At 38.2% G+C, this 95,985-nt stretch carries 79 protein-coding genes, 3 tRNA genes, 1 pseudogene and 1 other annotated feature; of the genes and pseudogenes, 6 read left to right on the top strand and 77 right to left on the bottom strand.

Annotated elements, in window-relative coordinates:
- Positions 1-119: 119 nt before the first annotated feature.
- Entirely contained in the window at positions 120-374 is a 255-nt protein-coding gene (locus tag EO115_RS05850) for a hypothetical protein (protein WP_126938033.1), read from the top strand.
- 167 nt (positions 375-541) lie between these two features.
- On the opposite strand, the gene EO115_RS05845 is transcribed toward EO115_RS05850, so the two are convergent.
- The 20 genes from EO115_RS05845 to EO115_RS05750 form a co-directional block, all read right to left on the bottom strand.
- Positions 542-970 carry a hypothetical protein gene (locus EO115_RS05845; protein ID WP_126938032.1) on the bottom strand — a complete coding sequence of 143 codons (429 nt, stop codon included), beginning with the start codon at positions 968-970 and terminating at the stop codon, positions 542-544.
- Between the two features lie 170 nt (positions 971-1,140).
- On the bottom strand, positions 1,141-1,851 hold the full coding sequence (locus EO115_RS05840) for a hypothetical protein (protein ID WP_126938031.1): 711 nt from the start codon (positions 1,849-1,851) through the stop codon (positions 1,141-1,143).
- Positions 1,852-2,069: 218 nt separating this feature from the next.
- Positions 2,070-6,767 carry a TonB-dependent siderophore receptor gene (locus tag EO115_RS05835; RefSeq protein ID WP_126938030.1) on the bottom strand — a complete coding sequence of 1,566 codons (4,698 nt, stop codon included), beginning with the start codon at positions 6,765-6,767 and terminating at the stop codon, positions 2,070-2,072.
- Positions 6,768-7,013: 246 nt separating this feature from the next.
- On the bottom strand, positions 7,014-9,923 hold the full coding sequence (locus tag EO115_RS05830) for an insulinase family protein (RefSeq protein ID WP_126938029.1): 2,910 nt from the start codon (positions 9,921-9,923) through the stop codon (positions 7,014-7,016).
- A 149-nt stretch (positions 9,924-10,072) separates the two neighbouring features.
- The gene (locus EO115_RS05825) at positions 10,073-10,633 is read right to left on the bottom strand and encodes a hypothetical protein (RefSeq protein ID WP_126938028.1); all 561 of its coding nucleotides are present in this window, start codon (positions 10,631-10,633) and stop codon (positions 10,073-10,075) included.
- A 1-nt stretch (position 10,634) separates the two neighbouring features.
- Complete coding sequence (locus EO115_RS05820; protein ID WP_126938027.1) at positions 10,635-11,951, bottom strand: M18 family aminopeptidase; 1,317 nt, start codon at positions 11,949-11,951, stop codon at positions 10,635-10,637.
- A 57-nt stretch (positions 11,952-12,008) separates the two neighbouring features.
- Positions 12,009-12,833, bottom strand: coding sequence for an Mrp/NBP35 family ATP-binding protein (locus EO115_RS05815; RefSeq protein WP_126938036.1), 825 nt, complete (start codon positions 12,831-12,833; stop codon positions 12,009-12,011).
- 177 nt (positions 12,834-13,010) lie between these two features.
- Positions 13,011-14,204, bottom strand: coding sequence for a PLP-dependent aminotransferase family protein (locus tag EO115_RS05810; protein ID WP_126938026.1), 1,194 nt, complete (start codon positions 14,202-14,204; stop codon positions 13,011-13,013).
- Positions 14,205-14,449: 245 nt separating this feature from the next.
- Complete coding sequence (locus EO115_RS05805) at positions 14,450-17,899, bottom strand: pyruvate carboxylase (RefSeq protein WP_126938025.1); 3,450 nt, start codon at positions 17,897-17,899, stop codon at positions 14,450-14,452.
- Between the two features lie 338 nt (positions 17,900-18,237).
- Positions 18,238-18,951, bottom strand: a complete 714-nt coding sequence (locus EO115_RS05800) for a hypothetical protein (RefSeq protein ID WP_126938024.1) — start codon at positions 18,949-18,951, stop codon at positions 18,238-18,240.
- 58 nt (positions 18,952-19,009) lie between these two features.
- Positions 19,010-19,567 carry a hypothetical protein gene (locus EO115_RS05795; RefSeq protein ID WP_126938023.1) on the bottom strand — a complete coding sequence of 186 codons (558 nt, stop codon included), beginning with the start codon at positions 19,565-19,567 and terminating at the stop codon, positions 19,010-19,012.
- Positions 19,568-19,734: 167 nt separating this feature from the next.
- Positions 19,735-20,400: a hypothetical protein gene (locus tag EO115_RS05790; RefSeq protein WP_126938022.1), complete on the bottom strand. Its 666-nt coding sequence runs from the start codon at positions 20,398-20,400 to the stop codon at positions 19,735-19,737.
- Positions 20,401-20,608: 208 nt separating this feature from the next.
- Positions 20,609-21,775: a glycoside hydrolase family 3 N-terminal domain-containing protein gene (locus tag EO115_RS05785; RefSeq protein WP_126938021.1), complete on the bottom strand. Its 1,167-nt coding sequence runs from the start codon at positions 21,773-21,775 to the stop codon at positions 20,609-20,611.
- Between the two features lie 12 nt (positions 21,776-21,787).
- Positions 21,788-23,095: a DUF805 domain-containing protein gene (locus EO115_RS05780; protein ID WP_126938035.1), complete on the bottom strand. Its 1,308-nt coding sequence runs from the start codon at positions 23,093-23,095 to the stop codon at positions 21,788-21,790.
- Positions 23,096-23,124: 29 nt separating this feature from the next.
- A complete protein-coding gene (locus EO115_RS05775; RefSeq protein WP_126938020.1) occupies positions 23,125-23,784 on the bottom strand; it encodes a hypothetical protein in 660 nt (219 codons plus the stop codon).
- Positions 23,774-24,484, bottom strand: a complete 711-nt coding sequence (locus EO115_RS05770; protein ID WP_126938019.1) for a hypothetical protein — start codon at positions 24,482-24,484, stop codon at positions 23,774-23,776. Before EO115_RS05770 ends, EO115_RS05775 begins: the two co-directional genes overlap by 11 nt.
- A gap of 42 nt (positions 24,485-24,526) precedes the next feature.
- Complete coding sequence (locus EO115_RS05765; protein WP_126938018.1) at positions 24,527-25,363, bottom strand: zinc ribbon domain-containing protein; 837 nt, start codon at positions 25,361-25,363, stop codon at positions 24,527-24,529.
- A gap of 94 nt (positions 25,364-25,457) precedes the next feature.
- The gene (locus EO115_RS05760) at positions 25,458-26,558 is read right to left on the bottom strand and encodes a DUF805 domain-containing protein (RefSeq protein ID WP_126938017.1); all 1,101 of its coding nucleotides are present in this window, start codon (positions 26,556-26,558) and stop codon (positions 25,458-25,460) included.
- 22 nt (positions 26,559-26,580) lie between these two features.
- A complete protein-coding gene (locus EO115_RS05755; RefSeq protein WP_126938016.1) occupies positions 26,581-27,498 on the bottom strand; it encodes a zinc ribbon domain-containing protein in 918 nt (305 codons plus the stop codon).
- A 69-nt stretch (positions 27,499-27,567) separates the two neighbouring features.
- Entirely contained in the window at positions 27,568-27,912 is a 345-nt protein-coding gene (locus tag EO115_RS05750; protein WP_240628965.1) for a nitrous oxide-stimulated promoter family protein, read from the bottom strand.
- Positions 27,913-28,048: 136 nt separating this feature from the next.
- Here EO115_RS05750 and EO115_RS05745 point away from each other — a divergent pair, with 136 nt between their 5' ends.
- Positions 28,049-28,915 (top strand): RluA family pseudouridine synthase, encoded by an 867-nt coding sequence (locus EO115_RS05745; RefSeq protein WP_126938015.1) that lies wholly within the window; start codon positions 28,049-28,051, stop codon positions 28,913-28,915.
- Positions 28,916-28,998: 83 nt separating this feature from the next.
- On the opposite strand, the gene fba is transcribed toward EO115_RS05745, so the two are convergent.
- The gene (gene fba / locus EO115_RS05740) at positions 28,999-29,928 is read right to left on the bottom strand and encodes a class II fructose-1,6-bisphosphate aldolase (RefSeq protein WP_126938014.1); all 930 of its coding nucleotides are present in this window, start codon (positions 29,926-29,928) and stop codon (positions 28,999-29,001) included.
- A gap of 185 nt (positions 29,929-30,113) precedes the next feature.
- On the opposite strand from fba, the gene EO115_RS05735 reads away from it, so the two are divergent.
- Complete coding sequence (locus EO115_RS05735; protein ID WP_126938013.1) at positions 30,114-31,670, top strand: polysaccharide biosynthesis protein; 1,557 nt, start codon at positions 30,114-30,116, stop codon at positions 31,668-31,670.
- A 280-nt stretch (positions 31,671-31,950) separates the two neighbouring features.
- Here the strand turns inward: EO115_RS05735 and rplT are convergent, their stop codons facing one another.
- From rplT to putP, 12 genes are all read right to left on the bottom strand, one after another.
- Positions 31,951-32,301, bottom strand: a complete 351-nt coding sequence (gene rplT / locus EO115_RS05730; protein ID WP_126938012.1) for a 50S ribosomal protein L20 — start codon at positions 32,299-32,301, stop codon at positions 31,951-31,953.
- A 47-nt stretch (positions 32,302-32,348) separates the two neighbouring features.
- On the bottom strand, positions 32,349-32,546 hold the full coding sequence (rpmI, locus tag EO115_RS05725) for a 50S ribosomal protein L35 (RefSeq protein ID WP_009354135.1): 198 nt from the start codon (positions 32,544-32,546) through the stop codon (positions 32,349-32,351).
- 11 nt (positions 32,547-32,557) lie between these two features.
- Positions 32,558-33,112, bottom strand: a complete 555-nt coding sequence (infC, locus tag EO115_RS05720; RefSeq protein ID WP_371413192.1) for a translation initiation factor IF-3 — start codon at positions 33,110-33,112, stop codon at positions 32,558-32,560.
- Positions 33,088-33,196 (bottom strand) — a sequence feature (ribosomal protein L20 leader region). (Overlaps the previous gene by 25 nt.)
- 77 nt (positions 33,197-33,273) lie before the next feature.
- Complete coding sequence (locus EO115_RS05715) at positions 33,274-33,999, bottom strand: DUF554 domain-containing protein (RefSeq protein ID WP_126938011.1); 726 nt, start codon at positions 33,997-33,999, stop codon at positions 33,274-33,276.
- Positions 34,000-34,016: 17 nt separating this feature from the next.
- Positions 34,017-34,532 (bottom strand): bifunctional pyr operon transcriptional regulator/uracil phosphoribosyltransferase PyrR, encoded by a 516-nt coding sequence (gene pyrR / locus EO115_RS05710; protein ID WP_126938010.1) that lies wholly within the window; start codon positions 34,530-34,532, stop codon positions 34,017-34,019.
- An 11-nt stretch (positions 34,533-34,543) separates the two neighbouring features.
- Entirely contained in the window at positions 34,544-35,473 is a 930-nt protein-coding gene (locus EO115_RS05705; RefSeq protein WP_126938009.1) for an RluA family pseudouridine synthase, read from the bottom strand.
- A complete protein-coding gene (gene lspA / locus EO115_RS05700) occupies positions 35,473-35,913 on the bottom strand; it encodes a signal peptidase II (RefSeq protein WP_126938008.1) in 441 nt (146 codons plus the stop codon). The genes EO115_RS05705 and lspA overlap by 1 nt, the downstream gene beginning before the upstream one ends.
- Positions 35,910-38,303: a Tex family protein gene (locus EO115_RS05695; protein ID WP_126938007.1), complete on the bottom strand. Its 2,394-nt coding sequence runs from the start codon at positions 38,301-38,303 to the stop codon at positions 35,910-35,912. Before EO115_RS05695 ends, lspA begins: the two co-directional genes overlap by 4 nt.
- 1 nt (position 38,304) lies before the next feature.
- A complete protein-coding gene (locus tag EO115_RS05690; RefSeq protein ID WP_126938006.1) occupies positions 38,305-38,790 on the bottom strand; it encodes a dihydrofolate reductase in 486 nt (161 codons plus the stop codon).
- A gap of 22 nt (positions 38,791-38,812) precedes the next feature.
- On the bottom strand, positions 38,813-39,604 hold the full coding sequence (locus tag EO115_RS05685; RefSeq protein WP_126938005.1) for a thymidylate synthase: 792 nt from the start codon (positions 39,602-39,604) through the stop codon (positions 38,813-38,815).
- Positions 39,605-39,642: 38 nt separating this feature from the next.
- A complete protein-coding gene (recQ, locus tag EO115_RS05680; protein WP_126938004.1) occupies positions 39,643-41,469 on the bottom strand; it encodes a DNA helicase RecQ in 1,827 nt (608 codons plus the stop codon).
- A 450-nt stretch (positions 41,470-41,919) separates the two neighbouring features.
- Positions 41,920-43,350: a sodium/proline symporter PutP gene (putP, locus tag EO115_RS05675; RefSeq protein ID WP_240628969.1), complete on the bottom strand. Its 1,431-nt coding sequence runs from the start codon at positions 43,348-43,350 to the stop codon at positions 41,920-41,922.
- Positions 43,351-43,828: 478 nt separating this feature from the next.
- On the opposite strand from putP, the gene EO115_RS05670 reads away from it, so the two are divergent.
- Entirely contained in the window at positions 43,829-44,119 is a 291-nt protein-coding gene (locus tag EO115_RS05670; protein WP_126938002.1) for a type II toxin-antitoxin system RelB/DinJ family antitoxin, read from the top strand.
- Between the two features lie 2 nt (positions 44,120-44,121).
- Positions 44,122-44,472: a type II toxin-antitoxin system RelE/ParE family toxin gene (locus tag EO115_RS05665; protein WP_126938001.1), complete on the top strand. Its 351-nt coding sequence runs from the start codon at positions 44,122-44,124 to the stop codon at positions 44,470-44,472.
- A gap of 50 nt (positions 44,473-44,522) precedes the next feature.
- Here the strand turns inward: EO115_RS05665 and eno are convergent, their stop codons facing one another.
- The 35 genes and pseudogenes from eno to EO115_RS05490 all read right to left on the bottom strand — a co-directional run bounded on the left by eno (position 44,523) and on the right by EO115_RS05490 (position 87,092).
- Positions 44,523-45,809 carry a phosphopyruvate hydratase gene (gene eno / locus EO115_RS05660; protein WP_126938000.1) on the bottom strand — a complete coding sequence of 429 codons (1,287 nt, stop codon included), beginning with the start codon at positions 45,807-45,809 and terminating at the stop codon, positions 44,523-44,525.
- A 12-nt stretch (positions 45,810-45,821) separates the two neighbouring features.
- On the bottom strand, positions 45,822-47,372 hold the full coding sequence (gene gpmI / locus EO115_RS05655; RefSeq protein WP_126937999.1) for a 2,3-bisphosphoglycerate-independent phosphoglycerate mutase: 1,551 nt from the start codon (positions 47,370-47,372) through the stop codon (positions 45,822-45,824).
- A 19-nt stretch (positions 47,373-47,391) separates the two neighbouring features.
- The gene (gene tpiA, locus EO115_RS05650) at positions 47,392-48,144 is read right to left on the bottom strand and encodes a triose-phosphate isomerase (protein ID WP_371413262.1); all 753 of its coding nucleotides are present in this window, start codon (positions 48,142-48,144) and stop codon (positions 47,392-47,394) included.
- Between the two features lie 6 nt (positions 48,145-48,150).
- Positions 48,151-49,329 (bottom strand): phosphoglycerate kinase, encoded by a 1,179-nt coding sequence (gene pgk, locus EO115_RS05645; RefSeq protein WP_126937997.1) that lies wholly within the window; start codon positions 49,327-49,329, stop codon positions 48,151-48,153.
- Between the two features lie 64 nt (positions 49,330-49,393).
- The gene (gap, locus tag EO115_RS05640; RefSeq protein WP_126937996.1) at positions 49,394-50,401 is read right to left on the bottom strand and encodes a type I glyceraldehyde-3-phosphate dehydrogenase; all 1,008 of its coding nucleotides are present in this window, start codon (positions 50,399-50,401) and stop codon (positions 49,394-49,396) included.
- A gap of 47 nt (positions 50,402-50,448) precedes the next feature.
- Positions 50,449-50,988, bottom strand: a pseudogene (locus tag EO115_RS05635) (type III toxin-antitoxin system ToxN/AbiQ family toxin); the annotation flags it as partial.
- Positions 50,989-52,304: 1,316 nt separating this feature from the next.
- Positions 52,305-53,231 (bottom strand): hypothetical protein, encoded by a 927-nt coding sequence (locus EO115_RS05630; protein WP_126937995.1) that lies wholly within the window; start codon positions 53,229-53,231, stop codon positions 52,305-52,307.
- Between the two features lie 738 nt (positions 53,232-53,969).
- Positions 53,970-54,125 carry an AAA family ATPase gene (locus EO115_RS05625; protein WP_126937994.1) on the bottom strand — a complete coding sequence of 52 codons (156 nt, stop codon included), beginning with the start codon at positions 54,123-54,125 and terminating at the stop codon, positions 53,970-53,972.
- A gap of 56 nt (positions 54,126-54,181) precedes the next feature.
- Positions 54,182-55,234: a histidinol-phosphate transaminase gene (locus EO115_RS05620; RefSeq protein ID WP_126937993.1), complete on the bottom strand. Its 1,053-nt coding sequence runs from the start codon at positions 55,232-55,234 to the stop codon at positions 54,182-54,184.
- Between the two features lie 46 nt (positions 55,235-55,280).
- Positions 55,281-56,618 (bottom strand): adenylyltransferase/cytidyltransferase family protein, encoded by a 1,338-nt coding sequence (locus EO115_RS05615; RefSeq protein ID WP_126937992.1) that lies wholly within the window; start codon positions 56,616-56,618, stop codon positions 55,281-55,283.
- Complete coding sequence (locus EO115_RS05610; RefSeq protein WP_164724065.1) at positions 56,615-57,436, bottom strand: phosphorylcholine transferase LicD; 822 nt, start codon at positions 57,434-57,436, stop codon at positions 56,615-56,617. Before EO115_RS05610 ends, EO115_RS05615 begins: the two co-directional genes overlap by 4 nt.
- 95 nt (positions 57,437-57,531) lie before the next feature.
- A complete protein-coding gene (locus EO115_RS05605; RefSeq protein ID WP_126937990.1) occupies positions 57,532-57,852 on the bottom strand; it encodes a hypothetical protein in 321 nt (106 codons plus the stop codon).
- A gap of 332 nt (positions 57,853-58,184) precedes the next feature.
- Positions 58,185-58,871: a cytidylyltransferase domain-containing protein gene (locus EO115_RS05600; protein ID WP_240628963.1), complete on the bottom strand. Its 687-nt coding sequence runs from the start codon at positions 58,869-58,871 to the stop codon at positions 58,185-58,187.
- A gap of 16 nt (positions 58,872-58,887) precedes the next feature.
- Positions 58,888-60,012, bottom strand: a complete 1,125-nt coding sequence (neuC, locus tag EO115_RS05595) for a UDP-N-acetylglucosamine 2-epimerase (protein ID WP_126937988.1) — start codon at positions 60,010-60,012, stop codon at positions 58,888-58,890.
- A gap of 5 nt (positions 60,013-60,017) precedes the next feature.
- Positions 60,018-61,052, bottom strand: a complete 1,035-nt coding sequence (locus EO115_RS05590; RefSeq protein ID WP_126937987.1) for an N-acetylneuraminate synthase family protein — start codon at positions 61,050-61,052, stop codon at positions 60,018-60,020.
- A 45-nt stretch (positions 61,053-61,097) separates the two neighbouring features.
- Positions 61,098-62,102, bottom strand: coding sequence for a glycosyltransferase family 2 protein (locus EO115_RS05585; RefSeq protein ID WP_126937986.1), 1,005 nt, complete (start codon positions 62,100-62,102; stop codon positions 61,098-61,100).
- Positions 62,102-63,688, bottom strand: a complete 1,587-nt coding sequence (locus EO115_RS05580; protein ID WP_256359655.1) for a PIG-L deacetylase family protein — start codon at positions 63,686-63,688, stop codon at positions 62,102-62,104. Before EO115_RS05580 ends, EO115_RS05585 begins: the two co-directional genes overlap by 1 nt.
- 250 nt (positions 63,689-63,938) lie before the next feature.
- Complete coding sequence (locus EO115_RS05575; RefSeq protein WP_126937984.1) at positions 63,939-64,997, bottom strand: hypothetical protein; 1,059 nt, start codon at positions 64,995-64,997, stop codon at positions 63,939-63,941.
- A 252-nt stretch (positions 64,998-65,249) separates the two neighbouring features.
- Positions 65,250-66,377 (bottom strand): glycosyltransferase, encoded by a 1,128-nt coding sequence (locus tag EO115_RS05570; protein WP_126937983.1) that lies wholly within the window; start codon positions 66,375-66,377, stop codon positions 65,250-65,252.
- 56 nt (positions 66,378-66,433) lie between these two features.
- A complete protein-coding gene (locus EO115_RS05565; protein WP_126937982.1) occupies positions 66,434-67,195 on the bottom strand; it encodes a glycosyltransferase family 2 protein in 762 nt (253 codons plus the stop codon).
- Positions 67,196-67,300: 105 nt separating this feature from the next.
- A complete protein-coding gene (locus EO115_RS05560; RefSeq protein WP_126937981.1) occupies positions 67,301-69,277 on the bottom strand; it encodes an LTA synthase family protein in 1,977 nt (658 codons plus the stop codon).
- Complete coding sequence (rfbB, locus tag EO115_RS05555; RefSeq protein ID WP_126937980.1) at positions 69,268-70,212, bottom strand: dTDP-glucose 4,6-dehydratase; 945 nt, start codon at positions 70,210-70,212, stop codon at positions 69,268-69,270. The genes EO115_RS05560 and rfbB overlap by 10 nt, the downstream gene beginning before the upstream one ends.
- Positions 70,213-70,242: 30 nt before the next feature.
- On the bottom strand, positions 70,243-71,265 hold the full coding sequence (locus EO115_RS05550) for an Abi family protein (protein ID WP_126937979.1): 1,023 nt from the start codon (positions 71,263-71,265) through the stop codon (positions 70,243-70,245).
- A gap of 364 nt (positions 71,266-71,629) precedes the next feature.
- A complete protein-coding gene (locus tag EO115_RS05545; RefSeq protein ID WP_240628962.1) occupies positions 71,630-72,499 on the bottom strand; it encodes a sirohydrochlorin cobaltochelatase in 870 nt (289 codons plus the stop codon).
- A 281-nt stretch (positions 72,500-72,780) separates the two neighbouring features.
- Positions 72,781-73,095 carry a hypothetical protein gene (locus tag EO115_RS05540; protein ID WP_126937977.1) on the bottom strand — a complete coding sequence of 105 codons (315 nt, stop codon included), beginning with the start codon at positions 73,093-73,095 and terminating at the stop codon, positions 72,781-72,783.
- A 35-nt stretch (positions 73,096-73,130) separates the two neighbouring features.
- Positions 73,131-73,736 carry a phosphatase PAP2 family protein gene (locus EO115_RS05535; RefSeq protein ID WP_126937976.1) on the bottom strand — a complete coding sequence of 202 codons (606 nt, stop codon included), beginning with the start codon at positions 73,734-73,736 and terminating at the stop codon, positions 73,131-73,133.
- 349 nt (positions 73,737-74,085) lie between these two features.
- Positions 74,086-75,360, bottom strand: a complete 1,275-nt coding sequence (locus tag EO115_RS05530) for a putative porin (RefSeq protein ID WP_126937975.1) — start codon at positions 75,358-75,360, stop codon at positions 74,086-74,088.
- A gap of 436 nt (positions 75,361-75,796) precedes the next feature.
- Positions 75,797-76,978 carry an S-layer homology domain-containing protein gene (locus EO115_RS05525; RefSeq protein WP_126937974.1) on the bottom strand — a complete coding sequence of 394 codons (1,182 nt, stop codon included), beginning with the start codon at positions 76,976-76,978 and terminating at the stop codon, positions 75,797-75,799.
- 278 nt (positions 76,979-77,256) lie between these two features.
- On the bottom strand, positions 77,257-78,513 hold the full coding sequence (locus EO115_RS05520; RefSeq protein ID WP_164724068.1) for an S-layer homology domain-containing protein: 1,257 nt from the start codon (positions 78,511-78,513) through the stop codon (positions 77,257-77,259).
- Positions 78,514-78,844: 331 nt separating this feature from the next.
- Positions 78,845-80,215: an S-layer homology domain-containing protein gene (locus EO115_RS05515; RefSeq protein WP_164724067.1), complete on the bottom strand. Its 1,371-nt coding sequence runs from the start codon at positions 80,213-80,215 to the stop codon at positions 78,845-78,847.
- Positions 80,216-80,561: 346 nt separating this feature from the next.
- A complete protein-coding gene (locus tag EO115_RS05510) occupies positions 80,562-81,818 on the bottom strand; it encodes an S-layer homology domain-containing protein (RefSeq protein ID WP_126937971.1) in 1,257 nt (418 codons plus the stop codon).
- A 319-nt stretch (positions 81,819-82,137) separates the two neighbouring features.
- A complete protein-coding gene (locus EO115_RS08560; RefSeq protein ID WP_371413260.1) occupies positions 82,138-83,796 on the bottom strand; it encodes an S-layer homology domain-containing protein in 1,659 nt (552 codons plus the stop codon).
- A gap of 267 nt (positions 83,797-84,063) precedes the next feature.
- On the bottom strand, positions 84,064-86,058 hold the full coding sequence (locus tag EO115_RS05500; protein WP_126937970.1) for an ABC-F family ATP-binding cassette domain-containing protein: 1,995 nt from the start codon (positions 86,056-86,058) through the stop codon (positions 84,064-84,066).
- A 168-nt stretch (positions 86,059-86,226) separates the two neighbouring features.
- On the bottom strand, positions 86,227-86,601 hold the full coding sequence (locus EO115_RS05495; RefSeq protein WP_126937969.1) for a hypothetical protein: 375 nt from the start codon (positions 86,599-86,601) through the stop codon (positions 86,227-86,229).
- Complete coding sequence (locus EO115_RS05490; RefSeq protein ID WP_126937968.1) at positions 86,598-87,092, bottom strand: Panacea domain-containing protein; 495 nt, start codon at positions 87,090-87,092, stop codon at positions 86,598-86,600. The genes EO115_RS05495 and EO115_RS05490 overlap by 4 nt, the downstream gene beginning before the upstream one ends.
- Before the next feature lie 129 nt (positions 87,093-87,221).
- On the opposite strand from EO115_RS05490, the gene EO115_RS05485 reads away from it, so the two are divergent.
- Positions 87,222-87,581 carry a hypothetical protein gene (locus EO115_RS05485; RefSeq protein WP_126937967.1) on the top strand — a complete coding sequence of 120 codons (360 nt, stop codon included), beginning with the start codon at positions 87,222-87,224 and terminating at the stop codon, positions 87,579-87,581.
- Between the two features lie 44 nt (positions 87,582-87,625).
- Here the strand turns inward: EO115_RS05485 and EO115_RS05480 are convergent, their stop codons facing one another.
- The 9 genes from EO115_RS05480 to EO115_RS05440 form a co-directional block, all read right to left on the bottom strand.
- Positions 87,626-88,726 carry a glycosyltransferase gene (locus EO115_RS05480; RefSeq protein ID WP_126937966.1) on the bottom strand — a complete coding sequence of 367 codons (1,101 nt, stop codon included), beginning with the start codon at positions 88,724-88,726 and terminating at the stop codon, positions 87,626-87,628.
- Positions 88,727-88,989: 263 nt separating this feature from the next.
- On the bottom strand, positions 88,990-89,289 hold the full coding sequence (locus EO115_RS05475; protein WP_126937965.1) for an HU family DNA-binding protein: 300 nt from the start codon (positions 89,287-89,289) through the stop codon (positions 88,990-88,992).
- Positions 89,290-89,324: 35 nt separating this feature from the next.
- Entirely contained in the window at positions 89,325-90,128 is an 804-nt protein-coding gene (gene mazG, locus EO115_RS05470; RefSeq protein WP_126937964.1) for a nucleoside triphosphate pyrophosphohydrolase, read from the bottom strand.
- Positions 90,125-91,669 (bottom strand): polysaccharide biosynthesis protein, encoded by a 1,545-nt coding sequence (locus EO115_RS05465; RefSeq protein ID WP_126937963.1) that lies wholly within the window; start codon positions 91,667-91,669, stop codon positions 90,125-90,127. The genes mazG and EO115_RS05465 overlap by 4 nt, the downstream gene beginning before the upstream one ends.
- A gap of 1 nt (position 91,670) precedes the next feature.
- On the bottom strand, positions 91,671-94,952 hold the full coding sequence (gene mfd / locus EO115_RS05460; protein ID WP_126937962.1) for a transcription-repair coupling factor: 3,282 nt from the start codon (positions 94,950-94,952) through the stop codon (positions 91,671-91,673).
- A 313-nt stretch (positions 94,953-95,265) separates the two neighbouring features.
- A complete protein-coding gene (locus tag EO115_RS05455) occupies positions 95,266-95,448 on the bottom strand; it encodes a hypothetical protein (RefSeq protein WP_009353527.1) in 183 nt (60 codons plus the stop codon).
- A 92-nt stretch (positions 95,449-95,540) separates the two neighbouring features.
- Positions 95,541-95,624: transfer RNA gene (locus EO115_RS05450), tRNA-Leu, on the bottom strand.
- 6 nt (positions 95,625-95,630) lie between these two features.
- A tRNA-Arg gene (locus EO115_RS05445) sits at positions 95,631-95,707 on the bottom strand.
- Between the two features lie 14 nt (positions 95,708-95,721).
- A tRNA-Trp gene (locus EO115_RS05440) sits at positions 95,722-95,797 on the bottom strand.
- Positions 95,798-95,985 lie beyond the last annotated feature (188 nt).

Below are 95,985 nucleotides of genomic sequence, written 5' to 3'. Positions count from 1 at the left end.
GTGATTTACATAATTATGATATATCTTTGACAAAAGATTGGGATTAGTCTACCAACTCATTTTGTCCTATAACCCTATTTATTACTATTTATGTTAGAATAAATAATATATACAATCTTATGGATGATACCATTTCGTATGGTAAATCTAAAACTGGCCCTTGGATGTCTGTATCTGTAAAACGTGTACAAAATGGACGATTAAAAGAAGTATTAACCTGGAACTTTGTCAAGTTTAAAACAGATATGTGGCGCTATTACACTAATACAATGAGAGGAAATAGTTCCGTAGTAAGTCCTGGTAACAAAATTTTCCTATATACAATCAATAACATTGGTTGGCCATATTATATTGATGGATATTACATCTATTAATTATGTACATATTAAATATTGAAAAATAAAACTTTTTTCTTATTACAAGTATAAAAACAGAGGAATGTTGACACATGTTGATCAACATTCCTCTGTTTTATTAGACATTGTTTTATTGTAGTTTTTTAGCTTATTATCTAAGCATTCAATACGTTATACGATTTTTATTAATAAAATGGAATGCCGTAAACTACACGGAATGCTGCAAGTGCAGCGGCTTTCGCTTCTGCTGGGTACTGCCAATCTTCACCTCTTGATACATCTATAGGTCGAATTCCTCTTCTAGACCCTACTAAAGCAATTGTTTTATCATCATAATTATAGTCAAACACTAATCTAGAACCATCTTCTGTGCTCTCTGGTAGTCTCAAACTCGGATCATATTCAGTACGAGTCGTGACAGATAAACGATAGTATGGTGGATGATAGTTTTCAATAGCAATGGATCGTTTATTCAAGTAGAATGTCGATGCCCCCTGACGATAAATACGTACATATCCAGGGTCATTAGCCACACTTGCGTCTACTGGAGTCAGTGATAGTGCACCTAACCACACTACCAAAGTGACTAATACCAATTTAAATGCAGATTTCATATAAAAACCTCCTCTTTTCTACACTTAGGCTAATTACTCTAATCTATACAGTCTAGTACTTATATTATTTGTGCTGTATGCATATCTACGATATCAACAATTGCAGACCTATTGATAGATTCTGACAGTAAGGTCTTTCTAGGCACAATTAATCGTATTAATCAAATCTATTAAGTCATCGGATCTAGGGTAATTTCCATGAAACCCATGCCTTTATTATATGAAATAATCTCTCCTGTAGATAATACTTTCATGGCAGCTCCACCACTATTATGAATATCATAAACATTCATAAATTCGTATTTACCGTCACCAAAGCTTAAACCAGATGTATCAAATCTGAGTGGGCTTCCCTCAAACATCGACACTGCTGTAACAGCGCCCCCACCAAGTCTAACTCTCATTTTATAATTTGAGTATTCCCAGTTTTCATCAAAGTCACTTCCCCATGTTTTCGTTGGCCTACCAAAAGTCTGTAACACTTCATCCTTCGTAGATCCAATATGTATACCAGATACACTTTCAGAATATGGTACTGGCACTTTTCTAAATAATGCCTGGCCATTATAAACAATTCGACCAGCACTATTGTCTAAACTAGCAAAGCTCATACGCAATGGGCGATTTCCTACCGCTTCATGTATAATAAAGTTCCCAACACCAAAGCTACGATTACCTGCTAATGCTGCTACATCTAGCACTTGGGCCCCATTAATATATCCATTTTGGATATTAAACACCACTTGACCATCTAGATTCTTCCATTCTCCAGACATTCTGTTCACTAACTTTTGATCATACTCGTTGTAATCGTATGCATGTACCGCCGTGAACAGTAAGGAACTTACTGCTAGACAACTTACTAAACATTTTTTTAGCATCGCATTTCCCCCTTATGAAATACAAACAATATATTACTTATATTCTACTGTATCTCTTCATATACGGTCAATTCAATTGTAAATTGTTTGAGTATATGATACATAGAATAGGTTGGAACTATATCATTAAAGACAATTTATGGTATTATTAATCCTAAATCCACAAAAGCCATACCCATATCTATTTCCAGATTAGGTATGGCTTTTTAATATGTCCGTTAGAATTTATATTCAACAGCTATCTTAGTATAATCACCTAAGTCAAATTTTTCTCCTCCATATAAAGTATCTCTACTATGAATACCTTTTGCATTGAATGTATAAGATGCATATACATTCACATTCTGCACTGGTGTATATCTACCACCTACAGTAAAGCTTTGTACTCCATCTAAATAACGATCTGGCAATGCATTAGTTCCATTACCACCGATAAATGATCCATGCTCAAAGTATTTATAGTCTGCATATGCATTCCAGGAACCAACATAGTTCTGTTCTGGATGGCCTACATCTAACCGAATCGTCCAGAATTTAGGGTATGAACCAATACGTCTACCTTTGGAAGTAATAACACTATTATCATAGGTATATTGAGTCTCACCATTTAAATATTTACCAAAAGATGTTCTATTTTGTCCTATATCTGTTGACACAATTAACGTATCAGATGGCTTCCATAATAGGCCTACTCCGAGCACATTAGCCACCTGATTATATTGATACACATCATTTCCAGAAGCATTCGCATACTGCAATGTATTAGTTGAATCCTGTATTGATCGCATGTACCAAGCTTGTACACCCCAGTGATTATTTATTTGATGTTTGAGTTGTGTAAAGAACGCTTTATTAACAGATGGAATCGTATCTTGAACCAGTACATTACCAACAATAGGAATACGATACCCTTCTTGTTCCAATACGTGTAAAGGAAGTGAACTATTATTCTCTGGTTTCCAAAGATCACTCGCTAACAACAATAAGACACGTTTAGCCAACGGCGAAATATTACTTTTCACGAATCCAGTCGCTCTAGACCCATTAGGTAGTTTCTTAGTCAATGTCATCCATGCTGTATCTTTATTCCAAAGCGATGTAATTGCTTTTGCTTTCGCTTCCTCTTGTGTCATACGAACAAATTTGGAAGCATCAAACTTAGATGCAATGATTCCACCGTACCGTTTACCACGATTCGTCGTTCCCAAATCCTCTAGCACATCATTCCCTAAATAGGTTCCATACCCATAAAAGTCTGAATGTAGTTTATAAGATCCATCCTTTAACAATCCAGAATTAGATACATACTTGGACCAATCCTCCTTATTTTCTCCTACTTGCATTGTTACATCCCAAGCTTTTGTAGCATCTTTTTCTAACAATGCTGTATCATCAGAAGCGCTCTTAGTATATACTTGCGGCAAGTCCGTAGTCATATATTCACCTATAACTTGACCAGCCGTATTAGTAACAGTCACTTTCCTCCATATGAAACTATTCATATAGTATTGACCACTTCGATTATGTAATTTTTCATACAATTTAGGATCATCTTTTTCAATGACCTTCATATATGTGTCTATAACTGCTTTTTCCTCTTCTGGAGATTGAGCTGCTTCTAGTTTATCACGTAGTGTTTTAAAATTATTTACATGCACACTACCATCTGTATACTCTCCTGTTAAGCCCGTCTTATCAAATGAACCTTGTCCTAACCATTCATCTTTTGTTGGTGGTCTAGTAAACGATGTTTTAACGGCATGTGTATAAGCAGAATCGGTAATACCCGTACTACGATGGAAATCTCCATATCCCATCCGTACTTCTGTCATCGGGCTTGACCATATGGCTCTCACACCATCATAGGAATCATTAAACCAGTATCCAGTCGTGCCAAGGGCTTCATATAAACGACCAACCGACCATTTCCAGTTATTCTTATGATGCTTGACTTCTAGTCGTTTTACCGTTACTGATTGTATACCTGCATGCGTTCCAGCATCAATTGACTGTTCTTTTCCCTTATATGATTTAGCCTCTACCGCAACATCTATCGAGGTATCTTTAGTCACAGTTCCTTTCACTCCTACCTGTACTGAGGAACTATAACCATGATTAGCCTTTTCTAAATAGTTTTTATACGCATTTCCTATTGTGCTTGTTGCTGTCACCCTAGCTTCTGATGGTTTTTCTTTACCTGTAAAACTACTCCACGTACCACGATAGGAACCATAAAATGTAAGAGGTTCTTGGATAGATTCTTGACGGATGAACCAATTCAACGGCGTATTAGAAGTTTTCTGTGATAATTTTGTAATTCGTTGGTAGCTGCTTTCACTACTATCCGCCCCAAATTTCATGTGTAAACCTACTTTATACATTCGCTCTTGATGAGCTTGGGCATCATCACGATGATTAAAGATATTATCAACACCTATGTAGGCAAGGGAATCTTTTCCTATTTTCTTTTGGATTATAGCATTCCAAATAGCAAAGCTTTTACTTTCGTAAGTTTGTTTCCCTTTTTCTGCAAAAGCATATTGTGAATCTCCATTGCCCAAATCATTATGTACATAGTTACCATTATTAGCAATGGTATTACTATCTAACATATGAATATAGTAATCTCCCCAAAGAGATGCTTGCCAACCAGATTTTTTATTTTCATACTGCAATCCTATATCGATTTTATGTACAGGTTTATTTAATAACTGTGCCGGCATCGTTGGATCACTGATATTACGAGCGTGCAAATAGGTATAGCCGAGTCGTGTAGAAAGGTTAGTGTTGAGGGCATATTTTATTTCTCCTTCTACGCCTGTAATTTCAGCTTTCCCTATATTTTTAAAGCTATAAATCATATCTGGAGGAGTCATCCACGTATTCTTACCTGCATCTGGATTAAAGTTCATCAACTTCCCAGTAAAATAGGTTGTCATATAATTTTTAATATCATTATGGAACACCATCATACGACTGTGTAATCGTTTCGTATCATATTCAAAGCCTAGGTCTACATTGATAGATTTTTCTGGTTTTAAATTAGGATTGCCAATCCAATAATAGCCTAACTTACCAACACCAAAATCATATGGCATCCCTGCATACATTTCCCAGTTATAGTATAATTCCCCCATACCTGGTTCTGTATAGGCAGTTCCTACATTGGTTTTGATTCGATAGTTTCTATTACCATGTACATAATGAGTTAGCCCTAAATTAAATGTCACTGTATTGCCGAATAAATTACTATTGTCCCATCGAAGGATAGGTGTGAAGAATGTATTCTTATTTAACTGCCAAAAATCTGAAATAGCAATATTCATTTTTCTAATATTTGAAGTACCAATGGTCTGACGATTTCTACGACTGGTTCCCTCTTCTGTAAATGTTTTCCCATGCCATTTTAATGTTTTTGCATCATAGTATCGACGCATAATAATATCATCATCTGGCAAATCACCATCCTCATTAGGTGTTCGTAGACTTTCATTTTCAGCACGCAATTCTTCTGCAAATGTATGAATTCTATCTTCATCTTCTACATCGTTGGTATAATCCTGATAAGTATAGCTAGGAATGACTGCCTTCCCTTGCTGATTTTTATACCCATATAATTCATAAGCCTGATCATATTGTGGTATATCTGCTTCATCACGATATAATGCATAATCATAGACTTTGGAACTAGGCTCACCAACACCTTTATCACTATGAAGATTTTTATCAAAGTCCCATGGATTTATATATCTTGTATATATAGACTTCGCACTTTTCAACCGACTACCTGAGCCGTTCTCTTCACTATAGCCCACTCGGTAGAATAGAAAATGATGGTTACCTACTTGTTGATTTAAAGTGGCATTTAATTTCCATTCACGGTGCTTCACATCATCAATATAATGCAGCGTATTCTTGCCTTCATAGGGAGAAAAGATAGCGGTGGATGAAATCGTTTTATCAAATTCTTTCTGATTATAAATAGATAGATCAACTTTCCAGTCTAGATTTTTTTGATTATTTCCTGCATATGTAAGTTGATGTCTCCATCGTTCTATATTTCTTCCATAATGTACTACTGGATCAGGAGCATCATTGGAATGTTTAATATCCCTATTTGTATCTTCCTTCCAATGTGTAGACTGTACACTGAAATGATGATTTGCATTGGCATCATACTCAGCATGAAATCCTAGCTCTTTAATATCTCCATAGTATCGTAATGCATTATGCACACTCCCCGATTGATTCATAGCCCCTATAAACTCTTTTTGACTATAAATAGGCATAATATCCCGTTTACTACTATATAAAGAAACTCTACCTTTCCCTATATTTCCGGAATTAGCTCTAATAAATATATTCTTATAAGGTAACACTCCATGGTCGCCTTTTATTCTACGTCCTTCTACATTCAACTCCAGTTGACTATGTTTAGTCGGTTTTGTAGTTACCACGTTAATGACTCCACCCATGGCATTCGCTCCATATTTAGCGGAAGAAGCACCTCTGATAACCTCAATACGATCAATGGATTCTGCACCTAAACGCTGCAATTCATCCCCTTGACCTAAATAGGCTTCCATCTCACCCATCACTGGCTGACCATTAATTAGGATTAGCGTATGACGAGGCTCTGCTCCACGAATTGATAGAGCCACTCGACCCATAGCATCTACAGTTCGACTTACCCCTGTTTCAGTAAAAATAATATCTTCCACAGATTTAGCTTGCTTGTTAACAATATCTGCTTTTGAAATCACTGTTGTTGATAAACTTTCATCTTTTAAACTTTCTATAATTGGATTTGCACTTACATATACAGAATCTGCTGTTGCACCTTGCACACTGCTTAATGAAAGTAAACACCAAGATGCTATAGCCCCTGATATCCACGCTCTCTTACTTCTATACATTTACAACACATCCTTTCATAAATTAGTAATGATTATCATATTTACTATATGCCTTTCAAATAGGTACTGTCAAGAAATAAATCATCCCTCTTATAAATTATTAAGGCTATACAATCTATAATCTGTCAATTGTTTATAACAGCACAAAAGCCATACCCATATCTATTTCCAGATTAGGGTATGGCTTTTCTATATGAGTAGTTTCTATATTAGTATTTTCATAGGTAAACTACTTCTACTCTTGTATTATTGTGGTAAGTTATTGACTTGATCAAAGAGTTGACCCGCTTCTTTGATGCGTTGTTCATTGCCCATCACTACGATGTGGTTGTCTTGTAATACAGCTTCGATGACATCTGATAAGCCTTGTAATTCTTCTACCGTTGTGTCTAACACTTGTTGGCGGAAGGCTGTCATTTGTGCTTCGTCGGTTTGGCTATAATACAAGCTCATAGCCCGTGCGGCTTGTAGGAATGGAGTATTTGATAAGTCTAGGCTGCTCATTGTACCAATGATATATTTACGCATTTCACGTGGGGACAATTCTAATTCACGCAAATATGTTGGCAGTCCATCATAGACTTTCAATGTATTTTCTAAATTTGGATCACGATAGGAACAGAATACCATATTACCATTATTATGGAAGTTCGCAAAAGCACCGTATGCACCGCCTTGTACACGAATTAGATTCCATAAGTAATCATAGCGCAACATCGTTTCCAATACGCTCATAGTACCGGTATGCGTACCACCATGGTCACGGAAGTTACCACCCTTAGCCACATATTGCACTTTACCAGAAGTAGCTAAGCCTTCGTTTACATAGGAAGCAGTCATGTTCAATTGTGCTTCCCAAGTATCGTCGCTTAACACATTGGTAATGGCATCTAAATGATCTAAGAAAGCAGCTAATTCTTCGTCTGTACCTACGAAAGAAATTTCTAAGTTATCTTTACGGAACAAACGTTGTTGCACTTTCATCAACTGCTCTGCTACACCAGAAAGAGCCGTTTCATCGTTTAACACTTGCACTAATTGACGGAAGTAGCCCAATGTATCTTGGTCACGGAATTTGCCAATGTTAGATACTTGTGCCAGCAATAAATTAGTAACGATTGTATTACCACGACGGAATGCTTCGGTATCCCAGATTGCTTTCGTTTCTTTCAACAATTCTACTAAACGGTCTTGTGCCGTAAATTTCGTACGGCCAATGATTTCCCCTAAGATAGATGTTAAATGACCTATATTGGAGGCCAAGGCTTTACTGCGAACCACCGCTAATGGTACGAATGCATCTCGTTCATTATAGATAGACACAGGCAAAATATCCATCGTATAGCCACCTAGGTGGAGGTTGATTTCTTTTGCTACTTCTGTATAGGTGTATCGTTCTGTATCCAAACGCCCTAATACATCAGACAGCAATTCCGCATAGAATACTTCTTCTTCCTGTAAGGCTTCCATATTGAAATGTAAACTTACATAGTTGATACCACGAGCTGGTACATCAATGTGATGAATACGAATTCCTTTATGGTCGATTTCACGACGTGGTGTCACAGCTACCGTTGGTGAAATCTCTGAAAGTTCCAACAACGGAATCGTCGCCAGTGCTTCTTCCGTATCTGGCGTCATTTGCATGTCTTTTAATTTTGCCGTTTGATCCACAATGTGTTGGATTTCCTCTGCACTCATATTCGCTTTGATAGCAGCTAGCTTTTCTTTTTCTTGGTTTTCTTTTTCTTCTTGTAATCCTTTTTGCGGATACAAAGAAACTAATGCTTTATGGGTATTATCTAAGATGTATGTACGAAGTAAGTTTTCAAAGAAATCTGTTTGCAATCCTTCACGAATCTCTTTCAGTACAGGCTCGTAGCGCAATAATTCAATTGGATCTTCGTCATAGAGCCAATTATCCATGACACGCAATCCGTAGGCAAGACCGATAGGACGACCACCAAAATCAGCTTCACGTAACGTAAACTCAATGCGGTTTAAGGATGCTTCTAATAGTTCTTTATCCAATCCTGCATCCACTAATTGACGTAACGTACTTTCCACTACCTCTTGCAACTGTCCTTGCTTATCTAACTCAGAACCAGTTACGCTAATTTCAAGTAATGGCTGACGAATACCATCCATATAATAGCCACTCACATCACTGCCAATATTGGCTTTTACAATCGCTTCTTTCAACGGAGCAGATCCAGATGTCAACAAGGCATGTGTAAGCACTTCAAAGGCCAAACTTTGGGTAAATGTCATTTCTGGGAATACATAGGTCAAGGAATGAATTGTTTTTTCGCTTTCACTTTCCTCTTGTCCAATGCCATATGGATAGGATGCTACAACACCTTGAGTTAATGGCCTTTGCATAGAGATGGTAGAGTTCACATCGATGGCATGGAAATTAGATAAATATTCATCGTTGATAAAAGACAATGTTTCTTCAATGTTCATATCCCCGTACAGGTAGATATAACTATTGGACGGATGATAGTAAGACTCATAGAACGCTTTAAAGTTTTCATAGGTCAAATCTGTAATGTTCTCAGGATATCCACCAGAGTCATGTCCGTAGGTCGTATCTGGATATAAGACCTTCATCTTATGATGATCTAGCTGAGAATCTGGCGAGGAATAGACCCCTTTCATCTCGTTATACACAACACCTTTATAGGTCAACGGATCTTCTGGCGTATCTAACTCATAATGCCAACCTTCTTGCATCACGATCATTGGATCGTTTGCTACACGAGGATATAATACGGCATCTAAATAGACATCCATCAAATTGTGAAAGTCTGCATCATTTTTACTTGCCACCGGGTAAACCGTTTTATCGGAGTAGGTCATGGCATTTAAGAATGTATTTAAAGACCCTTTCACTAGCTCTACAAATGGCTCTCGCAAAGGAAATTTGCGGGATCCACACAATACAGAGTGCTCTAAAATGTGAGCTACCCCTGTACTATCATGAGGCGGTGTGCGGAATGCAATATGGAACACTTTATTTGTATCCTCTGTGTCGATATATAATAAGCGCGCACCAGACTGCTCATGTTTCATCAAGTAGGCTGTACCATTAATTTCTTGTACAGCTTCCACGCGTTCTACGCGAAAGCCTGCATGTACTGTATCTAATTTCATAATACCTCTTTTCTCTATAGACTAAGTACAACGGCCAACCCCACTATATTAGGGCTAACCGTTGTTACATAACGTCATTATACTCTTTCTAATATACTATGTAGCCATTATATCACGTTCTCAATGAGAATCATAATTTATATCTTTAGTTACCACCCAATCGCATAGGCATGGATAGCTGCTGCTATAATCCATAACACAGTTCCAATCTTATACGATTTCATATGCACATAAAAGTTAGCATTTCTGCTCTCTAAATACCGTGTAATTCCATACGGCACAATCACATAGATGGCCCAGCCTATTATCATATAAATCATTTCATAATTGTATTTCACATAGGCTGCTACAAAAATAGAAATAAAAATCGTATCCCATATCCAACGATCATACACCGAAGTAGGCTTTTTCCCTTCTACTGGTGGTCGTACATGAGCAAAGCTAAACAATTCTAGGCATTGCCCTAGGGCAAGTCCCAAAGCAACTCCCAAGACTACTTGTACGATAAGGCGACCAGAAACACCGGCTATTTCTACTTGTCCCGATACCCCATATATAGCGACTACAAGCATACCTAACAGTTGTAACCCCTTGCTAAGCATCTCTTTCCGCTGTTCACTAGCCGTTGTTTTGGTATCAAATATTTGTTGGAATGGTGTTGTTACACGGTTCATAATTAACGCTACAAATAATGCTAATAAAGACCACATATTATACCTCCCCTAAAAATACTGTCATCAATTTGTTTAGCTCTAACTGGTCATAGGTACCCATTAATTCACGAGCAGAATGCATCGCCAACAATGGTAACCCTACATCCATAGTACGCATGACGAGTTGTGCAGAAGAAATAGATCCTACCGTAGACCCTCCCGGCATATCTGACCGATTCACAAAAATTTGGTGTTGAATACCATGTGTATTACAAAGATCTGTGACGATGGCCTGTGCGACTGCATCTCCCGCATACGATTGAGAGCTCGCAATCTTTAACACAACCCCACCATTTAATGTAGGATAGTTTGTAATATCATTCTTTTCTCCATAATTAGGATGGTATCCATGTGCCACATCAGAGGAAATCATAAAGCCTTTGGCAATATCTGCTTCACAAGCTTCCTCGGTGAAGCCCAATGCTCGATACAAACGGCGCACAATATTCGGTAATAACATAGAGGCACCACCTTGTTTCGTACGGCTTCCCACTTCTTCATGGTCGAATAAACAAATCATCCGAATCCCAGAAGTCTCTTGTTTTTTAGCTGCTAGTATCCCTTGCAAACAGGCATAACATGAGGTCAAGTTATCTAACCGAGGAGCACTAATATATTCTGCATCAAACCCTACTGGATCCACTGTATCTGCATTATAAACGGTCAACTCATAGGACAAGATATCCTCGGGGGCACAGCCAATTTCCTCTGCTAGTAAGTATTGTAATGCTACTTCATCACTTTCATAGTCAGCCCCCACATTCCGCATAAGTACAAGTGGCAACATTTCCTTTTGTTTATTGAATACAGCTTTTTCATTCACTGTACGATTCATATGAATGGCCAAACTAGGGATAGTGGCTACTGGTCGGCTAAAATCTACATGTTGAGTTTCTATATCTAAAGAATCTTTTCCCTTTGTGACGACAAGACCAGCTAGTGAAAGAGGTCTGTCAAACCAAGTATATTGAATCATCCCCCCGTACCCTTCTACATTTAAGGTACCATATCCTTTTGCCGTTTTCATAGGGTTTGGTTTCACTCTAAATCCGGGAAAGTCTGTATGAGCAGAAGCAATTCGCAATGTATCTCTTGGCTTGTCACCTATATGAAAGGCGATGAGGGTCGTGCCATATACATCGATGACATAGTCCCCTGGTCCTAAGTTCCACTCTTCATCCATGGCCAACGGTGTAAATCCTGCGTCTTCTAACCGTCGATACGTTTCTTTTACCGTATGGTATGGCGAAGTAGAACTTTCAATATATTCAAAAAAATCACCATACATCTCTGTCACATCATACTGTTCACACATACTGTCCTCCTAAGAAAAATGCCATAGGTACACCGTACACTATGGCCTCTTCCATGCTTACTCTGGTAAGCCTACTTCTTCTAGGTTTGTGGATGGGATGGTTTCAATTTCACCAGCGTCGCACAACTCTGCTACTTTTGGATCAATTGGTAATCGACCTAGTAACAATAAATTATACTTTTTCAACACCTCATCAATGTGGCTTTCACCAAAGATTTTATAATCTTTTCCATTGTCTGGACAACGGAAGTAGGAGAAGTTTTCTACTACCCCAATGATAGGCACTTGCATCATGTCGGCCATTTTCACAGCTTTTTCAACAATCATAGACACTAAGTCTTGAGGAGAAGTAACCACGATAATACCATCCAATGGTAAGGACTGGAATACAGTCATCGCTACATCACCTGTTCCTGGAGGCATGTCCACAAATAAATAATCTACATCGCCCCACACTGTATCGGAGAAGAATTGTTTCACTACATTCCCCACCACAGGACCTCTCCATAACACAGGATCTGATTCATCATCTAATAGCAAGTTGACGGACATGACCTTAACGCCATTCTTAGACACGATAGGGTACATTAATTTACCGTCATCACTGCGCACTTTATCCTTTAAGCCAAATACCTTTGGAATCGATGGCCCTGTAATATCTCCATCGAGGATCCCAACAGATTTCCCTTTACGGGATTGGCTAACAGCCATTAAGCTTGTGACCAAAGATTTACCTACACCGCCTTTACCAGACACGATGCCGATTACCTTTTTCACATGACTTCTATCATTTGTTTTTACTGTTAAATCAACTGGTTGTTGAGTGCCGCAACCGCCGGAAGAACCGCAACCGCCGCAACCTCCATTATCTCCACATGCCATGATAAACCTTCTTTCTATATGACTGAAAGCTTCAAACACTTTCACTTCTACTCGATAACTACATTTCACACTTGTGAACGTATGTTATTTCCTACACAAATATAGGTATATCCCTATTATATCATAGGATATGAAAAATTCCGAGAACAAAAACTAATTTTTTCAATATAGAAAGGATTACTCACCACAGTACTCTTTTGTCAGCTCTCCAATGATTTGCATACCTTTTCGAATATCTTCCAAGGATGGCACTGTATAACTTAAGCGGAAATGTTGACCATAAGGCACTCCATCGGCAGCGAAGGCTCCGCTTTTTACAATCCCTACTTTACGAGCAATCGCTTCTTCAAAGAACGCATCACAGTCTACATGGTCTGGTAACGTCATCCATAGGAACATCCCCCCTGTAGGTTCTGTCAACTGCACTTTGGAACTGCCATATGTACGGAATGTCTCTAGCATCACTTGGCATTTTTCTAAATACACCTTACACACCTTTTGAATCTGCTCATCATAGTCGATATGTTCTAACAAATGACTCACTACACGTTGTGTCACTAGTGGCATTTGACCATCACAGTTATTCTTCATGATTTGGATCGCTTGTATCACTTCGCTCGGTCCATACAAGAAACCTACCCGAAGTCCTGCAGAAATCGTTTTAGAATACGAACCTGCATAAAGTACCCGATTATCTGTGTCTATCTCTTTGAAGGTTGGCACCCGTTCCCCAGCAAAACGAATTTCTCCATATGGATCATCCTCGTAGATAAACAAGTCATATTTTCTTGCCACTTCATAAATAGCTTTACGTCGCTCTAAAGGCATCGTAATTCCTGTTGGGTTTTGAAAGTTAGGAATCAGGTATACATATTTACCGTTTCCTGACTTTGCTGCTTCTTCCAATGCCTCTGGAATCATCCCATCTCCATCAGTAGGAATGCCCACCGCTTTTGCACCTACACTGCGCACTGCATTGATGGCGCTCGTAAACGTATAAGCATCCATATACACTTCATCGCCTGCATCACAAACAGTTCTAGGCACCAGCCCTAAATCTTGTCCAGCTCCCACAGATAGCAACAATTGTTGTCCTTCTGATGGCATATGGTGTACATGAATCAATCGCTGCAATGTTTGTTCTGCTAACTTGGCATCACCTTGCATAGGTCCATATTGAAGAATTTCCAATGGATTTGTATGTACAATATGGTCAAAGGCATCTTGAATTTCTTTCACAGGTACTACTTCACCGGCAGGATTTCCTATACCAAAGCTAATGAAACCGGGAATCCCAGCTCCTCGTTCAAATACATCTCGAATGAAATTAGGCCCTTTACTGATGGACCGTTCTGGCAATGCGAATGCCATAAGAATCACTCCTTTTATATCATGTTATATCTTGTATTCATTTCTATATAATAATCTGATTTTTCAAATACACTATATAGCTACTATCTATGCATATGATAAACAGGAGCAACAGAGTTGCTCCTGTTTTCATATACTAAATTATATGTCCTGTAATAATACTAGTTCACTTATATATGGTCCATATACTAGAGCACATGAGTTCAGCACATGTTCCAATGCTCATACCATGTGAATCCTAATACCTAGTTAGCAATATGTGCTTGCTCCTCAATTGTTAACAAGCAATCTCCGCTTTCAATGCGGCTGCCTTCACGAACGTGGATAATACCTACGACACCCGCCACTGGTGCTGTAATCGTCGTTTCCATTTTCATGGCTTCTGTTACTACCAATGGATCACCTTTTTTCACAGCTTGACCCACTTGTGCCACAATTTTTACTACAGAACCAGACAAGGTAGCTCCTACTTCACCTGGTTTTGTTGGATCCACTTTATGACGAACTACACCTGTTGTTTTGATGTGTTTATCGTGAATTTTAATCGTCCGTGGTTGACCATTTAATTCGAATAATACATGGCGAGTACCATCTTCATCGGCTTCACTCATTTGAATGTATTTAATCATCAAAGTTTTACCTTTTTCGATAGTTACTTCGATAGTTTCACCACGTTTCATACCAAAGAAGAATGTCGGCGTATCTAATACACTTACATCAGAGTACTCTTGTTTAAATGTGCTGTAATCAGAGAATACTTTCGCATATAAACAATGAGCAATTACATCTTCATCAGTAGTGCCTGCACCTTTGTCAGCTAATTCTTTACGAACCGCTTCAAAGTCTACAGATGGTAATGTCGCTCCTGGACGTCCATCCAATGGAGCTTCCCCTTTCAGAATAATCTGTTGCAATCGTTCAGGGAATCCTAAATATGGAGTACCAATGTAACCTTTAAAGAATTCTACTACAGATTGTGGGAAGTCCAACGTATCCCCTTTGTCGTAGATATCTTGTTCTGTTAAATTATTTTGTACCATAAACAAGGTCATATCCCCTACAACTTTGGAAGATGGCGTTACCTTGATGATATCACCGAATAACATATTTACTTCATGATACATACGTTTAATGTCTTCCCAACGATCACCTAGGCCTACACTCTTCGCTTGTTGTTGCAAGTTAGAATATTGTCCACCAGGCATTTCATGTTGGTATACCGTTGTATTTGGGTACGAAGAGGTATGATCTACCCCTTTATAATACGGACGAATAGATCCAAAGTAATTGGATGCATGTTCCATATATTCCACATTCATGTGTGGTTGACGCTCATGGCCTGTCAAACCATAGTACATGGAACTCATGCTTGGTTGGCTTGTACCATTGGCAAAGGCAGAGTAAGCCAAGTCCACAATATCTACACCTGCATCTACGGCACGACCATAAGAATAGATGGCATTACCAGAGCCTTCATGGGTATGTAAATGAATTGGTAAATCGATAGCATCTTTTAAAGCGCTCACTAAATTGTACGCTGCTTGTGGTTTTAACAAGCCCGCCATATCTTTAATAGCGATAATATTGGCACCTGCATTCGCTAGCGCTTTACCCATTTTTACATAATAGTCAAGGTTATATTTGTCACGACGAGCGTCTAGGATATCCCCTGTATAGCATAAAGCAACCTCAGCTACTTTACCTTGATTACGCACTTCATCAATAGCCACTTTCATATTATCTAAGCTATTCAAGCTATCGAAAACACGGAATACATCGATACCATTATTGCCTGCTAGACGGATAAATTCACGCACTACGTTATCTGCATAGCTTGTATATCCCACAGCATTGGAACCACGAAGTAACATTTGTAACAAAATATTTGGTACTTGTTTGCGGAACATGCGTAATCGTTCCCATGGATCTTCATGTAAGAAACGGTACGCCACGTCAAAAGTAGCACCGCCCCAACATTCCAAGGAGAATAAGTTCGGTAACCCTTTAGCAATGCGACCTGCTACGCGAGCCATATCGGTAGTACGTACACGTGTGGCAAATAAAGATTGATGCGCATCACGCCATGTTGTATCTGTAAACAACACAGTTGGCTGTTCTTGAATCCATTTGGAGAATTTTTCAGGTCCTAACTCATCTAATAGCTGTTTTGTACCTGCCGCTGGTGCTCCTTGGATATTAGGAGGCATCACGATTGGATCAAAATTAGGCACTTCTTCTTTATGACCATTATATCCATTCACTGTCACATCAGCGATGTAACGAAGTAATTTCGTACCTCTATCTTTATCTTTTTTAAGGTTGAACAATTCAGGATGTTCATCGATAAAGTTTACATTATAATCACCAGATTGGAATACTTCATGTTCTAGTACATTCACCAAGAAATGGACATTCGTTTTCACTCCACGAATACGGAACTCGCGCAAGCAACGAAGCATTTTACGAATGGCTTCTTCTGTAGAAAGTGCCCAAGAGGTAGCTTTTACCAATAAGGAATCATAATATGGAGTGATAACTGCCCCTGTAAAGGCATTACCACCATCTAGACGAATACCAAAGCCACCGGAGCTACGGTATGTCATTAATTTACCTGTATCTGGCATGAAGTTATTGTGCGGATCTTCTGTAGTAATACGACATTGGATAGCCACGCCCTCACAACGAATTTGATCTTGTTCAGGAATTGCTACTTCTGCACTGTGCAATGTATAACCTTCTGCAATACGGATTTGGGAATGCACAATATCAATGCCAGTAATCATTTCTGTTACAGTATGTTCTACTTGGATACGAGGGTTGACCTCGATAAAGTAGAAATTACCATCTTCTGTTACCAAAAATTCTACAGTACCAGCACCTACATATTGTACGTGTTTCATAATTTTTACGGCCGCTGCACAAATGCGATCACGAAGTTCTTGTGGTAAGGCAAAAGCTGGCGCCACTTCTACTACTTTTTGATGACGGCGTTGAATAGAGCAATCACGCTCGTGTAAATGCACGATATTACCGTGTTCATCACCGATAATTTGTACTTCAATATGTTTCGGCTCTACAATGAGTTTTTCTACATATACATCATCATCACCAAAGGCCATTTTGGCTTCCGATTTCGCACGATCATAAGCATCACGAAGTTCTTCATGTTTCGTCACTTCACGCATACCACGACCGCCACCGCCATTTACGGCTTTAATCATCAATGGATAGCCATATGTTTCTGCAAATGCTTCCAATTCAGCAAAATCTTTCAATGGTCCATCACTACCAGGAATCATTGGGATATCTGCCTTTTTCGCTTGAATACGGGCATTTACTTTGTCCCCGAACATCACTAAATGTTCTACCTTAGGACCGATAAACGTAATCCCTTCTTCTTCGCATCGTTTTGCAAAATGTGCATTCTCTGAAAGGAAACCATATCCAGGATGGATTGCGTCTACATCATGTTCCTTTGCAATACGGATAATATCTTCAATATCTAAATACGCATCAACTGGTTTTTTACCTTCTCCTACTAAATAGGATTCGTCAGCTTGATTACGGTGTAAGGAAAGCGCATCTTCGTTGGAGTAAATAGCTACCGTACGAATGCCCATCTCGTTACAAGCACGAAGCACACGGATGGCAATCTCACCACGGTTAGCTACTAATAAAGAGCGTATATGTTTCATTGTAATCCCTCCTCAATTTTGAGTATTCCAAACCTAATACCTTTGGGAATAGGCATTTGTATACTTCATTATACCCCTAAACGTTGAATTTTTCTAGCAATAAACAGGAGTTATTTTTCATATTACTGAAATAAAGTAGATAATTTTACACTTGTAAGGAAAAGATAATAAAAAAGCCGACATACACATTGAGACGGTCTGTAGAACAGAATGTGTATGTCGGATTTTTATAGTTTGCTATGTAGTTCGATGTAAAAGCCGAACGTTATTTGTATACTAGGTATCTGATACTGTTGATGACAATTTTACATTTCAGTCATAAATCTTTTGTCATAGCATTAGAATGTATCTTTACTTCTGCCATATTCAAAACCAGCATCACCTAATTTAATTTTTGTTACTGTATAGCCATCATTAACAAACCAAATGCCATCATATCCATCTGGATACGCCATACCATAAAACCATTCATTCTTTTTCGTAACAAACGTTGGTCTACCATAAGCATTATATACTTGTTTTAAAGTATCACCTACGGTAATTCCCCTTGCAGTAGTAGCATCACGATTATGTATAGTAATCTTACTTATACGTTCCGCACTAGAGATTGGTTCATAGACAAACTTATATTGTGTTTTATAAATAACCCCACCATATTGCAAAGTATAAACTGGTATGTTATTACGGTACGGTCCCTTTGTGTATTGTATATCTTCTGAGGTTGGCTTTCCTAAACTTTTTATAACAGCATTTACATGTGTTCCTATAGACACACCCGCTACCGTAAATTCTGAGTTCGGTAGTACTTTACCAAATCTAAGTCCATTTTTACCTATTCTTATATACTCATAGTCGGCATCTGTATACTTCGGTAAAGCTCGAATATCTGCAGCTCGTTGTCTATCTGCCGTTGCTTCTTGTGAAGCCTTTTCTAGTGATGTTTCTAACCGCTGCCAAGCCTTACTCAACCAACTCGCTTCTACACCTATATGGATAGAAGCAACATTCGCTACGAATAGAGCTAATACAACCCTTGCTACTAATTTTTTCATACATCCCCCTATCAGAATAACACATATAAATCTAATTCATCATATTACATAGATATAATTAGTCTACTTTTTTCAAATCACTATCAAAGCCCGCATTTCCCATTTTTATTCGGACGACCTTTTTACCATCATGAACGAACCAAATTCCTGTTCTCCACTCTTGTTGCTGAATTCCATAAAACCATTCATACCAAGTCACAAAATCAGGACGACCATAGGCATTATATACTTGCTCTAATGTATCTCCTACACCAATACCTCGTGGAGTGACAGCATCTCGATTAAATAAAGTGATCTTACGAATATGTTCTGCTTCAGAAGCGGAATTATACCACATTTCATGTGTGCTTTCAAAGAGGATACCGCCATATTGTAAGTGATACAGAGGTAATTTTCCACGATGCCAATCTACATATTCAATGTCTTGAGCAGTCGGCTTCCCTAAACTTTTTATAATATCATTTACATGTGCATGCATTGGAATGCCAGCCGCACTCATTTCTTTATCAGATGTATACTTATCATTATATATGCTAATAATAGGATGCCTAGTTCTTATATCCATATAATCTGGATCTGTTGGTTTCGGTAAAGTAAATGCACTTACTCCTATCATACTAACCCCTAGTAGCACACTTACACTATTAAGAACACACGCAGCCACTATTGTCTGTTTTAGCCATCTTTTCATATATATTCCTCATTATATTCAACAATCAAATGCCATATATTTTAATACTAGTTATTTATCAACTTATATCGTATGCTTTACCTTATCATATCTCACAGTATATTAGATATACTATCGATATGTTCAAAGCTTTGTGTTCCCAATTTTATCTTAGTTACTTTATAACCATCATGGACAAACCAAATCCCTGTATGTACATCATTGCCAAATTTGCCATAAAACCACTCATCTTTAGAAACAAATGTTGGTCTTCCATAAATATAATACACTTGCATGAGTCTATCACCAACACTAATTCCTCGCAATGTTGCTCCATCACGATTATTAATTGTAGTTTTACTAATATGTCCAGGTTTCGTATACGGAGAGTATTCAGGTTTTGAAGTCTCAAACGTTACGCCGCCATAGGTCAAAGTATAAATAGGATAGTTTCTTCCATAGGTCTTCATATCCTCTGATGTAGGTTTACCTAAACTCTTTTTCACATCATTAACATGAATCCCCATAGGAATCCCTGACACAGTCATTTCATACTTTGGTATATATGGCCCGATACCTGCCAAATCAGATTGCTCTCTTAAATATGAATATTGTTTATCATTTGGGTTTGGTAATTTAGATATTTCTTCAGACTTTTCTAATGATTTTTCCAATCGTTGCCAAGCCTTACTCAACCAACTCGCTTCTACACCTATATGGATAGAAGCAACATTCGCTACGAATAGAGCTAATACAACCCTTCCTACTAATTTTTTCATACATCCCCCTATGCTATCACACACAATTTGTAATGATTAATTGTTATACTTACTATTATATAATGAGATGATTCATTTTACTAGCACGCATAGCCTTTTGATTATAGTATTTTTGATGCTCGTAAGCAGTACATCAAAAATGAGGACCACTCCTTTCGGAGTGATCCTCATCTTCTTATATAATCTTATGTAATTAACAAAAACTATATTACTTCATCAACATTTTATTTTCTAATTTCATTTTCACAATACGTTTTACAGAAGTGTCTAATTGTTCTTGTGTTATTGTGCCAGCTCGTACTGCTTTCAGCAAGGCATTATAAGCCTCAGTCATATGTGTATATTCATGACAAATAAGAACAATATCTGCGCCAGATTGAATAGTTTTAACTGCCATTTCTCCAAATGTATAGTGGTTTGCTACGGCGCCCATTTCCATATCATCAGTTACGATAACACCTTGGAAGCCCAATTCATTGCGCAATAAGCCATTCATAATATTAGGGCTTAGACTGGCTGGGTTTTCTGCATCAAAGGCTGGATATTTTGCATGAGATACCATAATCATATAAGATGTTTGAGGGAATTGTGGAATCAGATCCTTATATGGTTTTAAATCTTCTGCTAACAATACCTCTTTGCTTGCATCAATGGTATTTTCTTTTTCATGAAGATCTACATCCGCTTTACCAATGCCAGGGAAATGTTTAAAAGAAAATTGCAATCCATTACTTTCATAGGCCTTCGCCACAGTGCCTGCATATTGCACTACATGTTCTGGATCGTTTTGACTAAAAGAACGTCCATAGGTAAGTCCTAAGTCAACGACTGGTGCAAAGTTAAGGTTAAACCCTAATTCTGCTAATTCTTGACTAGCTTGTTTCGCATAATTTTCAGCCACTGATACATCTTGTGTGCCAAGATCTTGTGCAGCTGGTACTTTTACAAGGCCATCTTGCATACGAGCTACAGCACCACCCTCTTGGTCTACCGCTAAGAATAAGCCAATTTTTTCATTCTTTTTCGCATAACTTTGCAAGTCCCCTAATAGTTGTTTTACTTGCTCTTTTGATTGCATATTGCGGTCAAATAAGACAACACCACCAAAGTGGTACTCTCCCAACATATATTTCATATCTTCATTGATAGACGTACCATGAACACCAATCACAACTAATTGGCCTACTTTTTCTGAGTCCGACATAGCAGCCACAATTTTATCTGCTCGCTCATCCACCGTTAATGTTGTGTCTGTTGCAATCGCTTGTGTATCAATTTGCTCTGCAGAATTAGCCCCTGTAAACGAGCATCCTAATGATGCAATTAATGCTGTGGCCACACAAATACTGCTCCACACTTTTTTACATACTTTCATCAATTTCCCTTTCTATTGATACGAAGATCCTACCAAAGTTCCTGTCATATCATCTAATAACCATTGACCATTGACTTTAACCATTGTCACTTCACCAGTAAATGTCTGTAATTTAATGCGCCCATCTAAGGCATCCTTCGCATTCAATTTATATTGGAAGATAACTTTATTAGGATCCACATAGCTTGGCTTAGCATCTACGATCGTACTAGAAATCGTTGTGCTATAACCTTGACGCATACTATCTAATCCACCCAACAATTGTTGACGGTTGGCAGTCATTAAGTTATAGGCCTTAATAATTTCTTGATTCGAGATAGCTTGATGATAGGCTAATAATGCTTCTTTTGCTTCATTGGCAATTTGCACATTCGGATCTACTGGTGGTGCTGGTTGTTCAGCCTTCGATTTAGATATGTCAGACCCTGCCTTTTTAGACTTTGTAGACATCATAGTCGTTTTTGTATCACCACCAGCTAATACATCGGCCACCTCAAATATAGGTTTAACAATAAGACCTAAGAAAATCAGAGAAATCACAGCGATTATGGCCACTTCTTTTTTATAAGAACTTTCAGCAGCAGCTAATTTTGCTATTGCTTCTTGGGAAGAACGATCAAATTGTTCTGGCTGCCCATACGCATTAGGCGCAGCATCTCCGGCAGAAAATAAAAGATATGCTATGTATAAGTTACCAATAGGCACACCCAGTAAGAGATAGAACCATCCACTATGTCCAGTATCATGTAGCCGTCTTACGGCAATTGCCACATTAGGAATAATAAAAATTCCACTAGCAATAAATATGCCAATCATTAGCATACTCGTGCCATATAGGATGGCATCTAATGAATTCATCGACATGACTGCTAATTGCGCAATGGCAATGACAACTAAACCTATCGTCCACTGAATCAAAGAATACCCAATAAATGCACGACGTGAGGTGCGACCTGTAAATGTAAAATATCGTTCTAAGAATTGGTGTTTAAAATCTGATAATACACTGAAACTATTCTGTGACATAACAACCTGTTGATTGGTATATACAGGTTGTCCTTGTGTCATAGTATTTGGTGCTCCTCCTACTTGTCCCTGTGGCATCACAGGTTGACTTACAGGATTCATATGTTGTTGTCCCTGTGGGAATCCTCCTGTTTGTTCAGCTACAGGAGGCGGCATTTGTTGTTGCCCCTGTGGGGAGCCTCCTGTTTGTTCAGTTGCAGTAGGAGGCATTTGTGTTTGCCCTACCCCATGTCCACAGTGTTTACAAAATTTAGCTCCTTCAATAATCTTATTACCGCAATGCCTACAAAACATGTATATCACCTCTTCATCTTACTCTATCATTATTTCCCTAGAAACTTAACATTTCTGATTTCAATAATTCCAAACGGATATGCTCTATTTCCTTCATTTAATGCTCTTTTTATGGCTGCGATTTTTCTATCTTCTACCATTCCGAATGCTTTCTCTTTAGAGCGATACCACTTTTCATCTCCACTCACTAATACATCGGTGCCGTCTTCTGTAGTAATGTCGTATTCACGTCCTTCTTTAGAGTCATATACTTGTTCACCACGTATGGTTTTAATGTTTTCTTTAATACTTTTTACATCTTTAGCTGCCCAAGTATATACAATATCATATACAGTGGATTCAATCGGCTTATCCGCATCACTAGATATGTATTTAACTACATAGTTATCATTTGCACCACTTCCAGACCCATGATCCACACTTTGTTTTTCTGGATTACCTTGCAATGTATACTGTTTATGAGATTCTGTACTATAACTTAAGCTACCTGCTTTTTTTAATACCACTTCTTCTACAAATTCATTCGTTTTACTTTTTTTACCATCATCATAGCGATACCAACTTCCAGACAAATCTGTCGTAGTAAATACTACTGGGTTCGCATCTTTGGTTCCCAAATGAAAACTACATCCTGTTAATACCCCTATCAGTGCCACCAGTGAAAGGCCTTTCATCATTTTATTGAGCATGTTTCTTACCTCTCCGTTTATAGATAACGATACCAACAGCTGTAACCCCAATAATCGCTACAAAAATAGCTACATTTCTGTAAATCGGTGTTCCTTTAGAAAATACGAAACGTACTTCTTCACCTTTTGAGAACGTAATAGTACTACCGCTAATTTCAGAAGCATTTGACATTTCTTTATTAATATCTCCGCGTACTGTAATCGTTGTATCACCTAGGGCTTTTCCCATGTAAAACATATATTGTTCTGTACTATCCCCATACGGAAAAATCACATTCCAAGCTCGGTCATTTTTAGGCCAGGAGTATATAATTCGATAGGCGTTTAACAATTCCTTTTCATTCTGAAAGATAGCTGTCACTCTCCAGGTACTGCTCTTAACTGAATCATCCTTACTACTAATCACTCTGCCATTTGCATCTAATGGTTCTAATTTAATAAATTCATTGGCATAGGCTTCGATTTCTTCCGCTTCACCAGTTTCTTTAAGTAATTTCCCCTCTTCATTAACAGCAGTAGTTTGTAATGACTTCTCAAAGAACTGTACTATTTCTTCTTTACTTTTTTCTCCACCAATATCAACTGTTGCTTCCCATTTTCCTTTAAAATCGTTGTCAATCTCTATATCAGAATCTATAGTACCGCACCCTGCTAATACTACAAGAAAACAACATAAGAATATCATTTTTAATACTCTCATATGCATAATATGTCTCCCTTATAATTACGATATTTTAGTGCATTAATCCACACCAACAGTAGTCCCTTCTCGTGATAACCGCATTAAGCCTATAACCATAGTAGAATAAGATCTAAAGAATCCATTAGAATGAGATACGCCTCTATAATGAACTAAAGCCTTATTTCCATCTATATCAGCAGCATCTATCTGTATATTGGACATTGTACTTCTTATATATTCATTCTGCTTAAGCCATCCATCAATACCTCCCACCGCTTCTTTTTTTGTTGCAGTCAAATATTTATAGGATTCCCGATCATTATTGTCTCCTCGTGCCTCAAGATATAAACGTGCAATTCTTTTAGCCTCATTAGAAAATCCTTGTCTATCTTTTTCTTTTTGTTCATTTAAAAGAAATTGGATATCTTTAGTATCATCTGCTTTTATCTCAATGGTATCGTAATTTTTCTTTTCTTCTTTATGCTCTTTCGGCTTTATGACTGGTAGTGATGAAGAAACCATATTATTAACCACTGGTTGATCTTCGTAACCAAAATAGATTCCCACACCAATTGCGCACAAACAAATTACGCCAGTTGCGATCCCAATTGACCACTTCTTATGCCTTTGAATGCTCTCTCCTATATTAGAAATCATCTGCATTACTTTATCTTTAAACGTGCGATCACCAGTTGGTTCCACTTCAATAGGCGTAGGCGTTTCTTGTGTGTCTTCTAATATATCTTCTTGTATTTCTTCTGATATATCTTTTTGTAGTTCTTCTGGTATATCTCCTACTATTTCGTCAAAGCCATTATCTTTTAGCCTCGCTCCACACTTCCCGCAAAAAGTGGACTCTGTATCATCAACCTTTGTACCACAGAATTTACAAAACATATACCCTCCTTGTTACACTGTTTCCTAACTAGATATTAAATTATATAGTTATGTATTTACGCTAGTTTTCATTCACATACTCAACCTATAACTATTATCTCGAATTCTGAACTAAGCCTAATTCTTTACATTCCTCTAGTGTTGGATCATAATAATTTTCCGGTTTACCATATTCATTTATATGAGCATCACCTCTTTGACACATAAAATACAACTGTATAATCGCCCCTATGTAAGGAATACATGTTAGTAATATCCACCAGCCACTTTTCCCAATATCATGGAATCTTCTAATAGTTATCATCCAAGATGGTATAATTAACAGTACATTACCAATTATAAACAGAAGTGTAACAATTCCACCAGATAGTATAAGAGCTTCCACTCCAGAAGAATATCTACTACTTTCTGCTATACTTGCTCCTAAAATGAGGAGGAATATACACATACCTATCCAAAGAAAAAATTGGTAGAGCTGCACTTTCCAATATTCGCCTCTAGAAGCACGACCACTAGCAGTAAAATATTTTTCTTTAATCGCCCGATTCCAATTATTCTGCATATCCAAAGCAATAACTGCAATTTTTTCTTCTTTCGTTTTTGGCACATATACTGGATACATGGGGTTTACCTTTAGTAGGTACGCACTACTTTCAATCCCCACCGAACCATTCATTGATGCTAGTCGTTTCATTTCTTCTCTATGTAATACATCTTGCCCAGGATACGGAATATGAGGATGAGACGCTCCATTTGATGGTTGGTTACCATACTGCATAGACCATGATTGATAAAACCCTTGATTCGAACCTCGACTCATACCATCCTGTTTATACATATTAGTTCCACACCGCCCACAAAATGTCATTTCTCCCGGATTTTCTGAACCGCAGGATTTGCAGATTTTTACGGATTTTTCTGGACTTTCCATAGGAATACTAGGAACTATTGATTGTGGATCTACCTCTTGTTCCTTTTTAACATCCGTATTGTCTTTACTCTTCAGTCCAAATGGGTCACTACTATTAACGGCGTGCTGTTCGCATGTATGATTCTCTTCCGTTTCAAAGTTCTCATTCTGTATCTCTAAGGATTCATGAATCTGCTGAATCTCCCTAACTGGTAGTTGTTTGCCACAATATATACAGAATTTACTTTTATGCACTATCTCTTTTCCACAAAATATACAAAACATATGTGTCTCCTACCTAATCTATTTATTGGTTATTGATGTCATCCAATGTTGCTTCTCCACCTACAAGCATGACACGTGCAACCCCAGATTTTGTTTTCCAAGGTTTATACCCATCATCTTGAATAGCCACCTCATATCGTACAAGTACTTTATCACCCTCAATACTAATCGCTTTGGTTCCATTCACCTGAATTCTTGTATCAGGCTCAGTAAAACCTTTTACCCATATATGATATGGTCCCACCTCTTCACGTTTTCTTGGGCTCATCAAATCATAAACTTTTCTATAGTCATTTCTATCAAGCGCCTCTATATAGTCAACGACTACCTGTTCTGCACTCCACATAATTTTTTGTTTCTCTCTTTCTTTTTGGGCTTGATCATACAAATCATCTTTTACATTAGTATTTGATTTTGTACTCGTCTTCGGCTCATCCTTCTCCTTTGTATTTACAGACTCTTTTTGTGTATGCACTTGTGTAGATTTGGGTACTTTTTTCTGCTTAGTTTCACCGCTATATGAAAAATAGAATATGGCACCAATTATTACAGTAATGACTCCAATAACAATAAAAAGTACACTACGAGACCCTTTTTCTTTTTTCTCAACAATCACTTCCACAATTTCTTCGGGCGGTACACTAACATGCAAACCTCTAGGAACATCTGTATTAGAAACGTCGCGAGATACCCCCTCCTTCACACGCTCTATATTCAAGTTTTGTTTCTCTTTCTCCCCAATATCAGCCTTTGCTAATAAACCGCCTGTTGATAAACGGGACTTCAATTCCTTGATACGTTCATCATTTTTATACTCTATATGTTTACTCAAACTCTCTAATGTATTTTCATTCTTTTGTGTATCAATAGGCGTGCCACACTCTTGACAGAAAGCGGCTTCTTTAACCTCTACTTTTGCTCCACACTGTTTACAAAACATAAGCCCTCCAAAGTATACTTGTACGCATATTTTTTCATCTTTAACTATATCATAAAACTAACACTCTGCCTACTTTAACATACCCCATCCTAATAGCAAATGACGGATGGTCATAATCGGATTTCTCCACAACATTCTAGGTCCACTATATCGCATAACTTGACGAATTTTTTCTCGATAGGTAGGTGCGTAGCAATGTGTTTTACACATAGCACAAAACGTTTTATGCTCCATATGTGGACAATGCTGCACCCTAGCTTCTGCATAGGTCATTACGTCCTGACATTCTTGGCAAAGTTCTCCTTTTTTTGTGTTATGATTGCCCCTGCAATATATTTCGATCATGCATTTTACTGTCTTCAATTCATCCATTCGTTTCTTTTCAACAGCGCTATCTATTACATCTTTCATCATTTTATCATCCTCATGTATCAAACCATATAAGATATCCCGTTCTTATGATATACTAAATATAATTATTATACCATGCATTCTTAATCCATACACAGATACGTCTACTGACTGCATTACGTTCCTAGTTAGGAGTTATATGAACCCACTATTACAATTTACACTGTCCTTAAATCATTCACCTTGTTCCATGAATCAAGCTATACGAGAGCAAAAAGTATCCCAAGCTATGCGTCGTCGTCTTCGACGGGAAGGGCGTTTTTCTATCAACAATGTTCCTGCCACTTGGGATGCTTTGTTGCAACCTGGCGATACAGTTCTTGTCTATTTAGACAAAGACTCCCACATAGATCCTACACCTATGAATCTTTCCATCATCTATGAGGACTCTCATATCTTGGTGCTTAATAAATCTGCTGGACTTTTGATGCATCCCACCTCTACTGAAAGATTGTCTACTCTCGCCAACGGTGTCTTAGATTACTTTCAGCATACCAATCCGCAAGCAAGCTTTCATCCCATTCATCGATTGGACAAAGACACATCAGGCCTTGTCATCATCGCTAAAAACGCCCTTGTTCAACATGCTTTTACAAAACAAAAAGAGCCTATTCAAAAAGTCTATGATGCTATCACTGATGGAATCATTCCCTCAGATGCACTATCTATACACTATCCTATCTCTCGCAGAGAAGGCAGCATTATTGAACGTTGTGCCTCTTGCGATGGTCAAGCTGCACATACTGATTTAACAGTTCTAGAGCGATATTCCCATCATACCCATATACGATGTTATTTACATACTGGACGCACTCATCAAATTCGTGTGCATCTCAGCACGCTAGGATACCCATTAGCGGGGGATGACCTATATGGTGGATCCTTAATTTGGCAATCCCAACAGTGCTTACATGCATCAACACTTTCCTTTCTGCATCCTATGACGAACCAGTGGATTACGTTAGAGGCACCGTTACCAGAGTATTTTAATCAAATACCGAAATAAAGTATAAATAAAACTAAACACACTACATACAAAAAACTGACACCTTCTCTTTTGAGAGGGTGTCAGTTTTAGTATCTTATGAATCAGATCTTATTACTGCAACCTAACACATTTTTAATTTTATGCTGTACCATTGCTTGAATCGCTTCACGACCAGGTCCCAAGTATTTACGTGGGTCAAATTCAGCTGGATTATTTACCAACACTTCACGGATACTTGCTGTCATCGCTAATCGCAAGTCTGTGTCGATATTGATTTTACAAACTGCCATTGTAGCCGCTTTGCGAAGCATCTCTTCTGGTACGCCTTGTGCTCCCGGAATAGCACCACCAAAAGAATTACATTTTTCAACAAATGCTTGCGGTACAGAAGACGCTCCATGCAATACGATAGGGAAATTAGGTAACAGTTCACCTACTCGTTGTAATCTTTCAAAGTCTAAGTATGGAGTACCTTTAAATTTGTAAGCCCCATGACTCGTACCAATCGCGATAGCTAGGGAGTCTACACCTGTTAATCGAACGAACTCAGCCGCTTCATCTGGATCTGTAAATAATGCATCTTTTTCACTTACGTTAACATCATCTTCTACGCCAGCTAGACGACCTAACTCACCTTCTACTACAACGCCATGTTTATGTGCATATTCTACAACACGGGCAGTTAACTCAACATTTTTTTCAAAGGGATGTTTAGATCCATCAATCATAACAGATGTAAAACCGCTATCGATGCAATCTTTACAAATTTCGAAATCATCACCATGGTCTAAATGTAAAGCAATTGGCAAATCTGTATCTAACAATGCTGCTTCTACCAACTTAGTCAAATATACTGGTTTCGCATATTTACGAGCCCCTGCAGACACTTGCAAAATCAATGGAGCTTGCTCCACTTTTGCCGCATCCACAATCCCTTGGATAATTTCCATGTCATTCACATTGAATGCCCCAATAGCATATCCACCTGCATAGGCTTTTTCAAACATCTCTTTTGTAGATACTAATGGCATAATTGGCCTCCTTGTCATATCTATTATACATATCATTAATGACTATCATATCGTTATTATACCGTATCTAATGGAGCGATTCAACCAAAATCTAACTCATATTAATTGAGAATACTCGTATTCTATGGTACAATTAAAAATGAGTCTTTCAGATTCAATTTGAATCTTTCAATATAGGAGATATCATGGTTAACCGATTTTTACAAGGTACCCTCATCTTGACGATTGCCGGATTTGTTGTGAAAGCTATTGGTAGCTTGAACTGGATTTTCTTATCTCGCGTTCTCAGTGGTGAAGGTATCGGTATTTACCAAATGGCATTTCCTGCTTACTTATTGGCCTTGCAGCTATCTAGTGCAGGAATTCCTATCGCCATTTCAATTATGACAGCAGAAAAACTAGCCAAACATGATTTATTAGGAGCAAAGAAAGTATTCTCTATTTCTTTCAAAATGTTATTTGTCTTAGGACTACTCTTTAGCATCTTAGTCTTTGGATCTGCCCAATGGTTGATCGACATTAACTTTATCACAGATCCTAGAGCCTACTATTCACTGATTGCGTTGGCTCCTGCTGTATTCTTTGTCACATTAATTTCTTGTTATCGAGGCTACCTACAGGGTTGGCAAATGATGACACCTACCGCTATCAGCCAAATCGTAGAACAACTATTGCGTGTTGTAGTCATGTTAGGCGCTGCCTATATCCTATTACCTTATGGATTGGATGTAGCAGCCGGTGGTGCTAGCTTAGGAGCCGGTGTTGGCGCAGTAGGTGCTCTTGTAGTACTAGTATATTATTACTACCGATTGCCAAAACAACTCGAAGAGCCCATGACGGAGTCTACTCCACAGGAAAGTTCAAAATCCATCATTAAGCGATTGATTAACTTATCCATTCCCATCGCCCTAGCGAGTATGATGTTACCTATTGTAGCCATGCTAGACGTAGCGATCATTCCAAGACGATTGATTGACATTGGCTATCCACTTCGTGAAGCCACAGAGCTATATGGGTATCTATCTGGTATGGCCGTACCTCTCATCAACTTAGCAACGATTATTACAGCGGCCATTGCTACAAGTATTGTACCTGCCATATCCAATGCAGTTTCCATTAAAGATGTAAAACAAGTGTACTATCGTACAGCTGGTTCTATGCGATTAACATTTGTGGCCACCATTCCATTCTCTGTGATGTTGTACATCTTAGCAGAACCTGTAGTGTCCACTATTTATAACGCACCACGTGCCGCAGAAGCTACACAGATTTTAGCTTGGGCCATTTTCTTCCTCGGCTTACATCAAGTGACAACTGGCATTTTACAAGGCTTAGGAAAACCTCGCATTCCAGTTATCAACATGGGAATTGCAGCTATTGTGAAAGTCATCCTAAACTGGGAGCTAACAGCCCTCCCCGCACTTGGCATCGGTGGTGCTGCCTATGCAACCGTAGCCGACATTGGATTTGCAGCTCTACTCAACCTGATTTGGATCCATCGTCACACGGGATACTTCATAGACCTTATCTTATTAGGGAAAAATATTATCTCCGCAGCCATTATGGGGGTAGGTATGTATTATTTCTACCCACTATTGCAGGGTTCCATCCCAACCTTCTTTAACATCATGATCACAGCTATCATAGGTACTTGTATCTATGTCATCATCATGATTCTATTGAAAGGCCTTAACAAAAACGATGGTGCTAGATTGCCTGTAGTAGGACGATTCTTTAGATAATTAAATAGAAACACAAAATACCTTTGAAAGATTACTTTCAAGGGTATTTTTTTAATAGATAGGTTGTTATCTGCTAGCATCATCCATATACCTACTCCAGGATTTGTAAATATCTTTATTACATAAAAGTAAGTCATATCTTTCGATACCACTCTCACTAGTAAAACCAACTCATTTGGACCTATACCTTACTAATACACTGTATACTATAGCAAAAAAGAACAGCCCCAAAGGACTGTTCTTCTATATACAACCTAATCTAGGCCATTATCTATTTGTCTTACGCGTTTTTAGCAATTTCAACTAATTTCGCGAATGCAGCTACATCATGTACTGCTAAGTCAGCCAACATTTTACGGTTGATTTCAACACCAGCTTTTGTTAAACCAGCAATGAAACGGCTGTAGGATAAACCATTAATACGGCTTGCTGCATTGATACGAGCGATCCATAATTTACGGAACTCACGTTTTTTAGCACGACGGTCACGACGAGCATAGTATAATGCTTTCATTACGGATTCGTTTGCTTTTTTGAATAAGCGAGAACGTGTACCGCGGTAACCTTTAGCTAATTTTAAGATTTTTTTATGACGTGCATGCGCTGTTACGCCTGTTTTTACTCTTGCCATTATTGTATTCCTCCAATATCGTTATATGTTACTAAAATATGTCAATCTTATGCGTATGGTAAGCATTTCACTACGCGTTTGTAGTCAGATTTGCTAACCAATGTTGCTTTGCGAAGATTACGTTTACGTGCTGGAGATTTTTTCTCTAAAATATGGCTTTTGAAAGCTTTTGCACGTTTGAATTCACCACTACCTGTTACTTGGAAACGTTTAGCCGCTGCGCGACGAGTTTTAATCTTTGGCATTATTCTTCCTCCTAATTACCTTTTTTAGCTAAAATCATTGTCATGTTTCGGCCTTCTAGTTTCGCTTCTTTTTCAACAACCGCTTGGTCAGTTAATTCACCAGCAAAACGAGTCAGCACATTAAGCCCCAATTCTGGGTGGCTCAATTCACGACCGCGGAACATGATCGTTACCTTAACTTTATTACCATCACCTAAGAATTTAGCTGCATTTTTAAGTTTTACATAAAAATCATGATCTTCGATGTGAGGACGAAGCTTAACTTCTTTCAATGTGAAAGTTTTTTGCTTCTTCTTTGCTTCTTTTTCGCGTTTTTGTTGCTCATAACGGTATTTACCATAGTTCATAATACGACAAACTGGTGGTTTACCATTAGGGGCTACTTCTACTAGATCTAAATGTTGTTCTTCTGCCATAGCTAAAGCATCACGAACAGACATAATACCTAACTGATCATTATCTGCACTTACGACACGAACTTCGCGAGCACGGATTTCTTCATTAATACGCGGTGTATCTTTGCTAATACTAGTCACCTCCATAGGGATAAAAAAATCGGATGGCATAGGCCATCCGAGCATAGTTATCAACTAAATGTACCCAATATTTCATGACATTAGGTGAGAAGCGGATGGCTTCTACTTCTTAATACCTGAATAGTATATCCTATTCAGGCGTGATTGTCAAGCTTTCATTAGCGCTAACTGGCTACTCCTATCCTACCTAGTTAAAGTGAGATAGGCAAGAATGTCAATAACATAGCAATAAATATGGCTGGCAACAAATTAGCCACCCGAATTTTGTTTGGCCAAATTACATTAATACCTACGCAGAAAATCAAAATAGAGCCTACGTATGATAAGTTATCGATTGCCTCCGGTGTCATTAAGGGAGCTGCCAAATGTGCTAACCCAGTAATGATCCCCTGTGTAATCCCTACGGGCAGAAAGGAAAACAAGGCTCCTTTTCCCATAGAAGAGGCCATGACCATAACGATGATACCATCTAGAATGCTCTTTACAACCATGGTGCTATAATCACCGGTAAGACCATCTTGTATGGATCCAATGACACCCATGGCTCCCACCGTGAAAGTCATAGAAGCGGTAATAAAGGCATTGGTAAATTGAGGATCCTTACTGTTGCCAGTCTTTTGTTTTAACCACTCGCCGATACGAGTAATTTTAGCATCGAAGTCGATAATTTCACCGATGATAGCACCTAGCACCATAGAAATGATCATCATCATAGGACCTGTCGTTTGCAAACTATCATTGATAATCACCAGCATATATTGCATAGTCCCACTCATTCCTAATAAAAGAATGATGATACCACACACTATCATTAGTGTTTCTTTTAAGTTCTCTTTCATGCGGTGTCGTATAAATAGCCCCAAAAGGCTACCACAAATAATCAATACCACATTAATGATCGTCCCCATACCATGCATGGATAGTTCCTCCTGATTTAGAAAATAACCACACTATCATCGCCATCAATTTCATGCACATGGACTTTCACCGTTTCCAAATGAGATGTAGGAATATTTTTGCCTACATAGTCAGCACGAATTGGCAACTCTCGATGACCTCTATCTACCAAAACAGCCAATTGAATCGCACTAGGTCTACCGGCTTCCATAAGCGCATTTAAAGCAGATCGTATCGTCCTGCCCGTAAACAGCACATCATCCACGAGAATCACGATCTTTCCCGTTGTGTCAATCGTAAATCGCTCCCCACTTGTGTCAGCCCCCGACCGATCATCACGGTACAAGGATACATCCATTGTGGCCACATCTACTTGTATGCCTTCAATCGCTTCAATTTGTGCTTGTAACCGTCTTGCCAAATGCACACCACGACGTTCAATCCCTATGATAAGCGCATTGGATAAACCTTTATTACGTTCTAGTATTTCGTGCCCAATACGTCGGATAGCACGCATCATGCCTGGTTCGTCAATTAAAATACGTTCTCCCATAACTTTCTCCTTTATCGGTTATGCTCCTTCGCATACGCAATACACGCTAGGAAGTCCTCTGGTAGAGGAGCTTCAAAATGCATCTCTTCTCCTGTCATCGGATGTTTTACTGTCAATGTGCGTGAATGTAAGGCTTGTCCTACGATAGGAAAGTCCATTTTACGGAATCCATAGAATGGATCATTCACCACTGGATGCCCTATATAGGCCAAGTGCACACGGATTTGATGAGTCCGTCCCGTTTCCAGTTGGCACTCAATTAATGTATGCTTTCCATAGCGTTCTAAGACCCGGAAATGTGTAACAGCTTCTTTACTATTTTCAAAAACTACAGCCATTTTCATGCGATCTTTAGGGTGTCTGCCAATAGGGGCCTTGATGGTCCCTTTTTCTTCTGCAATATTCCCTTGCACAATGGCATAATAGGTCCGCTTTGCCACATGATCCTTCACTTGCTCAGCCAAGCCTAAGTGAGACTCATCATGCTTAGCAGCCATCATCACACCCGATGTATCTTTATCTAAGCGGTGCACAATGCCTGGGCGGATTTCCCCATTGATACCAGATAAATCTTTACAATGATAGAGTAAGGCGTTTACTAAGGTTCCTGAATAATTTCCTACTGCTGGATGTACCACCATACCTCGTGCTTTATTGACCACGATCATATGACCATCTTCGAACAATACATCTAAAGGGATATCCTCCGCCTCTACAGATACTTCTTGTACTTCTGGTATAGTAACAACGATTTCACTACCTTCTGAAAGCTTCAAGTTAGATTTGCCTGGTTTTCCATTGACTTGTACATGCCCCTCTTTCACTAAGGATTGCACATAGCTACGAGATTGACCTAATTCTTTTGTCAAATATACATCGAGTCGTGTTCCCTCTTGTTGAGGATCTACGATATATCGTTTTTCTTCCACATTACACCTCATTATTTCTGACTTTCATGAGACCAAAAATACAGAATGAGCAACGGCACACCGATGCAAATAGCGATGTCCGCCACATTAAAAATCGGCCAAATCCGAAAGTCAAAAAAATCTACTACACCACCAAGATAGAGGCGATCCCAACCATTGCCAAGAGCCCCACCTAATAAAGTTCCCGTACCGATACGGGCATATATGGGCGCTTTTGCCAATCTGTGGCGTCCTAGATATAACGCCGTTACCAGTAGGGCTACGATTAACAAAAATATCCATCGTTGGTGCATCAAAATCCCAAAGGCTGCCCCATGATTCACGATATAGGTCCAATGGAATATATCGGGAATCACTGGAATGGATTCACCTATACGAAAATGGGTTTGCACATACCATTTTGAAACTTGATCTAAAATAATTGTCAAAATAGCTAAGATATACACGATCATCGACGGCCACCTCGATCAGCCCATTGTTGTAATAAAGCACCTAAATCTTTGGTTGTTTCGTTTCGATTTTGTTTACCCTTTCGTTGCGGCTTATTTCGTTTCTCACTAGCATTTCCTTCTCGATTCTTAGATTTGTTCGCCGCATTTCGTTGTTTGTTCTGTTCTTCAGAGTGATTGTTTCTATCTCGAAGCGGATTACCACTAGCTTGTCTGCGTGGTCCCTTACGATTTGGATCTTTCGGTTTCTCTCGCTTCATCGTCAAACCAATACGGTTTCGCTTCGGCTCTACGGAGATAATTTCCACTTCTATAATATCGCCTACAGCCAATACATCTGATGGATGTTCATGGCGAGCACAGAACTCACTTTTATGCAACAAGCCATTAATTTTCACACCAAAATCTACAAAGGCTCCAAAGTCTACTACATTATGAACGGTTCCTTTTACGACGGTTCCTACTTCGATATCTTCTAGGCTGACAATTTGTTTACGGGTCATCGGAGCCGGTAAGTCTTCCCGTGGATCTCGGCCTGGTTTTTGCAAGGCTTCCACAATATCGCGAACGGTGGGTACCCCCGCTTCTAAGCTAGCTGCTAAGGAATCTACATCGACAGCTTGCAATTTAGCTTTTGCTGATTCTAATGTAGCTTTATTGCGCAAATCTTCTAATGTCAATCCAAGGCTATCTAATACTCCTTGTGCTACTTCGTAAGACTCTGGATGCACAGGTGTTGCATCTAATGGATTTTCACCGCTACCAATGCGCAAGAATCCCGCACATTGTGTATACGCTGCAGGTCCTAATCGGGCCACTTTCAGCAATTGTTTACGACTGGTGAAAGCGCCGTGTTCCTTGCGATACGCAATAATATTGTTCGCTACCGTGTTGGAAATACCAGACACATGTTTTAAGATGGCTGGAGATGCTGTGTTTAATTCAACACCTACATGGTTTACCACCGTTTCTACCACTTGATCTAAGGTTTCTCCCAATTGCTTTTGATTCACGTCATGTTGGTATTGTCCAACGCCAATCGATTTAGGATCGATTTTTACAGATTCTGCCAATGGATCTTGTACACGACGAGCAATCGAGACAGCTCCACGAATAGATACATCTAAGTCTGGCAGCTCTTCAATGGCAAGCTTAGAAGCAGAGTATACAGAGGCTCCCGCTTCATTCGTAATAATATAGTGGCAATCCAGACCTTCTTCAGCAATCATATTCGATGTAAACTGTTCTGTTTCATAAGAAGCAGTACCATTACCAATAGAGATTAAAGTAACACCATATTGGCGAATTTTCTTAGCCAGTTCTTTGCGAGCTTGCTCTTGTTGCTTTTCACTCATGGTGAGGTAGTACGCACCATAATCTAGCACATTCCCTTCTCGATCAATGATGGCCATCTTACAACCTGTACGATATCCTGGATCAAGTCCCATGATGACATGGCCAGCTAATGGCGCTTGTAACAACAAATTGCGCAAGTTCGTGCCAAATACTTTGATGGCTTGTTCCTCTGCCTGTTCCGTCATAGCATTGCGTGTTTCTCGCTCCAAGGATGGATACAATAAGCGTTTGTACCCGTCAGCAATGGCCTCACGAATGAAAGAATGCGAAACCTTCGCATCTCCTTGCACAGTATCCACCATATATTGGATATAGGTTTCGTCTGGTACGACAAAACCAACTTTTAAGGCCCCTAGCTTTTCTCCACGGTTCATGGCTAACGTACGATGAGACGGTACCAAGTGGATTGGTTCTTGATATTCTTCATTATATTGCAAGAACCCTTGGTTTACGTCTTCTTCACCGATGAGCTCCGTTTTCATACGACCACCATTCCAAATGGCTTTACGAAGGTATTGTCGAATATCAGCACGTTCACTAGCTTCCTCCGCTACAATATCCATCGCTCCTTGCAAGGCATCTTCTGCTGTTGGAACCTCATCATTGATATAGTCCACAGCCAATGCCTGCAACTGTTCTTCTGTAGGCACTGTGAACAACGCTTGTGCCAATGGTTCTAGACCACGTTCTCTCGCCATAGAGGCACGAGTACGTTTCTTAGGTCTAAATGGCAAATACAAGTCTTCCAATTCCTGTAACTTCATAGCCTTAGTGATGGAAGCTGCCAACTCCTCTGTCATCTTACCTTGTTCTTCTATAGATTTTGTGACTTCTTCTTTACGTTGTAACAAGTTGCGAAGATATTTCGTGCGCTCTTCTACTTCGCGCAATTGTTCATCTTTCAACTCTCCCGTTACTTCCTTACGGTAACGAGCAATAAATGGCACTGTATTCCCTTCATCTAATAAGGTGATGGCCGCTTCTACTTGATGCGGTTTCACCCCTAATTCAGAAGCAATAATTACATGTATTTCCATTTTATATCTTCCTTTCATAGGTTACAAAGTCATAGGAAATTCCCTCATGACCTGCACCTGGTATCCGTTCTACCTCTTGCCAACCCTCTTGCTCATGGACATGAAATTCCACATCACCCTCAAAGGACTGATGCAATTCTGTTACATACAGCCGATCTGCATACGGTGCCAAGCTCGCATACACTTGGGCTCCACCAATACAGTACGCCAAGTCTAAGTCCTTCGCTGCCTGAACCGCATCCTCTGGACTATGGAACACTTTCACTCCTTCATAGGGTGGTATGTAATCCAGTTGCGATGTAATGACCCAATGTTCCCGCTTAGGCAACAAAAATGGCAAAGACTCCAATGTGTTCCGTCCCATTATGATGACATGTCCAGTAGTGCGCTGTTTAAAATACGCTAAATCTTCTGGAATACGCCAAATCAATTGATTATCCTTGCCTATAACACCATTTTCAGCCACTGCCACAATCATTGCTAACATATATAACTCCTATAGTTCATACTTAAACCGCTACGGTCATAGATAATTTTCCTAAATGTTCGTATCCTTCTAACGTAATATCTTCTGGTTGGAAATCATAGAAATTAGTAATCTTCGGATTCAACTGCAACACTGGTGCTGCTAATGCTTCCCCTCGACGTTCTAATTGCGTACGCAATGCTTCTACGTGATTTTCATAAATGTGAGCATTATTGATAACATGGGTAAATTGACCTACTTTCAACCCAGATACTTGTGCAACCATATGCACCAATGCCGCGTACTGTGCCGTATTGAAAGGCACTCCTAGGCCCATATCACCACTGCGTTGTACAAGCATACAATTCAATCTGCCATCTGTCACATCCCACAATGTCTCATACGCACATGGCTGTAACGCCATGTCTGGCAAATCCTCAATATTCCATAAAGTTACAATCATACGACGACTTTGGGGATCCTTTTGTAGCATGTCCAATAAATTATCTAACTGTTTATATTTGGCAATTTGGTATCCATAGGCTTTACCAATGGTTCCATCTTCACGCATCCATTCGTCCCAGACTTTCACATTCATAGCCTGCAATTGACGTACATCATTCGACTGTAATTGCCATATCCAAAGCAATTCTTTGATAGCTGTTTTAAAGGCCACAAATTTTGTGGTCAAAATGGGAAACTCTTTCTCCAAGTCAAACTGCATCACTTGATGCGGTAATTTGTACGTCGCAATACCCGTACGATTATTGGCATAATATCCATGATCTAATATATTTTCTATAATATGTAAATATTGTGTATCAGCTAAACTCATGTATACCTCCTTATCAGGTCTCAGTTGCCACCAAGCTCTTATCCCTGTCGATCTTTAAAATCAGAAATAGCTTTCAAAAATTGATTGCCATATTTCTTGAGTTTCATATCTCCAACACCTTTCACATTGGCCATATCACCTAATGTAAAAGGTTCTTTGTCCACCATATCTAACAAGGTAGCATCCGAGAATATCATAAATGGCTTGACCCCTTCTGCTTTTGAAAGTTCCATACGACAAGCACGTAAGGCCTCAAATAAAGACGTGTCCTTTGTGGCTTTAGAATGGCTAGTGCTGGACTGCTTAGAACGAGCATGTAAAGGACGATGCTCGCCTACTTGAATTGGCGTATCCATCACAGTTTTATGCCCATGCAATACATCGTGACCTAATTCTGTTACAGATACAATGGGATACTGCCCTCCAGAAGAATGAATGTATCCCATAGCGACTAAGCGCTTGATAAATCCTTTAATGTCCTTATCCGACCACCGTTGCAAGGCTCCAAATACAGGAATCCGATGCAAACGGAACCGCTCGATACGCTCTGTATGATGACCTGCTACAATATCGGCAATCATCGTCACCCCGTATCGCTCTTCCGTACTCCAAATCGCCTGCAATACAGCAGTAGCTTCTTTTGTCATATCTACAGCCGTTCTAGGCTGATCACAGTTGCTACAATGATGACAGGCGTCCCACGGTACTTGCTCTCCAAAGTAGGACAACATAAACTTGCGCAAACACATAGGCGTGTGGCAATAATCAATCATAGACTGCAACATATTTCGTTCAATTCGTTGTCGTTCTGGTGGCAAATCACTTTGGCTTAAGATGTATTGGTGAACCGCCACATCTTGCCCATTGTACAGTAAAATACAATCTGCCGGAGCTCCATCTCGACCAGCACGCCCCGCCTCTTGGTAATAACTTTCCATATTGCGAGGCATTTGGTAGTGAATCACATAGCGAACGTTGCTTTTATCAATGCCCATGCCGAATGCATTGGTAGCTACCATCACTTGCACTTCATCAAAGGCATAGCGATTCTGCTGATACTTTCGTTCTTCATCAGACAAGCCACCATGATAGTACCCCGCTTTCACACCGGCCCTGAGTAACTCACGATGTACCTTTTCTACATTGGCCCTTGTGGCACAATACACAATGCCTACATCATTAGGATTATTCCGCACATAATCACGGACATAGTCCATACGCTGGCTTTCATGAATGACGGTGAAAGCTAAGTTCGGGCGGTCAAATCCTGTAATATGAACGCGAGCATCTTCTAAGCCCAAAAGACGTTTCATGTCTCGTTCTACTTCTTCTGTGGCACTCGCTGTGAAAGCCCCCACTACGGGGCGACGGGGTAGGCTAGCAATAAAGGGACCAATAGCTGTAAAAGACGGCCTAAAATCATGGCCCCACTGTGATACACAATGAGCCTCATCAATAATCACTTGACTAATTGGCAGTCCTCTTAGAAATTCACAGAACCCTTCGGATTCTAATTTTTCTGGCGCCAAGTATAGTAATTTAATCCGCCCTTCACGTAAATAGTACAAAATTTTATTTTGTTCCTCTCGGCTAAGGGTACTATTCATATAGGCTGCAGGCATACCCTGCTCTTTTAAAGTATCCACTTGGTCTTGCATCAATGAAATTAACGGAGAAAAGACGATGGTAATGCCCGCCTTTAACATAGCAGGAATCTGAAAGCAAATCGATTTGCCCGCACCAGTTGGCATGATCCCTAACACATCTTGGTTTTCTAATAAAGCTGTCACAGGCACTTCTTGGGCTGGGCGAAAACTGGAATATCCATAAAAATGTTGTAATGCTCGCAACGCTCTAGCATCCATATATCCTTCCTCCTCTCTAAGTAGTCTTTCATCGAATCGTATCTATTTATTATACCATTTTTATGGGGTAGTATAAACTATTCCACCATGAACTCAACTTTCTTTTCCATAGTCATTGCCTATATCGTTATATGCACCTTACAGTTTTTATACTATTCTCATAGTACAATAATTCCTTTCATCATGAACTAGCAGACATACCTTTCTTGTTACACGTTCTCCTTAAGACAGTACCTTCCTTACAGCACGTTATAACTTCCTAACAAGACCTACTAGGACTTATAGTTATATCCATACATATTGGTAAAAAATATGCTAATTCATACAGACCCCAATGACTACTAAGTGTGTGCTTTATAAGCGCCTCATCTATAAGTATCTTCTACGAAAAAATGTTGGCACTACTCCCGAAGGAGTAGCCCCAACATTTCGTTTACTGTGTGTATGTAATTATAAAATATGCATTTGTTCCGATGCATCGAACTCTGCTTGGATTTCTTTGCTTGGTTCATGATCCAACAAGCTTACTACAAAGATAGCAATGGTAGATAAGATGAAACCTGGCACGATTTCATACAAGCCGAACCAACCAAATTGCTTCCACACAAGAACGGTAATACCACCTACTAAGATACCAGCGATACAACCTTTCAGAGTCATACGTTTCCAAGTCAACGAGATTAAGATAGCTGGACCAAATGCAGCGCCAAATCCTGCCCATGCATAGGCCACCATCGTCAAGATATAGCTTTGTGGATTCACCGCCATCACGATGGCAATAGCAGATACGATCAATACAGTAGCACGACTGACCATCACTAGTTCACGGTCTCCTGCATCACGAACAAACACATTACGATACAAGTCTTGTGACACAGAAGAGGCTGTCACTAGTAATTGCGCAGAGGCTGTACTCATGATTGCTGCCAATACGGCGGACCAAATCAAACCTGCCACAAATGGGTTAAATAAATGCTCGCTCATCACAAGGAACACTGTTTCTGCATCAGCATCTACTAGAGGTGTTGTTAAATATACTTTACCAACAAGACCAACTGCCACCGCAGCCAACAAGGAAATAACAACCCAAATCATGGCAATATTCGTCGCTTTTTTCAATTCTTTCGCATCGGAAATCGCCATAAAACGTACTAAGATATGAGGTTGACCGAAGTAACCAAGCCCCCAGCCTAAGCTAGAAATGATCCCTACCACCAAGGTGAATGTATCTTGTTCTGGTCCCCAAATGGACAAACCTGCTGGAAATTCTGTAGCAATCAAATGTGCCGTTTCTGCAGGACCACCTAAATACATAGCTGCCGTCACAGGCACCAACAAAATGGCAAAAAACATCATCATCCCTTGAATGCAATCCGTCCAACTTACAGCTAGGAATCCACCTAAGAAAGTGTAGAAAATAACTACCCCTGCTGTAATAAAGAGGGATGTTACATAATCTAATCCGAAAATGGTGTTAAATAACTTACCGCCTGCTACGAATCCTGAGGATGTGTAAATTAAAAAGAAAATAACGATAAAGATAGCAGATACAACCGGCACAATTCTCGATGTATCATGAAAACGGTTTTTCAAATAATCCGGTATTGTCAAACTGTTATTCGCTACCTCTGTGTAGTTGCGCAATCGTTTCGATACGAACACCCAGTTCAGCCACGTTCCCAAAGCCAAACCAATGGCAATCCATAACGCCGATATCCCTGTTGAGTAGGCAAATCCAGGTAAACCCATCAACATCCATCCACTCATGTCTGATGCTTCCGCACTCATGGACGTGATCCAGGGGCCTAGCTGGCGACCTCCTAAAATATAGTCGTCTAAGCTATTAGACTTGCGGTAATAATATACCCCGATGTACATCATGAGGCCTAGATACAATGCAAATGCCCCAATCACTTCAAAATTGTTGTACACCCTACTCCTCCTTTCCTAATCCTCTTACCTTCACTTAAAATTCTATAGAATGCATTTAGCATTAATCTGTTTTATTATATCACAGATTATATATATCGTCTTTCATTGATTTTTCGCAAAAAATAAACGCTTTGTATAAAACAAAGCGAGTGCTATCATTGATCTATGTAAGTAGACAATGAAAATACCTAACGCATGAGGACTACCACTCCTCAACACGTTAGGTACCATCTTTTTTAATCCCTAGATCAGCCTAACACCGAACGCACGTTGATGGCTCTCCTTTTCTTATCTATATAATATCACAAACTGTTACCTAGTCAATTTATTTCCCACAAACATTTTACACTAACTTTTATTTTGTGTTGCGTATTGCAACATAACGATTTATAATATAACTAACATAGTAAACTGAAAGGAGCCCCTCATGAAATCTGCTAGTGTTAATGTCCGAATTAATGAAAATATCAAACAACATGCTGAAGCTATTTTAGAAGACCTTGGACTAAGTCGAGCTGTCGCTATTGATTTGTTTTATCGGCAAATTATCCTACATAAAGGATTACCTTTTGATCTAAAGTTAAATACACCACCTCTTAGTACAGCTGACTTTAGCCCTTCAGAATTAGAAGATATTTTATCTCGTGGAGTCGAAGAAACAAACAAGGGTCATGGACGTTCTGCTAAGGAATTTTTCACTACTTTATTGGGAGAATAATTATGGAAACCTATGATGTACAGCTTTCAGCGTTTGCGGAATACAATTTATTAAATATCTATTGCTACATGGCTGAATCTTTCTCAATAGAAACAGCTAAATACACTTCGCAAAAAATTTATAAAGCTATAGAGAGTTTATCATATCTACCGCATCGATATCGCATTCTAAGTGTATCTAAGCACATCAAAAATGTATATCATATCTATTCTTTCGAGAAATATGACATTTATTATAGTATCAACGAAATACATCATACAGTTACTATTCTTGCCGTATTAAACCAGCGTCAAGCTCCTAATTATAATTTGTTCCTACAAGAACTTCCCACAGCATACGGAAAATACATATAGATTTTATACAAAAAGGACCCCGCAGGGTCCTTTTTCATTTTCATATATTCTTATCGTTTGATGTTATAGAACACATCGCTGCCACGATATTGAGCCGTTTCTGCCAACATGTCTTCAATGCGAAGTAATTGGTTGTATTTCGCTACGCGTTCGGAACGAGCTGGGGCACCAGTTTTGATTTGACCAGCATTGACTGCTACAGCAATATCAGCAATTGTAGAATCTTCTGTTTCACCGGAACGGTGAGAGATCACTGCTGTATAGCCTGCACGTTTTGCCATTTCGATAGCATCGAATGTTTCTGTCAATGTTCCAATTTGGTTCACTTTAATCAAAATTGCATTCGCTGTATCTTCTTTGATACCACGAGACAAGCGTTCAGTGTTCGTTACGAATAAATCGTCACCTACTAATTGAACAGTTTTACCTAGGCGATCTGTTAACAATTTCCAACCTTCCCAATCTTCTTCTGCTAAACCATCTTCGATGGAGTAAATTGGATATTTTTCGCAAAGTTCTGCATAGTACTCCACCATTTCAGCCGCTGTTTTCACTTTGCCTTCACCAGCTAAGTGGTATTTACCATCTTTGTAGAACTCAGAAGATGCCGCATCGATAGCAAATACAATGTCTTTACCTACTACAAGACCTGCTTTTTCAATCGCTTCTGTAATGACTTGTAATGCTTCTTCGTTAGAACCTAAGTTAGGAGCAAAACCGCCTTCGTCACCTACACCTGTAGCCAAGCCTTTTGCTTTCAATACAGATTTCAATGTATGGTATACTTCTGCACAATAGCGCAATGCTTCCATAAAGCTAGTAGCACCGATTGGCATAATCATGAACTCTTGGATATCCACGTTATTATCTGCATGAGCACCACCATTTAAGATATTCATCATTGGTACTGGTAATTCTTTTGCATTGGTACCACCAAGATATTGGAACAATGGTAAATCATAAGATTCAGCTGCTGCACGAGCCACCGCCATAGATACACCTAAAATAGCATTAGCACCTAATTTTGCTTTATTAGGCGTGCCATCCAATTCAATCATAATACGGTCAATGGCCACTTGTTCAGACGCATCGAAACCTAAGATCGCTGGTGCAATGATGTCGTTCACATTCGCTACTGCTTGCAATACACCTTTGCCTAAATAACGTGGAGAATCGCTATCACGCAACTCTACCGCTTCAAATTGACCTGTGGAAGCACCAGATGGAACTGCAGCACGGCCAATCGTACCGTCTTCCAAATACACTTCTACTTCTACTGTTGGATTGCCACGGGAATCCATAATCTCTCTTGCGTATACATCAGTAATTACTGCCATTGTTACTTCTCCTTATTGTACTAACAAACTTTCACCACTCATCGCTTCAGGCTTCTCAATACCGCCTAAAGCCAGCATAGTTGGTGCTAAATCACATAGTCGACCTGGTCGCAAGGCAACACCCTCTGGGGCTCCCACTAAAATGAGTGGCACCGGATTCGTCGTATGCGCCGTGTGCGGAATTTCTGTGGTATGGTCCACCATGACCTCAGAATTTCCATGGTCCGCTGTAATCAACAACTGTCCATTCATCTCTTGAATCGCTTTCACGATCTCTGAAAGCCCCGCATCTACGGCTAAAATAGCTCGTTTTGCTGCTTCAAAATCACCCGTATGGCCTACCATATCTGGGTTCGCATAGTTCAAAATAATCATATCATACTCGCCACTGCGAATGGCGGCAACTACCTTTTCTGTTACCTCTGGAGCACTCATCTCTGGTTGCAAATCATAGGTTGCCACCTTCGGAGATGGCACTAAGATTCGATCTTCCCCAGGGAATACATCTTCCTTACCACCATTGAAGAAATACGTCACATGCGCATATTTCTCTGTTTCTGCAATGCGCAATTGACGATAACCACCCTTGGATAGCACTTCTCCTAAGGTGTCCGTCAACAATTCTTTATCGTATACCACAGGTACTGGCAAGTCCGCTTCGTACCGAGTCATGCTCGCCACATAGGAGCCTTGCAATACATGTTTCCGTTCAAATCCAGTGAAATCAGGATCTACCACAGCACGCACCAATTGACGAGCCCGATCAGGACGGAAGTTGAAGAACAAGATTGCATCGCCATCCTGCATACCTTTGTACCCTTCCACTACAGATGGAATGACAAATTCATCTGTCGTTTCCTCTGCATAACTGCGTTCTACCGCTTCATGGGCACAACCTACTTCTGTGCCATGGGCACAACCTACTTCTGTGCCACTGCCACAAACAATGGCATTATACGCTAATTGCACTCGCTCCCAACGTTGGTCACGATCCATGCCATAATAACGCCCGCCTACTGTCGCAATAGAGCCTAAGCCCAATTCCTTACAGTATGCTGCGATATCATCAATATAGGCCAATGCACTTTGTGGTGGCACATCTCTACCATCCAAGAATGCATGAATGTAAACAGTTCCTACACCGGCCTCCTTAGCGCCACGAAGTAAGGCTTTCAAATGGTCAATATGAGAATGAACGCCACCATCAGACAACAAACCTACTAGATGCAAAGCTTGTTTACCCCCTTCTTCATAGGCTTTCATCAAAGTGGGACGAGTGAACAAAGTCCCTTCTTCTGCCTCTTTTGTGATGCGTGTCAATTCTTGATACACAATACGGCCAGCACCGATGTTCAAATGGCCTACTTCAGAGTTTCCCATTTGTCCATCCGGTAAGCCTACGGCCATACCAGACGCTTCTAATAAAGTGTGAGGACACGTGTCCCATAGGTCTAAAAATGTTCGGGGGTTCGCTTGCACCACCGCATTCGTTGGGTCTTGACCGTCCCCAATGCCGAATCCATCAAGGATGGTTAACATCACTGGTCCTTTTAATTTTGCCATATTTTACCTCAAACCTATGTTAACAGGCATTAATAATTCCCGTAAAAGACTCTGCTTCCAAGGAAGCGCCGCCCACTAAAGCCCCATCTACATGAGCTTGGGCTAAAATATCTTTCGCATTCTCTGGTTTTACACTACCACCATATAGAATGCGTACTTGTTCTGCAATGTCCGGCGTATACATAGCGGCGATTTTCTCACGAATGCTTTGGCATACTTCGCCTGCTTGTTCCGCTGTCGCCGTACGACCTGTGCCGATGGCCCAAATCGGTTCGTAGGCAATGACAACTTCCGTCATTTCTTCCGCTGGCACTCCATGTAATCCCATTTCTAGTTGGGAATGAATGAATGCCACCGTTTCACCACTTTCACGTTGATTTAAGCTTTCACCTACGCAAAGAATAGGGCTCATACCATGTTGCAAGACAATGCGCACACGCTTGTTCACACAGCGATCTGCTTCTTTAAAGATAGAACGTCGTTCAGAGTGCCCCACAATTACGTAGGACACGCCTAAGTCCGTCAACATCGAAGGCGATACTTCCCCTGTATAGGCACCAGATTCTTCGTGGAACACGTTTTGTGCCCCTACACGAACCTTGGTATCTTCCGCTAAATCAGCTACAGTGCTGATGGCTGTAAACGGAGGGCATACCACCACTTCACAGCTAGCATCCGCCACTAATGTTTTCAATTGTTCAACGAATACTGTTGCTTCTGTATTCGTCATATGCATTTTCCAGTTTCCTGCAATGATCGGTTGTCGCATGATAACCTCCTACGCCTCTTGTAAGGCTGCAATACCTGGTAACACTTTGCCTTCTAAGTATTCTAAGGACGCACCGCCACCAGTGGAAATATGAGAAATTTTGTGGCTTAATCCACTTTTTTCAATAGCTGCCACAGAATCGCCGCCACCTACGATAGTGGTTGCACTTGCCTCTGCCACCGCTTTCGCTACCGCATTCGTACCACCAGCGAAGGCTTCCATTTCGAACACTCCCATAGGACCATTCCAAACAATCATCTTCATCGGTGCCAAGGCCTCAGCAAATAACTCACGGCTCTTCGGTCCAATATCTAATGCCATCCAACCATCTTCAATAGCTGTGGCATCCACTACCTTATGATTCGCCGTTTCACTGAAAGCATCGGCTACTACGAAATCTACTGGTAACAATAAATTTGTATTTGTTTCTTTAGCACGAGCAATTAATTCACGAGCTAGTTCAAATTTGTCAGCTTCCACTAAGGAAGTACCTACATTATGACCTTGAGCCGCTACGAACGTATTTGCCATGCCACCGCCGATGATCAATACTTCTACTTTTGGCAACAAATTGGAGATAACTTCAATTTTATCACTCACCTTCGCACCACCAATAATGGCTGCAAATGGGTGTTCTGGATGCTCTACAGCACCACCGACATAGCGAATTTCTTTTTCTAACAAGAAACCAGCTCCCATTGGTAAGTATTTCGTAATCCCTTCTACAGAAGCATGAGCACGATGAGATACCCCGAAGGCATCATTCACGCCTACTTCTGCTAAATCCGCTAAAGCTTTCGCAAAAATAGGATCATTTTTTTCTTCTCCTTTGTAGAAACGAAGGTTTTCCAATACCACTACATCGCCAGATTGCATTTCACTTACCGCTTGCGCTGGGATGTCACCGATGCAATCTTCTACGAAACGAACTGGTTGCTCTAACAATTCACCCAATCGTTTGGCACAAGGCGATAGGGTAAACTCTGGTTTGCGTTCTCCTTTAGGACGGCCTAAATGGGATACGATGACAACTTTTGCACCTTGATCAATCAAATGCCGCAATGTAGGTAATGTGGCACGAATCCGTGTATCATCAGTGATAACACCGTCTTTCAGAGGTACATTAAAATCAACTCGAACAAATACTGTTTTGTTCGCTACATTCATATTTGCTAGTGAAAGTTTCATACTATCTCCTATGTATATACAATAAACATGACAAAAAGGGACTACTCTCGTAGTCCCCAACAGATTATAAGCCTCGTTTGCTCATGTACACAGCTAGGTCAACAATACGAGAGGAATAACCCCACTCATTGTCATACCATGCTACTACTTTTGCCATATTGCCTTCCATCACCATTGTCAAATCTGCATCTACGATAGAACTACGAGCATCACCATTGAAGTCTTTGGATACTAATGGTAAATCAGATACGCCAAGAATACCTTTTAGCTCACCTTCAGCTGCTTTGCGGAATGCCGCATTGATGCTTTCTTTAGTCGCTTCTTTTTCAAGTTCTACTACTAAATCTGTAACAGACACATTTGGTGTAGGTACACGAAGAGCAAAGCCATTTAATTTACCTTTCAATTCAGGTAATACTAATGCCACTGCTTTCGCTGCCCCTGTGGTAGTAGGAATAATGGACATCGCTGCTGCACGAGCACGACGTAAGTCTTTATGTGGTGCATCCAATACGCGTTGGTCATTAGTATACGAATGCACTGTTGTCATCATACCACGTTTAATACCAAATTCTTGATGCAATACTTTGGCAAATGGAGCTAAACAGTTTGTTGTACAGCTTGCATTAGATACAACATGATGCGTAGCTGGATCGTATTCACCTTCATTGACGCCCATAACAATCGTTTTATCTTCGTCTTTACCTGGTGCGGAAATAATTACTTTTTTAACAGTGCCACCAAGATGAGCCGCTGCTTTTTCACGAGAACGGAATACACCTGTACATTCGATAACCACTTCTACTCCTTCGGAGGACCAGTCTAAGTTTGCTGGATCACGGTCACAGAATACACGTGTTTTTTTGCCGTCTACCACTAAATATTCGCCTTCTACAGACACGTCACAGCTTAAATTGCCATGAATTGAGTCATGTTTAAACAGTAAAGCGGAACCTTCAATATCACCAGTATCATTAATGGCTACCACTTCCACCTCTGGGTTGTTAAGAGCCGCGCGCATGACGCATTTACCAATACGACCAAAGCCATTAATACCAATCTTCACTGCCATAATCAAGTCCTCCTAAAGTATATTATATATAATGATGTATTATAGTTCTATTTTACAAGAATAGAGGGGTTGGTGCAAGTTTTTTTAGACCACTCTAGCATCGCATTTTCTAATATTTCAAAATGACAATTAGCTTTTCTAACAATACCCATAACTTTCTGTTTTTCATATATTTTTTCCGCCTTTAATAAAATCTTAGCCTTTATACTTAAACAAAATTTATACTCTTTCTCAAATAAATCTTTGTATTTAAAATCCTCTAATAATTTAAAATCTATCCTTTGATAAACTCCTTCAGGAACTGGAATCATTTTCTTTATATCTAATATAGACATTATATGCATCCATTTATCATTATTATATACTTTGTAGATTCCATTTTGTTTAACACCTTCATTACCTACTATTTCATAAATCAAAAAATATTCATCCGATACATTTTTCCACCCTATATGTTTTCTCTTAGCCGATGATATAGGAATAAAATACTTAAATGAATCTATTAATACTATAATTCCTACAAATGGTTTAATACTATCTCTATAAGAGGCATTATAATAGACTTCAGAGTCTATTGAGTTTAAATATCTTAAATATTCTGATTATATTGTGTAAAATCCAAACTTTACTATATCTCCCATAGATCCTCCTAAAAAAAACAGAGAGGTTCCCCTCTCTGTTTACTTTAATGTTTCACCTTTAGTACATAGGTAGTGAGACACCTTCTTTAATGTTCCACCTTTTTCGGTAGCGGGACACCTCTTGTATAGTTAAATCTTAGCAAATATGTATTTCTTTGTCAACAAAGCTATATAAAATATAGATACTATCATAAGAATGATATATGCACTGAAAAAATTGACTATCCTTAATCAGCAATATATAATAAACGTACAAATTGGACTATGAATCCCAAAACTAACTCATATTATCCTTTTGTATAAAAAGAAAAGGCGCTCCTGATTGGAGCGCTTTTTCTTTTTATACAAATTGTCAGCTCACATACTCTCGGAGGAGGAATATATTCGACTATTTGAAATCCTACGAAAGTCTGATACACCTGTATCTGTCATTGCACCAATCTATTATATTATGTAAAGACATTCCACAAAAAAGAAACATAAGTGAGGCTACTTTGTTATACCTGAAATCAGTTATATATCATGTATCTCACTTATGTTTCTTACTATTCCATTATATTTATATTTTTATACAGTTCTTATATGAGAGAAACTGAACTGATTAATTGTTGTCCTCAGAACTTGACAATGAGCCATTATTTATACGAAATAAACCTTATCAATCCATTTTTTCTTGTTAATATATTCTATCAGCTTTACTACTAGACAGCACAGTACCATTTTTAACTTTGATGATATAGTACTAAGTATAAACTAGTTACAGAACGCACTATTAGTAGTAATATATGAAGTAATAAAAATATTTCTAGAAATAAACATATCATTACAAGCATAGAGAACGAATAAATATTTATTAAAAACGAAACAAAAAATATAACTAATAAAAAGAATATTTCAACAATTAAAGCATAGGAAAACATAATAAGCATAAGCTTATAAATACTAATTAACTTCCCATTTAAATAACTTGCTTTCGATTCCCTATTCTTAATATTTGTAATAGTATTTGATTCACTTGCAGACAACAATGTAATAGCCATTATTGTAAAACCAATTAATACCGATATTGCTGTGGGAAGCATTCCTCTTAGTTCTGATAACGCCTGTATATCTAATCCCACTTCATTATAAATATAACTCACTGAACAAGCACTGATAAGTGGTATTACTATTTCATATGTAAACTCATTACACTTAAGTGTCTTAAAGTAATGCTCAATCAGAATTATCCATTGACCATATATTATCCTTCCCATATGACCTCACTCTATAAGTTTAATTAACTTATTAAATATAGAAGACGACTTCACCGTACCATTTTTTTCTAATTCCACCTCAATATTTTCAGTTTTTCTAAAAAAGTCACTGTCAATTGGCCCTCGAAAATCATCTTGCGCCGTATGAATTCGTATTCTAGTTATGTTACTACCCTCAGACTTTATACTATTATACAACCGATTACAAGTGCGTTTCATTACACCTTCTTTAGGCACTGACTTCAGTTTTACAATAACTTCATCCTTTATAAAGCAATCTTCTTCTAACGATAAACCAAGAAATGCATCTCCTACATTTTTCTTGTATGTAAATATCTCAACTCCTTTTATTTCTCCAGCTTCTTTTAGCGCCTTCTGAAACTCTTCGCCTGCAACACTAGTGTACTGAACAATATACTTACGCTTTTCCTGCTTAGATTCATAATAACGCTTTGAGAATTCATTAAAATACTTAACAATTTTAGATATACCAACCCCATTTCTCCGTTCTTCTAAAACTAAATACGCTTCATTTAACTCTAACTTAATAACTAAATGCGTTTTTTCTGTCTCTCCCTCGTGCTCATTCTTAGCCGTCGCTCTTTCTGTACCATCTTTACTATTTAAATATGGTGGAAAATGTCCAAACTTACATGATTTAAACGTAATTAATAGCTTATTATTTTCCATATTATATTCATATAAAAAGTATGTTTTACGCTCTTTTTCCAAGTTTAAAAGTCTATCTATAATCGGTAGAGATGTAATATAATTAATAACATCTAAAAAAAATTTTTGATCAAATGTAGTTCTATCATTATTTTTCTGGCGATAGTTTTTAAAATCAATACTATAAAATCCAACTTTTCTATGTTCAGAACTCATTTCTATAACCTTTCTAACGCAATAAACTTTGTTAATAATATAAAACATCAAATACAAAAACTAAATTTCTTCTTTGAGCATCTCCTATGATGTTTTGTATCCAAGAAGCCTTATAGGCAACTGGTGTATCCAATTATAAGCAATATGGAGAATTCCTATGAAAAGATCTCTCAATCCTTTACCTGCTAGTATAAATCATTTTAACGATCCATTATGACGTTCATTTGTGCCTCTTTACTAAGGGTGAATTAGGATGAGCAAAGTAGGCTGAGTGGATTACTCTACAACCTTTTATAAGATTGGTGAACTCACTGCTATTATCTAAATCTCTTTACTAGCTACGCCTACACAAGCATCACTAAACCATTTAGAAAACAATTGAATCTTACGTTTTACCCTCTCTAAAAACGTGCTAACAGAATTAATTTTCAGGTGAGAAAATAATCTTCCTATGCTTTTTTCATATGCTAGTTATCTTGCTTCCACAAAATAGAAGCTGACTAATTTATCTTTCTTTATCTGGGCGATTTTACCACGCTTTGTTTCATAATAAATAGTCATTCTAGATCGTTGTAGAGTAGCAGTAACAGAAGATATTAATCCTCCTAGCTGCAGACGTCTTTCGATGTAAAATCGATCTTTTAACGAAAGATATTTATTAGTACGTGTTTCTGTGTATTAGGATGAGTATTATCCATAGTGATTACTTCATGATATCTTATAATTTAGCACTATAATTAGACCATGAAATCACTATGGATATTTATATTCAATTGTTCAATTTCATTATACAATTAACCTTAGAAAAAAATCCATGGCTTCAAAAACAATTGACTTATCCACATCATTTTTCCCAACAATTACAGTTAAATTTTCAAATTTTACTTCTATCTCTTCGTTATATCCTCTGAAGTTATGCATTTTCATTGATGCTATTTTCATTTTATCTCTACACTCTCCTAACTTTTCTTAATGAGGAATATTAAATTTACTCCATACTACTTATCGACATCACACAAACTATCCATAAATACTTTCATATATTGAACATCTCCTGTAGTTACCCGAATATATCCTTGCAATATATCATATCCCGATGTTTTTACTGAAATCTTCTTATCTGTTAATAATCGTTGTGCCACAACATTAGCATCTAGATTTGTTTTTATCGTAATATAATTTCCTCCATTATATACATAAGTATAGCCCAATTTCTCTAACTCACTAATTAAATACTGTCTGCCTGTTAATTCTTCATTAATAAGATGTTCAAGTAATGCCTTATTATTAATTAACTCATTAGCAAACAATAATGCAATGGAATTAGTATCAAATGTTGGTCTCGCATTATTAATCAGTTTTATAATTTTTGCTGAAGAAATTGCATAACCAATTCTACATGCTGCAATTGAAAAAAGCTTAGAAAATGTTCTTAAAACTATGATATGATCGTATGTATTTAGTAGTCCAATTTGTGTATTAGAATAAAAATAATGATATGCTTCATCAATTATTAATAGTGCGCCTACAGCTTTTGTTTTTTCAGCTATCAACAAAAACTCTTCATCCGTATATGGTCGTCCAATTGGATTATTGGGATTTAAAAGAGATACTATACTTGTCTCTGAAGTAATATTATCTAATAAGCTTTTAATATCTATATCAAAATCTTTTGTTATCTCAATCTTTTTATGTGTTATTCCATACATTTTTGCATATACACCATACATTTCAAAGGTAGGAGATACACTAAGGAATTCTGATTCAGGTCGTCCAAATGCTTCAAATATATACTTTAAAGCCATCTCTGAACCATCAGTAATTGCAATATTATCAACAACTACTTGATGAAATGCAGCTAAAGACTCCAAGAGTGGCGCTTTATCTGGATATGTAGCAAGAAATTCAGGAGTAATTTTGTTCTTTAATTCATTCATAACATCAAGAGGTAATCCTCCTGGGTTCTCATTCATATCCAATCTTAATAATCCTTTTCTATTACATTCCGGATACTTTCTCTCCAATTTATCAATTAATTGATTGATATACATTTTATTCTCTCCTAAAATCACCCTGAATAAAAGCGCTAAAATTTATTTAGACAATAATAGTAACATTATGCTCATTTGTATATGCTTCTAAAACTTTTACTTCTTCCAAAATATCACTATGGCTCATTAAAAAACTTTCAACACCATCATTAATACATTTTTGGAATTCTATTAGCTCATAACGTAAACCTTCACCTTCAAACTTATAAAAATACTTTTGATTCTTATTGGCATCTTCAAATCTGAGTTCAAAATATTCTGTTTTCCACCATGGGGCTGGAACGTATATATACCCTTTTGATCCCGAAACAACCATATCTCCTTCTGCTTTTGCATTAATAGCAATGGTTGCTGACCCCATTGATTCTTCATAGATTAAATTAATCTTTGATAATATATCTACTCCATTTTGTTTATAGCTAACAAAATCCAATTTTTTATAATTAAATCCTAAAAGTTTAAATATTGCTAGTAATGGATATGCCCCTAACGACAATACACTACCCCCGGCTATTCTAACTTGATTGCTCAATTCCTCTCCTAAGACTTGAGTAAAATTAGCTTCCACATTTAAAAGCTTACCAATTTGCCCACTTCTTGCTATAGCTATCATCTTTGTAAATGCAGGTGCATACGCGGTTTTTAGTCCTTCCATTAAAATAAGGTTATTATCTTTTGCCTTATTTAATAATTCTTTAGTTTTTAAAACACTAGTACTAAATGGAAACTCAGTTAAAATATGCCTTTTACCATCTAATACTTTATCTATAATAGCATCTCGTTCAGATAAGGGTAAATTAATGTATATTGCATCAGTACTATCAATTAATGCTTCTATTGAATCATACTGTTTCAATGAACTAAATTTTTTAGATCTATATTCTAAGTCATAACCTTTTAGATCTGTAAATGCTCCAACTACTTCTATACCCGTAACAAATGTGCACTCATCTAAAAGTCTATCTAAAACCTTCTCGTTTCCAATAATCCCCAATTTTAAAGTATTAGAGTTCCTAATTTGCGTGCTCGAAATTCCATCAGTTCTAGGTAAATAGTGTACTTCGCAGTACTCGTGTAAATAATCAAAATAACCCTTCCAGTCCGACCCTACTGTAAAAATATCAATATTAAATTTTCTAATATCATCAATTTTTTGCCCAAAATATTCTTCTACAATAATCTCATCAGCAAAACCAGTAGCACGAACATTTTCAATCCTTTGCATAAGAGACTCTCTAACATTAAACTTACCTCTTAATCTATCAAAGTAATCAGAAGTAACCCCTACAATTAAATAGTCACCTAATGATTTTGCATTTTTTAATAAGTTATAATGTCCCTCATGGAATAAATCATATGTACCATATGTAATTACTTTTTTCATTTTTTTCTCCAATATGCCTCGACATTATGACCTATACGTTTTTCTTCGGGGGGTAATATCATGTATTCTCCGTACATGGTTTCTAACATATCATGATGAGATTTAATAATTGGAAAACTATAACCTTCAAATAGTATCTCTTCAAACTCTTCAAACCATTTATATTGAAAAATAGATGGATTATAGTCTCTTTTTTTCTGATAATCTTGAGTAATAGATACTAATGATGTCAACTGCTGATTGTAACGATTCTTATGATTCATTAATTTATTAGCAATCATATCTAACGAAGGCACCCCTAAATTATACTTTCTTACAAAATGATTCCACTTTTTAAAATGCCGTTGAAAATGTTGAATCCATTTCAAATAAAATAAGATTTCTTTAAAATACTTTCGTTGTTCTATCTTTTCACTTGGAATATGATCTAATACAAATATATCTATATAAACTCCGTATTCAATTGTTTTCCGCGTTCCAAAGTGTTCATATAGTATTGTATCAGTATCGAAAAATTTTGCACAAAAAGCCATAAAGTAATTTTCTTCATCCATTTCTGCCCACAGTTTAAAATGTTCTGAATTACTTCGTACATGGTCTTTCCATAATTTTTCAAACTTATTATATTCTGGTCGTAGCATAATAACATCAATATCATCATCCCAAGGTATAAATCCACTATGCCGTACAGCACCTAATGCAGTCCCACATCCAAGTGAATATTTTATATCATACTGTTTACAAAAAGCATCAAATTTCAATAGTGTTTTTAGCAAAGTCTTCTTAAATTCAGATTCTGTCAACTTCTCATTCATCATAACCCTTACCTGTAACATTCTCTTTCAATATAACTTAAAAAATACTTTAAAACTTAATTATTTTATCGAGTTTACGGCTTGTGCCCACCAACATGTTATACATGATGGCGAACAATAGTACCTGTTATTTCCATATAGGCTCGTTGTAAAGCAACTACATCTTTTAAATTATAATCATATACGGGAGTTCCATCTAAAGTCTCTACACGTTGATCTTTAAAGAACCCAATATGACTATTACTGAGCCAATGATATGGGGTTACAATAAGCTCTTGTGGTTCAAACAACGATGGAAATAAGCTTACATATTCATGATTTTTAGGTGCCACTAATTCCATGATAGTTGGCAAGATATTCATATGCGAACCAATTTTTAAATTAGAAAACATAGAATACTCTAAATTCTTTTGATACATATAAAAGAAAGTTCCTATATCTTCTTTTATGCTTTGTAGACACCCCAAACCAGTTCATGGTTTTATTGGTATTGTATGCAATGCGGATTCATATATACAATTAGAGAACAAGAGCACAAAAATCTAACAACTAAAAGTCTAGAAATTTCAAAAATCTATTTTTACATCAAAAAAACATAATCTAGAGTAAACAATAGCCTAGACTTTTTCTACTACATTTATATATTTTCTGATAAATTATTTATATCAAAGTGTTCAATTGCCACTTGCAATTTAAAATCAGATATTATTGTATAATTAAATATGCGTCTTCCCTAACTATAAGCCAGATATTATTTCAAATATCCTTCTTTGATTATTGTTTCAGCCTCAGTTAAATCATCCCAAGTATCAATATCCACAGAGTGATCTCGATTCATAATATAAGGAATTGGATTATCGTTAAAGCTTAGTTCTTCAGTCACTTCTTCGACTCTATTGATATAAATAGCGCCATTTACTTCATAATATGTTGGCATATCTTGTCTTCTGATCGTACTACTTTCATCTATAATTCGATGTAACTTATGGTTATGAATAGTTCGTAGCAAAAACGGAGAAATATCTGCAACATTAACACTGACCACCCCTTCCATCTGATGTTGAAAAAATACTTCAATCGCCACATCAATCTCCTCAGCAGTTCGTAATGGAGATGTAGGTTGTAGTAATATCACTACATCATACTCTTGCCCTCTTGCTTGTAGCCTTTGTATCGCATCTACCACAACAGAGATCGTTTTAGCCTCATCGGATGCAATATGACCATCTCTAATAAAAGGAACCAAAGCTCCATATTGTTCGCTAACTTTTTTAATATCTAAATCATCCGTGCTGACAATCACATCATCTATATATGTAGATTGTTTCGCGGCTTCAATCGTGTACCCAATTAATGGTTTCCCACATAGGTTCGTAATATTCTTATGTGGAATCCCCTTACTACCGCCTCGTGCCGGTATTATAGCAACAATTTTCATAGATTCATACATCTGTTTATTCCTTATAACTTAATTGCTTTTGTAATGGTATATGCCAGAATTCTTCACTACCTAAAATACTCATAAAGAGTTCTGTACTATTACCTTCTCCCCAATTGTGGTGCACCGTATAACGACGTGGCAAACTTACTATAGCTTGCAAAATTTCTTTTCTATTATATTCTACATGAGTAATACTGATATCATCTTTGGTATATCGTCCCATTTGGCGCGTGCCTATATCAATTGTAGGTACCCCAAAATACGGTGCCTCTCTAACTCCTGCGCTTGAATTACCTATCATAAAATCAGCATGTTGTAATATAACCAAAAATTCTTCAAATCGTACAGACTTAAAGAATAGAAAGGAATCATCTCCCTCTAATTGCTTATACAATTCCAAAATAATGTGGCTACCATGATCATTATTAGGGTAAATGACAATAAACTTTTTTCCACTCTCTTTACAAGCTTTAAGTAATTCTGTTACTTGTTGTTGTAAAAGTCCTACTTCCGTCACAACCGGGTGAAATAGAAGTACTGCATATGAGTCAAAAGGAATCTTTAATGATTCTTTAACTTCATCAATAGTTGCCAATGACTGTCCTATAATAACATCAATGTCAGGAGACCCTATTACCTTAATCCGTTGCGGACTTTCACCCATGGCTAAAAGCAATTCTTCAGCACTTGTATTAGCCACTAAATGAAAGTGAGCAAATCTAGTGATGGCATGACGAATAGATTCATCAATTGTTCCTGTTACCTCGCCACCTTCAATATGAATTACATGCACATTATTAAACGCCCCTACAATAGATCCCATAAGTGCATCACCACGGTCTCCATGAACAACAATACAATCCGGTCTTATTTCTCCCACATACCGAGTGAAATTGGAAATACTTTTACCTAAATCATCAGACATATTATAGGTAGGCATGTTTTCTCGTGCAATATATATATGGTTATATCCATCTTTCACAACTTCTTTAAAGGTAGATCCATATTCTGCTAATAAATGCATACCGGTCACATACACATGTAACTCAAACTCTATAGATTGTTCGACTGCCATCATTAATGGCTTTAACTTACCATAATCCGCCCGTGTTCCGGTAACAAATATAATTCGTTTCATCTTAATTACTCTATCATATCCCAAGTGAGATGCGTATCACTGGAAATATCTACCTTTGCTGTTTTTCCTAAAATGCTTTCAAAATCTTTGGCTAAAATAGTACCTGTTCCTGGCCGCTTCACCCATAAGTTATCTGTCGTAAATTGCTCTCCCTGTTTTACATTGGCAATTGTCACAACCGTAGCATACGCAAAATCAATAGTCACTTGTTCTTCTTGAATAGGAGCTTTTTTACCACCTAACATAAGAGGCACCTCTTGTGCTGCTCCCAATAGTTCATCCAATGCACTAGGATCCATTGAACAAACAATGTCTGGGCCGATTCGATCCATAGAGTCTGTAAAATGACGTTCTAAAATAACTGCACCTAATGCCATAGCAGCAATACATGCATTATTATTAACAGTATGATCCGATAGTCCGACCGGTATATGGGGAAATGCATCCATCATTTCCTGCATGGCGCCTAAACGCACCCACTCTGGTTTTGTTGGATACAAATTGGTCGTATGCAAGAGTGCAAAAGATACTTGTTCTTCTTCTAAAATAGATACTGTACGTTTAATACTTTCTAAATCATTCATTCCTGTGGATACAATCATAGGCTTGCCAAACTTGGCAATATGTCGAATCAATGGAAGATTGTTCATTTCCCCAGAACCAATTTTATAGGCTTTCACTCCAAAACTTTCTAAGCGTTCCGCTGCTGCACGGGAAAATGGCGTACTAATAAATTCCATCCCCAATGATTCCGTGTATTTCATTAATTCGTATTCGTCAGATTCACTTAATGCTGCATTTTCCATGATTTCGTAAATCGATATATCTGCATTACCTGGAATTACTTTTTTAGCAGCAGCGCTCATTTCATCTTCTACAATATGTGTTTGATGCTTGATAATTCTTGCACCACTTGTATAAGCAGCATACACCATTTCTTTTGCCACGGCTAAACTACCATTATGATTAATTCCAATTTCTGGAATGACTAGTGGTCTACATCCATGACCTACTTCAATATGACCAATCTTAAACTTCATTTTGGCATATCCTTTCTATATTATTTACTGAGTATTAAGTCCCATTCATCTACAATAAGATTTAATTTGTTTTTTTATTGACTCAAATAAGTACATGCTTTTTCCATATATCTTAGATAAGAACTGATTGTGTAAAGCACCATATAATAAAATATGATATTTGAGTCCTATTTTAGGCATATCATTAGTTTTTTCTTCTTCTTTTAAATAATCCATCATATGTTTTACTTGATCATTAGAAAGTTCTCGCTTCACTAAATTCAAGCCAATGCCACTTACAGCACTTCTAATAGAGCGAAATCTACATCTATCTACAAATTCATCCATACCTAATCGTCTTGCTAATGGTTGTCTATATAAAAATGAGCAGAATAATCCATATTTTGCTTTTGAGCTAATATTGCTGGTAATAGAATTTTCATTATCACAGTTATAAAAGTATAGTTGTTTGTCAAGATAACTTACAGATTTAATTCCCTCAAATACTTTCGGCATGATCATAAGGTCCTCATACTCTGTATTTTCAACCAATGATATGGTATCCCAACAAAAGGATCTAAAAAATTTATTACATAAATAGTTAGGAATCTTGTCTTCAATAATTGCTCTAAGTACTGTATCAGTATTTATAAAAAATTTTTCGTCAATCCGTCTTTCTATGATTTTGCCATTTTCTATTTTTGCTAAATTAAATATGACTGCATCTGATTGATTTATTTCAATACATCTAACACAGTCTTCGATTAATGTAGGGGCAACAACATCGTCTCCATCTACAAAGGCGATATATACTCCAGTACGAATTTTTAATCCTGAATTCCGAGCGCTACTAACTCCTTTATTACTATCATGATGAATGACTTTAATTCGTGTATCTGATTTTGCAATTTTATCGCAAATCTCTCCAGTTCTATCTGGAGACTTATCATCAATGACAATAATTTCTAAATTTTTATATGTTTGTTCTTGCACGCTTCTCAAACATTTTTCAATGTATCTCTCAGTCTTATATGCTGGTATTATAATTGATACTAACTTCTCTTCTTTCATTATACATTACCTTTTATCCTTCTACTTTTTTGCTTAATACGAAGTCCTTCCCTCAAGAGTCTTATTTTTTCTACAATTTGATGACCTCGTAATTTTAATAATTCCAAAAAACTTCCTTTTCTAATCGTCCCTGTACAAAATGCACCTGTTAACGTATTAGTTACCTTCACTTCCATAATATCGTTAGATAAGTGATTTTGAATATATTGATTGATATTCTTATACGGAATCTCAACACTGTTAATTTGCCATTTATAATTTGTTTCTGTATATTCTAAACTATGTATATTCGAATTAGAATTTGTATACACACCTATTGACGGTATAGGCTCTCCTGGATATACTGTCCAATGATATAAGAACTCTTCATTGGCTAATATGTGGCAGAATGTATATACAGTATTAGGGGCAAAAATTTCAATTTCAGATAACATAATATTGTTGCTATTAAATGTAATAATAATATAGCTTTCCTTACGAAATCTATCAAGACTAATTTGAATTGAGGAATCATTCAAGGTCACTGAATCTACCGTATACAATTGTCCACTACTTGTTTTGACCTGAACCGTAACACTCTCTTTTAATGTGATCCCAGTAATTATACACTCACCTATAGTACATGCTGCCTCTAAGTCAATTCTTATCTTTGGATACGTATCTTCCTCATTAGGAATCCACATATAAAGTTCTCTATTATATTTATCATTTAATAATAATGGTGAATCATATTTTAATAAATCATTCAGATACAGTTCATTACCAGATGATACCGAAATTTTTGCATGCAGCGCTAAGTTATCCGTTCGTCTTTCCCAATATACTTGATCTCCATTGATTAATTGACCACTTCTAGAGTAGGCATGTTGAGACACATGCTTTGACATCCCCTTATAAATTGGATTCTCCAATATATTATAAGTTCTACATGCATCTGGTACAGGCAATCGTAATCGCTGATTCCATTCTAAAGCTGGATTATCTTCAGCAATATCGATTTTAATCTTAGTAGATTTGAGATTTTTTTCAAAATAATCCTTCACCGTTTCATAAGCTGTAGCATATGCAAGTCCCTTATACAGTTTCCCATTCCATAATTTACATTTCACTAAACTTGCCACTACTTTTTCTACAATAATAGAGCATAGTCGATGGTCTACATGCTTATCATAATCTGTAGCTATAATAGCATCTGGATGAAAGTGTAAAATTACTTCCTCAATAGCATCCTTATAATTTTGCAAAGAATAACTTTTGGGAACACCATTCGTCAATGTTGAAAAGTCAGCAATTATATCATTTCCATATGTTTCGTTTTGTCCCCATTTACTAGTTATACTATCCATAGGATTTTCAACCATTTGTCTAGAAATATTATCTGCAAACCCTAAAAATATAATATCTTCTTCCGGGATTCCCATCGCCTGCCCCATATCATATACTTCCTTTTGCCTAACAGAAAATGGGAATTCATAATCTCCATTAGTCAAGTATACGAGTATGACTCGCATACCTTCTAGTAGAGCTCCACAAATGACGCTACCTGCTGTGTTCATTTCATCATCCTGGTGTGGAACAATGACCATAAGTACATTTCCACAAAATATTTTTGAGTAACTAAAGCTCGTAGAGTATTTCTGTTGACTATAATTTTCCATAAAACATCATCCATTTTCTTCAGTGAATATGGGAATAATCGCTGATATGATACTTATTCTTCTAAAGTAGATAATATACCTTTAAAACTTTCTAAATCATTCATTCCTATGGATACAATCATAGATTTGCTAAATATAGCAATATGATGAATCAACGGGAGATTATTCATGACCAATATTAAACTTCATTTTCGCATATCCTTTCTAACTCTGCTAGAGAATAGACAGGAATTACCTTACCTACTTTCACTAAACGATCAAAAAAGGTTAACAAATCATTATCAAGAGAATCCTTATATCCACATTGCTTTAACTCCTTAACTACAATAGGGTATAAGTAATAATTTTTTATATCATAGGAGTCGCTCAATACAAAACTAGATGTTAGCACACTAGAAAACAAAGAGTATTTTACCACCCTCGTGTGGGGATGTTGTAATACATACAATTCCCAAGGATACTCCAATTGTATTGTATATTCGTCTATGACTCTCTCTTTTTCTCTAGGGTGATACTTTCTATATAGGGAAAGTCCCGTCTGTTGCATCGTTTCTATAATATTTCTTTGATATTTTCCGTAGGCTTCCGATATGTATTCCCAATTAGAGTGAGATCGACGAATCTTAAAAATTTTCCGCAATTTAGCTTTTACAGATAATTTATGCTCAAATGGCTGAGAAAAAAACACATGTAATGTATCCAGATCTGATGATAGAACTTCAGCTACATTAACATCAAAAACTACATTTAATTGGTTTAATAATGTTGTATTCGTTGACTCTATTTTCGGTATCTCTTTAATAATAAACCTTTTATCCCCGTAAAAGTTTGCTAGTGTTGGTTCATACAAATATATCGTTTTGCTTTCACAACAGCGATAACATTCTTCAACAAATCGCGTTAAATAACACATAATTCCTTCATCAAAAATAGATACATTTGCTTTGGAACGAATCAATTGTTTCTGATAGGACCACAAAAAAACATTATTAGTTACAAAAATCTCATCATAGGTTTGAAGTGAAAGATCCTCATTGCCTCTAGAAGATACAAGTCGTACTCTTTCAAAAATTCCTAATCTTTCCAATTTAACAGCATATTCTTTAGCACATGGTAAATCATCTACTAGACAAATGATATCAGCTCGTAGACTATAGCTATTGATTAAGTGTAATGCAGTAATAATTTGCATTGTAGTTGACAGTACAAAGAGCACCTTTTGTTTATGTATATTCATATAGCAGTTCTCCTATATATTCTACAAGACACTAATGAATCTAGTGTTTTAGAAATCTACTTTTGCATTTCTTATGTGTATTATTGTTTAAAAATTCACTATCAAATTAAATTGTTTTTTCAGATGAATCAAGCCCTTTATATACTTTTTTATGGCTTAAAACATACCCTGCTTCAGCTTTTAATAGAAATACATTAGTAATGTGTATATGAGAGTACCTTTTCTTCTCTCATTCTTGTAGCCATAATAGCATCAGTAAATAATAGCTTTAATTAGTTTTTCATGACTATAGAACGTATTTGCTTTTACTAATTCTAGTCTTGTCTCTTCTTTTCTTACACTTAATAGCTCCACGAGTTCCATCATAGCGGATATAATATCAGATTCCCCTAGGGATTGGATTCTAACTCCCACTTTAAATCGTTCGAATACCTCTGGATTTAATTCTTGCGACGCTAGCACTGGTTTATAAAAGCCAATGGCTGTAAACAACATAGCCCCCCAGTTATAGCGATACCTTTCCGCTGCATAAGGCATAGCGATAGCATCTACAGATAGTAATGCCTCTTCCCAATCCTTTCCAATCAAATTTTCATGACGGAACGTAATATTGGGAATCCGTTGATACTTTGCTATTAATTCCTGAAATACAGCGGTATCCTCTGGAGTAGGAGTAGAACCTTGTACAACTAGTTCAACAGGTACCGAAAACTGCGCTTTTGTAAAAGCTTGTAAAAAGGGCTCTAACTGTTTTTCCTTTCTAAATTGTCCAAAGAATCCTATACGAATAGGCCCTGGCTTTCTAGTTACATAGTCTACATCATAATAAACAGGTGCAAATACTGGTGGTACTATGACATCTACATTTTGTAATCCTACATCACTGATATCATCGCGCAAACTAATAATGTGTAGATGAATATTTCCATATTGTTCTACACGGCGAGCTTGTTTCACAAAGTTTTCTTTTTCATCTGGTCGCATGCCATGGAATACAATATGTACTGGTACTGGGGAATTTTTAAGTTCACTGCGTAACAAAGAGCGTACATACCGATACGTAGCTGTTGGTATAATAATGGCGTCACATACACCTGACTTTGCTAATTCACAAGCATGGGTAAACCATTTTACACGTCGTTTTTCACGTTGCAAGGACCGCCATAGTTTTTGATACCAATTAGCATCTGCGTAAGTGACAACAGGTCCCCCTAATAGTTCATGAACGGGTACTCCATAGTCTACTTTAAATGGAAACCCCTTTGGCACAAAAAACATAGGTTCATGTCCTTGACGTTTCATCTCATTTACAAGGATTCTATCAAATTCAACTTCATGCCCTGCTGGCATGATAATACTTTCTAATATAGCAACTCGCATGAGGACTCCTTTAATCTATGTCTGCGAAATATATATATAGCTTCTGGTTAATCTGATCATAATTTTCCATTAGATTTATATAAATGATACAATTTCACATACTTCATCATCGTATAGAAATAATGATTTACCGAAAGCACCCAGCCCATTTTGCCATCTAAAAAACCACCTTGTAATAGATACATTTTTAGAAATGCCCATAAAGGTCTCATTAAAATATCTTTGACAAAAGATACGGATTTGTTAGATCTACGATAGGCTTCTGCGGCCACTGTAGTATAAGAATTAAACTTATTAAAATACTGTTCCCATGTATCGTATGTGTAATGATACATAGAGGACTGCAATGGTTCCGACGGATAGATACTAGCAATCATTTCATGAACGGCACCCGTCACAGTAACCCCATCCCTCGGCATTAAGCGCAATACTCGATCTGGACGCAATACACCATGTGTAGCGCGATTATGATGAAATACATTTTCACGTTGTATGGTAAAGGACTGTTTTACACCTGTATCAATCACATGTCGTATCTCTTGAGCTAATTCTGAGGAAACTCTTTCATCTGCATCGACAAATAAAATCCACTCACAACTTGCCTGGCTAATCGCAAACATTCGTTGTTGTGCCCAATCTTGCGCCAATGCATGTTGAACCACCTTCGCTCCCAATGATTCTGCTATAGCCACTGTTTGATCTGTACTCCCATCATCAATCACAATGACTTCATCAGCTACTGGCAAGCAACTTTCTATGCAATCACGAATATGTTTTTCTTCATTTCTCGTTAAAATTAATACACTAACTGTACTCATTAAACTCCTCATCTTCATCGTATACAAGAAAGACTATCGCCTTAAGCGATAGTCTTTTATTCTTATTCTATTGTATCAAGATATAGAATACCATTCAACTAAGATTTACTGATACTGTCGAACGATTGCTCCTGTCACCTCTTTATAAGCCTTCTGCAATTGAGTTACACGGTCTATTGCATAGTCGGTGATTGGTTTTCCATCCAGCGTCTCAACACGTTGATCCCTAAAGAAACCAATACAATTTTCATCAATCCAGTGATATGGCGTCACTATAACATCTTGCTTTTCTAATAAAGATGGCATCAAACTAAAATATTCATAGCCTTTTGGTCCAATTAACTCCATAATTGTTGGTAATATATTCATGTGACAACCATGTGTGCTATGACAAAACATATCCTTATCTAAATCTTTATGATGCATATAAAAAGCTGTACTCATATCTTCGCGCAATGTATGCACTCTATCAGAATTTGCCCACGGTGTAGGTAGCCTACTTGTATGGTCCCCTGTGATAATAATTAAGCTATCTTCATATGTATGCTGTAAATACTCTACAAAATGATTTAGATAATAGTCACAATATGCATAAGTCCCAATATCAGCTACATAACTTTGCAAGTGCTTTGGCAATTGTGTTTGTAATGCATCTTTTGAAAAACCATATTTCTCAATAGGAATCTTAAACGGCCCATGATTCGATGTTGTATAGATACAATGAAACTCGTATGGGTGGGATTCACCTACTTCTAATTGCTTTTGTATGCCTTCAAAGAAAAGATGATCATAAACACCTAGCCACGTTGCAGGACTCCCTTTAGGTGTAATATCAAATCCCGAATATAAGGCATTAAATCCAGCAGCTTTACCAAATGGCCCTAAGCTAGCCCAAGACAATGAACCTCCATACCACAACGAACAATGGTATCCTAGCCCTGCTAATTGTTTTGGCAATGATGTTGGCAAATCATGTTGCCAAAAGTAAGATCTTTCGTTTAATTCTAAATCTACATCATAAATACCGTTAAATAAAGAGCTAATGGAGGGCTGCGATATCAAACCTCCCGCTAAAAAATTATCGATACAAACTGTATGTTCTAGCTGTCGTATCTTTCTTCCCGCTTCCGCAATTGGAATCTCCTCATACGCAGCATCGAATGCAAATTGACTGTAACTTTCCTCAATAATCAAAAAGATTCGTTTTGGTTTTTGAATCTGTGCCCCTTTAGTAGTCCTTCTCATAGAGTTCCAAATCGATTGTACCAAGTCAGTCTCAACTTTCATAATTGGTGAAAGCAACGCCTTAGATTCCTCATCCGTATGCTCTAGAATTTCCTGTGGATGCATGCGCAACGCTAATTTAAAGGCTACCAGATCACTAATGCATGCTTTGGCAAAAAATCTATCTTCCTTAACAACTTCAGGGACTGTATCCCATTCAGGCTTTTTATCATGACGCAGCGTACCACCATACCGCATCCAATAAAAGAAAACCACCGTAGCTATAGTAATCACTACATTGATAACTACATACAGCCACATTTCACCTACAGTTGGTGCTGATAGCGTACCTAAATCTAATAACCAAGATACAATTCCATAGGTAATACCTATATAGATTGGTAATGAAAGTAGTATCCACCATCCATGATTCTGATTAAAGAAAATGTCTAATAAATTCCTCTTATCTGCATTCTTCCCTAACCTTAAGTTGGAATTATATGTATCCTTATAATGATAATAGAAAATTAACTTTCCTAAAAATGCCACATACAGAAGGAATAGATACATAACTCCAAATACAGCTCGGATACTATCTCCATAAATTATTAACAACTCTAGCCATAAGGATGGTAACGTTACGAATACGAACGGCACTAATAATACATACGCATTTAGATCCATTCCCCACCAAAATCCAAAGCGGAAACACTCATGCCACCGTTTCTTGGCACCTTTGTATTCCCTATTTGGTGCAAAAAAATAGATAAAACATGCTCTAAAAATAGCCTCTATAATAGGTGCTAACAAAAATATCTTGATATCCTGTTGTAATCCTTGCAAAATGCTTAATTCCATCTATACCACTCCACAACATCCCTCAAGGTATCTCCCAACGTATACTCTGGTTTCCACCCCAAGGTCCGCAATTTTCCACTATTAATGGCATATCGCCGGTCATGTCCTAAGCGATCGTCTACATAGGTAATTAGTTCATAGCTTTTCTCTAAACAGTCGAGTATCCGCTTCACTAGGTCAATATTAGCCACTTCTTCATTGGCACCTATGTTATACACCTCACCTGGCATCCCTTTCTGGAGAATCGCATCAATCCCCCTGCAGTGGTCTAGCACATGTATCCAATCTCGCACGTTGAGCCCATCTCCATAGACTGGCAATTGCTCATCATGCAATGCTTTTTGTATCATTAAGGGAATTAATTTTTCTGGATATTGGTGAGTTCCATAATTATTGGAACATCTCGATACAGTCACAGGTAGGCCATAGGTCTTGTAATAACTCAATGCCAGCAGGTCCGAAGACGCCTTAGATGATGCATAAGGGCTGGTCGGCTGTAATGGGTCACTTTCAGTAAAAGGGTTACCTTCGACTAGTGGCAATGTTCCATACACCTCATCTGTCGACACATGGTGAAAGCGCACTCCACCATGTCGCAAGCATGCATCTAGCAGGACACCTGTGCCCATTACATTGGTCTCTAAAAAGATTTGGGGGCCTGCAATACTCCGATCCACATGGGTCTCTGCTGCAAAGTGCACCACCATATCTGGTTTGTTTGTCGAAAAGATAGATTCCACCAACTTCGCATCACAAATCGTTCCAACATACTGCTTCAAACGCTCATCGCCGAGCAAATCCTTAATATTCTCTTCATTACCTGCATAGGTCAAGGCATCTAAGCATATAAAGGAATCATTCGGATGGGTATTCATCATGTATCGTAAAAAATGGCTACCTATGAAACCACAGCCACCGGTTACTAAAATATTCATAATTTACTCTTCTCATGTATTTTAACTTCATCATAATATATCGTCATATAATTTGAGATATTTATGTAATCTTTCAAAGAGGTTTTTAGGCATTGCTGTAAGCCGACAATAATCTGTATATAAATCCATTCTTAACGCAAGGCTCTCGCTTGGACAATTATGAAAAACTGCATTCATAAAATCTGCAACAAAGCGTGATTTTAAGATCTTTGTTTTTAATAATAGCAAAATAATTAATACTACTGAATATAGTCCCTTACAAGCTTTTTTGTCAATATGTAATGGTTGTGACAAGTCTGCTGTCAAATAAATTAACCCTGGTAATGCCTGATATAACTGCTTGGGTTGAATAGATTTTTTTAGTCTAAATTCAGTAAAACTTAAATTATGAGCAGCTAAGTTACGATAAATTCTGATATTATTCAACCCATTACGAAGAATTTCTACTTTTTGATCATACTTTATAGCATTATCGTTATTAAACAATAAATCTATAACCATTTCTTTCTGCTCTTTTTTTAGAACATTATATAAATTTATTGAATCTCCAAAGGATATGTTTTTAAATAAAATCCAAGGTGGTACATGATTATGCATCTCTACATAATAGTTAGTAGGTTGATATCCGCCTTTTTCATCCATCAATATAGGCAAAACTTCTGATAAAACATTCTCTTTAAAAGCAGTTCCTGCACTATATACTTGATAGTTATTAGGATCCAAATATTTATTTGCATCCACACCAAATGATGATGCAATAGTATAAGCCATTACATTTTTAAAAAGATTCTCTATAAACAAGCTATACTTCAAGATAAATGCTTGCACACTCTTATCTAACAAATGTAATTCATATAAATATTCAATAGTTATTTCACTTAAATTAATCGAATCTTTTTTAAACGTATTCTTAAAACTACCAATTAGATCATTATATGAAACAGATATAAGAGCATGTTTAGCAAACTCATAATCATCAATTACAACACCATACTTATTTTGCAAAATATCTATTTGTTCATCATATGTTTTAAAGGGTTTATCATATTTCATATGTCCCTCCTACACAAAAAAGAAACCCGCTACTATAAGTAGCGGGCATGGTGGTATGTTCTAAGACAATACCGTTTTACTACTTATTTTATAGCATAAATTTGTTATTATTGTCAATACCTTTATACCCTTATAGTATCTCCATCAACACTTATGAATTAACTTTACATTTTCATAAATCTTTTTAATTTCTTATTTTTCATTATACCCCATATCCCCCTAACAATCAAAAAATCGCATACCATATCTCACAATGGTATGCGACTTATTTGTATTTTTCTTATAAAACTTTAATGACTTTTGGCTACATCTAGAATGGTATCGCTACTTCTGTACACCCTAGGCCATCGGTGATTCGACTAAGTTACGCCGTTCTAAAGGTTCCTTGTTTCACCGACACGTTTCCGTCGCCTTCACGCTGGCGCAAGTTACGACGTTCTGCACTACGGATGACTTGTGCTAAATGTTTTACGAATAGCTCTTGCACAAATGGGTTTTCCCCTAAGCCTTCGTTCCAGATGGACACGCCATAGCCTTGTTGGCCCAGTAGTGTCGCAATGGAATCGGAGCGATCGCCCCCTAGATAGTCCATCAAATGTGCCGATCCAATCAATGCCAATGGCACTACTAATACTTCTTGATGATCCAATCGTTCTAACAATGTCAAAGCCTGTTTAAAGTTTGGGAATCCATTGGCTGTGAATACCACAACATTTTGTCCCGCTCCATACAAGCATTTCAATTGCAAGGCACTATATTCCAATTGGTTCTGACCGTTCGCCATCAACAATACACTTTTATTTAATGCGCGAATGTTAATATGTTTGATAATCGCTTCAATTGTATCGGAATAATCATCCGCATAGTTCTTCACGCCCAAGGAATTCAATAATGGTTTGCCAACTGTCACGCGCAATCCTCGTTCATGCGCATCTTTCATCACTTCTTTTCGCATTTGCACATAACATTGGTCCCAGACTAGCGCAAATGGTTGGATGAACAATTCTGTCACACCGTTTCTCGCCAAATCTTCTACGGCACCACTCAAGGTGAATACCTTTGTACCATATTTTTCATTCCATTTATCTACTAATGCATCAGACAAAAATACACGACGCACTTCTATACCTGGATACATCTCTGCAATGCGGCGCTCCATCGCTCCTACCGATGCCTCTACAGCATCTCCATAGATCGATCCAAATGTTGCTAACACAATTCCACGTTGATTCATATATGCCTCCATATTAATTCTTAATCGTTCGGGTTACATAAACACACACTTCTTACTACCTATCATACGTCACCGGTGGGATTATGTCAATGATAATTTTTCTCAATAATATGAAAGTTACCTCATCTGAAAGCACAAAAAAGCTCTGTCCTAAGACAGAGCTTTCACAGTTATTTTATATAGTGTATCAAGCAAGTCGAACAGAAAATTCCTATCTTGGAATATACTAACCTATCCAATATACACTAATCCGTATGTATAACAACTATCATATACTATAGTTATGGTTGCGAAATAATACGAGGCGCTGCTACTTTGAACACTTCACGAAGCAATGGTAAAAAACGACCTTCAATAAGGGTACGATTCCGTTCACTTTTCGTAATTAACCATAATGCAGTACCATTGTACTTCACACTAATTAAACTGTTAATGTACTGATTAAAATCAGATTCCCCCATTTTTTCCTGTAATTCCAACAACAAAGTACGAATCGGTTCCCCTTGGTACTCTGGACGCTCTAAAATCGGTGCAAATACAACCTCATACACGGAATCACTGTACTGTTGCGGACCTGCAGAACTTTCAAAATTCATAACTAACCTCCTATGCACTATATGTGGCAATCTAATTACTTATTATTCAATCGTCTACGACGTTTTGGAAATCGTTTTGTATACGCTTCCATTAATCGAGCATCCAGTCCTTTATACAAACGAACCACCCCTCGGCGAATCGTTTTATTATAGACTGCCGTAATTACCCATACGAGGATGAAAGCTCCCAATATATCCCCAGGATAATGGTTACCTACAAACACACGAGAAAAACCTACCAGAATGGAGCCATAGACCATCTTTGTTCCCAAACTCCAATGATAGAACAAGATACCGCTAGCAATGGCCATAGTCCCCACTGCATGATCGCTAGGAAAACTAGCATCCGCTGCATGAGACACAATAAGATTCACTTGGTGATCCACAAATGGTCGATTTTCGTAGAACATGGACCCTAGGACAAAACTACCGATAAGACAAAGCACTAAGAGCACCCCTGTGGCGAAACTTTCACCACGAAGTTTAAAATTACCTGTACGGAATCCTTTCACATATAACCAACCTAAAATAAGTATATATAGATATGGAATCAGTTTAGAGCTAAGTATCATCAATGCATCTAGCAGGACGCTCCAGTTGGCCATACCATTGATTAGCGAAAATAGCCAATAATTCATCATAACACCTTCCGTTTCTTGTAGAAATGATATGAATAATACATATAGATATATTATATCATGGTTCCTAGGGATTGTAATGTACAGATTATAATTGATTGTGGAGCAAACCTAGTCACTCTTATCTCATATGTTCTTTTCGTACATACTATCTCCCTTACCATACATACTATCACCTCTATCCGTATACATCACGAATCATCGTCTGTGAAAGTCTGAGATATAAATATGAAAAAATCTACTATGGTAAATAGTATATCTAAATACTACTCTATGGTAGACATTATCTATAAAAAAGTCTTTCTCTGTGGAAAGTAAAAGAACCCCCGAAGGAGTTCTTTTATGTATACTATTAGAATTGGTAGTTAAGATCTACACGGTAGAATTCTGGTAGTTTGATTTTTTCATCAGACTTTTCTGTAACAATACGGTTACTATTCATAGTAGCATAGGCTGTTAAACCAAGATTTTTTCTTAATGTATAGTCAGCAGTCACTAGCCACCCTCTGGCATTGGCATATCCATTTGAATAGTGGAAGTATGATCTAGTAGTATTATATGTTGTATATTTTACAAATGTATCCCGTTTAAAATTAAAGTATTGTGTTTTAATGCTCCATGTACCAGGTTTTGTAATATCGGCTTTACCATATCCAATCCCCGCAGTCCAAGCTTCACCATTAGCACCTTGTCGCTCTTTTCTTGCATATTCACCACCGATCCAGATTTTATTATCTGTTCCTAAGTGAAAGTCTACAGCTCCACCAAACACATCAGTCGTTCTTTTTACGCCTCCACCATATACAGCTTTGGAGCCGTGGCGATCTAAATAAAATCCTTTTACAGAGATATGCTCTGAAGGTAGATAGTTTAACTCATAAATATTAACTTCTTTTTTGTCATTATCTACAATATATCCATAGGCTAATTTTGCTTTTAACTTTCTAGTTCCTAATTGTGCCACTACACCATCAAATCTTTCATCATAAATGAGCCCATTACCGATGATATAATTTTCTCTACCGACATTGGCCGTAATTGCATCGTTAACCTTATAAGTTAAATACAATTGATCAACACTTGTCGGAGATTGTCCCTCTTCATTAAATTGTGTATCTCCCGTACTTAATCGAACTGTTGCACTTGTCTTATCATCAACAGCAGCATTGAACTGTAATCGAGCTCGATAACGGAATGCAGATTGACCCTCTGTGGTCACAACATCCTTACCCGCACCAATATTGTTATCATACCGTACACGTAAATCCCCACTAAATTTAAAGTTCCCTACTTGATCTTCTAATTTATTCACACGAACGCCAAATGCTTGTAATTCATTAGCAAATTCCACAGCCAATCGTTGGATTGTCGCTTTTTGCTCCGCTGTCACTTCATCTTTATGCGCATCGGCTCTAGCAATCATTTGCGCCATTTCATAACGAGTGATGTTGCGTTGGCCTTTGAAAGTCCCATCAGGATAGCCTTCGATAACGCCTTCTGCTGCCAAACGTTCCACAGCTTGGTACGCCCAATCTTGAGCGGTTACATCGGAAAATGGGTGCGCTGCAAATGCAGATGTCACACCTAGTACAGCTGTCGCTGCTAACACGGCTACATATTTTTTCATAATTCATACCTCACATATAACCCTACTACATAAATATAAATTAGGTACATGTATTTCTGAACGTCACCAGCATATATATCAAATGGAGTATCCTTGTTTCCTCACATGCGCAAATACATATGTCATGACTCGTCTGTACCTTAATCTCATGCCTTTATCTTATCACAACTATATATTAAATACAATCAAACACGCCACATAATTCTACGTTTTGATTATTGAAAGTCTATTTTGACATGATATATATTCATGCATACATATCTAGTATGATGAATAAATTCAAGATAGATGAAAGTACCATGAAGAATATGTCCCTTACTATGCCAGCCCAATGCAACAGCAGCTTACTACCTAGTTATATACAGGAATCTCAATATGACTATAGACCAAAAAAGAACCCCCGAAGGAGTTCTCTTTTATATGTGTAACTATCAAATTAGAATTTGTAGTTAAGTTCTGCACGGTAAGCTTCAGCTTGTTCTTTATTATCTTGATCTTTAGTGTCGATTGTTGCAAAAGCGGAAAGGCCTACGTTTTTAGCTACAGTGTAATCAACTGTTGCAAACACACCTTTGTGACCAGCAGAAATTAAATCCCATGTTGGTGCAATTAGAGCAGAATGACCTTTAGCATCGTAATAACGAGCTTTTACACCCCAAGTACCTGCTTTTTCCATATTAGCTTCACCATAGCCTAAACCTGCAGTCCAAGCTTCGCCAGATGCGCCAACTTGTTCAGTACGAGCATATTCGCCGCCAGCCCATACTTTATTATGTCCACCAAAGTTCACATCTAAGGATGCACCATGAACACTTTCTACACCTTTTTTATGATAATCTACCACATAACCTTTTACAGCTACATTTTCAACTGGTTTATAGTTTACTTGATAGTGAGAAACAGGAGTTGTATTGCCGTTTAAGTATCCATATGTTGCTGTAGCATTTAGATTATCTTTACCTACAGTTGCTACTGCACCTTCGAATATATCATCAAATACAAGACCATTACCGATTACATAATCTTGACGACCTGCTGTAGCAGTTGCATATTTGCCAAAGTTGTGTTGAACATATACTTGATCTACAGAAGCTGCTGTTGTATTATCTTCATTGTTTGCACCAAACTCTTTTTCAGTTGCCAAGCGAACTACTGCTTTTGTGTTATCATTCACAGTTGCGTCAAATTGAACACGTGCACGGTAGTCAAATTTAGATGCACGAGCATCGTTTTCACCAGTATAACGTAAACGAGCATCACCAGTGAAAGCGAAGTTACCTACTTTGTTTTCCAATGTGGAAACACGTACGCCTAAGTTGTTCAATTCAGCGGAGAATTCGTTAGCTAAACGGTTGATGATAGCATTTTGTTCAGCGTCAACTTGACCTTGACGAGCCATAGCTTTTGCTACCATTTGAGCCATTTCAAAACGAGTGATGTTGGATTGGCCTTGGAAAGTGCCATCTGGGTAACCGTTAACGATACCTTGGGAAGCCAATTGAGCTACTGCTTGGTATGCCCAATCTTGTGGAGTTACATCGGAGAATGGGTTTGCTGCAAATGCAGAAGTAACACCCAATACTGCTGTTGCAGCCAATACTGCTAAATGTTTTTTCATGATAATTACCTCTCATTGAAAAATAAAAAATACACGCTCCAAGGGATCACCTAGGCCGTGCAATCTTTCTATCCAATATAGCAATGGAGTCTCCATGTTTCCTCACATCTTATATGTATAAAAGTCCTACAGTGCCTAACACGTCCACTCGGATAATATTTATAATAACATATATCATATAATAAAAGCAAATTACACCTCTTTCATTTCGAAAACAAAAGTTTCACAAATAAAAAAGAACCCCCGAAGGAGTTCTTTTTATATGTGTAACTATCAAATTAGAATTTGTAGTTAAGCTCTGCACGGTAAGATTCAGGTTTTTCATTGTTAGCTTGATCTTTAGTGTCGATTGTTGCATACGCGGAAAGACCTACATTTTTAGCTACAGTGTAATCAACAGTTGCTAATACACCTTTTTGATTTGTATCAACGAAGTTCCAAGTTGTGCTGTATAATGGAGCTCCACCTTTTACATCAAAGTATTGTGCTTTCACGCCCCAAGTACCAGCTTTAGCCATGCTAGCTTCACCGTAGCCTAAACCTGCAGTCCAAGCTTCACCAGCTGTACCTAATTGTTCAGCACGAACATATTCACCGCCAACCCAAGCTTTGTTGTGGCCACCGAAGTTTACATCTGCTGCAACACCATGGAAATCTTTATTAGTAGCTTTTGTCTTGTTATGGAAGTCTACTGCATAACCTTTAACCGCTACGTTTTCGAAAGGCATGTAATTTACTTGGTAGGATGTCCATTCATGGTCATCTTTAGCATTTATCACTGGAGTGCTTTTTGAATCTGCAAACTTTCCACCTGCAAGGTAACCGTAAGCAACTGTTGCATTTAATTTATCTTTACCAGCTGTTGCTACAACACCTTCGAAAGAATCATCATATGCTAAACCGTTACCAAGTACTAAGTTTTGACGACCTGCAGTCGCAGTTACGTATTGACCAAAGTTATGTTGAACATATACTTGGTCAACTGCTGTTTTTACTCGAGCATTTGTACCAAATTCTTTGTCACCAACTAAACGAATCACTGCTTTAGTATTATCGTTTACAGTTGCTTGGAATTTTACACGGCCACGATAATCGAATGTAGATTTACGAGCTGTTTCATGAGTTTTTTTATTTACTTCTTCTACTTTGTTTACAAACTTAAGACGAGCATCACCAGTGAATTTGAAGTTGCCTACTTTGTTTTCCAATGTGGAAACACGTACGCCTAAGTTGTTCAATTCAGCGGAGAATTCGTTAGCTAAACGGTTGATGATAGCATTTTGTTCAGCGTCAACACGATCTTGACGAACTAAAGCTTTAGCTACCATTTGAGCCATTTCATAACGAGTGATGTTAGTTTGGCCTTGGAAAGTGCCATCTGGGTAACCATTAACGATACCTTGGGAAGCCAATTGAGCTACTGCTTGGTATGCCCAATCTTGTGGAGTTACATCGGAGAATGGGTTTGCTGCGAATGCAGAAGTTACGCCCAATACTGCTGTGGCAGCCAATACTGCTAAATGTTTTTTCATGATAATTACCTCTCATTGAAAAATAATAATATAAACATATCTCCTACGTTCAGTCAGATTGCTTATATCCTCATATTACTTTTCCACGGAGTGTCCACGTTTCCTCACATTGTAGTAACACGATTCTATAACTAATCCACACTATATGTATTCGATATGTTCATATCATATCACAGCAACTATATAAATGCAATCTTTTTCACATTTTTTATCGTTATGTGTATTTATAGTCTCTCCCTATATAGGTATCCAAACTAGTATGGACGAGACTTTATTAAATATAGAACAAAAAAGAACCCCCGAAGGAGTTCTTTTTATAATTTTAACTGTCAAATTAGAATTTGTAGTTAAGTTCAGCGCGGTAGAAGTTAGATACTTTGTTGTTATCTTGATCTTTTGCGTTGATTGTTGTGTATGCTGCTAAACCAACATTGTTAGCTACTGCATATTTACCTTGTACAGACCAAGTTTTTAAGTTTTGGTTGTATGGAGCCCAGTATGTAGAAGAGAACACTGGAGCAAACCCGTCAAGGCTAGTATATTGTGCTTTCAAGGACCAAGTACCTTGTTTTTTCATGTTGTAGTTACCATATGTAAGACCTGCAGTCCAAGCATGGGAGTTGTCGATTTCTCTGAATTTTGCAAATTCGCCATCAACAGCTACTTTAGAGCCTAATTTAGCATTTGCATGCACACCATAGAAGTCTAAGGATGCATCAGTCAAATCTGCTGTACCATCTGCTTTTGCAATAATAGTATTAGCTGTTGCTTCACCGAATGTTTTACCATTTACTTTTGTATAGAAAGCACCTACGTTTACATCGCTACCCAATTTACCGTTTACTTGGAATACAGTCAATTGTGCATTATCTTTTTGTTCAGCTTTTGCTAAAGAACCTGTCATCACAACAGTAGGTTTAGCAATTACACCTTCTCCAGCTACTACTTTCATATCTAAAGATTCAGCATATCCATAGGAAACGGATGCATTTAATTTGTCTTTACCAAATGCTACTTTACCGCCTTCGAATACGTCATCATATGTTAAACCACCACCGATAGTTTCATCATAACGACCTACTGTAGCAGTTGCATATTTACCGAAGTTGTGTTTCACGTATACGCGGTCGATAGCTGTATTAGGATTACCTGCTTTACCAAATTCTTTGCTGCCCATTAAACGAACTACTGCTTTAGTGTTGTCGTTAACAGTTGCTTCGAATTGTACACGGCCACGGTATGTAAACTTAGATTGTGGAGCTTTTGTCGCTACTGGATTGCCATCTTTTAAGCTAGCAACTGCTACATCTTTATCATTGCCAGTATATTGTAAACGAGCATCACCTGTGAATTTGAAGTTGCCTACTTTGTTTTCCAATGTGGAAACACGTACGCCTAAGTTGTTCAATTCAGCGGAGAATTCGTTAGCTAAACGGTTGATGATAGCGTTTTGTTCAGCGTCAACTTGACCTTGACGAGTCATTGCTTTTGCTACCATTTGAGCCATTTCATAACGAGTGATATTTTTTTGGCCTTGGAAAGTACCATCTTCGTAACCATTAACGATACCTTGGGAAGCCAATTGAGCTACCGCTTGGTATGCCCAATCTTGTGGAGTTACGTCGGAGAATGGGTTTGCTGCGAACGCAGAAGTAACACCCAACACTGCTGTGGCAGCCAATACTGCTAAATGTTTTTTCATGATAATTACCTCTCAATGAAAATAAAAAAATACACGCTCCAAAGGATCATCTAGGCCGTGCAATCTTTCTATCCAATATAGCAATGGAGTCTCCATGTTTCCTCACATCTTATATGTATAAAATTCCTACAGTGCCTAGCACATCCACTTGGATAGTATTTATATTAACATACATCAATGAATAAAAGCAAATTACACCTAGTAATGAATATATACGTGTTCCCTATGGCAGTCTATACATTTAACTTATATCCCGTTTACCAAAGCACAATTTTTTCGTTCGAAAACAAACGTTTCGCAAATAAAAAAGAACCCCCGAAGGAGTTCTTTTTTATAGTCATTCTAATAATTAGAATTTGTAGTTTAATTCTGCACGGTAGTAATCTGGTAATTCATAACCATCTAAGTTTTTACCACGTAATTGTGCGTTTAATGTTAAGCCTACGTTTTTAGCTACTGCGTAATCTACAGTACCTAACCAACCACGGAAATCATATGTGGAGATTTCTGGTAAGTTCCAAGTTGGAGCTGTTGCTACAGATTCTTCACCTAAACGGAAGTATTGTGCTTTCACACCCCAAGTGCCTGGTTTAGCGATGTCATATGTGCCATAACCAACGCCTGCAGTCCAACCTTCACCTGCTTCGCCGCGACTTTCAAAACGAGCGTATTCGCCACCAACCCAAACTTTGTTGTGTGGACCGAATTTTGTATCTACAGCAGCACCGAAATAGTTTTCGGATAAGTGACCATGATAGTTTACATAATATGCTTTAGTATCTACATATTTACCTAATTTAGCGTTAACTTGGTATGTTGTTACTTCAGGAGTATTACCTTCGCCTAATACTGCTTCATCTAAATCGCCATCAAGCATATGACCGTATGCAACAGTTGCATTTAATGCATCTTTACCAACAGTTGCTTGCGCACCTTCAAATGTTCCATCATAAGTAAGACCGCTACCGATCACTAAATCTTGACGACCTACTGTAGCTGTAGCATATTTACCAAAGTTATGTTGCACATATACTTGATCTACAGTTGTTTCAGGATTGCCTGCTGCACCAAATTCTTTATCGCCAGCTGCTAGACGAACTACTGCTTTAGTATTGTCATTTACAGTTGCTTCGAATTGTACACGAGCACGGTAGTCGAATTTAGAACGTTTAGGGGATGTAGTGTCTTCATCATTTACATAAAGATTTTCTTCTGTATGAGAACCTTGGTAACGAAGACGAGCATCACCAGTGAATGCAAAGTTACCCACTTTGTTTTCCAATGTGGAAACACGAACGCCTAAGTTGTTCAACTCAGCGGAGAATTCATTAGCTAAACGGTTGATGATAGCATTTTGTTCAGCATCAACTTGACCTTGACGAGTCATAGCTTTTGCTACCATTTGAGCCATTTCGTAACGAGTGATATTGTTTTGGCCTTTGAAAGTGCCATCTGGGTAGCCATTAACTACGCCTTGGGATGCTAATTGAGCTACTGCTTGGTATGCCCAATCTTGTGGAGTTACGTCAGAGAATGGGTTAGCTGCGAATGCAGAAGTTACACCCAATACTGCTGTTGCTGCAAGTACTGCTAAATGTTTTTTCATGATATTTACCTCTCAATGAAAACAAAAAATAACCTAATATCTCCAGGTATGATAGTGATATTGGTTACTTTCTCATCGAGTTATATAAGAGTGTCCATGTTTCCTCTTTTTGTTCAACTTTAATTTCACCAATACCTTTACTATATCCACCTAGATATTTATCTTATGGTACCATACTATCTAATGAATTGCAAATAATATTTAATTTTTTCTATATCATACAGTCCTTGTTATACATAGGGTTCCTATCAATTCTTTATCCTATGTAAAGCAAAAAAAGAACCCCCGAAGGAGTTCTTTTTTTTGATCCACTACTGCCTTAGAATTTGTAGTTGATTTCTGTACGAATAAAGTTAGGTACTTCATGACCTTGTTTATCTTTGGAATCAATTGTTGCATACGCAGCTAAACCAACATTGTTAGCAATCGCATATTTACCACTTACCATCCAAGCTTTATAGTTTTGAGTGAATGGTGTTACGAATGTTGTAGAGAAGATTGGTGCATAGCTATCATAGTTAAAGTATTGTACTTTCGTCATCCATGTACCTGCTTTAGCCATGTTGTAATGACCATAGGATAAGCCCGCTGCCCAAGCATTAGAATGTTTAATGTCTTTGAATCGAGCAAATTCGCCTTCTACTTTTACATCTTTACCTACCATAGCATCTGCATGGAATCCATAAGAATCAAGACTATCACCTACTGTTGGACGATCTTCCATTGGAACACCAACGAAAGCACCTAATACATTTGCTTGTCCTTCTAACATAGCATCTACTTGATGACCGTTTACTTTTGCATAGTAACCACCCACATTCACAGGGCCCACTTTACCATTTAATTGTAGTACAGTTAATTCAGGGCTTGCTTTACCGTCCTCACCCATAATGGATGCTGTGAAACGTTGTGCTGGATGCATCACAGTTTCTTTTTTGTCTGCATCTTTTGTAACTACTTCAGAAGTCATACCTTTGACAGCATTAAATCCTAAACCTGCTGCATAACCATATGTAATACCTGCATTCAACGCATCTGTACCTACTGTAGCAGTTACACCATCGAATGTATCATCATATGTCATACCTGCACCAAACGCAACATCATGACGACCAGCAGTTACAGTAGCATATTTACCGAAGTTATGTTGTACGTATGCAGTATCTACTGTTACATTTGTGCTATCTGCACTACCAAATTCTTTATCGGCTGCTACTATGCGGATACCTGCTTTTGTATCTTTGTTTACTGTGGCATCAAAGTTGATACGTGCACGGTAGTCAAATTTAGAACGATCTAACATGCTTGCATTTTTGAATAAACCAGTAGTAGCTTTATCTAATGCCATAGTTTCATCAGCTAATTTTTTCTCTGCTGCTGCTACTTTTTCAGTTTTCTCTTTTTTATCTGTTTCAGTGGCGTTCGCCAAGGCATCTTTAGCATCTTTAAGTTCTTTTTCTGCCGTTGCTACATTTGTTTCATGATCTTTAATTACTTTATAGTTTGCTTTAACTGCTTCTTTTTCTTTAGTTAATGCTTCACCTGTTAAGCCAGCACCATCGCGAACTGCAATGTTATACACTTCCCCATCTAATTGTCTATAGCGCAAACGAGCATCGCCAGTGAATTTAAAGTTACCTACTTTGTTTTCCAATGTGGAAACACGTACGCCTAAATTGTTCAATTCAGCGGAGAATTCGTTCGCTAAACGGTTGATAATTGCATTTTGTTCAGCGTCAACTTGACCTTGACGAGTCATAGCTTTTGCTACCATTTGCGCCATTTCATAACGAGTGATGTTAGTTTGGCCTTGGAATGTGCCATCAGGGTAACCGTTAACTACGCCTTGAGCCGCTAATTGAGCAACTGCTTGGTACGCCCAATCTTGTGGTGTCACATCAGAGAAAGGATTTGCCGCAAACGCTGAAGTCACGCCCAATACTGCTGTTGCTGCTAATACTGCTAAATGTTTTTTCATGATACTACTCCTTTTCTAAAAAAGAAACCATATACCACGTAGATTCCGATAGGAGTCAACACTAGCCTATATTGGGGAGTATCCATGTTACCTCTCTTGACACGGCAAAGTATCAACAATCACTATCATTCTCTACTCTTGTGACAAGCGTAACACAAATTATTCAATTTGTAAATTTTTAAAAGTCTTTTAAAATTGATATACTTTTTCATTTGTTAATCTTTTTATAAATGTATGAAAAGTATATAGATAACCCATTAAGAACTGTTACTTTCTCTCTTCTAGTTCTAACCAACGCAATGTACTCATCTCTAGCTCTTCGACTGCTTGTTCACGGTCTCGTACCGTACTTTCAATAGCACTATAATCACTGCCACCTTGCGCAATCATCGCATCATAGGCTTTCACCAAACCTTCTAGCTCAGAAATTCTAAGTTCCAGCTGTGCTAACTCAGCCTCTTCACCTAAGGTCAGTTTCTTTTTAGGTATATTGGTATCTTGATCTATCCGATCCACGGTATTACTTTCAGTAGTAGGTATCGGATCAGTCATATCCCCATTTACAGTACCTTCCTCTGTACGTAGACTATGACCTTCATGACCTGTACGTGATTTAGGAGCAATACTATTAGTGCCTACTTCCACGGCATGGCGTAATACACCTCGTTTTGTATCGCCACCAATGGACTTGGTTTCATCCGCTTCATAGTCGGAATAGCCTCCATGATACACCTCAATATGACCTGCCCCAGTGAATACGAATAACTTGTCCACCACACGGTCCAAAAAGTATCGATCATGACATACGGTAATTACGATGCCACTGTAAGAGTCCAAAAAGTCCTCTAACACTTCTAAAGTAGGAATGTCTAAATCATTGGTCGGTTCATCTAAGAGGAGCACATTGGGTGCATCCATCAAAATACGAAGCAAAAACAATCTACGTTTCTCCCCACCCGACAGTTTACGGATCGGCAACCCATGATGGGAGGGAGGAAATAAAAAGCGTTCCAACAATTGTCCTGCACTCAAAGAGCTGCCATCTGGTAAGTGCAAGTAAGATCGATTTTCTCGGATGTAATCCAACACACGTTGATCTTCTTTAAATGCCGGGAGAGTCTGTGAAAAGTAGCCAATCTTGACGGTTTCCCCTCGCCCCATTGTTCCCTGTGTCGGTGTTAACTCACCTTGGAATAGTTTCATCAATGTAGTCTTGCCAATGCCATTAGGACCTACGATGCCAATGCGATCATGGCGCACCATATGATACGTAAAATCTCGAATCACGTCACGACCTGCATCGTAAGAAAAGGACATCTTCTCTATATCAAAAATAGTGTTACCTAAACGAGAGGCTAGTACAATGGGATCTACGGTGCCTGTTTTTTGTCGTTTTTCCATTGCCTTCAATTGCTCAAACCGTTGCAATCGAGCTTTTTGCTTAGTTGTACGGGCTTTCGCACCACGACGCACCCATTGTAATTCACTGGCAATCAGCTTCCGTCGTTTTTCCTCGATGGCATCTAATTGTGCTTCTCGTTCTTCTTTTAGCGATACGTAAGTTTCATACGTTTCTTGAAATTCATAAATGGTTTGGTTCGATAATTCCCAAATGGTATTGCATACGGCATCTAAGAAATAGCGATCGTGCGTGCTTAGTAACACCGCTCCTTTTCTGTCTTTTAAATACAATTCTAGCCATTCAATGGTGGCTTCGTCCAAATGGTTTGTAGGTTCATCCAGCAATAATAGGTCACAAGGGTACACCAAGGCTCTTGCTAACGCCAACCGACGTCGCTGCCCACCTGATAAATTCTTTGCCGGCCCATACACATCGTGAAAGCCTAAGCGGGTTAAAATCATCTTCGCTTCTTGCTCTACAATCCAACCTTCTTCTTCATCCATCCGTGCCAACAGTTTCATATACGCTGGAGACTCTGGCTCCTCTAAGGCTCTTTCAAAGTCGCGCACTAAGGTTAGCTTTGGATGCTCTCCTAATAAGACATTATCTAATAATGTCCCTGACTCATCGATATAAGGATCTTGTTCCAATCGATGAATCGTGGCCTTTCCATTGCGTTCAATATCGCCCTTATCTGGCTCTGCCGTCCCTTCTAGTACTTGTAATAACGTGGTCTTTCCTGTTCCGTTCACTCCGATAAGACCAATTCGATGGTGCGAAGCAATGGTGACATTGACGTCTTTAAATAGCAACCGAGTGCCATATGATTTTTCTATTTGTTGTAAGGTTAAAATATTCATATGCCTATGTATATTTCCTTTCTCATATTCTCCTAAGTATAATGATATTTTTTTATCCTTGTTTCTGTTTAGTTTGTATGAATGAAAAGGAGTTGTATCGAAATGTACTTGTACATGTTCGTTACAACCCCTTTTTATATTCAAGCTTTATAAAATATAATAAAACACTCATCCTCTAGCTTCAACTATGTTTTCTCTATACTTCTGCTCAACCTTATCTATCACCATTTTATATAATTCGGGATACTCTTTCTTTATATTAACAATAATCTTTGTAATAGCCGCATGATGAGTCACTGTTTGTTTATGCGATCTTATATACGAGATACAAGATAGATTCATCAATGGATAATCCGTAGCTACTAACTTTACATCATATTCTAAATCAATACATTTACTATGTGAAACTTTTGACACAGGTAAAGTAACCCAATCATTTTGTCCTGCCTCCGCTATGACAAGGCTGGGTCGATACTTAAACTTATTTTTTCTAACTTTCACATCATAATACGGAAATATTGCTAAACAAAAATCGCCAATCATCGCATGACCTCCGCATCCTCAAATTCATCATAATACATATCGTATACTGAGTCATAAGGTCGAACTTTTTGAGCATCCTTATATATGTCTTCAATTTTTATTATGTGATTACCATTTTCTAATGGGGCTACTCCTATACGTGCTTGTTTCCATGAATATTCTTGATGTGATAAATCACTTAACTTCCACGATTCAAATCCCCCATATTGATGTATGATATTATTAACGATATATTGATTTTCACTAGCTAATTCTTTTTCATCTACAAACGATAACCCTTCATCTGTAAAATAATTACGAACTACAGGGCTTACAGGGCCATACTTCCACCCTTCTAAATCTTCCTTAAACATAGGGTGTCCAGTAATAGCAATTGTTTCTCTTTGAACAAAATAAAGAAGCTTATGTAGTTTCAGTTCATCGATGGTAACACCAGAGACATATTTGTACCGATTAATTATATAATTAGCAACATCTAATACTTTTTCCATGGTAATACCTCCTTTTTAATTATCATATCTAAATTTTATAACTTTGTAAACAGTGATTCTTCCATTGACACACCTACTTTCATAGATTAGAATAAACGTAATATGCGTATTAATTACAAGGAGGTTGTCATGGACACTGACACGGTTCAGCAAGAGTTTGAAAATATTGGTTTTGAAATTGTAGAAGTTGATGAACGAGACGTACTGTTATACGAGCTATCGGATGGTAGCGAAGAGGAAGCTGGTCAATACGCTATTGTTTCTGATGATGATGGTCGCATTCCTACATCAATGGATACGCCTATTATTGTATCCGTGTATGATGATAATGATACATTTCAATGGAGTGTAACGCTTCCAAATGGTGACGAGTTGAAAGATTTATTCTTACGTGTGGAAAGTGCGGAAGAATTACTAGATACATTACAAGAGATTCGTCAAGAAAATATTGAGCGTTATGATTCTGAAATGGACTCCTATACTGAATAAGAGCAAAAAAAAGACAAAACAGATACTCTCTGTTTTGTCTTTTTTTATGTATGAATCATTTTTTGACAGGCTTTTACAATCTCTTCAGCGCCATCCACTTGCCATGCTTTGGCCGCTTCATGCATGGCCTGTAATCGTTCTTGATTCTGTAATAACGCCCCGACTACATCATCGAGGTTCTCGATATGGCGAGCCCATTTGCCACAGCCTTTTTGTTCTAACAATTCTGCATTGGCTTCTTCTTGCCCTGGAATGGCATTAAAGAACACCATTGGTACTCCAATAGTAACTCCTTCCATACAGGTCAGGGCCCCTGGTTTAGTCACGAGGAGTGTCGCCTTTCGCATCAAGTTAGGGATCTCATTGGTGTAGCCATAAATATAAATAGGTCGATCTAAGGAATCCTTGATACGATGTAAAGAATTATAGAGAGCATCATTTAATCCTGCTACCACATGAATTTCATCAATGCCTGGTACCTTATCTAAACGCTGCAAGGCCTCTTCTACACAGCCTAGGCCTAATCCACCACCCATGAGAAGGATCCGTTTACATGACTCACTACCATAAGGCTCCGATAAGGGCTCGTAAAAGTGTCGCATAATCGGTATGCCTGTAACATGAATTTTTTCAAGAGGCACTTCCATATTTAATAGTTCGTATACCATAGCAGGCGTAGCTACATGGTAGGCATCTACTTCCTCATAGCGCCAGAATTGATGGGCTGCAAAATCTGTCATCACTGCTGCAATAGGAATATCGATTTTCTTATGCCGTTTGAGTACACTGGCTGCACCGCAAGGAAATGGATGGGTACATACGATTAAATCGGGTTGTTCTTTTTGGATTAGTTTTTCCATACGGTTCTTCAACATCCAAGATACCACCGTTTGGGCTACGCTGCCCTTCCATTCGCCTCCAGACCAACGATAGACAATATCATAGAGGAATGGAAAAAAATCCAGCATTTTAAAATAAGTTTCTTTCAATAAATTGTCAAAAGAAAAGGTATCTTTTCCCAAGAAGTCCACATGGTGTATTTCAGCTGTCGGATCTTGTTGTTCCCAATATTCTTGAATGGCCAATGCCGCTTGTGTATGCCCCGTGCCAATCGAAGCCGATACAATTAAAATGCGCTGTCCCATGCGACCTCCTTTCCTTAGATAGCCTCTAACCTATTCCTTGCCCTTTGAGTAGAACGCAGTCACATATTACATTACTCCTATTCTATCACAATTTAAGAGAGATACAAAACTTTCCACAGCCCCTTTTACCGATTCTATCCAAATGAAGCATTCCTATATTAACGTAAACTATGACTGTAATATGTATGACTTTTTTATGCATAGCTGTTTATAAAAAAGAGCCCTAACCATTATATGTTAGAGCTCTAATTAGTTCGTATTAATTATTTTTTGCGAACTGGTGTAGCTGGACCATTCACAAGATCTTTTAATTGTTTACCTGCTTTGAAAGCTGGAGATTTGGAAGCAGGAATTTGAATTTCTTCTTTAGTTTGTGGGTTACGGCCTGTACGAGCAGAACGAGTACGAACTTCGAAAGTACCGAAGCCAATTACTTGTACTTTTTCTTCTTTTGCCAATGCTTCGCCGATTGTATCAAATAAAGCTTTTACTGCTTTTTCAGCATCTTTTTTTGTCAATTCAGCTTTTGCTGCAACACTTGCAATTAATTCAGTTTTGTTCATGATTGAACCTCCCTTAAAAATAGTATTCTTTTAACTTAATCATTCGATTTAAGTTTCACTTTTGCCGCGTCCCAAAATTCATCAAGTTCGCCGAGAGTAAAGTTCTCCCATTTTTTTCCACTCCGTAGTACCTCTTGTTCTACGTAAGAAAAACGTTGTATAAACTTTGTATTCGTGCGGTGTAGTGCATTTTCTCCGACTATTTTATACCATTTAAACAGATTTATCAAGGAAAAAAGTACATCTCCCCCCTCTTCTTCTGCTTTTTCTAGGTCTTTTTTGAATATTTCTTGTTTAAATTCATCTATTTCTTCATAAAACTTGGCCCACACGCCCTCTTCACTAGGCCAATCAAAGCCTACCTTACTCGCTTTTTCTTGCAATTTTTGTGCTCGTAATAAGGCAGGTAAGCCTGGTGAAATTCCATCCAGTATAGACGTTCGTTCATGGCCTTTTTCTTGGGCTTTCAATTCTTCCCAAGTCGCCAATGTGTCGCCTATGGTTTCTCGATCAGCTCGTTGGAACACATGAGGATGGCGTCGTACCATTTTAGCCGTAATATCATCTACTACATCCTGCATCGTAAAATGGCCATTTTCCTCAGCCACCCGTGCATGAAAGACGATTTGTAATAATAGGTCGCCCAATTCTTCTCGCAGGTGGTCTATATTTTTTTCATCAATAGCTTCTAAGGTTTCATAGACTTCTTCTAATAAATATCTGCGCAAGGAGCTATGGGTTTGTAATTTATCCCAAGAGCACCCCTGTGGGCCCCGTAGCTCAGCCAATACATCTACTATAGGTTCTAATGTAAATTCACTCATTTCTCGATCGCTCATGATGACCTACCTTTCTTCATCGTTTTCTTTCCTAATACCACTAGCTCTTGCAACGTGATCGTCTTTGTCAGACTCAATGCCACTACATAGAAGACAATCCCCACCAAAATAGAGATTACAACCGCAATAGTATTGGATAGCATGGTGCTTATAAAATTATATACCATCGCTGTTCCACCGCCCATAGCCAAGGACGAAAATAAGATTTTTCCAACTTCTGTGAAAGACACATGGAACTTAGCAATTCTATACAACACATAGACATTGACGAAGGCAGCCAATCCAAAGTCCACATTAGTAGCCCAAGCCGCTCCTTCGATTCCCCATAGTGGTGTCAAATACAAGTTAAGTAAGACTTTCACAGCCGCCCCCAAGAGCAATGTCCACATAGGCAACGCGGTCCGCCCTAATCCTTGCAAGGCTCCTGTTGTGATTTGCTGCAATCCCAAGAGCCAAATGCTGGCACTCAGCACAGCAATGGCGCCCCCTGCATGAGGGGTATTGAACATCATCATAGAGATGGGTGTCGCTAATACACACAGCCCCACAAAGGCCGGTATAGTTACTAAATTGGTCATACGCAAAGCAGTTTCCATGCGATGGTGTATTTCCTCTAGATCTGCGTGTAAGTCTAACCTTGAAATAGCCGGTACAAGGCTAGTAGCCAAGGACATAGTCACGATAACTGGCAAGCTAATTAAAGACGTCGCCATGCCCGTGAGATATCCAAAGGCCGTCGTTGCCTCTTCTTTTCCATAGCCAGTGAGCATCAACTGCTGTGGCACGAGCCATAAATCGATAGCGCCGATTAAAGGAATCATAATGTTTGCAATGGCCACTGGAAATGCAAGTAGTACTAATTCCTTAATAATGACCTTCGGTGATTCTAAAGGAGCAGAGCCCATGATAGGTTGTGTCTCACGCTTGTAATAATACAGCAATACCAAGAGACCTAATGTGACACCAATACTAGATGACAGTGCTGCACGGCTCGAGGCTAACTCAATTCCCTGTGGCAAGAAATACATAGCCGCCCCTACCATAACAATAACGCGAGCCAGCTGTTCACAGACTTGGGAAATGCCTGTAGGCAACATATTTTGAAAGCCTTGGAAATAGCCCCGAAAGCAAGCCAATATAGACACGATGACAATAGCTGGCGCCACCGCCACCAAGGCACCTTCCGCACGACTATCGGTAATCACCCCTGCCTCTATGATATACGGAATGGCGCCGTAAAAGGTGAGACTCAGTAAAGAACCTATAATTCCCATCGTAATAAGAGCCACTTTGAAAATATGCCGGGCTCCACGTATATCGTCTTGCCCTACTTTACGTGCCACCATAATGGAAATCGCCACCGGTAATCCAGCAGCACCAATACTGATGATTAATTGATATAGGGCGTAGGCCATTTGATACAACCCTACGCCCTCACCACCGAGGATACGAGCTACAATGACTTTGCTGATGGCACCAATGACCTTAACCAACAACCCTGCTATGGTCAAAATCATAGCCCCTTTCATAAATCCTGTCATCTTACACCTCCTTCGGAAGCTTTCGCTCAAATTCGGTAAGCACTTGTTCCACTTGGCGAATCACACTGCCCTGCTGCACCTGATAAGCCCATACTGTAGGCGATGATCCACGATGTTTCATATGTTTCCACACATCTTCACTGATGGCGCCCATATCCCAGTCCGCCATTTTCGATTCATCTTGCCAAGTACAGATGATTTGGTCCTCTCTTCGGACGATACTCTTCATCCCCAATGCTCGCGCTCGCTCTTTTATAGCGGCTAGCTTAATCAATCGCTCTACTGGTTTGGTAGGCGATCCAAACCGGTCAATTAATTCATCTACAAAATCATCTAATCCTGCTTTCGTATTGATTTGTAATAACCGTTGGTATACAGATATTTTGCGCGCTTCATCGTGAATATACGCACTATCTATAAACGCATCGATGCCCACATCCACCACAGGTGCTGGTAATGGCCGTTCTGGCACCTCTTTTTGCTGTGCTTTTGCGATAGCTTCTTCTAACATGACTGCATACATAGCAAAGCCCACCGCTGCAATATTACCATGTTGTTGGGCTCCCAATAAATTACCAGCTCCTCGAATTTCCATATCCCGCATGGCTAATTTAAATCCTGCCCCTAGCTCGGTAAACTCTTGAATGGCTTTCAGACGTTTTTCTGCACTTTCATTCAATACTTTTTCAGGACGATACATAAAATACGCATAAGCCCGTTGGCTAGAACGGCCCACACGTCCACGCATTTGATACAGTTGTGAAAGTCCCAAGTGGTCTGCATCGTAGATAATAATCGTATTGGCATTAGGAATGTCTAATCCTGTTTCAATGATGCTCGTACACAGCAACGCATCGTATTGACCTTCCGTAAAGTCTTGCATAATATGTTCCATCATTGTCCCTGCCATCTGACCATGGGCCACCGCGATTCTAAGGTCAGGCATAGCTCGTTGCAACTGTTCTTCCATATGAGTAATGGATTGTACCTTATTATAGACAAAGTATACCTGTCCGCCTCGCTGTAATTCACGGCGTATAGCTTCTGTTACGACTTGCATATCAAACTCTACTACGTACGTTTGTACTGGCAATCGTTCCATCGGCGGCGTGTGGATAACGCTCATTTCCCGCACGCCTACTAAAGACATATGCAAGGTTCTTGGAATTGGCGTCGCACTGAGGGTTAAAATATCGATATTGGTAGCCCATTGTTTCCATTTTTCCTTTTGTGCTACTCCAAATCGTTGCTCTTCATCAACTACTAGTAACCCCAATCGTTTAAACTGGATCTGCTTACTTAGTAAAGCATGTGTACCGATTAAGATATCGATGTGTCCTTCTTGAACCGCTTTCATAATCTCTTTTTTTTCTTTTGCAGAACGGAATCGGTTTAATACTTCCACTCGAATACCAAATTGGGAAAAGCGATGCACGAAATTTTTATGATGTTGTTCAGATAATACCGTAGTCGGCACTAACATAGCCACCTGCTTACCGCTCATAACGGCTTTAAACATAGCTCGCATAGCTACTTCTGTTTTACCAAATCCTACATCACCACATAATAGTCGATCCATCGGCCTAGGGGACTCCATCGATGTTTTAATTTCTTGGATGGCTTGCAATTGATCTTCCGTTTCTTCATAAGGAAATTGATCTTCAAACTCTCGTTGCCATGGTTGATCTGGTAAAAATGCAAAGCCTTCGATGAGTTCTCTCTTAGCATATAACTCCACTAGGGTATCTGCTAAATCATCAATCGATTTCTGGGCTTTAGTTTTTGTCTTAACCCATTCCTTGCCTCCCATCTTATGAAGCTTCGGTGTAACGCCTTCATTGCCAATGTATTTTTGTAATTGGTCCAAATGGTCCGCTGGCAAAAATAAGCGATCTGTCCCTGCATAATCGATTTCAATATAGTCTCGATGGATACCTTCCGTTTCAATGGTTTTCAATCCACGATACTTACCAATACCATGAATGCTATGTACTACATAATCACCTACAGTGATATCGGTAAAATACTTAATCTCCTGTCCCTTATCTACTTTCTTCCGAATTTTTTTCTTCTGAAAGCCAAAGATATTTCCCTCCGTGATGACAGTCAAATTGGCATGAGGCAGTTCAAACCCTTCGGATAAGATACCATCTATGATTAATACAGCAGGAGCTGTCCATTCCCATGTGTCACGATGTACATAGGAAATACTATTTTCTAGTAATGCACCCTCAATGGCTTCTCTTCGCTGTTGGTTATGTAACACTAATACAATCTGCCGATCTAAGGAAGCATTGAACTTGATATCATCTATCAGCATAGGAATTTGTCGCTCATAGGAAGCAATGCTTTTTCCCATCATCCCTATCGTAGATGGTTTTCCCCATCCCGTAGAGCGCTGCATCATAGTAAATAAAATTGTTGTGGTTGCTTCTGAGGATGCTTTCCATTCTTTCCAATCCATATATAGCTCAGCATTAGAAGTATCTTCTACATGGATTTTGCGAATTGCTTCTTCTAATCGTTTCGATTCATCCAGCAAAAGCAAGGCTTCCTTCATAAAGGACAGTATAGATGCTGTTGTTTCTTGTGCCTCTATATGGATGGGTAATACCATACATTCCTCAGCATCTTGAATCGATCGCTGCGTATCCACATTAAACTGACGAATCGTATCTACTGTATCCCCGAAGAACTCAATTCGAAATGGGAAGTCACATTGAATAGGATAAATATCTATAATATCTCCTCGCACACTAAAATGACCACGATATTCCACCTGGTCCACTCGTTCATATCCAATACCTACTAGAGATGCTAATAGCTCCTCTTGTGGTATATCTTGTTCTATTCCAATGGTCACAATGTTCTCAAGTAAGCTCTTAGGGTCTATCACATATTGAGCTGCTTCTTCCATTGTAGCCAGTACAATGACTGCCTTTCCAAGAGCCAAGGACCCTAATGATTCCATCTGCTTCGCCTGTGTATCTAGACTCTTTGCAGTCCACTGTGAAAGCGTACGATCCACGATAGGAAACGAAAGTACTTGCACATCTGGCAAGAGACATTGTAAATCTCGTTCCCACATTTCTTTATGTGCCTTATCGTGTGTAACAATCACTGTAGGACGATTTGTCTTTGCCAGTATTGCTTGGCTATATATAAATGACTTTTGTGACCCACCTAATCCATAGATTTGTGTCGTTCCTTTCTTATAAAAGGCATCTATGGTGTCTTTCATCATTCCTGTTATATCTAATATAGGCCTATATGCCATGGACATATATCATTCCTTTCTTTGACACACCTGTAGCGAATGCTATATTGGTATATTTCTTTATTGTGTACTTATTATATATAATGTAGTTTCTTCATTGTTTACTTATTATATAATGTATCTTTCCAATATCGTATTTTTTTTACCCCTTAGCTCGGTATAAATAATGTATGATACTACAGAAGTAATATATCGTACTCCTTGACTCTATATAAGTTAGATTTTCTTATTCATGTATTTTGAAAGAAAGTGAATCTAGTTTATGTATGTAAGAGTATCACATACAAAAAAGGGCTATAGACATCTATAGCCCTTATGATTATTCTAAGTTTTCTTTAATCGCCGTATTTGTGGATTCTTCAATATAATGAAGGGCTGCATATATTAAATACGCACCTACAGTAAGACCGAAGAAAAAGGCTTTGAATATTTCTTTGTTCCAACGAGTTTCACGTAATCCGGAAACTGCAGATGCTAAAAAGCTTAAATCTGTAACTTTCATAGCAACCTCCTTGTATCAATACTTTAATTTGCAATGCTTTGCACTGCATATAGCAAAAAAAGCGAATATCTACTATTCGCTTATTTCTAAATTGGTGCGGGAGAAGGGACTTGAACCCCCACGCCAATGGCGCCAGATCCTAAGTCTGGTGCGTCTGCCAATTCCGCCACTCCCGCATAAGATGGTGACCCAGGAGGGATTCGAACCCCCGACCTTTTGATTCGTAGTCAAACACTCTATCCAGCTGAGCTACTGAGTCATATTAAATTGAGTTGGCAGGGGCAGTAGGACTTGAACCCACAACCAACGGTTTTGGAGACCGCTACTCTACCAATTGAGCTATACCCCTATCTTTACGACTTTATCAGTATAACGTAAAGTTGATACTTTGTCAAGTGATTCTTGTAGCAGAACCAAGGTATTTAGCTGGGCTAGCCTAAGCTAGCCCTCCACTAATGCAAATCAGCAACTTCCTATCCTCCCAGGCCGTTTCCAGCCAAGTACTTTCGGCGTTTACGAGCTTAACTACTGTGTTCG

The sequence above is a fragment of the Veillonella sp. CHU740 genome, from assembly GCF_003992055.1.
Classification (GTDB): domain Bacteria; phylum Bacillota; class Negativicutes; order Veillonellales; family Veillonellaceae; genus F0422.
This window is presented reverse-complemented; position numbering and strand designations above follow the sequence as displayed.

Excerpts from the sequence above, each read along its gene's own strand:
- EO115_RS05850 (WP_126938033.1), top strand. The coding sequence starts at position 120 with ATGGATGATACCATTTCGTATGGTAAATCTAAAACTGGCCCTTGGATG.
- EO115_RS05845 (WP_126938032.1), bottom strand. The coding sequence starts at position 970 with ATGAAATCTGCATTTAAATTGGTATTAGTCACTTTGGTAGTGTGGTTA.
- EO115_RS05840 (WP_126938031.1), bottom strand. The coding sequence starts at position 1,851 with ATGCTAAAAAAATGTTTAGTAAGTTGTCTAGCAGTAAGTTCCTTACTG.
- EO115_RS05835 (WP_126938030.1), bottom strand. The coding sequence starts at position 6,767 with ATGTATAGAAGTAAGAGAGCGTGGATATCAGGGGCTATAGCATCTTGG.
- EO115_RS05830 (WP_126938029.1), bottom strand. The coding sequence starts at position 9,923 with ATGAAATTAGATACAGTACATGCAGGCTTTCGCGTAGAACGCGTGGAA.
- EO115_RS05825 (WP_126938028.1), bottom strand. The coding sequence starts at position 10,633 with ATGTGGTCTTTATTAGCATTATTTGTAGCGTTAATTATGAACCGTGTA.
- EO115_RS05820 (WP_126938027.1), bottom strand. The coding sequence starts at position 11,951 with ATGTGTGAACAGTATGATGTGACAGAGATGTATGGTGATTTTTTTGAA.
- EO115_RS05815 (WP_126938036.1), bottom strand. The coding sequence starts at position 12,833 with ATGGCATGTGGAGATAATGGAGGTTGCGGCGGTTGCGGTTCTTCCGGC.
- EO115_RS05810 (WP_126938026.1), bottom strand. The coding sequence starts at position 14,204 with ATGGCATTCGCATTGCCAGAACGGTCCATCAGTAAAGGGCCTAATTTC.
- EO115_RS05805 (WP_126938025.1), bottom strand. The coding sequence starts at position 17,899 with ATGAAACATATACGCTCTTTATTAGTAGCTAACCGTGGTGAGATTGCC.
- EO115_RS05800 (WP_126938024.1), bottom strand. The coding sequence starts at position 18,951 with ATGAAAAAATTAGTAGCAAGGGTTGTATTAGCTCTATTCGTAGCGAAT.
- EO115_RS05795 (WP_126938023.1), bottom strand. The coding sequence starts at position 19,567 with ATGATAGGAGTAAGTGCATTTACTTTACCGAAACCAACAGATCCAGAT.
- EO115_RS05790 (WP_126938022.1), bottom strand. The coding sequence starts at position 20,400 with ATGAAAAAATTAGTAGGAAGGGTTGTATTAGCTCTATTCGTAGCGAAT.
- EO115_RS05785 (WP_126938021.1), bottom strand. The coding sequence starts at position 21,775 with ATGAAAGTATGTAAAAAAGTGTGGAGCAGTATTTGTGTGGCCACAGCA.
- EO115_RS05780 (WP_126938035.1), bottom strand. The coding sequence starts at position 23,095 with ATGTTTTGTAGGCATTGCGGTAATAAGATTATTGAAGGAGCTAAATTT.
- EO115_RS05775 (WP_126938020.1), bottom strand. The coding sequence starts at position 23,784 with ATGCTCAATAAAATGATGAAAGGCCTTTCACTGGTGGCACTGATAGGG.
- EO115_RS05770 (WP_126938019.1), bottom strand. The coding sequence starts at position 24,484 with ATGAGAGTATTAAAAATGATATTCTTATGTTGTTTTCTTGTAGTATTA.
- EO115_RS05765 (WP_126938018.1), bottom strand. The coding sequence starts at position 25,363 with ATGTTTTGTAAATTCTGTGGTACAAAGGTTGATGATACAGAGTCCACT.
- EO115_RS05760 (WP_126938017.1), bottom strand. The coding sequence starts at position 26,558 with ATGTTTTGTATATTTTGTGGAAAAGAGATAGTGCATAAAAGTAAATTC.
- EO115_RS05755 (WP_126938016.1), bottom strand. The coding sequence starts at position 27,498 with ATGTTTTGTAAACAGTGTGGAGCAAAAGTAGAGGTTAAAGAAGCCGCT.
- EO115_RS05750 (WP_240628965.1), bottom strand. The coding sequence starts at position 27,912 with ATGATGAAAGATGTAATAGATAGCGCTGTTGAAAAGAAACGAATGGAT.
- EO115_RS05745 (WP_126938015.1), top strand. The coding sequence starts at position 28,049 with ATGAACCCACTATTACAATTTACACTGTCCTTAAATCATTCACCTTGT.
- fba (WP_126938014.1), bottom strand. The coding sequence starts at position 29,928 with ATGCCATTAGTATCTACAAAAGAGATGTTTGAAAAAGCCTATGCAGGT.
- EO115_RS05735 (WP_126938013.1), top strand. The coding sequence starts at position 30,114 with ATGGTTAACCGATTTTTACAAGGTACCCTCATCTTGACGATTGCCGGA.
- rplT (WP_126938012.1), bottom strand. The coding sequence starts at position 32,301 with ATGGCAAGAGTAAAAACAGGCGTAACAGCGCATGCACGTCATAAAAAA.
- rpmI (WP_009354135.1), bottom strand. The coding sequence starts at position 32,546 with ATGCCAAAGATTAAAACTCGTCGCGCAGCGGCTAAACGTTTCCAAGTA.
- infC (WP_371413192.1), bottom strand. The coding sequence starts at position 33,112 with ATGCCATCCGATTTTTTTATCCCTATGGAGGTGACTAGTATTAGCAAA.
- EO115_RS05715 (WP_126938011.1), bottom strand. The coding sequence starts at position 33,999 with ATGCATGGTATGGGGACGATCATTAATGTGGTATTGATTATTTGTGGT.
- pyrR (WP_126938010.1), bottom strand. The coding sequence starts at position 34,532 with ATGGGAGAACGTATTTTAATTGACGAACCAGGCATGATGCGTGCTATC.
- EO115_RS05705 (WP_126938009.1), bottom strand. The coding sequence starts at position 35,473 with ATGAGGTGTAATGTGGAAGAAAAACGATATATCGTAGATCCTCAACAA.
- lspA (WP_126938008.1), bottom strand. The coding sequence starts at position 35,913 with ATGATCGTGTATATCTTAGCTATTTTGACAATTATTTTAGATCAAGTT.
- EO115_RS05695 (WP_126938007.1), bottom strand. The coding sequence starts at position 38,303 with ATGGAAATACATGTAATTATTGCTTCTGAATTAGGGGTGAAACCGCAT.
- EO115_RS05690 (WP_126938006.1), bottom strand. The coding sequence starts at position 38,790 with ATGTTAGCAATGATTGTGGCAGTGGCTGAAAATGGTGTTATAGGCAAG.
- EO115_RS05685 (WP_126938005.1), bottom strand. The coding sequence starts at position 39,604 with ATGAGTTTAGCTGATACACAATATTTACATATTATAGAAAATATATTA.
- recQ (WP_126938004.1), bottom strand. The coding sequence starts at position 41,469 with ATGGATGCTAGAGCGTTGCGAGCATTACAACATTTTTATGGATATTCC.
- putP (WP_240628969.1), bottom strand. The coding sequence starts at position 43,350 with ATGATGTACATCGGGGTATATTATTACCGCAAGTCTAATAGCTTAGAC.
- EO115_RS05670 (WP_126938002.1), top strand. The coding sequence starts at position 43,829 with ATGAAATCTGCTAGTGTTAATGTCCGAATTAATGAAAATATCAAACAA.
- EO115_RS05665 (WP_126938001.1), top strand. The coding sequence starts at position 44,122 with ATGGAAACCTATGATGTACAGCTTTCAGCGTTTGCGGAATACAATTTA.
- eno (WP_126938000.1), bottom strand. The coding sequence starts at position 45,809 with ATGGCAGTAATTACTGATGTATACGCAAGAGAGATTATGGATTCCCGT.
- gpmI (WP_126937999.1), bottom strand. The coding sequence starts at position 47,372 with ATGGCAAAATTAAAAGGACCAGTGATGTTAACCATCCTTGATGGATTC.
- pgk (WP_126937997.1), bottom strand. The coding sequence starts at position 49,329 with ATGAAACTTTCACTAGCAAATATGAATGTAGCGAACAAAACAGTATTT.
- gap (WP_126937996.1), bottom strand. The coding sequence starts at position 50,401 with ATGGCAGTGAAGATTGGTATTAATGGCTTTGGTCGTATTGGTAAATGC.
- EO115_RS05630 (WP_126937995.1), bottom strand. The coding sequence starts at position 53,231 with ATGTTTTATATTATTAACAAAGTTTATTGCGTTAGAAAGGTTATAGAA.
- EO115_RS05625 (WP_126937994.1), bottom strand. The coding sequence starts at position 54,125 with ATGAAAATAGCATCAATGAAAATGCATAACTTCAGAGGATATAACGAA.
- EO115_RS05620 (WP_126937993.1), bottom strand. The coding sequence starts at position 55,234 with ATGTATATCAATCAATTAATTGATAAATTGGAGAGAAAGTATCCGGAA.
- EO115_RS05615 (WP_126937992.1), bottom strand. The coding sequence starts at position 56,618 with ATGAAAAAAGTAATTACATATGGTACATATGATTTATTCCATGAGGGA.
- EO115_RS05610 (WP_164724065.1), bottom strand. The coding sequence starts at position 57,436 with ATGATGAATGAGAAGTTGACAGAATCTGAATTTAAGAAGACTTTGCTA.
- EO115_RS05605 (WP_126937990.1), bottom strand. The coding sequence starts at position 57,852 with ATGTATCAAAAGAATTTAGAGTATTCTATGTTTTCTAATTTAAAAATT.
- EO115_RS05600 (WP_240628963.1), bottom strand. The coding sequence starts at position 58,871 with ATGAAAATTGTTGCTATAATACCGGCACGAGGCGGTAGTAAGGGGATT.
- neuC (WP_126937988.1), bottom strand. The coding sequence starts at position 60,012 with ATGAAACGAATTATATTTGTTACCGGAACACGGGCGGATTATGGTAAG.
- EO115_RS05590 (WP_126937987.1), bottom strand. The coding sequence starts at position 61,052 with ATGAAGTTTAAGATTGGTCATATTGAAGTAGGTCATGGATGTAGACCA.
- EO115_RS05585 (WP_126937986.1), bottom strand. The coding sequence starts at position 62,102 with ATGAAAGAAGAGAAGTTAGTATCAATTATAATACCAGCATATAAGACT.
- EO115_RS05580 (WP_256359655.1), bottom strand. The coding sequence starts at position 63,688 with ATGGTCATTGTTCCACACCAGGATGATGAAATGAACACAGCAGGTAGC.
- EO115_RS05575 (WP_126937984.1), bottom strand. The coding sequence starts at position 64,997 with ATGAATATACATAAACAAAAGGTGCTCTTTGTACTGTCAACTACAATG.
- EO115_RS05570 (WP_126937983.1), bottom strand. The coding sequence starts at position 66,377 with ATGCGAGTTGCTATATTAGAAAGTATTATCATGCCAGCAGGGCATGAA.
- EO115_RS05565 (WP_126937982.1), bottom strand. The coding sequence starts at position 67,195 with ATGAGTACAGTTAGTGTATTAATTTTAACGAGAAATGAAGAAAAACAT.
- EO115_RS05560 (WP_126937981.1), bottom strand. The coding sequence starts at position 69,277 with ATGGAATTAAGCATTTTGCAAGGATTACAACAGGATATCAAGATATTT.
- rfbB (WP_126937980.1), bottom strand. The coding sequence starts at position 70,212 with ATGAATATTTTAGTAACCGGTGGCTGTGGTTTCATAGGTAGCCATTTT.
- EO115_RS05550 (WP_126937979.1), bottom strand. The coding sequence starts at position 71,265 with ATGAAATATGATAAACCCTTTAAAACATATGATGAACAAATAGATATT.
- EO115_RS05545 (WP_240628962.1), bottom strand. The coding sequence starts at position 72,499 with ATGAATCAACGTGGAATTGTGTTAGCAACATTTGGATCGATCTATGGA.
- EO115_RS05540 (WP_126937977.1), bottom strand. The coding sequence starts at position 73,095 with ATGAATTTTGAAAGTTCTGCAGGTCCGCAACAGTACAGTGATTCCGTG.
- EO115_RS05535 (WP_126937976.1), bottom strand. The coding sequence starts at position 73,736 with ATGATGAATTATTGGCTATTTTCGCTAATCAATGGTATGGCCAACTGG.
- EO115_RS05530 (WP_126937975.1), bottom strand. The coding sequence starts at position 75,360 with ATGAAAAAATATGTAGCCGTGTTAGCAGCGACAGCTGTACTAGGTGTG.
- EO115_RS05525 (WP_126937974.1), bottom strand. The coding sequence starts at position 76,978 with ATGAAAAAACATTTAGCAGTATTGGCTGCAACAGCAGTATTGGGTGTT.
- EO115_RS05510 (WP_126937971.1), bottom strand. The coding sequence starts at position 81,818 with ATGAAAAAACATTTAGCAGTACTTGCAGCAACAGCAGTATTGGGTGTA.
- EO115_RS08560 (WP_371413260.1), bottom strand. The coding sequence starts at position 83,796 with ATGAAAAAACATTTAGCAGTATTAGCAGCAACAGCAGTATTGGGCGTG.
- EO115_RS05500 (WP_126937970.1), bottom strand. The coding sequence starts at position 86,058 with ATGAATATTTTAACCTTACAACAAATAGAAAAATCATATGGCACTCGG.
- EO115_RS05495 (WP_126937969.1), bottom strand. The coding sequence starts at position 86,601 with ATGATTGGCGATTTTTGTTTAGCAATATTTCCGTATTATGATGTGAAA.
- EO115_RS05490 (WP_126937968.1), bottom strand. The coding sequence starts at position 87,092 with ATGGAAAAAGTATTAGATGTTGCTAATTATATAATTAATCGGTACAAA.
- EO115_RS05485 (WP_126937967.1), top strand. The coding sequence starts at position 87,222 with ATGGACACTGACACGGTTCAGCAAGAGTTTGAAAATATTGGTTTTGAA.
- EO115_RS05480 (WP_126937966.1), bottom strand. The coding sequence starts at position 88,726 with ATGGGACAGCGCATTTTAATTGTATCGGCTTCGATTGGCACGGGGCAT.
- EO115_RS05475 (WP_126937965.1), bottom strand. The coding sequence starts at position 89,289 with ATGAACAAAACTGAATTAATTGCAAGTGTTGCAGCAAAAGCTGAATTG.
- mazG (WP_126937964.1), bottom strand. The coding sequence starts at position 90,128 with ATGAGCGATCGAGAAATGAGTGAATTTACATTAGAACCTATAGTAGAT.
- EO115_RS05465 (WP_126937963.1), bottom strand. The coding sequence starts at position 91,669 with ATGACAGGATTTATGAAAGGGGCTATGATTTTGACCATAGCAGGGTTG.
- mfd (WP_126937962.1), bottom strand. The coding sequence starts at position 94,952 with ATGTCCATGGCATATAGGCCTATATTAGATATAACAGGAATGATGAAA.
- EO115_RS05455 (WP_009353527.1), bottom strand. The coding sequence starts at position 95,448 with ATGAAAGTTACAGATTTAAGCTTTTTAGCATCTGCAGTTTCCGGATTA.